106 protein-coding genes and 2 tRNA genes (1 of these 108 running past the window's edge) are annotated in these 115,343 nt (G+C 41.8%); 38 read left to right on the top strand and 70 right to left on the bottom strand.

Going from position 1 to position 115,343, the window contains the following annotated elements:
- Positions 1-125, top strand: the 3' portion of a protein-coding gene (acpS, locus tag PHE37_RS05230; protein WP_299993849.1) for a holo-ACP synthase. Its footprint begins 235 nt before the window's first position; 125 of the gene's 360 nt are visible here — the last part of the coding sequence; its start codon lies off the left edge, out of view; the stop codon is at positions 123-125.
- A 4-nt stretch (positions 126-129) separates the two neighbouring features.
- Entirely contained in the window at positions 130-423 is a 294-nt protein-coding gene (locus PHE37_RS05225) for a hypothetical protein (RefSeq protein ID WP_299993848.1), read from the top strand.
- A 27-nt stretch (positions 424-450) separates the two neighbouring features.
- Here PHE37_RS05225 and PHE37_RS05220 read toward each other — a convergent pair whose 3' ends face one another.
- The 6 genes from PHE37_RS05220 to PHE37_RS05195 form a co-directional block, all read right to left on the bottom strand.
- On the bottom strand, positions 451-1,131 hold the full coding sequence (locus tag PHE37_RS05220) for a superoxide dismutase (protein WP_299993847.1): 681 nt from the start codon (positions 1,129-1,131) through the stop codon (positions 451-453).
- Between the two features lie 137 nt (positions 1,132-1,268).
- Positions 1,269-1,469 carry a sulfur carrier protein ThiS gene (gene thiS / locus PHE37_RS05215; RefSeq protein ID WP_299993846.1) on the bottom strand — a complete coding sequence of 67 codons (201 nt, stop codon included), beginning with the start codon at positions 1,467-1,469 and terminating at the stop codon, positions 1,269-1,271.
- A 10-nt stretch (positions 1,470-1,479) separates the two neighbouring features.
- A complete protein-coding gene (locus PHE37_RS05210; RefSeq protein ID WP_299993844.1) occupies positions 1,480-1,992 on the bottom strand; it encodes an ankyrin repeat domain-containing protein in 513 nt (170 codons plus the stop codon).
- Positions 1,993-1,995: 3 nt separating this feature from the next.
- A complete protein-coding gene (locus tag PHE37_RS05205) occupies positions 1,996-2,985 on the bottom strand; it encodes an SAM-dependent methyltransferase (protein ID WP_299993843.1) in 990 nt (329 codons plus the stop codon).
- Positions 2,986-2,993: 8 nt separating this feature from the next.
- Positions 2,994-4,169 carry an aspartate aminotransferase family protein gene (locus tag PHE37_RS05200; RefSeq protein ID WP_299993842.1) on the bottom strand — a complete coding sequence of 392 codons (1,176 nt, stop codon included), beginning with the start codon at positions 4,167-4,169 and terminating at the stop codon, positions 2,994-2,996.
- Positions 4,162-5,901, bottom strand: coding sequence for a molybdopterin-dependent oxidoreductase (locus tag PHE37_RS05195; protein WP_299993841.1), 1,740 nt, complete (start codon positions 5,899-5,901; stop codon positions 4,162-4,164). Before PHE37_RS05195 ends, PHE37_RS05200 begins: the two co-directional genes overlap by 8 nt.
- A 135-nt stretch (positions 5,902-6,036) precedes the next feature.
- Between PHE37_RS05195 and PHE37_RS05190 the strand changes: the two genes are divergently transcribed.
- Positions 6,037-7,032, top strand: coding sequence for a chemotaxis protein (locus PHE37_RS05190; RefSeq protein ID WP_300008270.1), 996 nt, complete (start codon positions 6,037-6,039; stop codon positions 7,030-7,032).
- A 21-nt stretch (positions 7,033-7,053) separates the two neighbouring features.
- On the opposite strand, the gene PHE37_RS05185 is transcribed toward PHE37_RS05190, so the two are convergent.
- Both PHE37_RS05185 and PHE37_RS05180 read right to left on the bottom strand, forming a co-directional pair.
- Positions 7,054-8,889, bottom strand: a complete 1,836-nt coding sequence (locus PHE37_RS05185) for a biotin/lipoyl-containing protein (RefSeq protein WP_299993839.1) — start codon at positions 8,887-8,889, stop codon at positions 7,054-7,056.
- A gap of 11 nt (positions 8,890-8,900) precedes the next feature.
- Positions 8,901-9,221 carry a hypothetical protein gene (locus PHE37_RS05180; protein WP_299993838.1) on the bottom strand — a complete coding sequence of 107 codons (321 nt, stop codon included), beginning with the start codon at positions 9,219-9,221 and terminating at the stop codon, positions 8,901-8,903.
- 154 nt (positions 9,222-9,375) lie between these two features.
- Here PHE37_RS05180 and ppa point away from each other — a divergent pair, with 154 nt between their 5' ends.
- From ppa to PHE37_RS05155, 5 genes are all read left to right on the top strand, one after another.
- Positions 9,376-9,897 carry an inorganic diphosphatase gene (gene ppa, locus PHE37_RS05175; protein WP_299993837.1) on the top strand — a complete coding sequence of 174 codons (522 nt, stop codon included), beginning with the start codon at positions 9,376-9,378 and terminating at the stop codon, positions 9,895-9,897.
- 6 nt (positions 9,898-9,903) lie between these two features.
- Positions 9,904-10,197: a hypothetical protein gene (locus tag PHE37_RS05170; RefSeq protein WP_299993836.1), complete on the top strand. Its 294-nt coding sequence runs from the start codon at positions 9,904-9,906 to the stop codon at positions 10,195-10,197.
- 354 nt (positions 10,198-10,551) lie between these two features.
- Positions 10,552-11,079 (top strand): transglycosylase SLT domain-containing protein, encoded by a 528-nt coding sequence (locus PHE37_RS05165; RefSeq protein WP_299993835.1) that lies wholly within the window; start codon positions 10,552-10,554, stop codon positions 11,077-11,079.
- A 44-nt stretch (positions 11,080-11,123) separates the two neighbouring features.
- Positions 11,124-11,318 (top strand): hypothetical protein, encoded by a 195-nt coding sequence (locus PHE37_RS05160; RefSeq protein ID WP_299993834.1) that lies wholly within the window; start codon positions 11,124-11,126, stop codon positions 11,316-11,318.
- Between the two features lie 266 nt (positions 11,319-11,584).
- Positions 11,585-13,189, top strand: coding sequence for a methyl-accepting chemotaxis protein (locus PHE37_RS05155; protein WP_299993833.1), 1,605 nt, complete (start codon positions 11,585-11,587; stop codon positions 13,187-13,189).
- Here the strand turns inward: PHE37_RS05155 and PHE37_RS05150 are convergent.
- From PHE37_RS05150 to PHE37_RS05105, 10 genes are all read right to left on the bottom strand, one after another.
- Positions 13,186-13,947, bottom strand: a complete 762-nt coding sequence (locus tag PHE37_RS05150) for a CheR family methyltransferase (protein WP_299993832.1) — start codon at positions 13,945-13,947, stop codon at positions 13,186-13,188. The genes PHE37_RS05155 and PHE37_RS05150 overlap by 4 nt on opposite strands.
- A complete protein-coding gene (locus PHE37_RS05145; protein ID WP_299993831.1) occupies positions 13,944-14,537 on the bottom strand; it encodes a CheB methylesterase domain-containing protein in 594 nt (197 codons plus the stop codon). Before PHE37_RS05145 ends, PHE37_RS05150 begins: the two co-directional genes overlap by 4 nt.
- Positions 14,538-14,564: 27 nt before the next feature.
- Entirely contained in the window at positions 14,565-16,829 is a 2,265-nt protein-coding gene (locus PHE37_RS05140) for a diguanylate cyclase (protein ID WP_299993830.1), read from the bottom strand.
- Between the two features lie 88 nt (positions 16,830-16,917).
- Positions 16,918-18,210, bottom strand: a complete 1,293-nt coding sequence (locus tag PHE37_RS05135) for a DEAD/DEAH box helicase (RefSeq protein ID WP_299993829.1) — start codon at positions 18,208-18,210, stop codon at positions 16,918-16,920.
- 200 nt (positions 18,211-18,410) lie between these two features.
- Positions 18,411-19,172, bottom strand: a complete 762-nt coding sequence (locus PHE37_RS05130; protein ID WP_299993828.1) for an MBL fold metallo-hydrolase — start codon at positions 19,170-19,172, stop codon at positions 18,411-18,413.
- Positions 19,162-20,679: a response regulator gene (locus PHE37_RS05125; protein WP_299993827.1), complete on the bottom strand. Its 1,518-nt coding sequence runs from the start codon at positions 20,677-20,679 to the stop codon at positions 19,162-19,164. The genes PHE37_RS05130 and PHE37_RS05125 overlap by 11 nt, the downstream gene beginning before the upstream one ends.
- A 90-nt stretch (positions 20,680-20,769) precedes the next feature.
- On the bottom strand, positions 20,770-22,023 hold the full coding sequence (locus PHE37_RS05120) for an MgtC/SapB family protein (protein ID WP_299993826.1): 1,254 nt from the start codon (positions 22,021-22,023) through the stop codon (positions 20,770-20,772).
- 56 nt (positions 22,024-22,079) lie between these two features.
- A complete protein-coding gene (locus PHE37_RS05115; protein WP_299993825.1) occupies positions 22,080-23,918 on the bottom strand; it encodes a diguanylate cyclase in 1,839 nt (612 codons plus the stop codon).
- Complete coding sequence (locus PHE37_RS05110) at positions 23,915-24,973, bottom strand: cache domain-containing protein (protein WP_299993824.1); 1,059 nt, start codon at positions 24,971-24,973, stop codon at positions 23,915-23,917. Before PHE37_RS05110 ends, PHE37_RS05115 begins: the two co-directional genes overlap by 4 nt.
- A gap of 141 nt (positions 24,974-25,114) precedes the next feature.
- Entirely contained in the window at positions 25,115-26,146 is a 1,032-nt protein-coding gene (locus PHE37_RS05105; protein ID WP_299993823.1) for an HD-GYP domain-containing protein, read from the bottom strand.
- A 184-nt stretch (positions 26,147-26,330) separates the two neighbouring features.
- Between PHE37_RS05105 and PHE37_RS05100 the strand changes: the two genes are divergently transcribed.
- On the top strand, positions 26,331-27,194 hold the full coding sequence (locus PHE37_RS05100; RefSeq protein ID WP_300008268.1) for a hypothetical protein: 864 nt from the start codon (positions 26,331-26,333) through the stop codon (positions 27,192-27,194).
- A gap of 2 nt (positions 27,195-27,196) precedes the next feature.
- Here the strand turns inward: PHE37_RS05100 and PHE37_RS05095 are convergent, their stop codons facing one another.
- The 5 genes from PHE37_RS05095 to PHE37_RS05075 form a co-directional block, all read right to left on the bottom strand.
- Positions 27,197-28,729 (bottom strand): AarF/UbiB family protein, encoded by a 1,533-nt coding sequence (locus PHE37_RS05095; RefSeq protein WP_299996002.1) that lies wholly within the window; start codon positions 28,727-28,729, stop codon positions 27,197-27,199.
- On the bottom strand, positions 28,726-28,980 hold the full coding sequence (locus PHE37_RS05090) for a hypothetical protein (protein ID WP_299929136.1): 255 nt from the start codon (positions 28,978-28,980) through the stop codon (positions 28,726-28,728). The genes PHE37_RS05095 and PHE37_RS05090 overlap by 4 nt, the downstream gene beginning before the upstream one ends.
- Before the next feature lie 139 nt (positions 28,981-29,119).
- A complete protein-coding gene (locus PHE37_RS05085; RefSeq protein WP_299996000.1) occupies positions 29,120-30,415 on the bottom strand; it encodes a diguanylate cyclase in 1,296 nt (431 codons plus the stop codon).
- A complete protein-coding gene (locus PHE37_RS05080; protein ID WP_299995998.1) occupies positions 30,412-33,345 on the bottom strand; it encodes an ATP-binding protein in 2,934 nt (977 codons plus the stop codon). Before PHE37_RS05080 ends, PHE37_RS05085 begins: the two co-directional genes overlap by 4 nt.
- Before the next feature lie 3 nt (positions 33,346-33,348).
- Positions 33,349-34,158, bottom strand: a complete 810-nt coding sequence (locus PHE37_RS05075; protein WP_299995997.1) for a phosphate/phosphite/phosphonate ABC transporter substrate-binding protein — start codon at positions 34,156-34,158, stop codon at positions 33,349-33,351.
- A gap of 145 nt (positions 34,159-34,303) precedes the next feature.
- Here PHE37_RS05075 and PHE37_RS05070 point away from each other — a divergent pair, with 145 nt between their 5' ends.
- Complete coding sequence (locus tag PHE37_RS05070; protein ID WP_299995996.1) at positions 34,304-35,773, top strand: flagellar hook-length control protein FliK; 1,470 nt, start codon at positions 34,304-34,306, stop codon at positions 35,771-35,773.
- On the top strand, positions 35,770-36,021 hold the full coding sequence (locus tag PHE37_RS05065; protein WP_299995994.1) for an EscU/YscU/HrcU family type III secretion system export apparatus switch protein: 252 nt from the start codon (positions 35,770-35,772) through the stop codon (positions 36,019-36,021). The genes PHE37_RS05070 and PHE37_RS05065 overlap by 4 nt, the downstream gene beginning before the upstream one ends.
- On the opposite strand, the gene PHE37_RS05060 is transcribed toward PHE37_RS05065, so the two are convergent.
- Complete coding sequence (locus tag PHE37_RS05060; protein ID WP_299995992.1) at positions 36,005-36,463, bottom strand: YcgN family cysteine cluster protein; 459 nt, start codon at positions 36,461-36,463, stop codon at positions 36,005-36,007. The two genes, PHE37_RS05065 and PHE37_RS05060, sit on opposite strands and share 17 nt — an antisense overlap.
- A gap of 85 nt (positions 36,464-36,548) precedes the next feature.
- Between PHE37_RS05060 and PHE37_RS05055 the strand changes: the two genes are divergently transcribed.
- Complete coding sequence (locus PHE37_RS05055) at positions 36,549-37,007, top strand: hypothetical protein (protein ID WP_299995990.1); 459 nt, start codon at positions 36,549-36,551, stop codon at positions 37,005-37,007.
- Between the two features lie 33 nt (positions 37,008-37,040).
- Here PHE37_RS05055 and PHE37_RS05050 read toward each other — a convergent pair.
- Both PHE37_RS05050 and PHE37_RS05045 read right to left on the bottom strand, forming a co-directional pair.
- A tRNA-Gly gene (locus PHE37_RS05050) sits at positions 37,041-37,117 on the bottom strand.
- Positions 37,118-37,161: 44 nt separating this feature from the next.
- Positions 37,162-37,620, bottom strand: a complete 459-nt coding sequence (locus PHE37_RS05045) for a DsrE family protein (RefSeq protein ID WP_299995988.1) — start codon at positions 37,618-37,620, stop codon at positions 37,162-37,164.
- Between the two features lie 147 nt (positions 37,621-37,767).
- Here PHE37_RS05045 and PHE37_RS05040 point away from each other — a divergent pair, with 147 nt between their 5' ends.
- Both PHE37_RS05040 and PHE37_RS05035 read left to right on the top strand, forming a co-directional pair.
- Complete coding sequence (locus PHE37_RS05040) at positions 37,768-39,039, top strand: hypothetical protein (RefSeq protein WP_299995986.1); 1,272 nt, start codon at positions 37,768-37,770, stop codon at positions 39,037-39,039.
- Positions 39,036-39,608, top strand: coding sequence for an NUDIX hydrolase (locus tag PHE37_RS05035; protein WP_299995984.1), 573 nt, complete (start codon positions 39,036-39,038; stop codon positions 39,606-39,608). The genes PHE37_RS05040 and PHE37_RS05035 overlap by 4 nt, the downstream gene beginning before the upstream one ends.
- Here the strand turns inward: PHE37_RS05035 and PHE37_RS05030 are convergent.
- Genes PHE37_RS05030 through PHE37_RS05020 form a run of 3 tightly spaced genes read right to left on the bottom strand, consistent with a single transcriptional unit; the run spans position 39,605 to position 41,633 of the window.
- A complete protein-coding gene (locus PHE37_RS05030) occupies positions 39,605-40,318 on the bottom strand; it encodes a DUF3108 domain-containing protein (protein ID WP_299995983.1) in 714 nt (237 codons plus the stop codon). The two genes, PHE37_RS05035 and PHE37_RS05030, sit on opposite strands and share 4 nt — an antisense overlap.
- A gap of 51 nt (positions 40,319-40,369) precedes the next feature.
- Positions 40,370-40,771: a hypothetical protein gene (locus PHE37_RS05025; protein WP_299995982.1), complete on the bottom strand. Its 402-nt coding sequence runs from the start codon at positions 40,769-40,771 to the stop codon at positions 40,370-40,372.
- A gap of 37 nt (positions 40,772-40,808) precedes the next feature.
- On the bottom strand, positions 40,809-41,633 hold the full coding sequence (locus PHE37_RS05020) for an aldo/keto reductase (RefSeq protein WP_299995980.1): 825 nt from the start codon (positions 41,631-41,633) through the stop codon (positions 40,809-40,811).
- A gap of 125 nt (positions 41,634-41,758) precedes the next feature.
- On the opposite strand from PHE37_RS05020, the gene PHE37_RS05015 reads away from it, so the two are divergent.
- From PHE37_RS05015 to PHE37_RS05005, 3 genes are read left to right on the top strand one after another with little or no spacing between them, the layout of a single operon-like run.
- The gene (locus PHE37_RS05015; protein ID WP_300008266.1) at positions 41,759-42,517 is read left to right on the top strand and encodes a DnaJ domain-containing protein; all 759 of its coding nucleotides are present in this window, start codon (positions 41,759-41,761) and stop codon (positions 42,515-42,517) included.
- 52 nt (positions 42,518-42,569) lie between these two features.
- Positions 42,570-42,698, top strand: coding sequence for a hypothetical protein (locus tag PHE37_RS05010; RefSeq protein WP_299996253.1), 129 nt, complete (start codon positions 42,570-42,572; stop codon positions 42,696-42,698).
- An 18-nt stretch (positions 42,699-42,716) separates the two neighbouring features.
- Entirely contained in the window at positions 42,717-43,127 is a 411-nt protein-coding gene (locus tag PHE37_RS05005) for a rhodanese-like domain-containing protein (RefSeq protein WP_299996251.1), read from the top strand.
- 3 nt (positions 43,128-43,130) lie between these two features.
- Here the strand turns inward: PHE37_RS05005 and PHE37_RS05000 are convergent, their stop codons facing one another.
- The 6 genes from PHE37_RS05000 to PHE37_RS04975 form a co-directional block, all read right to left on the bottom strand.
- Positions 43,131-43,973: a peptidylprolyl isomerase gene (locus PHE37_RS05000; protein WP_299996249.1), complete on the bottom strand. Its 843-nt coding sequence runs from the start codon at positions 43,971-43,973 to the stop codon at positions 43,131-43,133.
- Between the two features lie 142 nt (positions 43,974-44,115).
- On the bottom strand, positions 44,116-45,210 hold the full coding sequence (locus tag PHE37_RS04995; protein WP_299996246.1) for a methyl-accepting chemotaxis protein: 1,095 nt from the start codon (positions 45,208-45,210) through the stop codon (positions 44,116-44,118).
- A 152-nt stretch (positions 45,211-45,362) separates the two neighbouring features.
- Positions 45,363-45,797 (bottom strand): bacteriohemerythrin, encoded by a 435-nt coding sequence (locus tag PHE37_RS04990; protein WP_299996243.1) that lies wholly within the window; start codon positions 45,795-45,797, stop codon positions 45,363-45,365.
- A gap of 51 nt (positions 45,798-45,848) precedes the next feature.
- Positions 45,849-46,808 (bottom strand): PA2778 family cysteine peptidase, encoded by a 960-nt coding sequence (locus tag PHE37_RS04985; RefSeq protein WP_299996242.1) that lies wholly within the window; start codon positions 46,806-46,808, stop codon positions 45,849-45,851.
- Positions 46,809-46,812: 4 nt separating this feature from the next.
- Entirely contained in the window at positions 46,813-47,199 is a 387-nt protein-coding gene (locus PHE37_RS04980) for a PA2779 family protein (protein WP_299996240.1), read from the bottom strand.
- Positions 47,200-47,372: 173 nt separating this feature from the next.
- Complete coding sequence (locus PHE37_RS04975; RefSeq protein WP_299996254.1) at positions 47,373-47,567, bottom strand: phospholipase A; 195 nt, start codon at positions 47,565-47,567, stop codon at positions 47,373-47,375.
- 382 nt (positions 47,568-47,949) lie between these two features.
- On the opposite strand from PHE37_RS04975, the gene PHE37_RS04970 reads away from it, so the two are divergent.
- The 6 genes from PHE37_RS04970 (at position 47,950) to PHE37_RS04945 (ending at position 57,460) form a co-directional block, all read left to right on the top strand.
- Positions 47,950-48,189: a hypothetical protein gene (locus PHE37_RS04970; protein WP_299996237.1), complete on the top strand. Its 240-nt coding sequence runs from the start codon at positions 47,950-47,952 to the stop codon at positions 48,187-48,189.
- Positions 48,190-48,256: 67 nt separating this feature from the next.
- Entirely contained in the window at positions 48,257-50,455 is a 2,199-nt protein-coding gene (gene bcsA / locus PHE37_RS04965) for a UDP-forming cellulose synthase catalytic subunit (RefSeq protein ID WP_299996233.1), read from the top strand.
- Positions 50,455-52,686, top strand: coding sequence for a cellulose biosynthesis cyclic di-GMP-binding regulatory protein BcsB (locus PHE37_RS04960; RefSeq protein WP_299996231.1), 2,232 nt, complete (start codon positions 50,455-50,457; stop codon positions 52,684-52,686). The genes bcsA and PHE37_RS04960 overlap by 1 nt, the downstream gene beginning before the upstream one ends.
- Positions 52,679-53,698, top strand: a complete 1,020-nt coding sequence (locus tag PHE37_RS04955; protein WP_299996228.1) for a glycosyl hydrolase family 8 — start codon at positions 52,679-52,681, stop codon at positions 53,696-53,698. Before PHE37_RS04960 ends, PHE37_RS04955 begins: the two co-directional genes overlap by 8 nt.
- Complete coding sequence (locus PHE37_RS04950) at positions 53,622-56,717, top strand: cellulose synthase subunit BcsC-related outer membrane protein (RefSeq protein ID WP_300008264.1); 3,096 nt, start codon at positions 53,622-53,624, stop codon at positions 56,715-56,717. The genes PHE37_RS04955 and PHE37_RS04950 overlap by 77 nt, the downstream gene beginning before the upstream one ends.
- Entirely contained in the window at positions 56,714-57,460 is a 747-nt protein-coding gene (locus PHE37_RS04945) for a ParA family protein (protein ID WP_299995360.1), read from the top strand. The genes PHE37_RS04950 and PHE37_RS04945 overlap by 4 nt, the downstream gene beginning before the upstream one ends.
- On the opposite strand, the gene PHE37_RS04940 is transcribed toward PHE37_RS04945, so the two are convergent.
- From PHE37_RS04940 to PHE37_RS04855, 18 genes are all read right to left on the bottom strand, one after another.
- A complete protein-coding gene (locus PHE37_RS04940; RefSeq protein ID WP_299995361.1) occupies positions 57,448-58,071 on the bottom strand; it encodes a hypothetical protein in 624 nt (207 codons plus the stop codon). The two genes, PHE37_RS04945 and PHE37_RS04940, sit on opposite strands and share 13 nt — an antisense overlap.
- Positions 58,072-58,173: 102 nt before the next feature.
- Positions 58,174-59,133 carry a hypothetical protein gene (locus tag PHE37_RS04935; protein ID WP_299995362.1) on the bottom strand — a complete coding sequence of 320 codons (960 nt, stop codon included), beginning with the start codon at positions 59,131-59,133 and terminating at the stop codon, positions 58,174-58,176.
- A gap of 2 nt (positions 59,134-59,135) precedes the next feature.
- On the bottom strand, positions 59,136-60,974 hold the full coding sequence (locus PHE37_RS04930; protein WP_299995363.1) for a polysaccharide deacetylase family protein: 1,839 nt from the start codon (positions 60,972-60,974) through the stop codon (positions 59,136-59,138).
- On the bottom strand, positions 60,952-61,167 hold the full coding sequence (locus PHE37_RS04925) for a hypothetical protein (protein WP_299995364.1): 216 nt from the start codon (positions 61,165-61,167) through the stop codon (positions 60,952-60,954). Before PHE37_RS04925 ends, PHE37_RS04930 begins: the two co-directional genes overlap by 23 nt.
- 2 nt (positions 61,168-61,169) lie before the next feature.
- Positions 61,170-62,465, bottom strand: coding sequence for a glycosyltransferase (locus PHE37_RS04920; RefSeq protein WP_299995365.1), 1,296 nt, complete (start codon positions 62,463-62,465; stop codon positions 61,170-61,172).
- A 10-nt stretch (positions 62,466-62,475) separates the two neighbouring features.
- Positions 62,476-65,178 (bottom strand): hypothetical protein, encoded by a 2,703-nt coding sequence (locus PHE37_RS04915; protein WP_300008262.1) that lies wholly within the window; start codon positions 65,176-65,178, stop codon positions 62,476-62,478.
- Entirely contained in the window at positions 65,175-66,617 is a 1,443-nt protein-coding gene (locus PHE37_RS04910; protein ID WP_299995367.1) for a hypothetical protein, read from the bottom strand. Before PHE37_RS04910 ends, PHE37_RS04915 begins: the two co-directional genes overlap by 4 nt.
- Positions 66,618-66,719: 102 nt before the next feature.
- A complete protein-coding gene (locus PHE37_RS04905; RefSeq protein WP_299995368.1) occupies positions 66,720-67,895 on the bottom strand; it encodes a tetratricopeptide repeat protein in 1,176 nt (391 codons plus the stop codon).
- Positions 67,896-68,518: 623 nt separating this feature from the next.
- On the bottom strand, positions 68,519-69,619 hold the full coding sequence (locus PHE37_RS04900) for a phospholipase A (RefSeq protein ID WP_299995369.1): 1,101 nt from the start codon (positions 69,617-69,619) through the stop codon (positions 68,519-68,521).
- An 89-nt stretch (positions 69,620-69,708) separates the two neighbouring features.
- Complete coding sequence (locus PHE37_RS04895; protein ID WP_300008259.1) at positions 69,709-71,496, bottom strand: alpha-amylase family glycosyl hydrolase; 1,788 nt, start codon at positions 71,494-71,496, stop codon at positions 69,709-69,711.
- A 188-nt stretch (positions 71,497-71,684) separates the two neighbouring features.
- Positions 71,685-72,071, bottom strand: a complete 387-nt coding sequence (locus PHE37_RS04890) for a PA2779 family protein (protein WP_299995371.1) — start codon at positions 72,069-72,071, stop codon at positions 71,685-71,687.
- A 37-nt stretch (positions 72,072-72,108) separates the two neighbouring features.
- A complete protein-coding gene (locus PHE37_RS04885) occupies positions 72,109-72,696 on the bottom strand; it encodes a YfaZ family outer membrane protein (RefSeq protein WP_299995372.1) in 588 nt (195 codons plus the stop codon).
- A 238-nt stretch (positions 72,697-72,934) separates the two neighbouring features.
- The gene (locus PHE37_RS04880) at positions 72,935-73,477 is read right to left on the bottom strand and encodes an outer membrane beta-barrel protein (RefSeq protein WP_299995373.1); all 543 of its coding nucleotides are present in this window, start codon (positions 73,475-73,477) and stop codon (positions 72,935-72,937) included.
- A 23-nt stretch (positions 73,478-73,500) separates the two neighbouring features.
- On the bottom strand, positions 73,501-73,791 hold the full coding sequence (locus PHE37_RS04875; protein WP_299995374.1) for a hypothetical protein: 291 nt from the start codon (positions 73,789-73,791) through the stop codon (positions 73,501-73,503).
- A gap of 86 nt (positions 73,792-73,877) precedes the next feature.
- Positions 73,878-74,165, bottom strand: a complete 288-nt coding sequence (locus PHE37_RS04870; RefSeq protein ID WP_299995375.1) for a hypothetical protein — start codon at positions 74,163-74,165, stop codon at positions 73,878-73,880.
- A 68-nt stretch (positions 74,166-74,233) separates the two neighbouring features.
- Positions 74,234-74,398, bottom strand: coding sequence for a hypothetical protein (locus PHE37_RS04865; protein WP_299995377.1), 165 nt, complete (start codon positions 74,396-74,398; stop codon positions 74,234-74,236).
- A gap of 22 nt (positions 74,399-74,420) precedes the next feature.
- Entirely contained in the window at positions 74,421-74,570 is a 150-nt protein-coding gene (locus PHE37_RS04860; RefSeq protein WP_299995379.1) for a lmo0937 family membrane protein, read from the bottom strand.
- Between the two features lie 19 nt (positions 74,571-74,589).
- The gene (locus PHE37_RS04855; protein WP_299995381.1) at positions 74,590-75,384 is read right to left on the bottom strand and encodes a BON domain-containing protein; all 795 of its coding nucleotides are present in this window, start codon (positions 75,382-75,384) and stop codon (positions 74,590-74,592) included.
- Between the two features lie 389 nt (positions 75,385-75,773).
- On the opposite strand from PHE37_RS04855, the gene PHE37_RS04850 reads away from it, so the two are divergent.
- Positions 75,774-78,359: a plasma-membrane proton-efflux P-type ATPase gene (locus PHE37_RS04850; RefSeq protein ID WP_300008257.1), complete on the top strand. Its 2,586-nt coding sequence runs from the start codon at positions 75,774-75,776 to the stop codon at positions 78,357-78,359.
- 634 nt (positions 78,360-78,993) lie between these two features.
- Here the strand turns inward: PHE37_RS04850 and PHE37_RS04845 are convergent.
- The 3 genes from PHE37_RS04845 to PHE37_RS04835 form a co-directional block, all read right to left on the bottom strand.
- Complete coding sequence (locus PHE37_RS04845) at positions 78,994-86,553, bottom strand: DUF4214 domain-containing protein (protein WP_299993895.1); 7,560 nt, start codon at positions 86,551-86,553, stop codon at positions 78,994-78,996.
- 201 nt (positions 86,554-86,754) lie between these two features.
- Entirely contained in the window at positions 86,755-88,620 is a 1,866-nt protein-coding gene (locus tag PHE37_RS04840; protein ID WP_299993866.1) for a histidine kinase dimerization/phosphoacceptor domain -containing protein, read from the bottom strand.
- Positions 88,621-88,623: 3 nt separating this feature from the next.
- Positions 88,624-89,304: a DNA-binding response regulator gene (locus PHE37_RS04835; RefSeq protein WP_299993867.1), complete on the bottom strand. Its 681-nt coding sequence runs from the start codon at positions 89,302-89,304 to the stop codon at positions 88,624-88,626.
- 293 nt (positions 89,305-89,597) lie between these two features.
- Between PHE37_RS04835 and PHE37_RS04830 the strand changes: the two genes are divergently transcribed.
- Both PHE37_RS04830 and PHE37_RS04825 read left to right on the top strand, forming a co-directional pair.
- Positions 89,598-91,202 (top strand): IS1182 family transposase, encoded by a 1,605-nt coding sequence (locus PHE37_RS04830; RefSeq protein WP_299993868.1) that lies wholly within the window; start codon positions 89,598-89,600, stop codon positions 91,200-91,202.
- Positions 91,203-91,385: 183 nt separating this feature from the next.
- Positions 91,386-92,990: an IS1182 family transposase gene (locus tag PHE37_RS04825; protein ID WP_299993868.1), complete on the top strand. Its 1,605-nt coding sequence runs from the start codon at positions 91,386-91,388 to the stop codon at positions 92,988-92,990.
- A 223-nt stretch (positions 92,991-93,213) separates the two neighbouring features.
- Here the strand turns inward: PHE37_RS04825 and PHE37_RS04820 are convergent.
- Positions 93,214-93,289: transfer RNA gene (locus tag PHE37_RS04820), tRNA-Ile, on the bottom strand.
- A gap of 34 nt (positions 93,290-93,323) precedes the next feature.
- The gene (locus PHE37_RS04815) at positions 93,324-94,433 is read right to left on the bottom strand and encodes an FtsW/RodA/SpoVE family cell cycle protein (protein WP_299993869.1); all 1,110 of its coding nucleotides are present in this window, start codon (positions 94,431-94,433) and stop codon (positions 93,324-93,326) included.
- Positions 94,434-94,526: 93 nt separating this feature from the next.
- Between PHE37_RS04815 and PHE37_RS04810 the strand changes: the two genes are divergently transcribed.
- From PHE37_RS04810 to PHE37_RS04785, 6 genes are read left to right on the top strand one after another with little or no spacing between them, the layout of a single operon-like run.
- Entirely contained in the window at positions 94,527-95,504 is a 978-nt protein-coding gene (locus PHE37_RS04810; RefSeq protein ID WP_299993870.1) for an RluA family pseudouridine synthase, read from the top strand.
- Positions 95,449-96,702 (top strand): fibronectin type III domain-containing protein, encoded by a 1,254-nt coding sequence (locus PHE37_RS04805; RefSeq protein WP_299993871.1) that lies wholly within the window; start codon positions 95,449-95,451, stop codon positions 96,700-96,702. Before PHE37_RS04810 ends, PHE37_RS04805 begins: the two co-directional genes overlap by 56 nt.
- 3 nt (positions 96,703-96,705) lie before the next feature.
- A complete protein-coding gene (gene trmB, locus PHE37_RS04800) occupies positions 96,706-97,881 on the top strand; it encodes a tRNA (guanosine(46)-N7)-methyltransferase TrmB (RefSeq protein WP_299993872.1) in 1,176 nt (391 codons plus the stop codon).
- Entirely contained in the window at positions 97,874-98,545 is a 672-nt protein-coding gene (locus tag PHE37_RS04795) for an ABC transporter ATP-binding protein (protein WP_299993873.1), read from the top strand. Before trmB ends, PHE37_RS04795 begins: the two co-directional genes overlap by 8 nt.
- The gene (locus PHE37_RS04790; protein WP_299993874.1) at positions 98,532-99,344 is read left to right on the top strand and encodes a cell division protein FtsX; all 813 of its coding nucleotides are present in this window, start codon (positions 98,532-98,534) and stop codon (positions 99,342-99,344) included. The genes PHE37_RS04795 and PHE37_RS04790 overlap by 14 nt, the downstream gene beginning before the upstream one ends.
- Positions 99,345-100,559, top strand: a complete 1,215-nt coding sequence (locus PHE37_RS04785) for a peptidoglycan DD-metalloendopeptidase family protein (RefSeq protein WP_299993875.1) — start codon at positions 99,345-99,347, stop codon at positions 100,557-100,559. It abuts the gene before it with no gap.
- Positions 100,560-100,597: 38 nt separating this feature from the next.
- Here the strand turns inward: PHE37_RS04785 and flgH are convergent, their stop codons facing one another.
- Complete coding sequence (flgH, locus tag PHE37_RS04780) at positions 100,598-101,314, bottom strand: flagellar basal body L-ring protein FlgH (RefSeq protein WP_299993876.1); 717 nt, start codon at positions 101,312-101,314, stop codon at positions 100,598-100,600.
- A 58-nt stretch (positions 101,315-101,372) separates the two neighbouring features.
- On the opposite strand from flgH, the gene PHE37_RS04775 reads away from it, so the two are divergent.
- Together PHE37_RS04775 and PHE37_RS04770 are read left to right on the top strand one after the other, a co-directional pair.
- On the top strand, positions 101,373-101,816 hold the full coding sequence (locus PHE37_RS04775) for a GatB/YqeY domain-containing protein (protein WP_299993877.1): 444 nt from the start codon (positions 101,373-101,375) through the stop codon (positions 101,814-101,816).
- 12 nt (positions 101,817-101,828) lie between these two features.
- Positions 101,829-103,118, top strand: coding sequence for a sensor domain-containing diguanylate cyclase (locus PHE37_RS04770; protein WP_299993878.1), 1,290 nt, complete (start codon positions 101,829-101,831; stop codon positions 103,116-103,118).
- 94 nt (positions 103,119-103,212) lie between these two features.
- On the opposite strand, the gene PHE37_RS04765 is transcribed toward PHE37_RS04770, so the two are convergent.
- The 8 genes from PHE37_RS04765 to PHE37_RS04730 form a co-directional block, all read right to left on the bottom strand.
- Positions 103,213-104,142 (bottom strand): M14 family metallopeptidase, encoded by a 930-nt coding sequence (locus PHE37_RS04765; RefSeq protein ID WP_299993879.1) that lies wholly within the window; start codon positions 104,140-104,142, stop codon positions 103,213-103,215.
- Entirely contained in the window at positions 104,139-105,077 is a 939-nt protein-coding gene (locus PHE37_RS04760; protein WP_299993880.1) for a M14 family metallopeptidase, read from the bottom strand. Before PHE37_RS04760 ends, PHE37_RS04765 begins: the two co-directional genes overlap by 4 nt.
- A gap of 8 nt (positions 105,078-105,085) precedes the next feature.
- Complete coding sequence (locus PHE37_RS04755) at positions 105,086-105,802, bottom strand: alpha-E domain-containing protein (RefSeq protein WP_299993881.1); 717 nt, start codon at positions 105,800-105,802, stop codon at positions 105,086-105,088.
- On the bottom strand, positions 105,784-107,148 hold the full coding sequence (locus PHE37_RS04750) for a circularly permuted type 2 ATP-grasp protein (protein WP_300008255.1): 1,365 nt from the start codon (positions 107,146-107,148) through the stop codon (positions 105,784-105,786). Before PHE37_RS04750 ends, PHE37_RS04755 begins: the two co-directional genes overlap by 19 nt.
- Before the next feature lie 84 nt (positions 107,149-107,232).
- Positions 107,233-108,018 carry an indole-3-glycerol phosphate synthase TrpC gene (gene trpC / locus PHE37_RS04745; RefSeq protein ID WP_299993883.1) on the bottom strand — a complete coding sequence of 262 codons (786 nt, stop codon included), beginning with the start codon at positions 108,016-108,018 and terminating at the stop codon, positions 107,233-107,235.
- Positions 108,015-109,274: a hypothetical protein gene (locus tag PHE37_RS04740; RefSeq protein ID WP_299993884.1), complete on the bottom strand. Its 1,260-nt coding sequence runs from the start codon at positions 109,272-109,274 to the stop codon at positions 108,015-108,017. Before PHE37_RS04740 ends, trpC begins: the two co-directional genes overlap by 4 nt.
- Positions 109,267-109,647: a YkgJ family cysteine cluster protein gene (locus PHE37_RS04735; protein ID WP_299993886.1), complete on the bottom strand. Its 381-nt coding sequence runs from the start codon at positions 109,645-109,647 to the stop codon at positions 109,267-109,269. Before PHE37_RS04735 ends, PHE37_RS04740 begins: the two co-directional genes overlap by 8 nt.
- Positions 109,632-110,330, bottom strand: a complete 699-nt coding sequence (locus PHE37_RS04730; protein ID WP_299993887.1) for a methyltransferase — start codon at positions 110,328-110,330, stop codon at positions 109,632-109,634. The genes PHE37_RS04735 and PHE37_RS04730 overlap by 16 nt, the downstream gene beginning before the upstream one ends.
- A gap of 54 nt (positions 110,331-110,384) precedes the next feature.
- Here PHE37_RS04730 and kdsB point away from each other — a divergent pair, with 54 nt between their 5' ends.
- Positions 110,385-111,104 (top strand): 3-deoxy-manno-octulosonate cytidylyltransferase, encoded by a 720-nt coding sequence (kdsB, locus tag PHE37_RS04725; protein ID WP_299993888.1) that lies wholly within the window; start codon positions 110,385-110,387, stop codon positions 111,102-111,104.
- A 77-nt stretch (positions 111,105-111,181) separates the two neighbouring features.
- Complete coding sequence (locus PHE37_RS04720) at positions 111,182-111,523, top strand: alpha/beta hydrolase (RefSeq protein ID WP_299993889.1); 342 nt, start codon at positions 111,182-111,184, stop codon at positions 111,521-111,523.
- A gap of 19 nt (positions 111,524-111,542) precedes the next feature.
- On the opposite strand, the gene PHE37_RS04715 is transcribed toward PHE37_RS04720, so the two are convergent.
- Together PHE37_RS04715 and PHE37_RS04710 are read right to left on the bottom strand one after the other, a co-directional pair.
- The gene (locus tag PHE37_RS04715; RefSeq protein ID WP_299993890.1) at positions 111,543-112,007 is read right to left on the bottom strand and encodes a hypothetical protein; all 465 of its coding nucleotides are present in this window, start codon (positions 112,005-112,007) and stop codon (positions 111,543-111,545) included.
- Between the two features lie 145 nt (positions 112,008-112,152).
- Entirely contained in the window at positions 112,153-113,031 is an 879-nt protein-coding gene (locus PHE37_RS04710) for a GyrI-like domain-containing protein (RefSeq protein WP_299993891.1), read from the bottom strand.
- Between the two features lie 119 nt (positions 113,032-113,150).
- On the opposite strand from PHE37_RS04710, the gene PHE37_RS04705 reads away from it, so the two are divergent.
- Entirely contained in the window at positions 113,151-114,263 is a 1,113-nt protein-coding gene (locus PHE37_RS04705) for a PLP-dependent aminotransferase family protein (protein ID WP_299993892.1), read from the top strand.
- A gap of 24 nt (positions 114,264-114,287) precedes the next feature.
- Positions 114,288-114,668, top strand: coding sequence for a PaaI family thioesterase (locus tag PHE37_RS04700; protein ID WP_299993893.1), 381 nt, complete (start codon positions 114,288-114,290; stop codon positions 114,666-114,668).
- Positions 114,669-114,754: 86 nt separating this feature from the next.
- Here PHE37_RS04700 and rpsO read toward each other — a convergent pair whose 3' ends face one another.
- Positions 114,755-115,030, bottom strand: coding sequence for a 30S ribosomal protein S15 (gene rpsO / locus PHE37_RS04695; RefSeq protein WP_299993894.1), 276 nt, complete (start codon positions 115,028-115,030; stop codon positions 114,755-114,757).
- Between the last annotated feature and the right edge of the window lie 313 nt (positions 115,031-115,343).

Raw genomic sequence — 115,343 nt, 5'->3', positions numbered from 1 at the left:
CACTCATCTCTCTAACATCAAAAGTGCGTGAGTATTTCGATATTACCGACATGTCTGTATCCATCACACATGATGGTGACTATGCTATAGCTGTTGTTGCATTAGAACGTATAAAAAGGCACTAGAATTATGAATTCCGAATTAATCAGTATCCCAAAGTACGCGGCGAAAAATCGTCTCAGCATCCATACCGTTATTAAAAAGACAATGAACGGCGAGTTACCTACACTTGTAAAAAACGAGGATGGCAAAGAGGTCACGTATATCATCCTTTCAGAGTCCAAACAGCCTCTTTCCGCTTCCGAACCTTCTGAAAGTTTTGATGAAATCGATTATAAAAAAGAATATGAACAGCTTCACCGTGACTATCTGCTTCTCAAAACAAAATACGAAAAGCTGCTCGAACAACAAGGAAACGGCTAAACCGTTTCCTTGAATTTTTGATCTCGTTTAAGATGGCGTATGCTCATTTTCTTGCATACTGTCAACGTATTCGCAAACAATAGTATTTTCATTGCAGGGTTCCGAATAGCCTGAAATCGGATCATTTTGGAATTCAGCAAGATTATCCGAAACAAAATGCCAATTGATCAGCTTCCACCAGTTTGCAAGATAATCAGGACGCCCATTTCGATAATCGATATAATACGCGTGCTCCCAAACATCACATGTGAGCAGCGGCATGTTTCCGTGACGTATCGGCGTATCGGCATTGCCGGTTGTTTGGATCTCTAATTTCCCTTCTTTCGTGATAACCAGCCATATCCATCCTGAGCCGAAGAATCCGGTTGCTGCGGCCAAGAATTTCTCTTTAAACGTTTCCATCGATCCAAAATCCCGTTCAATCAAAAGGGCAAGTTCCGCTGACGCTTCTGTAGTACTGTTAAGTAACCCTTTCCAGTAAAAATCATGATTATAGACCTGAGCGGCATTATTAAAAATACCGTCTTTCGCTTCCATAATAATTTGATGCAAAGAACTCTCCGCGTACGGAGTCCCTTCGATCAGCGTGTTGAGTTTATTAACGTAACCGGCATGGTGTTTACCGTAATGATAAGAAAGTGTTTCGGCAGAGATATAAGGTTCTAATGCGGATTGCTCATAAGGCAATGTCATAAGTTCATGTTTCATTTTATCTTCCCCTTCAAAGAAAGTATTCACGAACATAGTAACTTATACTTATAAAATGTTATAAAAAAAAAGTACTCCGGAATTTAAATTCAGCAATGGTTCAGAATATCTCATTGCTCCCATGATGATTCAATACGTCATCCGCCACCCACAAAATCCAGCAATTCGATTGTGTCTCCCTCTTTGAGCAGAGTGTTACCCCATGCATCCTGCTTCACAATCTCCATATTTAGCGCTGAGGCCATAACCCTCTCTTCCAATCCAAGCGATCGGATCAAATCCAGCATCGCCGAGCCTTCCGGGATCTCTCTCATTTCACCGTTTACTTTGATCTGCATACCATTTCCTCTACATATAAAGTTTTATCATTTGAGCTACGAGCATATTTTTCTTTGCAATTGCAAAATCATACGGAGTCGCACCGTCATTATTTTTTAGATGGGTATCCGCCTTGGATTTGAGTAAAAAGTCGGCTACCTCTTCATTCCCGCTAAAAGCAGCCTGATGCAGCGGTGTAATCCCGTCATTATTGGCCAAATTGACATCTGCACCGTGAAGTATTACAAAGATGACAAGCTCAATATTTTTTTTCTTGACGGCCAAAATAAGCGGCGTATTGCCGTTAAAGTCCTGAGCGTTAATATCTGCACCTTGATCAAGAAGCAGTTGTGCGATTTTCAAGTCTCCCAATTTTATTGCCACATGCAGTGCGGTAAGACCTGCTTTATTTTGTTCATCAACATTAGGGTTTACTTTGAGATAATTTTGGATTTTTTCGATATTTCCATCATAGACGGCATCATGTAAAACCCCGCCAAAAGCGAGTGCAACACAGATACACACGACAAAAAACCCGCGCATTACTTACCCCTTTACAAATCGAATCATTTTAAATCGTTCCCCCATTAAAGAAGGGGTGATCAAAATTTTTACTTTTTCGAGTTCTTGCATATAAATCTCTTCGCTTGCATGTTCTTTGAGCATTGCTAAAAGCTCCAGAATCCCCATCTCAACCAGTGCTACAAGTTGTGTAGCGTATTGGATAGAGGCTATCCCCTGTGCCTCAAATGCTTCTTTAACATGGGTAAAATTAACATCATACGTGATGTCACACATACCGAAAGCCTCCGCGAGATTTAACCCTTCATCAAACAGAGGAAATACTTGATGATTTTGATACACCCGAATCGAAAAATCACTCCGTGCATCGAGTTCCCCGTAATCAAAACTCATAAATTCAAACCGTTGGGACGTCTTTGCCATCGCCTCGGCGAAGGATTCGTATCCTACGGAAATTTCCCCGCGATCTTGCTTGTATTTCTGTGCTAGTGCGATGGTTTCAGGGGATTCGACGTCAAAGATCACCTTGTGATTTTCAACACGACCGATTTTACCTTTGTAAACCAATTCGCATCCAAATGCATCGAAAATTTCATTTGCCAGAAAAAAGACACATCTCTCATCCAATTCGGATAGATCAGAATAGTGTTCCAATCTCACAGCATTACCGAATGATTCGTCAAAATAAGTTTGCTGTGCTTCGCGCAACTGTTCAAAACGCTCTACAATGCCGAAACGAAGGGTTTGCAGTAATTGGGGCCGCAAGGTATGGATAAATTCAATAATATCGGCAAGAAGATATCCATGATGGGCACCGATCTCGCAAATCAATGAATCAGGACGTAAAAAGCCCTCATCAATACGGGCAATAATATGTTTTGCAATCGTCCCGCCGAAAAATTTCGAGGTACTCACCGCAGTATAGAAATCCCCTTTTTTACCGATCGGACGATAAGAGGCATAATACCCATCCGCTCCGTAGAGCCATTCATGCATGTATTCGCTAAAGTGCACGGATAGCCTTAGAGTGCTGCAATCGCTTTTTCAAGACGCGCAAACCCCTCATCGATATCGGCTTTCGTGATCGTAAGCGGCGGTAGAAAACGGAGAGTATTACGTCCCGCTTTAAGGACGATAACTCCCGATTCACGGGCTGCGTTGATGATTTTGGCTAATGTATCGGCGTCTACAACGCGTAATCCGCGCATCATACCGAGTCCGACATGTTCCAGAAAGATTGCTGGATGAACCTTTGCAAACGCTGCCAATGCAGTTTCAAAATAAAGGAGATGCTCATCCAATTCGCCACTCACTTTCAGCTCTTCCAGAATATCGAGTACTTCATTTGCCGCAGCTGTCGAGAGGTAATTCCCGCCAAACGTAGAGCCGTGATCACCGGGCGCAAAAATATCTTTTTTAGACGTCATTACGACACCGATCGGAACACCCCCTCCTAAACCTTTGGCCAACGTGATCACATCCGGTTCGATACCGTAGAGGTTTGATGCCAAAAACTCACCCGTACGATAAATACCGGTCTGAACTTCATCCACCATGAGTAAAATATCGCGTGATTTCAACATCGCTGCCAACGCTTGTACTTTAGCACGATCCTGCGGCTGAACTCCGCCTTCCCCTTGTACCAGTTCGATCATCACTGCAACCGTATGATCATCGATCAGAGATTCTATCTCGTCGATGTTTTTGGCATACACAAATCCATCCGGAAACGGACCGAAGTAGTTGTGCATCGATTCTTGTCCTGTTGCTTTAAGAGCCGTAATTGTACGTCCGTGAAACGAATGATCCAGCGTAATAATTTTATAGCGCTTCGGCTGTCCTTCCACCTCTCCGTACTTTCGAGCGATTTTAATCGCCCCTTCATTTGCTTCGGCACCGCTGTTACCGAAAAAGCATTTCATGTCGTAACCGCTGAGCTCTACTATACGGCGTGCACACTCTGCTTGAGGTTCTATGTAATAGAGGTTAGAGACATGGATCACCTTGCTCACTTGATCGCATATCGCTTTCGTCAGACGTTCATTCGCATGGCCCACGCTGCACACTGCAATACCGGCAGCAAAATCAATGTACTCTTTGCCTTCGCTGTCAATTAACACGGCATTTTTCCCTGACGTGAAACTGACATTCTGTCGTCCGTACGTCGGTAATACATATTGTTCAAAATTTTTAGTCATTTTTTTTAGTCACCTTTATTTTATATTCTTGATATACGGCACTCTCACCTTCATAACTGAGCAGTGCCGGAGTTAATACATTCCCATCAACGGTCCCTGAATAAATCATCAAACAGTCACGCCTTAAACACGCATCATATTTTACTATCATATCAACTGCTCCGGCGTGCGATGAGAGATGAACTAACTCCCCCTCGTCAAATCCCGCCTCCGGATGGAAATAAACTCCCTCAGCTCTTTTAAACTGCGAGTTAAGCCCTTTGGAGTATTTCGATGTGATAAGATAAAACCCTTCAGAGCTATCGACACTCAGATCAATCTCATCTAAAAATTCAAATTCACCGTTCTCAAACCCATCTTCATAAGGAATATCAGGTCTCTTCTGACGATATCCGACACCCTCTTGATAATCGATCTGAGAGTGTAGAGATTCCAGATAAAATGATTCACTTTCCAGAGCAATCCCGAATGCATCGCACAACGCACGTGTCAACTCATATTCACTCAATCCGATTGTACCCTCAGTAACTTTACACATTTCTTGGAGCGTATAATCACCGTAAGAGCTTCGAATGTCATCTTTTTCTAAAAACGTTTTAGCCGGAATAACCAAATCAGCTGCTTGAGAGGTTTCGTTCTCATACAATCCGAAATAAACGCTAAATCCTGCAAGAGCAAACAAATGTTTTACCCCACTCGAATTGGGCATTTGCGAAAGTGGATTCGCACCTTGAATGAAAACGCAATTATACTTTGAAAAATCAACCGTCGGCTTACTCACCCGATGGGTTATACTTTTAAACGGCAGTTCAATGCCATAGAGCGAATCACCGACATAACTCACCCCGCATCCGGATTTGCCGAAAAGTCCCATTATCGCTCCGAACCCATCGATTGCGCGAAGTACGTCGGCACCGTTTTGATATTTTTGTACCCCTACCCCGACTAGAATAGCCGTCTTTTTTCCCTGCATCAGTTCCAATACCGCACCGATCTGACCAAGTGTGACATCAATGGCATCCAGTGTTGCTTTAATTCGTACCGTTTGAGTCAACTCATAGAAATCATTGTATTCACTTGCATGATTTTGTAAAAATTCGCTATCAAGCAACCCTTCGATGACTGCAAATCGGCTCAATAACAACGCCAAATGCAAGTCACAATGAGGCTTAATTTGAATATGCAAATCAGCTTTTTGTGCAATCGCCGTTTTAAACGGATCGATGACAATGATCTTTTTGCCCTCTAAAAAAGGCAACAGATGCGAATGCGTCGTATGTGGGTTTCGCCCCCAAAACACAACGACTTCACTCTCTCGGATCATTTGAGGAGAAAGGATCTCATTTTTTCCGCGTCCGAGAAGAACACCTGCTTCACCCGCCCCGTCACATAACGATCCTGAAGTACCGACCGCTTTGATAGAAGCAAAAAAATGTTCGGACACACGTTGCATCAAACCTATATTGCCGCTTCCGCGATAATAAAGCAGCTGATCGGGCTTGGATTTTTGAAGTGCATCAATCAACGTTTCAAGCGCTTTCTCCATCGTAACCGTTTTACCATGCAATCTCGGAAACTGGATACGGTCTTGCTGCGCGAAGTGATTAAGATGAGGACATAAATATCCACTCGTTACAGGGTGTGTTTTATCTCCCTTGATCTTTCCGTTTTCATCGATATGAATACGGCATGCATCATAACAATCGAGCGGACACGCAGTGGTTTGATTCATTTTTTACTACTCAACTTTCATAACGCACATCAAAAGAAACAGCTTCACACCAATTCCTTTTTTTCTAAACAATTTAAAAGTATTTTACCCTCCTCACCCTTTAGATTTTAGTAAAAAAAATACCCGAATTAGGATATGATAAACAAATATAAAATAATCGAGGTTACTATGTCTCTTTTGGAACATGTCGATGCCGCAACCAATTTAGCAAAAAATAATGAAGTCCAACTGTTAGTCTTTAAAATCGATGCAGCAGAAACATCTCCCTATTACGCTATCAATGTTTTTAAAACCCGTGAAGTCGTCGAAGCAAAACGCCACCACCTCACCCAAATTCCGGGTGCTCATTCTCTTTTAGAAGGGACAATTGTCTTACGGGAAATGCAAATACCGATTCTTAATCTTCCTAGATGGTTGGGTGTAGAACTTGATGATACGAAGAAAAAAGCGTCCAATCTTCTTATCTGCGATTTTAACGGGATTATTATCGGAATTCGAATCATGTACGCATACCGCGTCATAAAAAAGAACTGGAACGAAATGCACGCGCCGGATTCGTACCGCCTAGGGGATGACGGTGTCGTTATTAATGATACACGGCTAGATGACGGCAGTTTGTGCCTTGTACTGGATTATGAAAAGCTTCTCGCAGAAGTCATCCCTCAAGCGATGGTCAATGTTGATTTAGCCGCAAAATCATTATCGAATATCACAATTCCAGAAAAACTGAAAAACGGTGTTGTTCTTATCGCTGAAGATTCTAAAACTGCGCAGCGGCATTTAACCCATATTTTTGAACATGCCCATATCGGATATCAAATTTTTAATAACGGTAGAGATATGATTGAATTTATTGCGCGACATCCGAACCCCTCTTCAATCCCAGCGATCATTACCGACATTGAAATGCCTGAAATGTCAGGCTTTACCGTTATCCAACGTCTTAAAGCCAATCCGGAAACAAAATTTATCCCGATCATTGTTAACAGTTCCATGACGGGAGATAATAATAAACGTGAAGCGGCTAGTCTGGGAGCAGATGGATTTATAGATAAAACGAAGAGTGAAAATATTTTACCGCTGATAGTAGAAAAAATGAATGATATTGCGTTGAAACTTCTCCCTCAATAAAAGGGAGAAAAAAAGAAAGTTTTACTCTACGACAGCCAATACTTGGCCAGCCTCGATTTTGTCATTAACATTTACATTAATGGATGTAACTTTACCTGCACGCGGAGCAACTACGTCGATCTCCATTTTCATCGCTTCAAGAATCATGATTTTATCACCGACATTTACACTGTCGCCTACAGATGCAACCAATTTAAATACTGAACCCGGAAGCTCAGCACAAATAGCATTTGCATTAACCGCTGGGGCTGCAGGTGCTGCCGGAGCGACCGGTGCCGCTACTGCCGCAGGTGCCGCGACTACAGTCGGTGCTACTTGAACGCTTGCGTTGCCGCCTACGATTTGTACATTATATTGTTGTCCGTCTACGATAACTGTGTAAGTGCCGTTTGCCATAAGAAGATTCTCCTGTTGTGATTGATTTGATTGTGTTGATTCAGCCGTTTTCGGGCTATTTTTGCGAACATTAACGGTTGCTTCCCCTTTGAGGAATGCAATTCCTTTGACATCGCATGAAGCGGCGATGAAAATATTTTCATCTGTAGCTTCGATGCCTTCATCGCTCAATTTTTTAGTCCAATACGCTACCGATTTGGTCTCATCTCGGTCTGCAATATCGATCGCATTATCGGTCGTCGGTTCGAGTTTGAGTTGTTCCGCTGCTATACGCACCACTTCCGGATCCGGAGCAGTAGGAGTTTTACCGAAGTAACCCAAAACCATTTTTCCATAGCCCGGTGCAATTTTTTTCCATGGCCCCATCAGTGCATTGTTAAGCGCTTGTTGGAAATAAAATTGAGAAACCGGAGTTACCGATGTACCGTATCCCCCTTTTTCAACTACTTCACGCATTGCACGAATAACTTCAGGATAACGATCCAACATATTGTTGTCGCGCATCATTTGCGTATTCGCTGTCAACGCTCCACCCGGCATCGGAGAGAACGGAATAAGAGGTGAAACCTGTGTTGCTTCAGGAGGCATGAAGTAATCTTTTAAACAATCACCCAATACATCTTCGTATTTTAGAATTTTTTCGAGTTCAAGTCCGCCGAGATCGAAATTTTTACCTTTTACTGCGTGCAGCATCGTTAAAATATCGGGTTGTGATGTACCGCCGCTCACAGGAGCCGCAGCCATATCGATACCGTCAATACCCGCATCCAGAGCAGCAAGATAACATGCTACGCTCACACCAGCGGTCTCATGCGTATGAAGACGCAAATGAGTCCCTTCCGGAACTAAGCGTCGAGCCATTTGAATGGTTTCAAAGACTTTTTGAGGACTCGAAGTTCCACTTGCATCTTTAAAACAAATAGAGTGGTACGGGATACCGGAATCTAAAATTTCACGAAGTGTTTTTTCGTAGAATGCAACATCATGTGCACCGACACACCCCGGAGGAAGATCCATCATAGTGACGACCACTTCATGTTTCAACCCGTGATGGACGATTCGTTCACCGGAATATTTGAGATTTTCGACATCATTGAGTGCGTCGAAATTACGAATTGTAGTTGTTCCGTGTTTTTTAAACATCTTGGCATGTAAATCAACCATCTCGCGACTGCCGGTATCAAGCATTACCGTATTGACTCCACGCGCCAATGTTTGAAGGTTCGCATCCGGTCCTACGATGGCACGGAAACGGTCCATCATATCAAATGCATTTTCATTCAGATAGAAAAAAAGGCTTTGGAAACGGGCACCGCCTCCAAATTCGAAATGTCGGATTCCTGCCTCTTTGGCTGCCTCAAGGGCAGGGAAGAAATCTTCCATAAGTACACGACCGCCGAAAACTGACTGAAAACCGTCACGGAAAGTAGTGTCCATAATATCGATGTATTTTTTTGCCATTTACGTCATCCCTACTTCATTAGATTGTTGTGGTGGTGGATCGCCGCAATCACTGCAGCCACACCGAGTAAACCGCCATTTTGCGAATTCTCGGTTTCATGGTGGTGGATCGCTGCTGCAATTGCAGCTACTTTTGCTCTCACATCATTATTTTCCAGATCATGATGATGCAAAGCTGCAGCTATTGCTGCTATTTTAGCACCCTCTATACGATCTAACGATGATGTTTCAGAAGCCATTACGGCACCCTCACTTGCAAAGTTTAGAGATTTCGGGGCATTGTTGGATTGAAATACTGAAAAATATTTCATTACTTTATTGAGTAATCCCACTCGCTATCCCCTGTATAATTTGCACGCGTATTCGTAACACGATTCGTGATTCTATTACAAAGTTCATTAAAAAAGATTTACTGAATCTCATTTCAATGAACCTTTTAGTTTCTTTCGTTACAATCCGCATCATTTTTTAAGACGGAGAGATATCATGGATCTTAGCAAAATCGGTTACGGAGAAAATCCGGATAAAGTCAAAGCAATTATTGAGATTGCATGCGGATCAAACATCAAGTATGAAGTTGAAAAAGAGAGCGGTGCATTGGTACTTGACCGCGTTATGCATTCGGCTATGTACTATCCGGCAAACTACGGCTTTGTCAACAAAACACTTTCACAAGACGGTGATCCGGCGGACATCTTGATCCTTACCGAATATCCTATGGTAGAAGGATGCGTAACAAATTGCCGTTTAGTCGGAGTTTTAATTATGGAAGACGAAAGCGGAATCGATGAAAAACTTCTTGCCGTTCCGACTTCAAAAATTGATCCAACATTTGAAGAGATTCAAGATCTTGCCGATATCCCTAAACATACATTGGCAAAAATCAAAAACTTCTTTGAAACCTACAAAATGCTTGAACCGGGTAAATGGGTTAAAGTAAAAGGATTTGAAGACAAAGCTTCTGCTGCTAGAATCCTTGAAGACGCTATTAAAAACTATAAAGAGTAAACAAACATGATCGATTTCGGCTCACCAGATATTTTTGCGTACGCGATTTTCGGACTTATTTTAAATTTTGTCTTTTCAATTGCATTTGGGCTCTATTTAAGCAAGAATATCGGCGTCGAAGAGATGATGCTCTCAAAAGGAGATCGTCAGCAGCCTTGGTGGCTTTCTATCTCCCTGGCAATACCTTTTGCCAAAATGATAATCACCCTGTATCGGGTTGCAATTTTGCAACTCTACTTTCTTGATCAGGGAAAAAGTCATAAAGAGTACTGGATCTATCTTACCAGCAATGACTCTTAATCGATCGTAATCTTTCCAACACTTCTTCCCTTGTTTCATCTGCTCCACTATTTTTATTAATGAGTCTCAAAAAAATGTTTCATTTTTACTCATGAGCTATTTTTTTACCTTTTTTTTTGACACTTTTATAAAACTTTATACATTGAAACTTAAACAACAGCATGCATTTATAATATTTTATAACGCTATTTACCAGTTAATTAAGCCAAACTTAATCACAGCTTTCCCTCTACAAGGTGGTACATCCACCTTTTCTATTACATTTTCTTAACATATTCATTTAGAAAGGTCACACCATTGTTATCCGCTCCGTAGTACCCTAAAATTTCACATTCCATTTACGAGGTGCAACTTTTGAGATTTCTTTCCCTTATTCTACTACTGACCTTGTCGCTTTTCGGTGACACGATGACCCCTAAACAACTTCATGTTTTACAAACCGTACGAGACGTTGCAAAATCTATCCCTGATAAAAACGGCAAAACCTACGAAAATACTGTAAGTGCGATTTGTTTAACAGAGAGTAGTGCAGGAAAAAATACCATCGGTGACTTCCGACATAAAAAATCATTTACCAAAGCATCCTTGGGGCCAATGCAAATTCAAGTTGCTACAGCACGCCATGTGGCACAAAATGTCAAAAAACTCCGCTGGCTCAATAGCCTTACCGATGTGCAATTAGCCGGACGGTTATTGGGCGATATCAAACTCTCCGCAAAAGTTGCAACCTATTATGTCATCTTACTGCATCAACAGCGCCCTGATAAATTCAATGCTATCAGCGGTTATAACGGTGGGTCGGTCAATCACCCTTATTACGCACGTGTTATGAAAAACATGGATATCGTCAACCATCTTGTCTCTTCCGGCAAACTCTCCTAATTAATTTATAGTATAATACCTCCACACACAGCGCGGAGGGATACATGGATGATGAAAAACTAAAAATTGTACTCGCACTTCTAAGCGGTATCATCTTTAGTCTGATTTTTATCCTATTGGCTTTTGTTCTTCCTGTTTATCCTCCCAAAGTACCCCCAAAAACCATGGATTCAGAACTTCGGAAAATATCCAAAGAATATAAAGAAAATCAGTTCACTCCTCCCCCGGCGAACCAGTAAAAATTTTGTTTATCCTGTAGCAGATACTTTTTTAAGCAATTATAACGTCAATGATCATAAAATGGATAGAAAATTTGGGTTATCGAGACTATAAAGCAAAAAAAAATCTGCCCGAAAACGGCTGTTTACAGGCTCAAAGCTATCTGTTTCCAAAACCTTTAGATACAGAAATAATGATGATTCGACTAGCGATTTATTTGAATCTTTGAGCAGAAGCTTAATCGTCTATGATATACTTTAACAATTAATTCGGACAGAGGATACATATGTTTAATCTTTCTACAATCAAAGGTAAACTGATCGCTTTAATGGCGCTAAGCTTTACGACTTTTTTAGTCTTAGGCTATCTAGCTTCAAGTAATAATAAAGATGCTATAAAAACTGCCGAAAGAATGGTTTTACTGGCTGATATCCGGGCACACACAAATGGTGCATTGATGGAAATTCGGGGGTATCAAATACATTTTGATCAAAATAGCTTAGATAACTATCATACAAGAATTCAAAAATTAACAAAAGCATTAGATGATCTTTCAGCTATTACCCGTTCAAAAGAGAATAAAGATCGCTTGGAAAAATTAAAATCTGATGTTCAGAAATGGGATGAATTTAATAAACCCCGTATCGATATTATGTCACAATACAAAAGTAATATTTTTACAGCTTCTTTTAAAGAATCAGTAGAAGGGAAGGAATTCGAAAAAGTTATCAAAGGTGCAAAAGTAAAACATGATACATTAAATAATGATATTTTGTCATTAGTAAAATCAATGCAAGAAAAAAATCTGGCAACCCTTAATTCTAATGCAATAACAATCGAAATTATTATCGCAGTGATTGCAATTTTTATGCTGGGAATGTTTTATTTACTCATCCAAAATATCATGAATTCTATCTCACGTTTGGAAGAGACGATAGAAGCAGTGGCTAAAAATCGAGACTTTACTAAAGATGCTAAAGTCGAAGGAAACGATGAACTTTCACAAATGGGCCGTAATCTTAATGAGCTCGTAAAAATGCTCCGTCAGGCATTCCAAGGTATCCGCTCTGCTTCGAGTGAAAATCTCTCTGTCTCTGCCGAACTTTCGGCTACGACACTCAGTATCGGTAAAGCGGCAGAATCGGAAGCTAAAATCGTGGCACAAACCACAACCGAATCCGATCAAATGAAAGAGACGATGAAAGCTTCTGCCGCTGAATCAAAAATCGTACGTGAAAAAGCGGTCGGTGCCCGTGAAAATCTCCAAGAAGCACAATCGGCTCTACATAACACTATTGAGCAGCTTTCCCTTACCGTACAAATGGAAGGAGAGATTAATGACCGCCTCAACTCACTTTCCCAAGAAGCGTCTCAAGTCAAACAGGTTCTGACCGTTATCGCAGATATCGCCGATCAAACCAATCTTCTCGCGCTTAATGCAGCAATCGAAGCGGCACGGGCCGGAGAACACGGACGCGGGTTTGCCGTCGTTGCCGATGAAGTACGCAAACTGGCTGAACGAACCCAAAAAAGTCTCGTCGAAACGAATGCTACCGTCAATGTCATTGTCCAGTCGATCAATGACATTACCGATCAAATGAACCACAATACCAAACGTATCGAGAGTTTGGTAGAAGCATCGGCTGAAGTAAATGATCATACCGAAATTGCAGTTGAAGCGTTAGCTGACACTGTCAATGCGATTGAAAAACTCTCCAACGATACACAAAACAATGCAGCCACTACCGAATCGATCATCAAGAAAATCGGTAATATCAATGAACTGTCCACTTCAAATGCCCGCAGTGTCGAAGAGATTGCCGCAGCGGCAGAGCATCTGCACCAGATGACCGAGCAGTTAACCGCTCAAATCACCGTTTTTAGAACCTAAACATGATAAATTACCCCTCGCTCTGTACGCAGAGGGGTAAATAACTCTTTTGCCTGCATATGATCATCGGCATGTCCAAGGATCAAATAGCCTCTCAAATGTTCCTTAAACCGTTTTAGCAGTTCTCTGTTTTTTAGCGAATCAAAATAGATCATCATGTTTCGGCTAAAAATGACATCGAAACTCCCTAATGAATTCCACAACGCCGGATCAAATACATTTCCGGATACAAATCGAACGCTTAGAGATGAAAAAGGGAGAATGTGATAGTAACCGTCCACACAAGTAAAATAACGTTCCAGTACACTTTGGCCTAAAGCATGTACCGATCGTGGCGAATAGACCCCTTTACGTGCTTTCTGTATCATCTCTTCAGAGATATCAATACCGATTATTTCAATGGGACGTGAAAATTTCACCGAAGAGGCAGACAATCGTAATGCAATTGAATAACTCTCCTCTCCGCTTGAACACGGAGCCGAGAGTATACGGATCGGTTTTTGAGGATCAAGAGCGTCTAAATTGGGTAGAATCTCTTCGATCAAACGATCAAAATGGTGTGCTTCACGTTCAAAATAGGTCTCGTTTGTCGTCACAAGATTGATCAATGAGACAGGAAGAACCTCAGCGGAGCCCGGAATTTCGCCTCCGTTATCGAGATATCGGCTAATTCTATCGCGGTCCGTTTGGCGGGAGAGAACAATGCCCGTCTCTTTTTGTATCCGTTCCAAAAGAGATGTTATTACGGTTTCTTTCATCGCGTACCAAACCGTATGATCGTTTCGATAATCTCATCCACGGATAAGACTGCATTTGCACCGCCGCGTTCAATCGCCCGTCCCGGCATCCCGAACACCGCACAACTTTTTTCATCCTGACAAACACTCAGTCCCCCTAAGGTTTTGATTTGTACCATCCCATCAGCCCCGTCATCTCCAATACCGGTAAGAAGAATGGATAAAATGGAGTTGGGTTCATATACCTCTGCAGCACTGAGCATCATTACATCTACGCTCGGTATAAAATCATGTCGAATTCCATTCATGCTTTGGCGTATTATCGGCCGTCTATCGTCACCGACACTAAAGCCCAGATGGACACCCCCTTTTGCCACAACCATCATTCCCGCTTCTAAAATCAATCCGTCTACGGATTCAACTACACGATTGGAGGTACAGGTTTGAAGCCGTGCAACAAATGAGGGAGTTAGTTCAGAGGGGAAATGCTGTACGATGCATACAGGCACGGAGAAGTTTCGAGGCAATGCGGTGATTAGCTTTTCAATTATACCTGGCCCCCCGGTAGAGGCTCCGATTAAAATGATTTTCGCGTTAGTCAGAGCTTTCATATCACCCATTTAATCTATGATTTGAAATCATCCTGTACATACTCTATTACGTCCACTTTTTTTAGCTTCATACAGAGCTTCATCGATATACGCAATATTTTCATGGACGGACTGAGACTGTTTAAGTCTTCCGATACCGACACTGATCGTAATAGGCTGATCCAAATCAAAAGGATATGTTTCTACCGTCTGACGAAGATTTTCGGCAACAATACTCGCCTGCTCACTCGACGTATGAGAAAGAATAACAATGAACTCTTCTCCTCCCCATCGTCCAATTACATCGGTTTCACGAAGGGCTGTTTTGAAAATATGAGCAAGCAGCCGTAAAACAGTGTCTCCGGTCTGATGACCGTACCGATCGTTCACCGATTTAAAATAATCGACGTCAATTAACATAATACTACAGAGGTAGTCTGGATAGCGATCCACTTTCCGCTGTTCTTCGCCCAGCTTTTCATCCGTTTTTTGTCGATTATACAATCCTGTGAGTTTATCGGTCACTGACAGTTCAAGAAGCTTGACGTTATATCTCTTAAGAATATAATATCTCCACATAAATGCTAAGATTCCCAATAAAACAACAGCAAAAATTTTCCAAGCAACTTTCTGATCTATCCAGGCTACCTGTTCTATCGTTGATGTCCAACGGTTATAAATCTTCTGCATCATAGAATCATCAAGCTGATTGACAAGTTTCTGGAAAATATCCCCTAATACAGGCTCATCATTACGGGTCGCTATTGCAAGTTCAACTTTATCATCCAGACGAGACGAAACTTTTAAGACACCGGTGTATTCTTTTTGAATATACGCAGAAATCACGATGAGATTATCGATATATCCATATATCTCTCCGTTTTCTACTTTACGGAGTCCCTCAGTTATCGTCTTAACTTCAACAATTTCAAGTTCAGGATAAAGTGTTTTTAGTTTTTCCGTAATTGCATACCCTTTTACAGCACCCAGTTTTTGATGCGTAAGTGTTGCAATATCCCCGGTAAACGGTTTATCCATAGTCGTCGCCATAACGATTGGAAGTGTAATATAGGGGGTAGAAAAATTCATATATTTTAAACGGCTCGGAGTTGCAGAAGCCAATGAAAGAATATCACACTGCCGATTTTTAGCCAAACGTAACGACTCATCCCATGAAGTCGTTTTAACAAGTGTGATCGAGATCCCGATCTTTTGTTCGAATATTTTAATGACATCCCCGGCAATCCCGATATGTTGTCCATTACGAATCGCTTCAAACGGATACCATTCCGGGTCAGTACACATCAACAATTTTTTCTTTTGTAGAAGGTAGAGCTTTTCATTTGCAGTGAGCTGAATACTGTTCGTTGAAGCGGCTGCAATATCACGGAATAAAAAATGTCCGAGTTGCTGATCCTCACGTATTATACCCGCCCGTATAAGCTGTTTATACAAACGGGTTGTCAACTCTTCATTGGTTTCTCCGATAGTGTACAAATCGGTCATCATTAATTTTTGAATCACTTTGGATTCGTATGCAAGAGCCTCAGAAGATTTCGGTACGTGATATTTCTGAATCAAAATATCGATCATTTCTCCAGGGTGCTGCATCGCATATTCCCATCCACGATTCGTGGCATCGATAAATTTCTGTGTTCTTTGGGGATATTCGATCGCTTCTTTTTGTGAAGTGAATAAATTTCCGGCATTCATAATAAATCCGTATTCCACCGGATCAATGATTTCATAAGGTATCTGCATCTTATCGAGAAAATAAAGCTGGTTAGAACGATACGCACTCATTGCATCAACTTCACCCCGGACAAAAGGATCGATACTGAATGTCTGATCGACAAAACGGGCATTACGTGAGGTGATATCGAAATGAGATAAGAGAAGCGACAGTGAACTGTGCTTGAGTTCATTTTGGGTTACCATGATTGTTTTTCCGACTAAAGCAGCCGGATTATCAATCCCCTTTCGGGTAATGAGTACCAAAGGAGAATGTTGTAAATAGGTTGCCATCACAATAATCGGTTTGATTTTTCCGTTATCCACAACAATACTGCTGTTATAGATACCGTAGTTGCTTTTTCGATTTAAAACGTCAGTGACGACATCCGTCCCTTCACGATATTCACGCAATTCGACATCCAGTCCGGCATCGCGATAATATCCTTTTTCTTTTGCTGCAATATAACCTGCATATTCAAACTGATATTTCCAATCAAGCTGAACAGAGACTTTTTCCAGAGTACTCCCCTCTAGAACGCTCGTTATGCTTATAAGTAGAAAAAGGAAAACCCGTATCAATCTCACTCCGACAATCTTTTCCAAAGAGTATTTATTTTATTGTACAACGCTAAAGATAAAAGTTATCCTTATTGCGAAATAATTTGATTTAATGTCGTCGATCGTTATCGCGACGTTTCGGTTCATGCCGTCCGCTGTCTCGTTTTTGTGTCGGTTTTCCACCGCGATCTCCGCCGTTTCCTCCACGGTTTCCACCTCCGCCTGCACCGCCTCGGCCCCGTTGAATCGGTTCTGCTTTGATCGAAGGATCCGGTTCATACCCTTCTATAATGCGGCTATCAAGCTTTTTGTTAATCAATTTTTCGATCCCTTTGAGGTAATCGGCTTCATCGACACATACCAGTGAAATGGCTTCCCCCTCACATCCCGCGCGGCCTGTGCGACCTATACGGTGGACATAGTCTTCTGCAATGTTCGGGAGTTCGAAATTAACGACATGAGGCAGTGCATCAATATCGATCCCGCGTGCGGCAATATCAGTTGCAACGAGGACTCTTACCGAACTGCGTTTAAAATCATCGAGTGCTTTTGTCCGTGCAGCCTGACTTTTATTACCGTGAATCGCTGCGGAAGTGATCCCGATTTTTTGGAAGTATTCAGTCAGTTTATTGGCACCGTGTTTGGTACGGGTAAAGACGAGAACCTGTTCCCATTTATGTTTTCCGATCATTTCTCCGAGCAATGCGCTTTTGCGTTTGCAATCGACAAGAATGACACTTTGTTTAACCAACTCACTCGAAGTATTTCGACGTGCCACTTCAACCTCGGCAGGATTACGAAGCAAAGTATTTGCCAATGTTTTGATCTCATCCGAATAGGTTGCCGAAAAAAGAAGGTTTTGACGATTTTTCGGGAGGATGGTAATGACACGGCGGATATCGCGTATAAATCCCATATCAAGCATACGGTCGGCTTCGTCAAGGACGAAAACTTCCACTCCGCTGAGATCAACCGTACCCTGCCCTACATGATCGAGCAGACGGCCCGGTGTAGCGATGAGGATATCGATCCCGTTGCGCAGCATTGTAATTTGAGGATTTATCCCCACACCGCCGAAAATAACGGCACTTTTAAGAGGGAGATATTTTCCGTAGAGTTTGACGCTCTCACCTACCTGTGCTGCAAGTTCACGTGTCGGAGTAAGGATTAACGCACGAATTTTTCGATGCGTTTTCGGGTTTTTTTGAGCACTGAGAATTTGCAGCAACGGCAACGTAAATCCTGCAGTTTTACCCGTACCGGTTTGTGCTCCGGCAAGCATATCGCGCCCCTCTAAAATACATGGGATCGCTTGTGCCTGAACGGGAGTGGGAATCGTATAGCCTTGATCATGAATGGCTTTGAGCAACGGCTCGACTAGATTTAAATCGGTAAATGTCATAAAGGTATTCCTTTGGTGGTTCGGCCCAACCAAAGTCGTAACTCAGGACGGTTTTAGGCAAGGGGAAAAAATAGGGTGAAAAGTGCAGTTGAGCGCAAGTTCGTAGCGGCGCCAACCGTAGGCGCAGATAATTTTGGCATTTTACCATACTCTTACTCGATAAGCCCTGTATTTCGTTATTACAACGGAACTTTCAGCCATCAACACCCATAAAGTTCCTCGCAATGCTCATACCCCCCCTCAACTTTTTCAAACCATTCCAAAAAGTGTTGTGCCATTTTTTCTTTAAACAATGAACCGTGCTGAGGTGCTATCATAGAAATCTCATATTTCCGTACACATTTCACCCATGCCCGGCAAAATTGGTTTGCCGCCATATAACGTCCATGAAAACTCTCTAAAAACGGACGATGTTCTTCAAAATCATCTACATTTTTATTCAGATTTTGAGGAGAAAGGACAGCTGCGCCGATATCACCGGAAAAAAGGATTTTAGAACGGCTGTCATAGAGTGAAAAGTTCCCCGGACTGTGGAGAAAATGAGCCGGTATGAATTGTAAAAAATCGTGCTCGAATTTAATTCGCGCGCCATGATCTTCAAGTGCGATAATCCGTCCCATATCCATCAAACCGTAATGTCCCATAAAACGGGTCCACAACTGTGACATTATGAGCTTTGCCGATGTGGCGACACTCCATTCTGCAATAGCACCGGCAACGTCAGGATCTTGATGCGAAAAAAAGATAAACTTGATCTTACTCGGATCGATATGTCGTGCTACGGCATCGTACAGTTCGCCGAATATTCCACCGCTCCCCGGATCGATCAAAATAGCACTCTCATGCTGAATGATCAAAAACTGATTGACCGAGAGAGAGTGATCCTTATGTTCTTCATCTTCGAGACTGAACATCACACATTTGTGGCTGTCATCTTCATAAAGCAGCGTTTCATTTTTCATATTGCATTCCTTTAAATTCGCGGATTAAGACCATTTGCTGTTTCGCAATATAGTCGATAATATTTTTTTGTGCCTGACCATGCAGATCGTACTTGCATACCACCTCGTAACTACGCTGATTCTCTTTGATACGGAACACCTCTGCAGATGAATTGATAATTGTCGGACGAGGAGGTGTAGCAAATACCATATCCAACACGACAGACTGTTTAGGCTCAAATCCTGCAGGCAGAGACGGTAACTGAAGGCGCACCGCATTTATCGAAATATCCATTACTATGATCTCCGCATCATATTTATGCCCCTCATACAATAAGGTGATCGTTAAGCTCGAATCCGGAATCACACGGATGGCCGCCCTTCGAGTCGGTGAGGTTTGAACCATTCGGTAGTGATTAAAATAAACTCGTTGTTCATCAAAATCAATCCGAATAATTCCTGTGCATAAAATCGTTACCGGGAATAACTCGGAAGTAAGATAAAACTCCTCCTCAAGCTGCATTGCTTTGAGTTGGACATAAGGGGTTTGGAGTGTAGCTTCCTGATGATTGAGCGATGTAATAAGGGCATCGTTTGTGATGCTCAGTCCTTTATAAAGATTATGGGCCCGGATTTTGGCTCCGTTAAGCATTGCCATTTCCAAGAGCCCGTATACCATTTTCTCATCTTGGAGCAAACGTTCCTGTTCGACGGCATTGGCATCATAGAGTTTTAACAGCCCCAGCTCCGTCACATCGTTCAGTGTAAGTACCCCATACCCTTCTCGATCCGGGATACTCTGATATCTGAGAATAAAATGGTGATGATCTCCGTCACTGGCCGCAATTTTGACGTTATATAATTTACCGAGATTTGTAGAGATTTCGTTAAACCACTCATACCCGTCATGATTGTATAAAAATCCGTTGTGTTTGAGCAGCATGCTTCCAAAAGAGACAAAATTTTTGCGTAACATTTCGACGCTCTCTACCGCAAAAAATTCGAGACACGGCTGATTTGCCATAACGACATTTTGACCTTGCAACAAAAGGGTAAGGCTATTCTGGTAATTAAAAATAGAATGCAAATTGGCGTTAAAAATTTTGCGATGGAGTTCTTCTTTGAGAACATGGGCACAACGTGCGAGTGTTTTGGCAAGCATCTCTACGCGCATCGGTTTAATCAGATAATCAAATACACCGATACGGATCGCCTGATGAAGCAGATTTGCATCGTCATGTGCCGTAGTGACAATTATTTTTACTTCGGGATCAATCTTCATTATGGCTTTTGACATTGCAAGGCCATCCATTTTCGGCATTTCAATATCAGTAATGACAATGCTCGGATGATGCTCTTTAAAAAGTAATAGCCCTTCTTCTCCGTCATACGCCGTATAAACCGTTTCAAATATTTTTTTGAACAAAATAGTGACCTGCGTGTTTAGCATTTTATTATCTTCAACATATAATAAAACATACGGCTGCAAAATGCTTCGCAACTGTTTTAATACGCCGGGTTCAACCATTTATATTATCCTTTATCTTTGCGTAGAGAATAGCAAAACAACTCTTAAAACCGATTCATATAACATTAAAACTCCTTATAATAATGCTCTTTATCCCAATGTAAAATAAGCCGCTACTGTAAACGTTCCGATAGCAATAAGATAATATAGGAAAACCAATCGAAACAGTACCATTTTCCCTAAGATCAGCACGAGGGCCATCTTCGTCAGCGTATTACTGACAATGGCAATGATGATGGCATACTGGGCAGTCAACGGGTTTAGAGTCGTTTTGGATAATGTCGATAACGAAAGGATAATCGCATCTACATCGGCGAAGCCGGAAACGAATGAAGCGGCCAATACTCCGATATCGCCCATGTAGCGATTGACGATGCCTATAACCGCTAATGTCGCACCGAATATCAATCCCATCATTAACGCCTCTTTTAGATCGAACGGATTGTTAAATTTTAGATCCTGCGAGATCTTTTCACGTTTTGTGGTGACGTATAGATATCCTATATATCCGTATCCGCTGAGACTCCCTAAAAGTATCGGGATCAAAAATGCGCGTGCCAGAGGAGGATTAATGACCCATATCTCTACCCCGGCACGGATAAGCATCATCGATGAAGCCAATGTAATCCCGATAGCAAAATTTTTGGCAAAAAAACCGTTCTCATTGAGACGTCTGGCCATATTCATCGCTACAGCAGTTGAGGAAATGAGTCCGCCGAAAAGTCCTGCCGCACCGATACCGTGCGTCGCACCGAAAAAACGTATCATAATATAGCCGAAAAATGAAATCCCCGCCACCAGAACAACCATAATCCATATCCGATAGAAGTTGACCAAGCCGAGCGGATCGATAGCCCGATCAGGCAGAATCGGCAGTATCACAAAGGTCATCATCATAAACATAACCGCAGCATTGAGTTCGTGTTTTGCAATCGTTTTTTCATACTCTTGGATTTTATCTTTTAGATTCAAGACAAACAGCACGATAATGGCCATAAAAACAGAAAGCATCGGCGTTGAGAAAGTGAGCATGGCCCCGATCAAAAATGTCACTAAAGCCGAAAACTCGGTTGTTGAACCTTTATCGGTATTATCGATACTGTTGACGATGTAGGTACTGATGAGGAAAAGCCCGATGATAGCGGTAACAACAAGAAAAAAATGGGGAATAAACGAAGAGAACCAAGAGGAAAGAAACCCCAGCAATGCGATCATGGAAAACGTTCTAGAGCCTCCGAAGTCTCTCTTTTTTTGCGCATAAATCGTATGCATTTCACGCTCTAATCCAATGATAAAACCGAGTATCAATGCTAAAACACTGTTTTGGACAAACAATTCATCCATTCCGTTTCCTTTGAAAATTATTTCAAACGTCTTAGAGCAATTATAGCCTTATCTTATTAATGTGTCTCTCTTAATTCCTGCCGGATGACTCGGTTGCGTCCGCTTGCTTTTGCTTCATACAAAAGTTCATCCGCACGTTTCAACAACATATCGGCGGATTCATTTTCTTCCAGCATTGCAACACCGAATGAACACGTAATTTTTCCGGCTATCTCAAAATTTTCCGCTTCGATCGTTTGTCTGAGTGTTTCAGCTATCTGGTAAGACTCCTCTAAAGAAGTATCAGGAAGCAATGCAACAAATTCTTCGCCTCCCCAGCGTGCAAAAATATCGCTTTTACGAAGTCGTTTACTGACAACTTGGGAAATATGTTTTAGAACCTTGTCGCCGGCTAAATGCCCATATTTATCATTGATATGTTTAAAATAATCAATATCGAAAAATATAACCCCAAGCGGTCTTTTCTCGCGGAACGCTACATTGATTGCATGCTCGTAAACCATGGTAAAATGAAGACGATTGGCAATACCGGTCAACGGATCGGTCATCGAGATCGATTGCATCGACGAGATATCGGTAAAAATAACTACATAGCGTTTCTCTTCTTGAAATCGCAAAACGGAGAGCTTTACATCAAAGATTGTCGTCTTATGATCTATGGTGATTTTTACTTTATGATTTATTAGAGGATGGTCGCTGACATAATCGGTCCAACGTTGTTCATTCAGCATCGGCATCAGATAATCATGTGTATCACCTTCTTCAAAATAATCGCAGACGCAGGCATGATCCCGTTTAAAATCAAGGACGCTTTCGTAATGGAAATAGGCTAAAAAAGTTTGATTCGCAGCAACAAGCTGGTGTCCGTCGGTTACAATCACAGGTGAAGGGATCGCATCAAGAATTGTCTGATTATACATCTGCTGAAAATTCATTTGAGTACTGATAGAATCATACAAGCGACTGATCAGCCATCCTAATATACCCATCATTATTAGTGCTATCAGCCCTGTAGCCGTCACCATTTGGAGAACATGTTCCCAAAAATCAGGCGCGGCATGGACAAATATGATGGCACCGATAGGCTGATTAAGATAGTTGTTTACGGGAACGGTTGTAATCGCAAACGTTTGATTTTTATATTTGATTATGGTGTCTTGGAGACGATCGTACTTGCTTTGATACAGTTTGACCAAAGGGACCAGTTCCGGGTCTACATCGATTGCCCGGTATTCGCCGACGGCAAGATAGCGGTCAACATGCGAGAAAGTACCCAGAATCTTTTCCTTTATGAGGAAAAAAGCGTCGTATCCGGTATGTCGATGGATTTTATCGATTATAAATGGAGTAGACAAACCGAATTCAACTGCACCTACATACGTTCCCTGATTGAGAATAGGGACCAGTATCCGTAATGCAAGCCCCTGCCGCCCCTCCTCGAACCCATACACGAGTGTATGGTGTTTATGAATGTACGCAACCATAGGACGCTGTAAAGCTATCGGGTCACCGAACACGTCGGGTTGATGCATTCGCAACAAAGAGGTTCCGTCCGCATTGTGAAACTGCATAACAACCAAGGAGGAGTTCTCATGCGAAATAACTTTCCAACGAGGCAGAATGAGTTGATACAATCGGTCGTGATCTCGGGAGAGAATGGCATCCATTACCCCGGGAGAATTTAAATTGGAATGGGCACGCGCTGTATAAAAATGTACGGTCTCATAAATGCTCTCTTCATAGTTTAGACGGACATTTTGATATGCTTCTTCCATACGGAGATCATTTTGTCCTTTATCATGGATAATATTATAAAGGGTGACAATCGTTGCAACACCTAGAATAACACTTACAAGAGTGAGCAATATTTTGCTTTTTAAACGATTCGTCTTCATTTTTTTTCACTTCTATCAATTCGACGCAACAAGAGCCCGATAATGCTAAAAAACAGCCCTAAAAATACGATACCTTCGAGGATGTTTCGTACAACAAAACGGCTCACTTTAGATTCTTCTGCCATTATATTGTTCATAATGACCAAATCACCGACCTCTTTGCCTGAAGCATCTTTGATCGGCATTATCGATACCATCCATGGACTGCCGTTATACAAAACTTTGTGATCTCGAAGATGATCGGCATGCTGCTGCATTATTGTCGAAACAAAAGGATCCGGCAACCGGCCTTGCGAAGTATAAATGACGACATCATACGGCATCTGATCCCAAAATACCTGACGGTTGAGCATTGCCATCCCCTCTTCCCATCCCTGGCGATTGAGATACTCTTTATGAAGCACTACTGCCATCTCATTGTGCATGAATTCATGTAGAGGAGAAACAACATCTTCTATCTCTTTGCCCAGCTCAACATATCCTATCAGTTCTTTGCCCTCAAACACCGGCTGAATGACCCGAAGAGTAAAGGTACCCATCGGTCCGACTTCAATTCCGGATGAAGGCTTACGTGTCCATTCCGCTTCCAAAGCAGTAAAACGGTTAATCATGTCTCCCCGTTTTTCGGGTTTGTGCACACGCAGTAAACAGACTCGGTGTTTATCAAGAAAATACATATGGGTAATCTGATTTTCTTTTTTCATTCGCTTAAAGACACTTTCCCAATCCGACAAAAGACGGTTACGATCATTATCCATCAGTGCTTTTTTGACCGTACTGTCATTAACGATTGAATGAAGCGTCACAGCCATAGCGGCTGCATGTTTGTCCAGCAAAACTTTAAATCCGTTTTGAACCTCATCCATATGGGTTTCGAATCGTTTTTCTAAAACCAGTTGATGCTGTTGAAAGACGAATAATTCTGTCGCAACGGCAAGGATAAAAACTGCCATCGATACAAAAATCAAAAAACGGCGCGCTAAAGAATTGGAAAGGTGATCGCCCTGTCCTGACAGAGCTTGTATGATACGCTGTAAGTTTGTAGAGTGCTTCATCTCTTCACCAAAAAATTTATTTATATTCTTACCTTACTTTATTATACTCCTAAAGATAAAAAGAAACACATAATAAAACAAGAATATTATTAAACTCTCTTCAGACGAAAAGAATTTCAACAAAAATCGGCAATATTCTGCCTATCGAGATGCTAATAGACGAATAAAGGTATCCGTATAACGGACATCGAACTGCTCCGCCATCTCTTGTTTAATAAGCATAAGTGCTTCATAGGTGCTATAGTTCGAACGGTATGTACGGCGTGTGGTCAAGGCATCAAAAACATCACACATACCGATTATACGGGCAAATTTCGGTATACGTATTCCCCGCAATTTTTCAGGATATCCGCTGCCGTCTAATTTTTCATGATGAAATCGGACACCGTCTAATATTTTTCGGTTCGTTATACCGTTGTTTTGGAGAATCTCAAAACCGTATTCCGAATGACGTTTAATTAATTCGTATTCATCATCTTCCAACGAAGCGGGTTTAAGCAGTATGAACCGATCTATCCGAATTTTTCCGATGTCATGAAGCAATCCGGCATACGCGACGTCCAGTAAATCTGCTTTCGGCAAACCGAGTGTTTTAGCGAGAATAATTGAAAAAACAGCGACATTCGTACTGTGATGATGCGTACTGTATTCGTGCGGCATCAACGGCAAAACGATAGGCATAACATTGATCTCTTCGCTATATAAATAATCAACCAATACTTCTGTAGCAACGAACAATGCATTCAAAGGGAGTGTTTCACTTTTTTCATTGAAAATTGCTTCCATTAGATCAACTGTTCTTTGATATGCTTTTGTAATCTGTTTTTCTAAACTTTTAAGTTCTTTCAGTTCTTCTTTAACGGCAAACATAGAGTGCATCGCTTCTTCTACACTTCGAATTTGATTTAACTCTTTACTATGTTCATCTTCACCGAATTGTGTTTTATACACCTTTACTTTTTCCATATCGTGTACGGCAATATAAATATCCTGATTCTGATTAATGATATGGGCAAGTTCGGAAGTAATCAATGTTCCGGCTTCAATAATGATGACATAATCCCCAAATCGCTTGATAAAGCAATCAAAATTAATAACACTGCCTACAATTAATATATTCGGATTGACAGCTGTGTATTTATGGTTTATAACTCTTCGGACTACTCTCTTCAAATTCTCAACACCTTTTACATATATGTACAATTATCATCTATTCAATATTAAGACTAAATTATATGAAAAGCGCCTTTTCATCGGTGTTTAACCTTAAAATTCTTTCCTATCTTACTATTCCGTATTGTTCTTAATCCAAAGAGATGTACAACATACACTGAAAACTCATATAGAGGAGTCTTCAATGAAACGGGTTATTACGATCTATACGGAGCATAAAAATACCATCCAATTTTATCTGCGCACTTCATTAGGAAGCTTTCATCCGATCTCACATGAGCGTAATGATATGAAACGCTTTTTTGAGTTTGAAAAAGCCGCAGAAATTATTTATGCTGTATCTGCAAAATTTATCCAGTCTACGCCCAGTTACGGTAGAAAAGAAGATGACGAGAGCCGACAAGGAGCCGATAAGTCATTTTATTTCAAGTGGGTCAGTTTTGTAGATGAACCGATTCACATCAGTAACCCGTATCTCCATCATATGACCGGACGTCCTACACTTACAGCGGTAAAACAAGAAGAGAGCGGCTATCTTGTTGCCGATTTCGATATGCTCAAACTCTTGGAAGATCTTCGCCTTATTGAGCATAACAGTTTTGTCGAAAAAATCAATAAAATAGTTATGGGGTTGGGAGGTTCGTTACTGGGGATTGTTTCTGTCTTTTTGATTTTGTACGGTGCTTATATCTTTGGTGCTATGCTTTTTGCATCGCATCTGCAAAACGAGGTAATGCACGAGATATTTACCTCTATCATCTCGATTACAATCGGGCTGGCGATTTATGATCTGGCCAAAACAATGATTGAGAACGAGGTTTTATATAAATCACTCGAATACGGAAACGATGTGCAAAGTAAAGCACTCAGCAAGTTTCTCACTTCCATTATCATCGCACTTTCAATCGAATCATTGATGGCCGTCTTTAAAATCGTGCTGGACGACTACAGTAAAATCATCAATGCTTTTTATCTTATTGTCGGTGTTACAATGCTCATCGTCGGTACTGGAATATACAACTACCTCTCACGGCAGAACAAAGGGTGAATCTATCGATACCAAAGCCGCATCATAGCAGCACCCAATAGGATATAGGCAATCTCGCTCATTCCTGCCATCCATGACCCGACTGCTCCCAAAAGTAAAACCAGTGCAATATAAAGAGGTGCAGTTGCATCCCGCAACTCTTTTTTCATCAGCTCATATTGCTGCGGTGAGAGTTCCACTTGCAGTTCCCCTTTGCTTGCTCTGCGGATCAGATGACGAAACGCAGCTATATCGTCGGGAATATGTTTGATCTCATCGATCAACGCCTCGAAGATCGATTCTTTCATCCCCAACGCCCGGGGAATATTACGCTGCAGAATCGGGAGAATGTCTTTGATGCCGTTGAAATTTTCGATATACGTTGTCCCGAGCCCTTCGACGATGGCACTCACACGCAGAATATAGATCGCCTCTTGCGGGAGTTTAAAGGGGAGGTTTCGGGTTTGCTCCAATACCTCAAAAGCCAGTTTTTGCATACTTCCGCTATCGAGGGCATCATTTCCGAAAATATCGAACATCCGTTCCGTAAACTCGGCAAGTTCTGCCGCGGGAGCATCGTACGCTACCGTCCCCAATCGTTTTGCGGCACTCACATACCCTTCGAAATCCCGCTCGTTCGCGGCACGGATCAGTTCGATAATTGCGATACGGGTATCATTCGGCACCCGTTTCACCATCCCGAAATCGAGTAATACGAGTTTGCCCTCCGGATTGACCAGCAGATTCCCCGGATGAGGGTCGGCATGGAAATACCCTTTGACCAGCATTTGATCAGTGTAAAACCGTACCAGTTTATCGATTAGGGATTTGATGTCAAAACCGCGTGATAGGATACTGGCGCGGTCATCAAACCGCCACCCTTCTTCAAAACTCATCACCAATGCATCGTCACAACTGAACGCTCCGTAGCTTTTCGGAAAAATGATCCCCGCATCTGCATACATGAGAGAGAATTTTTCCAAATTCATCCGTTCCTGATTCAGACTGCACTCTTGGACGATCATTGTCGAAAATTCGGCGATGACCGATTCGATGGAATGGCGGGTCGTATGGGAAAAGAGAGGTTTAAAGAGTCGGTTAAAGATTGAGAGTATCCGAATATCCGCACGAACACGTTTTTCGATCCCTTCACGCCGAAGTTTTACCGCTACTTTGGTATCTTCATCCAGCCACGCTTCATGTACCTGACCGATCGATGCGGATGCGATAGGCTGTGGATTAAAACGGACAAACGGAAGAGTAGGAAACGCCTTTGCCATCACCCTCTCATATGCGGTGGAACGCATAGGAGGCAAATCATCATGCAGTGTTTTGAGCGCATTTAAATACGCTTCATCGAAAAAATCGTTTCGGGTCGCCAATACCTGAGCCAGTTTGATAAAACTTGCCCCCAATTCCGTGATTGTTACTGCCAGCTTCTCAGGAGTAAGGGGGGGAATTCCTAAAAAATGCTCCCTCTTTTTCAGCAGCAGATAAAACGACAGTAAGAGCCGGAATACACTCCAAAGACGATACGGCGAATACAAAGAATTCACCCTCGTAACGCTTCAATATCCTTTTTCGTAGCAATGCCGAGTTCTTCAATCACCTCTTTGATTGCAGTTTTCAGTTCTTCTTTCACCCGTTTCTCTTCATCTTCGCCCCGTGTTTTCAACCCTTCCAAGAAGCTTTTGGAATCCGTAGCACTGAGTTTCCCTTTCTCTTCGAGCTTTTTGAGTTCCTCTTCAACCCGTTCTTTTAACAATAACGCTCCGCCCATTCCCGTATAAAACAACTCTTTTAGCATGGTGTCTCTCCTGTTGAGTAATAGAGAAGTATAGAGCAAAAATCATACAAATCGGTATACTTTTTCTACCAATTTCCAACTCTAAGTTAGGCAATATTTTTAAAACGGTATCGTGAATGGGAAAAGTTTAAACCTCGATTTATTCGTGCATGGATTCAAATACAACGACACGGTTTCGACCATTCTTTTTGGCAGAATAAAGGGCTTCATCCGCTCTTTTACTCACCTCTTTGTAATCATCATCTTTTAAATCAAATTCGGATATACCGAAACTGCATGTCTTATGGCCTAGGGTTTCAAACGGATATTCTTCAATGGAGCTTCTCAATTTTTCTGCCAGAACCGATGCATCCGAAACGTTTGTATGAGGGCAGATAATTAAAAACTCCTCACCGCCCCATCGTCCGAGGATATCCGTTTCCCGTATATGCCCCGACAATATGGCCGAGATCGCAATCAATACGCGGTCTCCGACATCATGCCCGTAGGTATCATTTACCTCTTTAAAATTGTCGATATCCAGCATAATGACGGAAAAAGGGTAGTTGTAGCGTTTTGAACGTTTTATTTCCCTATGAAAACTGTTTTCTAAATACATGCGATTATGCAGCCGTGTCAACTGATCCGTAACGGAGAGTTCTTCAACCCGCTTTTTATCGGTGATATTTTGGCTTATTGCGGTGTATCCGATCTTTTCGCCCAACTCGTTAAAGATTGGATAAATCATTGTATCCAACCAATAAAAAGAGCCGTTTTTACCCCTGTTTTTGAGCTCTCCGCACCACGTTTCCCCCTGCGTGATGGTCTCCCATAATTTTACGAATTTCGCCGTTTTCGTCTCGGGATGTCTTACGATTCGATGATTACTGCCTATTAGCTGTTCTTTTTTAAATCCTGATACTCTGCAAAACGCATCTGAGACTTCGGTGATTTTTCCATTTAAATCGGTGGAAGAAATGATGATATTTTTATCGATGAGCGCCATTTGTTTTTCGATGGTTTTTGCATACGATTGGCTCTTTTCCAAGGCGCGGTTTAACGTATTCCGGAGATTAAACGTTTGCAAGGTATTCTTGAGACGGACGAGCAGCTCTTCTTTTTGAAACGGCTTTGAAACATAATCTGCAGCACCGAGTTCAAATCCTTTTACAATGCTTTCATTATCATGTTTCGCAGTCAAAAAGATAATAGGGATATGGCTGGTGTTGTGATTCTCTTTGATCCGTTTTGCCACTTCAAATCCATTCATTCCCGGCATTAAAATATCGAGTAATATGAGATCGGGTTTTGTCTCCGAAGTGATGATTTGGAGAGCTTTTTCACCATTGGTTGCGACCATAAGGTCGTATTTATGGAACAGTATTTCCGCCACTACCGAAATATTCAACGGTTCATCGTCAACCATTAAAACTTTTTGTTTAGTATTTTCTTTCATTTCATGGAACCTAATATGTTTCGAAGTATTACTAATACTTCATCGTATTGATACTCGCGCAAATGCTTAATAACTTGTTGACGTACATCTTCCTTACAGATAGTATATAACATATTCTCCAGTGTTGTCATTCTTTCTTCCTGGATAATGGAAGAGTGTTCCAAATCTATTATGAGTCTCTCCATAAATTCTGCAATCTCTTCCTCACTATAGATGGTATCGGATACAGCCGAAACGTTATCCTGATAATAAGTTCGTATATCCCGAACCATTTTTCCTACCGATTCAAAAAGCTGCGGCATCAGTGATTTAATTTGCTCCGAATCATTTGACGATTCGATTGCTCCGGAGAGTGCAAATATTTTTTCCATCGATAGATTCCCGCTGATCCCTTTTAATGTATGTATCGTGTGTTTAAATGATTCCGTTTCTGTCATTTCGGGGGTAAGTTTGGAATCGATCATTTCATATTCGTCGCAAAAATAGAGTAAATACCGTTTTATCCGTTCGGTATCATTTCCGATCCGCTCAAGGAGCTCTTTAGTATTAATCCCCTCAATCCCTTCAAAGCTCTCCGATGTATTACCCGCTTTATTTATCGTTTTGCTCTCTGTGACAAGACGCTGCTTCGGTTCTATCCATCGAACTAACATTTCAATCAACAAATCGCTGTTGATGGGTTTGGAGAGATGCGCATTCATACCGACATCCGAAGTCAGCTCTTTATCTTTTTGCATTACGGCGGCACTCAAAGCTATAATCGGAACTTCTTTATACTCAGGGATGGCCCTGATCACTTTAGTCGCTTCGAAACCGTCCATTACCGGCATTTGCAAATCCATCAATATCAAATCATAAAGCGTTGTTGCGACCCGGTTTAGTGCTTCCATCCCGTTTGCGGCGACATCGACAATAATCTCCATATCTTCCAAGATTCCCGTTACGACAACCTGGTTGATTTTATTGTCCTCTACCAATAAAATACGCGCACCCCGCAGACCGTTCAAACTCTCCTTACTGATCAGTATTTTTTCATCTGATGGCTGATACGGCAATGATTTCATCTTTCCGAATTTAACTGTAAAGAAAAAGGTGCTTCCGACCCCTGATTCACTCTCTACTCCGATATCCCCGTCCATCATCTGCACAAGCTGTTTGGAAATGGCCAGCCCCAGCCCTGTCCCGCCGAATTGGCGCGTAATAGACGTATCGGCTTGAGAGAATTCCTGAAAGAGTTTCCCTTGTGCCTCCAGATTCATCCCGATACCCGTATCCTCGATACTGAACTTCAGGGTATAACACTCCTCATTATCATCTACTTGAATAACATGAATCGTGATTGTCCCGGATTCGGTGAATTTAACCGCATTTCCGACCAGATTGGTCAGAATCTGGGTCAAACGCAAAGCATCCCCGATCATGACGCTTTCTTTGATAGTGACATCCAAAGTTAGAGCCACCCCTTTTCGGTGTGCCTGAAATTCAAAAAGACTCATAATGTTATTCATTACACTGTTAAGGTCAAAAGGTTTATATTCCAAATCGAATTTGCCCGCTTCGATTTTTGAGTAGTCGAGGATATCATTGATAACGTCCAATAATGCATGAGACGATATGTTCGATTTTTCCAGAAAATCTCGTTGCTTTGGCTCTAATTCGGTGTTCAGAACCAATTCGGTCAAACCGATGATCCCATTAAGCGGAGTCCTGATTTCATGAGACATATTGGCCAAGAAATCCGATTTTGCTTTTGCCGCCGCTTCAGCCGCCTCTTTTGCTTTTTCGAGTTCTAATTGACGTTCCCTCTGCTCTGTAATATCAAGCCCGATAGTCGTTACATACTGCATCTCTCCGTCTTCATCCAAAACCAGGGCATTCGACCATTCAAATATCCTCTCTTCGCCCTCTTTGGATGTCCATGAGTTTTGAAAGCTTTCGGTTATATTTCCGTCAATAGCATTTTGTATGATCCCAAATACCTTATCCTGCATTTCCGGATGCAAAAAACGGGCCCAGAAATAAGGTTCGGAGGCCACCTCTTCCTGGCTATATCCGCAGAAACGTTCACCAAACGGATTAAGATTGATCATGACTCCGTGACGGTCGATAATCGCAATGATGGCATTGGCGCTGTCTACCAATGTTTTATTGATACTTTTTTCATAAATCAGTTTATTTTCGAGCTCATTTCGTTGAACGATGTCTTCCTTAAGCTTTTTGACGGCTTCATTCAATTTTGTATTACGTTCAGTGATGCGTAGCTGCATGAGGTACAGCGTATCGGAGAGAACCGATATTTCATCCCCTTTGGTCCCGATTTCCATCGCATCTGCGTCATCATCTTGCGCAATACTTTGAGCATACGAAGTCAGATCATTCAAAGCATTCGTCAGTTTTCTACCGATAATATATGCGACGAACGAACTGATACTGATCTCAATCAAGATGAGTAAAAACGTCAAATATCTGTTTTTCTCGATCGCATGCAGGCTTTCGGTAATCTCAAACAAAATTTTCGCTTTTCCAAGCACTTCGCCATCTATGGCAATCGGAAAAATTTTCAGCCTAAAGGCTCTATCCCCCCGCACGATATCATTTGATGCGTCTGTGAAAGTGTCAAGATCAAGCGTCGGATCCGACGTTGCATGGGAAATAACTCTCTGCTGGTTATCGTAAACTTGGAGTGCAACAACATTTTTTAAATGTACGAAACTTTCGGCTTGATCATCAAGCGTACCGAGATCGTAAACCGCCAAAGGTGTTTTTGCCATTTCGGCGAAAAGGGTTATCCCCGTCTGAATTTTTTCATCGATGAGAGCGCGGGATAATTTGGCCTGTGAGGAAAAATTAAAAAAGACGATTAACGATATAAAAATAATCTCTATACTTAAAAACGAGAGAATAAAGCGATATCGAAATGAGAGTTTCATAGTTTAGTCTTGTGTTAACGGAAGTGCGACCGCGATATCCCGTATCTCGTCATACGATGTGTCATCCACTGCAACAAGATGTTTCATATTGATCGATGTGACCAGTTGTACGGGCATCTCCAACAGTGCTTTTGTTATCTTTGTTCTGATATGGGCGGGGAGAGACGGGTTAAATGCTATCGGATGGCTGGGATACCCTTTCGTTTTGTACAAAATGGTGAGCGATTCTTTGGTTTCTTGGTCATCAAGGCTGTTATAGGTTCGTTCAACACCGCCTCCCACATCACCTACCCCCCTTGCAATACCTTTATAAACCGAATCATGCGAATTAACATAACGATACTTCTTTTCTCCGTTTACATCGATCCCGTATTTCTTTAACAACTCATATTTTGTCAGCAGTGTCGCGGCAAACGCGTCGGGTGCAGGGAAAAGAAACTGTTTGCCTTTGAGCATAGAGACGTCGTTGATCCCGCTGTTTTTGCGGACGACTAAAATCCCGACAACTTTTTTCTCATCTTTGACTGCGGCAGTATACCCCTGACGCTTATGGGCAAGCACATAATGGTAAGGATTCATATAGGCGATGTCATATCCGCCGCTATAGAGTACTTTCTCAAATTCGGGAATAGAACGCTCAATTTTGAGTACTACTTTTTCACCCGTAACATTTTCGAGATAGGCGATCACAGGCTGCCAATCTTTTATTAATTCAATCGGACTTTGCTGGGGAACGACACCGAATACCAATACTCTTGCTTCAAGGGAAACGATCAAAACAGTGCTGATAAACAAAGTGATAAGAGTGCGCATATGGTTCCTTTTAAAGGAGCTGAATGAAAAGATTATAGCAGTCTTCTTTCATTTTCAAAACATTTTTGACCTCTTTTGCAATAATTTTTTATAATATTCATTTCAACAATTTTATAAAAACAGAATCTGTGTTATTATTTTCAGTATGATCAATCTAAACACCGATGCCCGGCTCAATATCATCCTGCCCAATACAAATAAAGCCCTAGCCGAGGCGATCAAAAATGCCACCCCTGAACAGCTCTCACAGCTCAAAGAGGGGAAAGATATCAAATCCCTCCTCACCTCGGTTTTTCAGGATAAAATCACCGCAACAAAATCGGATGCCGTATTGCTCGATATATTAAAAAACTCTGCCGCATTTAAAAATATGGGGAGCCTCACCGATAATCTGCAATCGCTTCTCAAAGAGCTCAAAACATCTCCCGATCTCTCCCCTAAAATCGCCGTGATGGAAAAATTTCTCAAAAATATCGATCTTATTGACAGCAAAACGCTTAAAACGCAGATGGCTTCCAGCGGGGTTTTCATGGAGTCCAAATTTGCCGCCGCATTGCAAAAAATACCTGATCTGACCCAAACCTTTGAGCAGCTTCGCACTCTTCTCACAAAAAGCCCCCTGAATGAGGCAAAAGCCCTTCATCAACAGATTTCAACCCTTTTGGAAAGCCCTGTTCTCTCTACAGCGTCACACGACTTAAAAAGTGCCCTCGTCCTGACCGATACACTGAAAAAAGTAACCGAAAATCTCCACACACTGATCTCCAAAAGTGATCCGCTGTATTCTAAAGAGGTCTCCGCCCTAGCCCAAAAGCTCGATCAGCTCAGTGCCGTGCAGGAGATCAAGACGGCCCTTTCACAGCTTTACGGAACCCTCTTATCCAGCAATGCCTCCGATACGAATACGTTGCTCGATTCCATCGAAAAACTCCTCAAAAATTTGGATAATGCCCCGAGCGAAGAGTTGAAGACATTTACCCAGAATCTCAAAAGTGCCGTTAAAGAAGGAAACATCACCCAGGAACTCTCTCAAATTATCACGAAACTGGATGCATTCACCGATCCCAAAACACTGGTTACAGACACGTTTCTCAAAGAATCGATGGAAAATGATCTGAAATCCAATCTCCTCTCTTTGCGCGAAGAGCTCACCCAATCAAGTGATCCGAATGCTCCGAAACTGCTGGAACAAACCGACAAACTCTTAGCCCAAATCGATTATCACCAAATCACTTCCTATATCGGGTCGTCGAACTCCATCTACATCCCTTTCGCATGGGATCAGCTCGAAGAGGGCTCTATGGCGTTTAAAAAAACCTCGGACAAAAAATTTTACTGCGAAATCAATCTCCGCCTAAAAGAGTACGGAGAACTGAATCTGATGATGGCACTGTATGAGGGTAACCAGCTGGAAATCCAGGCCCATACCGAAAAACCGGAACTCAAAACCCTTATTCATGACAATATCGGCACCCTGCGGTCCTTGCTCATCGATGCCGGATTAACCCCCAGAGCGATACGGGTTTTTGAAATGAAAGAGACACAATCTCCGTTGAAAGAGACCTATGGCAGCGACACAAACGGTTCCGATCTGGGCTTTGAGGTGAAAGTATGAAAAAAGCGGTCGCAATGCGTTATGATCCGGCAAAAGAAAACGCCCCCCGCGTCGTCGCAAAAGGGCAAGGGGTCACTGCCGAAAACATTATCAAAATCGCCGAGCTTCACAACCTGCCGATCAAAAAAGATGAAGATTTAGTAGAGATGTTGAGCAAAGTGGAGCTGGACCGTGAAGTTCCGGAAAAGCTCTACCTCGCAGTGGCGGAAGTGTTTAGTTTTATCTACAAAATCACGAATCCTCGATAACCTCATCGACGATATAATCTTCCAACTCGATGTCATCACTTTCCAAAATCGGATCCAACGCATGCATCCCGTACGGGCGAACCGAAAGGGGATCTTTGGTGATCAGCGGATGCCATGAGGGAAGCGGTTTGCCCAGATGGCGCAAGCGGTACGCACACGTTTCAGGCAGCCAATCATACTGGGCCGCACGTTCGACATTGAGCCCCATGCACCCCTCTACCCGTTTAAAACGGTTCTCATAATCGCTGCATTTTCCTGCTTTAATATCGTAACAATGGCACGCGACACGTGTCAAATAGATGGGAGCCGTATCGTCGTCTTCATCCTGCAGACGGTTCAGACAGCACAGCCCGCATCCGTCACAGAGTGCTTCCCATTCGACAGGGGTCAGTTCTTCGAGGGTTTTTGTTTCCCAAAAGGGGGCGGTTTCTTGTTGTTTCATAACGGAAAAATAGCATAATCGGGGTTAAAATCCTCTATTCGAACCGTTATTTGGATATGATGAGGATAAAGAAAAGGATAATTTTATGACTACTGAACAACCATTGGGTGAACTCTTGCGCGAATGTGCCGATTCCGTCGGAGGCAAAAACTTTTTTCTCACTCTTGCCGAAACGATCCGAACCACCCGAGAGGGGATTATCGTCGGTGAAAAAAAACAAATCAACTACTCCAATGGTGTCATGACGTGGAATAAAACACTCCATGCCGATAACTGGAGATTGTTGGTCGAATCGGCGAAAGTACGTACCAAAGACGGCAATATCCTCCTTCCCGCAGAAGACAAACGTCACAAAAATATCCTCAACATGATCCGCACCCTCAAACCGCTCACATTTACGGTTACCCCGACAAATTCCGCTGACGGCGAAGGGTTTAGTTTTAGTGCATTGGAAGTGATCGATGATAAAACGACACGGGTATCGCCGCTGTTTAAAGCGATGTTTGTAATGCCGATCGATGTGTTACGAAAAACGATGGTATAAATAAAAAAAGGATTGTTTTAAAAAGAAAGAGAGTGGAGCGGGAAACGAGACTCGAACTCGCGACATTCAGCTTGGAAGGCTGACGCTCTAGCCAACTGAGCTATTCCCGCATCACTGGGGAATTATAAAGTAAAATCCCTTAAAAGTTCTTTTATCAGTGGGCAGGGATATAGGCGTACCCTGCATTCTGCCATTTTACCAACCCGACCATCGCCGATTTGATCGGTGTGACAAATGGGTATAGATCTTCACTCAAAATCCCTTTTTTGTGCATTCCCGACATGCAGATATCCAAATGGATATGGTATTTCTTTTCGATCTCTTCGAGCCGTTTATGGATCGCTTCTTGGTTTTCAACCAATTTTTTATCCACGCCGTACTGGGTGTTTTCGAGATTTTGGACGAAAAACTTATAGGCTTCGCCATGGATAACGACTGCCACGTCGACCGTATCTCCCTGAGCGGTAAAATAATCGATCGTTCCGGGAACCCCGATCAACAGCTGATTGCTAAACGATTCCATATCACCGGTTTTCAGATCGATCATAAATTTTTTTGTATCCGCAAAGGTAAACGTAGCCGCAAACACTAAGATGAAAAGAGCTAAACGCATGATAAATCTCCTATAGAGAGAATAAGTGAACGGTATCATGGCTAAAGTGTGTAAAAAATGTGTAAAAAAAACATTTCCTATTTTTAAATAAAACAATGCCATAATATATTTGTTTTTCTCTATCAAATTAATGTATTGGTTGTTGACATGAGGATAGAGTCGGTTTCGGACAATAAAACAGAGGGCGATGAATCTGCCCAACTTTTCTTCAGTACCGAAAGTGCCATTGTTGATTATTTCACTACAATCAATCATTCCCTAAAATCGTTTACCCGATACGAGAATGCACCGAACAGTATCGATTTTATAAAATTGCGCCGCTTTCTCCTCACCACCTATAACAATCTCGTCGACTTGGATCTGGATCTAAAAAACGCGCAGGTAACCGATATTCTGAAAGATTTGATGTCGTTAAGCGAGATTTACGATGCCTTCAAGCAAAAATCCAAACAGATCAAAAAAGCATTTTACGACCTTTTTCTCAGTCGTAACGATGAATTCGTACACGCTCAGAAGAGAGTTGAATCCAATAAAAGCGCTATAGAACACCACAATTCCAACATAGCGGTTGCGGAGGCTGCAATCGCCAAACTGGAATATCACATCAAAAAAACGCCTGAGGCATCTGACTATTATCTCATTATTCAAGAAAGAATGAAAAAGGCGAAAGGGATTATCGTCGACGAAATCCATGCCAAAAGATCGCAGGAAGAGGAAAATTTCAAACTTATCCAATTTATTGACATGATCATCACTGAAAATGAAGAGAGTTTTGCCAAGAAATACGCGGTTCAAGCCATTATTTTTGATCAGAAAATTACCGATTTATTGAATAAAGCCGCCTATGTCTTTGATGTTTCGTTATGGCAATATGCCAGAGATTCCAAACCGATTAAAATGCATTTTCAAAAATCCTATGTCAAAGGTCAGCTCTCAAGCTTAACATACCTCAAATACTATCTGCAATCGCTAAACCATGAAAATTTTTCCGCAGAGCAGCAGGAACTGGCCGCACTTGTCCCCTATCTTGAAAACCTGCACCGCCGTAAAATTCTTTATTTGACGACAGAGGTCGAAAATGCGATGCGGCTCAAATCGGTTATCACCTCAATCGACAAATACATCGATCTGGAAACAACAATGAATTATGATAAAATGGTCGAATCGCTCATGAAAGAAGTACCCCATTACCTTTTCATCGATCAACAGATATCAGGTTTGAAACCATTGATCAAAATGTTAAAATCACATGGAATTATGCAAAAGAGCAATGTCGTTTTAGTCGTAGACAATGTAAGTGAAAGCTTTATGGAACAGGTCAAAAAAATTCATATCCGTTATCTTCTCCCTACCAATGTCTCCCCGCACGTTTTTGCGCAGAGACTCACCCATATTCTCAATGAAGATCCAACCGTATGAAAACACAGCGAGTGCCGTTCGGCCAAACAAACCCAAAGAAAAAAAATGCCGTATTTCTGGCCATCTATGTCGATGCGATTTCCCCATGGAGATATTTCAAAGACGATATGCAGCATCTGAAATGCCCCGCACTCATCATGATCGACCGATGGGACGGACGGATGGGGTTCCCGGGAGGGACGGTGGATGAGGGTGAGAGCCTACTGGAAGCTCTGGTGCGGGAGATCAAAGAAGAAGTGGGTATAACAGTCAAACCGGATAAAGTCCATCCGATCGCCAGCCATGAAAACAAGCTCGTTACCCATCTCTACGGCCTCAAAGTCCTCGAAGCGGAATTTTTGCACATTTACTATCATATCCTGAACAACTTTTCCCGCTCAATCCTCCTGCACGCGTATGAAGAGGGAGATACGTCACACTTTATGTCCGAGATTACCGGGATAAAAATCGTCCCCCTGATCCACCATGAAAACAAAGGGATCAACCGATTCCTCGAAAACGGCTTTGCCGGTGCAACACGCGAAGACCTTGATGTACTCCTGCACGAAATATTCGGGATGAAGATTTAACGAACCCGTACCCCTACGATATCGCCGAAGAGCAATACGTCTTCAAGTACCGCTTTGTTGCACAGTCCGTCACGGCTTAGATTAATGAGGAGTTCTCCGTTCGCACTGCTAAAGATTCGGTCGTTTAGAACGACTTTCATAAAATCTCCATCCTCCGTCTCTATCTCCTTTTGCATCTCTTTCAACACTTTTGGATTAGGGAAAACCACATCGATACGTCCATCTTTTCGGTTGCCACCTATTACATAAAACGGTCTATCTTCACGTACTTTTAAATAGTTTTTGAAATTAAAAAAGAGTGTAAGAATATCTTCAGAGGCATAAAATTCATTTTTAACTTTATCCCACTGATCACTTTGGATATTTTCTACCCACACTGTTTTATTGGGATGATCAAAAGTATAAATTTTTATCGTTTTTTTCAAATCGGTTCGTCTGATTTTAATGTATTTTTGAGGAATAAGCACTCCGTTAACGATATGTCCATAGCTCTCATACGTTTCAACACGATTGTTTGTTAGTAATTTAGCAATACCAGTTGTACGAGCTTCGATTCGGATAGAGTAAGTATCATCATCATTAGTTTCAAAACGTGCGTCCGCAATTCCCATCGTCTGAAAAACCCCGAAAGAGACTTCATAGGTGGCCGTAAGCACTTTGGCGCCCGCTATTTGTGACAGTACAAGAAGCAATAATACTATTTTTTTCATCGTGTCATCCTTTCAAGCAAGCGTAATATGTAATCGTGAAGGATTTGCAGATTACATATTGAGCAATAACGATCCCGCTCCTTTTGACACGACACCGATAGGAACTTTAATCCCCTCTTGCATATGATCGGCAAAAATACGGTTAAGCCAGAGGCGATTGGTTTGCACGTTTTGCAGGATCAGGTACTCCTCTTTGTCGATCGTGAGCGTCATGTAGGATCCGATAACCACAGAAAGTTTTTGGGTCTCTCCCTCGGGTAAAAGATTGAAACAGAGTGTTTTTTTCGATGTATCGACCGTGACGTTTTCAACTTTGCCGTATCCGCGGGCTTTAAAGTAAAGCGATACCGCCGAAGTGAGAATTTTGGAACGGATAGAATCCATGGTTGAAAGCTCCGCCGCGTTGGCGGTGCTAAAGAGTAAAAAAGATATTAAAACCAAACGTTGGAGCATAAAACCATCCTCATTTTTTTAGGATGGGATTATAGCTCTATGCCTCTAAAAGAGAGCTAATATCCGCGATTTCATTTGCCTCGAGTTCAAATGTAAAAATGGCCAAATCTTCATCGATATGATGTTTCGATGTCGAACCGATCAGAGGTACGATTCCCTTGTGGCAAAGATAGCGATAAAAAATCTGAGCTTCGGTTTTATCGTATTTTCGTCCTAATGCGAATACCGTTTTACTTCCCAAAATATGGGGATTGGCAGTCAGTGACCAAAAACTCTGATAGGTAATGTTCATATTCTCGCACCATGCACGCAGTTCGATGTCGTATCCGCTCTCAGCGTAAAAACGGTTTTGGACTACCGTCGGCTTGATTTCGGCGTTAGCATAGAGCCGTTTGAGCAGTTCCACATCATAGCAATTGCTGATTCCGAGACGGAGCGCACTCCCGCAACGGCAAAGCTCTTCCATGGCTTCCCACACTTTTTGCAGATGCGAATAGGGAAACAGCGGAGAATGCAAAACGAGAGAATCCACATACTCCGTCCGCAAATTTCGCTTTGATGCTTCAAAAGACTGGGCTACCTGCATCTCCAAAGGGGCATTCGGATCGTATGGGATACGTGCGGGGTCTTGACCGCTGAGAGGCGTAAACTTCGTCTGCAAAAACAGCTCTTCGCGCATTATGCCCTGAGCTGCCAACCGCTCCAATGCTTCACCGACTCCCGCTTCATTGTAATGTTTGGGCTGACATGCCGTATCGATCCCGCGAAATCCGCTCATAATCGCCATTTCGACCAGATCCGCCGTATGCTCTTTTTTCCATGCCGTACCGTACATCAGGGGAGGCATTTTAGTGTTTTGCATTCCATTATCCTTGTTTGTAACTCATCGCTGTCATTATAGCCAACTGTATACATTCGCCATTCCAGCTTACAATTCATTAGCGTTTTATGGATACACTACCGCTTTACTTTATCTCAGGACACCGTATGACTCAAATCTTTCTCCTCATCTTTGTCATCACCATCTTTTACTGGGTGTACAAAGGTTATTCACGCAATCAGGTCGTTTATTCGAAAAAGCAGTTTCAACATTTCGTTATTACCAAAGAACATCTGGCGAAAAGTGAATTGGGACTTTTTGTTGCCCTCGTCGCCAAAGTCGCCAAAGCCGACGGACGGGTTGACGAACTCGAAGCAGAACTCGTCAGCAATATGTTTAATGATATCAGTACCCTCTTCCCCGATCCGGAAGCAGCCAAAAATATCCTAAAACAAATTTTTGATATCGAAAAGCAGGTACCGGACAATTTGGTACTTGTAACACAAGCACTCTATAACGCTTTGCACAATGATCCGCATAAACGCCAAAAGATGATGGAATTTCTCGTCAACCTTTCTTATATCGACGGGGTTTTAAGCACTACGGAAGAGGCGATGCTCCATACCATCGCTATTCATTTGTATTTGAGTGCGGACATGCTCTCAGCGATGCTTCAACAGTTCGGTTCCTACCATCGCCACAGTGTCAAAGAGAATTCGATATCTCAAGCCTATACCCTTTTGGGGCTAAGTTCGGATGCGACGAACGATGCGGTTAAAAAAGCCTACCGTTCACTTGTACGTGAATATCATCCCGATATTATCAAAGCGCAAGGGGCATCGGATGAGTATCTCAAAGAGGCAACCGAGAAGGTTCAAGAGATCAATGCCGCATATGAGATGATTAAAAAATCACGAGGCATTTAAGAACGTCCATTAGAATGCTATAATACTCTATAGAGTAATGGAGGGAAGTGTTATGGATAATTTTACCCTTTTGTTCGGGGTCCTTTGTCTGATGTTCATTGTCGTAAAGATCGTTTATCACAGATCAAAAGAAGACAAAGATCCCGATGAATGCGATGATCAAACTTTCCCGCACTTATAAAAAAAGATGGAATTTATAATGACTAAAAAAGAGATTTTCAACATTGTTTACTGGGTCGGATTTATCGCGATTGCCCTCTATTTCGCCTATTCAAAAGGGTGGATATTCACCAACTTCGAATCCATCTCCCCGAAAGAAGCCAATGCTCTTTTGCAAAAGAATGATAATGTCTTTCTTTTGGATGTCCGAACGCCTGAAGAGTTCGCACAGGATCATATCGAGGGAGCTACGCTTATTCCGGTTCAAGTATTGGGTGAAAACCTATCAAAACTGCAAAACGTCAAAGACAAAAAGATTATTGTCTATTGCCATAGCGGAAACCGAAGTGTCGTCGCTTCCCGTATTCTGGCCAAAAACGGTTTCATTCCCCTCAATGTCAAGGGTGGAATTACCGAATGGAAAGCCCAAGGGCTGAATGTCATCCATTAATCGCTATTTTAAATAAGTAATTTTCGCTTTTTCGTGCAAATGAGCCATTTTTTTATCCATAATGACTTTAAATTTATCCATTTTCAAACGCTGTTCGATAAAGCCTTTTACATAATTAAACCCGAATTTCTTAGCCGCTTTTCTCTCTTCGACATAGATAACGTGATACCCGAATTGGCTTTGAACCGGAGTAGAGGATATCGTCCCCTCTTTCATTGCGAATGCGGCATCGTTAAACGACGGTACCATTTGTCCGCGAGGGAAGTATCCAAGGTCGCCCCCTTTTGCCGCACTCGGTCCGGTTGATTTTGATTTCGCCTGTGCGATAAACTCATTTCTCAATCGATCTCCGCTGAGCCCTTTCATACTTTTGATAATCGCGTTGGCTTCTGCTTCTGTTTTTACCAGGATATGGCGTGCGTGGATTTTCTCTTTATCTACGAACTCATCCGGGTTTGCGTCGAAATAGGCTTTGACCTCTTTCGCATCGATTTTAATCGATTCGAATTGTTGTTGTTCCCATACTTTTGCCGCCAGTTGTACTTTGAGTCGGCTTACCAGGTTCTCTAATTCTTGTTTGTACTCTTTGGTATCCAGTACTCCTGTCTTTTGTGCATCGTCGTATACCAGCTCCTGAGCTATCATCCCTTCGATGATCCGTTGGCGCAATTCGTTTTGTTTATCCGCCGGGAGAGAATCGAATCGACCCTGTGTCCCCTCTAGCAATACTTTATTCACTTCATCCGATGTAATCTCATCTCCGTTGACGGTCGCCAATACGGCTGCAGATGCACTCGCTCCACTCAACAATAAACCCAAAATCCAAGCGCTGTAATATCGCTTCATTGTTATCCCCATAGTGTTCCCAACGTGTTAGATGGGATTTAAATGTGAGATTGTATGGCAGTAATTCTTAAATAGTTATTATGATAACTATTATTTTAATAATTATTTAATTCCGTAAGATTACCTGTACCTTAAATAGCTACTATTGCTTCTCTTGAAGCATTCGATCCAATATGGAAAAAACTTCGTCGCTGGCATGTTCCATCTCTTTAAATACTCTCACAAATTCTTCAGAACCGATACTTTCCGTCTGGATCAAATCAAAAATTTTATGCGTTGAGTTATGAACAACCGAATGGGGTGTATCAAGCAATCCGTAACTCGGTGTTTTGTTGAAGAAGTCGGCACCTTCACCCTGATGGTACCATTTTCCTAAACGGCAATTGTGGTGATCGACAAATGCAAACTGCTCTTTTCTCGACACGGCTGAGAGATAGGTATTCACTTTCCAGACAATATGATCGAGTTTTGCCAAACTCATAAATATCCGCTCCGCCGTATGGGCTGTGCTCTCAAACGTTTGATTCATCATCGATGCGTTTTGTTCCATATTCATGTTGAAACTCTGAATAGATTGGTTTGATTCCGAAATATTCTCTTGAATCTGCTCAAATTTTTCACCGATCGTCGTTACGTCTTGTTTCATTGATTGCAAGGAGATGTTGATTTCACTAATCGCTTTATCCGTACGATCGGCCAATTTACGTACTTCATCCGCAACAACGGCAAAGCCTCGTCCATGTTCACCCGCTCTGGCCGCTTCGATGGCGGCATTAAGTGCCAACAGATTGGTTTGATCCGATATATCTTTGATTAATCCTAAAATGCTTGCTACATCCTGTGCTCTGATTGAGAGAGCCTGCACGGTTTCCATTGAGTCGGCTGCCAAATGGTTGAGATTCTCCAGCGTAACAGAGATATTGGATGATTTTCCGACCAATTCAACAATGTTGTTCAACAGCAGCGTTGATTTGGAAATATTCTCTTTTGAAGAGGAAACCGATTGTGCCATATTCCCTTGGACGTCAATCAGATTTTTTTTGAGCTGTTCATTTTGGTAAATCATGACCGATGAGGCATTGCTGCATTGAAATTCAGTATTTTGCACTTGGAGCAAACTCTCTTTGGTCTGGAGTTCTTCATTCAACCGTCGGATCTCTTCTTTTAGAGATTCATTCTCTTTCTTCACATCAATCAGTTCGTTTTCCAGAGCTGTGTCATTGCCAAACCACCCCATAAAGCATCCTTCGCAATTGTATAGTTAATGAACATTATAAAACAATAAAATCACAAAACTATCATTTAAATTCTAAATAACGTTTCAAAGCACATTTGAAACCTTATCTACTATTGTTATTTTTAAACAGAGTTAAACAATTGTATCGTACTCTATCCTAAATCATATACATACTCATCGGTATCTACCTGTTGCGTTGCACAATAGAGTTTGATTTTCATGTCTTCGTTGATGATATGATCGATCAGTGCTTTTTTGATGATGAATTTGAGTTTGGTTTGGATCATCGCTATCGTCGGAGAATTCGTTATCGATGCGTTGAAAAACTCAATGATTTCACGATGGAGTTTTTTGTGATATTCCAGTTCCGGAAATCCGATTTGCTGCAAATAAGCCTCTTCATCCCGAAAATGCTCGCTCATATAGCGGCTCAGTTCACCCAATATTTGACGAAGTTCCTCTTTACTTGACGTTACCGCATCCAGCGATGCGATTCGTCCCACTATTTCAAAAAGATAGCGATGCTGTTCATCGATCCCTTTGATCCCTAAAAGATACTGGTCACCCCATTCCAAACCTGTTGCCATATTAATCCCATAGTAAAATAGATGTGCTCTAGTATTCTATCGGTTTATCGGTTATTTTTCTGGAAAGGCGATACACCCTGCTTTAATCTCTTCCCGTGAGGATTTAATCAAGGAGTTTATTTTAGGATCGTCACTGACAATCTGATCGAGCAGTTTTAATCCTTCATCAGATCTGCCGCTGCGACATAAAAGCATTGACAGATTGTTCAATGCAAGTGCGTGCGACGGTTTTAGTACTAAAAGCTTTCGATAATTTTTCTCTGCTTCCGAGAAATTCGAGACGTTATACTCGGCATTGGCTAAGGCAAAAAGGATATTGGTATCTTCAGGCCAACGGCTCAGTGCACTTTGATACGCTCTAATCGCTCCCAAGCCATCCCCTGTTTTCTCAAATTCATACATGGATCGCAACACTGTTTTCGGTGAAACCGATGCTGGGAGTTCCCCAGGGGGAAGAAGGACGACACCCCAGTTTCCGCTTCGTTTCCACAATGCCGCAAACGTTGCGAGAGGCACTGCTTCGTTCGGCTGATCCGAAAAATGGACGATGATTTGCCGTTTTTGCTCATCATAACCGATCACCGGCGCATAATGCCAGAGCGGATGCCATGAAAAACTGCGGTTTACCAATACGATCACGGGATGATGTGCCGAGAGTTCAGAAAACATCGCTTCAAACGTCGGCTCCATCGGATAGGCGATCAGTCCGTTGGCACGGGCAGATGTGATCATCTCTATCTGCAACGTACCCCCTTTTGCCGGAATCAATGTATGCGCATCCAGCTCTGACATGGAGAGTTTAGGGGTAAATGAGGCAGCTGATTGCCAATACGAAGAGACCATCTCAATCGATGTTGAACCGCACAGCTCTGAACGCGGCGGAATAAAAGGGACATTGATAGAAGATGATGCGTAATGTTGCTCAGGAGGAAACGGCTCTTTTGGGACGCATCCCGTTGCCATTAGAGTGACAACGAGTGCGTAGAGTAGTATACGGTAGTAATGCAGCATTTGACTAACGTGCTGAGTGAGTAAAGCCAAATACTTTTGTAAATCCGAGGATATCGGTAATCAATAAAACGATAAACACAAAAACAACCGCACCTACAATACCTCCAAAATCACCGCCGGCCGGTAATGTATCGATTTGAGAAGAGATTTTAGATACCTCTTCATCACTCATCAGCGCAATTCTTTGTTCAACCATTTTAGGATCAACTCCCATCGATTCAAATGTTTTTGCAACATCTTCACGCGCCACAAATTGACTCACTTTTTCATGTGACGAAACTGCAGCAGGCTGGACTAAAACTGCCTCTGTTGAAGCCATTTGAGCCCATGAAATCTGGGCAAACACTGTAACACTTAGCACTATCGATAAAATCACTTTTGAGATTTTCATCTGGTTTCCTTTAATTTGTTTTCAATCAGCATTTTATTGCTTAATTGTTAACATTAGATTATATGTATTTATTATAGTTATATTTGTATAAAACATAACTTGGTATTTTATACGAAAAAAACATGTAAGTTTTGTTAAATAAAATATTGTATTAGAATAAGTATTTCCTATACTTAATTAAAAATTAACAGCTCGACTCCTAAACGATTTTGCGGATGATTATAGTCCATTATACTCTCACCATAGCCGCTAAAACCCTTGATGTACAAAAAGTTATTTTTAGAGTTGCTGATAAGGTATGTGTCAGACGCGGAGCTAAAATAGGCGGTGTGAATACTATTAGAACTATAAAGCTGCGCGCATGAAATTTCTTATTTCTCTTGAAAATTTAGAATGATTTTTTGCTGTCAGATATAAACAAGAATATAGGATATTTTAAGGTTTGTTTGTCGATTAGGAACTCATAAATATTCTGGCGAATACGATTTTCCAAAACTTAATCGTAAATAGAGCGCATATTTGAAAGATATACACATTCCATCTTTGACTATGATTTAGCATAGATATATTTCTCAATAAATATATAGATGATTTATTGAGCTTATTTTCTTTAATTATAATTTAAAATAAACAAAATTCAAATTGTATAGGAGTTTTAATACTTTGATACAGAATTACCCTAAATCGCTAAAAATATGTTAGAATTTGCCGATAAGAAGATTGAATTATAAATATTACGAAAGGATTTTAATGTCTATTACATTTGGACAGATGGTACCGCGTGAAATCACAACTATCAAAACAAAAATGCCGATTACCCATTCTATTGAACACTATCAAAAAAACATTCAAGAATTAAATACACTTTCCAATAGTGGTCGGGGATCGAAAAAATTTGGTTTTTCTAGTTTAAAGCATTCCGAAACTTCTGCAGCCGACTTGTCGGAGACGCCAAGTATTTCTGATATTCGAAAACTCTTCCGAAAATGACCCTTAACCAATGTTTTTTCCAAGGGTAACATTATCCTTTAAAAAATACAAAAGAGTACTTGACAGTTTGATTGTCAAGCACCCCTTGGTCGTTAGTATCTTCTTTTTTTCAACACTCATTTTTTTTGTATCGTCCCATTTTAATAATTCCGCTCAAGGATTCGTTGCCTATGGGGCAGTATCGCTTTATCTTTTTGCACTTTTTTTTAATTTTGCTGACAAAATACGTCTGTTACTTTTATTAATTTCCCTCTTCGTTTCCTGGCGATACATTTTCTGGAGAATAACGGGCACCATCCTCTATACTGGATTTCTTGATTATATCGGCACACTTTTACTTTTAATAGCAGAGCTCTACGGTATTATCATTTCAAGCCTTGGGATATTCACTTCGCTTCATCTGCTTGAGCGTAAACCGATCGATATCCAAAATGTCCCTATTGACGAACTCCCTTCGGTCGATGTCCTCATCCCAACCTATAACGAGGATTTCGATATAGTCGTCGATACGGTGCTAGCAGCTTCCATGATGGTCTATCCTCAACACAAACTACGAGTCTGTATTCTCGACGATGGGGGATCCGATCAAAAAATCAACGATTCTGATCCCGACAAACGCGCCGTTGCCATTGAAAGGAGAAAGCGGTTTCAAGAATTTTGTACCAAAAATGAGTTTACTTACATCACACGTGCCAAAAATCTCAATGCTAAAGCAGGAAATATCAACAGCGCATTGCAACAACTCGACGGCGAATTGATCTTAATTCTTGATTGCGACCATATCCCAACCCAGAATTTTCTCAAAAACACCGTTGGTGAATTTTTAAACGATTCCCAAATATTCCTTGTACAAACACCTCACGCTTTTTACAACCCCGATCCTATTGAAAAAAATATGGGAATTTTCCGAAACGCACCGTCCGAAAATGAAATGTTTTATTACCACATTCAAAAAGGTCATGATTTTTGGGAAAGTTCCTTTTTTTGTGGTTCAGCTGCCCTTCTTCGACGCAGTCATCTCGACCTTGCGGGAGGAATTGCAGGGGAAACGATTACCGAAGATGCAGAAACTGCCTTGAAACTTCATGCCATGGGCTACAAAAGTGCTTATATCGCCATTCCGATGATCCGCGGCTTACAACCTGAAACCTTCAGTGCTCTTGTGCTGCAGAGAGTTCGCTGGTCTCAAGGTATGGTACAAATATTTTTACTCAGCAACCCTCTTTTCAAGCCTCTCAAACTGCATCAGAAATTAAGTTATTTCAGCGCCAGCTTTTTCTGGTTTTTCTCTTACGCCCGTGTTGTTTACTTGGTTGCACCGTTGGCATATCTTCTTTTCGGACTTCGTATCTATCACGCGACACCGATAGAAATCCTAGTCTATCCTATTCCGCATCTGATCCTTTCGATTCTTACTTCCTATTATTTGTATAAAGAAGTGAGATGGAATTTTTATTCCGAAGTATATGAAACGGCGCTTTCACTATTTACCCTTCCCGCAATTTTTTCCGTTTTCATGAATCCACGCGCACCAGAATTTGCTGTGACACCCAAAGGAGAAAATGCTGAAGAGGATTTTATCAGCCAGCTCTATACCCCTTTTGTGATCATCTTTACGTTGATTCTTCTTGGATTTGCGATGGGAATCTATCGTCTCATTACCGATCCAGAACTCATTTCGGTAACAATCATAACTATGATATGGAATATATTCAACCTGTTTCTCATCCTCTCAGCACTTGTCATTGTTTATGAAAAACGGCAGTTACGCCGTTACGCACGTATCCCATCGAATGAAACCGTTATTCTAAATATTGGCTTCGAAACATTTTACGGCATAATTTCGGATATTTCGATGGGGGGAATTGCCATCACATTTGAAGACCAGGTGCTCCGTGTAGTTATTGAAAAGCTCAAAACCGATAGCCACTGTTCACTGCTGATCCAAGAAGAAAATGGTCGCAATGTATTCATTCAGGGCAAATACCTGCACACTTTCAAAAATAGCGCAATTTTCCGATTTAACAAAGCAGAAAGCGATTTCAACCTGCGACGTGTATTATTGGGAATTATTTTTGGACAAAATACAAAGTGGATCGAATATGAAAAACTCGAAGTCCATCCAACTCCAGCCGGAGCGTTTCTCTCATTGCTTCGCCGTATACGCCATGAGCTAAAACTTATGGTTATTTTTAATCATACAAGGATACAACTCATGCAAAAAATTTATTCATTTATCCCGTTTCTTCGGACAAAAGGAGTCTAATGCGTTTCTTTATCTTGATTTTATTTTTACTGATGAGCCAACTCTTCGCCATAAGCGATATCATACTTCAATCGAATAACGATGGAACACAAACTCTGCGAATTCCGTTGAACTATGAAGCACAAAATGTCAATCAGGCAACACTGCAAAGTGCACGTGCCCAATATACGTTCAATCTTCCTATCGCATCCCGCTGGGTTCTGTTGTCTGCCAATCTCAAACTTCACTACATGCCCTCATTGGCAATCATACCGGAACGTTCAACCCTTATAGTTTCTATCAACAACAAGCCTATCATTCAAAAATGGATTAATGCATCTCAACGCGGAGAGGCAACTTCCCTAGAAACTCCTCTTCCGGTTGACCAGTTCGAACCATTCAATAATATCACGATCAATAGCTATCAGCATTATACGATCGATCACTGCGAAGATGAAACGGCACCGGAATTGTGGACCAAAATCGATACCCGTAAAAGTTATATCGAACTGACCGTATTACCCAGATCACTTCCATGGTCTTTGAGTTCGATTGACCGTTTTCTCATCGATTCCAAAAATATCACCCGCCAAAAAATGACGTTTGTACTACCTCCAAAAAGAGATAGCAAGCTCGTAACATCAGCAGTTATCGCCGCAAGTGTCATCGGAAAAAAACTCAAATATCGGGATGTCGATGTTCAGATCGCCTCTACAATTCCAAAAGATGGTGACGCCATCGTCATTGCTCCAAGACAAGAACTCATGCAGCTGTTAAAAGCTTCTTTTTCACCTGAACAAGCTGTTGCGTTTCAGGCTAAAATTCAACGTAACTCAATCCTTTTCTTCAATAATCCAGCCAATCCAGGATATGGTATCATATGCCTTACATCAGATAGTTCTCAGGATCTCCTTGATTCAGTATACGCTTTTGCTTCCTACAACTTTACCCTCCATAAAAGTTTTGGTATTCAGGTTAATTCTATAACACTTCCAGAACCTTCTTCACCGTATACTGCTCCCAACTATCTGCCGACTGGACAACGGATTACACTCCGCGAACTTGGACACAAAACAACTACATTCAAATATATGTACCCATCGCCGATGGAAATTGATTTTAAAATGTATCCCGATTTCTTTTTTGACGACAAACAAAAAATCATCCTTGGGCTTAATGGGATATATCCTTCCAAAGTCCGATTCGATTCGGTTTTAAACATATTGGTCAATAATAAATTTGCCACTCAGCTACCATTTGATGAAAAGCTATCTAAAGAGGTTAGTATCACTAAGTTCTTCAATTTTAAAAAGTCAGATAACTTTCCAGCTTACCTAATTGCTGGAGGAAAAAACAAACTCGCGATACAACCAGCAATGATTCCATTCAAAAAAGGGTTTTGTGAACTTTACAATCTCGAAAATCTCCAGACTACCATCCTCGATACTTCTTACATTGAGCTACCTGATGCTCCCCATTGGCTGGAAATGCCTTACATCCGCTATTTTCTCTATGCAGCCTATCCCTTTTCTATCCATCCAGACGGCTTGAATAGTGCCATTGTGATGGACAATTTTTCCTCATCGAATCTCAAAGCCGCTTTGAAACTTGGATTTTTCCTTGGAAAAGAGATTGAATACCCATTGTATCGTCTAAATGTCACAGACAAGATAGACGAAGTTAAAGATAAAGAGATTATTTTCATCGGTTCCTACAGACATACGCCGCAAGAGTTGTCCGAAGTATCGCAAGTCAAAATATCTGGAGGGGAATTTGAAACCACATTCCCTTCCATTTATCGGTTTGTCGATCACCTTCCTTTTTTTGATACGGATCGCCTCAAACCTTTCCGTAACTACAAAACGCTCAAAGAATCAAGCAATATCGAAAAAAACCTTCTCATCCAAGCATTCCATTCCCCTTATAACAAAGAGCGCAATGTTATTTCATTCCAATACGACTCACCATCCGCACTTGAAAAAGGGATCGATATGCTTTTAAGTCCCGAACAAGAAATCGGATGGAATAGCGATACACTGATTGTAAATACGACACTTGAGACAATACACTCTTTCGAACTTGCAGATAAATATTTCCTCGGATCACTCAGTCTCATCGATCAAATGCGTTTTTATCTAACCGAGAATGCTCTTTTTTTCGGCATAATGACTGTTATTCTTTTACTCCTCATGGTCTATGTCATTCGCAGACTACTAAACCATTTCAAAAAGACTCATCATCCGAATGTCTAAAGTTTTTTTTCTCCTGATCGCGATATTGATACTTTCACCTTCACTCAACGCGATCACATGGGAACTCTTTAAAGAACGCTATCTCCAAAAAGATGGTCGGGTCATCGATCGTGAAAATGAAGCTATCACCCATTCAGAAGCAATTGGCTATACCCTATTTTTTGCCGTAGCTATGAATGATGAAACAACCTACCTGAGTGTTGAACACTGGCTTGAAAATAACCTTCCGCGCAATTCCGAAGGGCTGTACCCATGGAAATGGGGTAAATCAAACACGCATGAATGGAAAATTCTTGACTCAAACAATGCGACCGATGGTGACTTATGGATAGCTTATGCACGTATCAAAGCGTCAAAAGTGTTCAAACATCCCGATCAATTGGAGAAAGCCATCACGCATCTTGAGGCCATCAAACGCCATCTCATCCTCTCTTCAGGTGATCGGCTTTTGTTGCTACCGGGCAAATATGGTTTTGTCCATGACAACACTTTTCTACTCAACCCTTCCTACTATATTCCTTTTATTTTCGATACTTTCGCACGGGTAGACGATGCAATCTTATGGAAACGGATGATCACCGAGTCTAAACTCATACTCGCTCAACGATTCGGACAACTACAACTTCATCCCGACTGGATAGCTTTCAAGGATAACAAATTTTTTCTTGATACCAAAAAACCCTATTTTAGCTATGATGCTCTACGCATCCCTCTTTTTTGGTCATTGTGGGACAGGCTCCATCCCAATGCAACGATACAGCAACAACTCAATGGCTACAAAACCCTAGCATCATTCCCGTTTGCACCTGTTTGGATCGATCTTGAACACAATTCTATGTCTCTTCAATCTGATACTTCTGGAGCCATGGAAAATTCATTGAAATTTTTCGGTATAATTTATAAAGTATCATGTATCACAGAAAAGAAAGGGATGGATGAAAAAAACAGCACCTATTTTGGCGACAGTATGGCTATGTTTGCTCTCCTCGGCAGTGATGCTGAATGCGAGTAATCCCGACGTGGAGGAGCTTGTTGGATTGGCGAAACGATATGAATCTCTCCAAAAATACGACGAAGCAATTCAAATATACCGTCATATATTGATCCTTTCCCCAAAAAATGAAACCGCATTAAGTCGAATTCGTACTATAACAAATAGTGTTTCTCATACACAAAAATTTTCTGAGCCTATGGATAAAAATCAGACCCCTTCGGTTTCTCTTTCCCCTACAAAGTCTGCTATTTCAACTTTTGCACCCTATTCAAACGTATCAGAGAAAGAGGTCAAAAAAAACACAGGAATGAGAAAAAAAATCAAAAAACGCTCTGTGATATCTAAAAAGCAAAACGATAGTCAAATCATTGCAGAAGGTTACAAAGCCATCGATGAAGACCGGTGGAATGACGCATTTGCACAGTTCAATACCATTTTGAAACGTCAACCGAAAAATACCCTTGCACTCTACGGAAATGCCCTTGTGTATGCACATCAGCAGCAATGGGACAAAGTTCGCAAAACCTTAGCTCGAGCAGCCGCAATTCATAACGATCCTAAAATATATGCACTCTATACTCAAGCACTCGAACACCTCGGATCGACAAAGGCCCAAAACAACAACGAAAACACCTTTATAGTAAAAATGACCACGATCAAACAGCTCATTACACAAAATTCACTCACAGAAGCAGAAAACGCTCTTCAAGAACTTTACCTGCAAACTCCTTCAAACATTGACATTCTACTTCGTCTTGGCGAAGTCTATAGCCGCCAAGGAGAATTTTCAAAAGCAAAAGAGTATTATGAGTCAGTTTTGACATTTGCACCCGACAATTTTTATGCCCTCTACGGCCTTGCACAAACATACTATGCTCTTTGCAACTATCAGTCTGCTCTTACAACTTATGAACAAATCGATAGAAAAAAATGGGATGCTGCACTTACGTACAACTATAAAATGGCCCAAATCGGTTCTCTAATTCAAACAAATAATTATACAAAAGCCCAGCAATTGACAGAAGATTTGTTTAAAAAAGATCCAGAGAATCTCGAAGTGCTGCGTGAGTTGGCCCTTATATCAGAACATCTCAAAAGCAGCAATGCAATCCGCTATCGGACTGTCGTTTATCAGAAAAGCGGACGAACAGATGATTTGATCGCTTTACTGTATGCTCTTTTAAATTTGGAACGTTTTACACAAACTGAAACCTACTTCAATACGTTAAAAGACAAAACTTTTTCTTCTGAAGAGCTCAGTGAACTCAAAAATCTATATCTTGTTTATTATCACAAACTTTCGTCTCAACAACTCAGTTTAAAACATTTTGATGCAGCCGAGCGCACTGCACGAAGTGGTTTATTGCTCGCCCCTAACGATCCTACTCTTAAAGAAAATCTTGCATGGAGCCTACTGAATCAAAAGCGTCCTGCCGATGCATTGTTGATATTCGAACAGTTGCTCGCTTCTAACCCTTCAAATCGACTCTATTATGCGTCAGCAGTAAGTGCCTATAATGCTAAAAATACCAAAAAAAGCTACGGCTATCTTTTTAAGGCTTCCAAAACAACCGACGTTGAGCTTTTAAAAAAAATTGCCGAGTTATACAAAAATATGGGATACTCCCAAGAAGCACTTGATACAATCAAACTAGTTGAAGACTACCGCAATAACAGACCTGACCTTATGCCACACCAAGAGAAGAGCTTACCCGAAGAGACTTCCAAACCTTCCGAAACGAATGATCTAAACGGTATCTATAACCCATTTTTACCAACCTCGCTGCAGCAACCCGAAAATCTTCCGATATATTCTGAGAAAGATCGATCAAATGAACAAGAAAAGTCATTTTTATTGAGAAATTCCCCGTCAGTTTCAAATCAGCAGAAACAAAGTGATACAATCAACGATCTGAAACAGCAAATCCTGTCCAAAAAGCAATCCTCTGCAAGTGGTGGTTTTTTTTTTGAAAACCGATCTGGAAAACGAGGGATAGACCGTCTAACTAAAACAGTTATACCACTGGAAGCGACCCTGACTCCCTCTTTTGATGATACCTTACATACAGGCATCAACATAATTCATCTTCAAACTGGAAAGCTATCTGATTCAGACCGTTCCTTCCTTGGATACGGAACAAATACTGGAAATCACAACATCGAGGCCTTGAACGGATTTGAACCTTTCATCAAATATACCAAGCGCGTCGATACCTCTTTATGGGAAGGGAAAATTGCTACAACACCGATTAACTCATCAATTGCCAGTACACCAACTGGATATCTTAGAAGCTTGATCGATCGGAATTCATGGCATTATTCTATACAATTTCTCCGCCAACCGGTGACCGAAACACTCCTCTCATACACCGGACAAAAAGATCCCAATAGCGGTCAGGCATGGGGAAGGATTACACGGTCAGGTATAGAGGCTTCTATCTCTTCATCGGACGACTGGATTAAATCGCTAAGCATCGGTTACTACCCACATATTAGTGGAATCAATACGATCGAAAATTCTGAATCCAAGATGGTCTTATTTACCGGTACAAAACTCATCGATACTCCTTCACATGAATTGTTGACAGGACCTTTATTCGTATATGACCGTTATCGCCATTCTACCAATCACTTCACATTCGGTCACGGCGGCTATTTCAGTCCTACTTCCTATCAACTTCTTTCCCTTTATGGCGATTACACTGGCAATCTCGATACTCAAACCTATCTGAGACTCAAAGGGAATATTGGATTCTCATCCTTTCAAGAATCTTCTGAACCCATCTTTCCCCTCGCAAACTCTTCTGCACAGTATAGCAGCTCTTCTACCAGCGGATTTTCAGCCAATTTCAAAGGCTATCTTGGATACAAAATAGATTCGCATCTCCATTTGCTTGGCTTTTTAGGTTGGTCTGATGCCCCACAGTACCGTTTCTTCTCTACAGGAGCTACATTAATTTACTATTTTGACGATTTAGCGCCACTACATCCGAATGAATTGATACGGAATACTTACGCATGGGATAATTTTTTATGAAACAAAGTCTTACGATTTATTCTTCAAAGGGAGGGGTAGGGAAAACCACATTAGCCATCAATATTGCCTCACTGTTACACAAAGCAGGTAATAAAGTTTTATTGATCGATACCGATCCGCAAAACAGCATCTCTGGCATGACCGGAAACGGAAACTTTAACGGGCTATCCGAAATCTTTACGATGCCAATTGAGGAACTGGTTCATTCCACCTCACTTGGAATTTATGTCATGCCCAGCGGTAATGCCGCAATGGAGGAAACCAACGATTATCTTCTCTGGATGTTCAATCATGAACAAGAGATTCTTGAATACTTAGAGTTGCTTAAAGAGTATTTTGACTACATCATTTTCGACACACCCCCTGGCTTTAGCCCGATGGCCGATCTTGCTATGCAGTTTTCCAATGTGATTCTTGCAGTTCTGGAAGCAGATGCAACTTCATATGCAACACTAGAACTTATGCAAAAAGTCCTTGCCAAACTCATACATAAACACCCAGAAAAAGCCATACGTTTTATCACAAACAAAGTTTGGGCAGATGAAATTAGCGTCAATTTTGAAACGGTATACCGCTATTTATTTGACTCTATGTATCTTTTTGCGCTTCCGTTCGATTCTAACGTAAAAGAATCATCTGCTCAGATGCAGTCTCTGGATCAGATCAATCCCCTTTCCCCTCTCACTCAAAGCCTGATCCAAATGCTTAAAAAATTACTTCCGGAAACCGCTCAAGCTTTGTAAATATATGTCCACGTTTCCGTAGACCCTTCGATCGAATGGAGTTTACAATCGACTTCCACTATCGCACTCATCAACCGTTCAAAAAAGTTTCCGATAAATGCCGTTGTATAAATTTCACCAAACTGATCTAAACATGCCTGATCAATCCGCGTGCTGAAATAATCGATACGAATGATCCGCGCTGCCTCATCTACCATACACTGAAAACATCCAAGATGGCGAAGCATCATCAATTGGTTGAGCAATTGAACTAACAATTCGAAATGTTCCTCTTCTTCTATCGTGTAACACTCATCCAGTACATCCTGGACCAATGTTATACTCCACAGATTTAAAATGGTAGTAAAATTGTTTTTATCTCCCACTTTTGCTAGTTCTTTTAACAAAGTCATCAGTAAATAGGCATTATTTTCATTCCAAAGGGATGTCTCTCGACTTTTTTCGATTGATTTTGGAAACACGGCATGTACTGCAGTAGTTTTCGCTGCTTGAAAGGGTGGAGGAAATGTCTGAGATACTTTTGATTGAAAGGGATTGTTCATTGCCATACCTGCCCCTTTTATTTCCGACTGAAATGCCGTATTTTCTTTTTCCCGTTTAAACAGTTTCATCAAATTTTCCTTTTAACGTTATGTAATTATATTGTCTAATTCGATCCACAAAAATATTCATCTCTGCTTCTTTTGAAAACTTTACCAAAAAAATTTATAATATTATTTATTCACCCTCAATTCCCTAAAAAATGAGACCGATGGCTTTGGCATCAGATTATGATAGTATATACCGAAAAAGCGCTCTCCTTCATTAAAATATCCTCGATGAAAAGGGACATCTATCAAATTAAAAAGATTGATACCGAAAATCCCTTTCTGAGTAAAGATTTCTTGACGCTCATTAAGTCTGCTTATCACCTCTTCTTGAAGCTTTTCCCCTTCTTCCCCCCATGACGATAATGCCAAATATGCTAAAAACACCGGTTTTTTGTATTTCGAATGGAGATACCCGCCGAATGACTCGATCCGCTCAGGAAGTTTTTCAATCTCGCTGCGTTTGTTTCGCGTCAATGCACGCATTTCTTGAAATGCGATAAAATCAAAATGCGAGATAGAAGAGACAATTGAAGGATCAAAAGTCTGCCAGTTGTTCAAATCCTCTGTATTTCCATAATTGCCAAAATCTCCAACACATGGTCCTATTGCAATGTCACCGTGGTCAAGAATTTTTTTACTTTCAAGCAAAATATCATTGAATCCTTCCCACCCCTCAACTCTATTCTCATTGAACTCGGGATTCAAAACAACAATTTTTTTCCCTTCTACCCGGTCCAAATATCTCCTAATACGGTGCAAATAGTCATAATAAGCATTTTTGTTTTTCTGGATGTACGATTTAGAAATTGAATCTTCAAACCAATACAAAATAAATATGGGAGTAAACCCCTTCTGAATAATCCGCTCGTTAACTTCCTCTGAAGGGTACCATCCTTCGTCCCAGTCTCTAGTAATCCACATGGAGATAGCATTGACGTTATTCAGATGTTCATTATAGATAAGTTCTGTAATAGAATGAACGCCGTCTGATGAGTTGTATTCATATCCTCCCACTCCAATCAGATCAAATCCATACGCCGCCATTGAATAGAATAACAATACAATAGCAGCCAAATACAACATGATTATTGGTAACGTGCAAAAAGTGAAAATTGTTTTCGTGGCGTTACATCATAAAAAGTAATATCACTATATCGCTCGTTTTCATTCGAGAGAACGCTAAATTTAACGCCGGTCGTATCAGATTTAAATGTTTTTGCCGCACCCCATCTTGGCCAATAAAGGCGTATGGTGACTTTTGAGACAGTTTTTGGATTGTTGTTAAGAAATGATACAATGTAATTTTCACTGCTACGTGTCACTCCAACATCAATAAGACTTACTGATTTGATCCGATCTGCGATTTCACGTCCCTGCAAAAAATTTACTTTATCTTCTTTTTTAAGTAGAGTCAGTACTGATCTTAGAAGCGAAATATTTTGAGGATCTGAAAAAAGATGAGTATGAACACTCAGAGTATAGATACCATCAAGGGCATCAACAAAGTAGGCTTCATCCCTCATCGCCTGCAGTAATGCCTGTTCATCAAATGTTTGATTACTTAAAAATGCATAATCATCTGTCCCAATCCTGGAGATAACTACAAGGTCTTTTCGAATGATGGAAGGGTACAGATGATTTTTATTCTTTTCCATTGTATAGGTATAGCCGGATTCAACAAGTTTTTGAGCCACATGATCATCCACCTCTTCTCTTGGAGGACGAAACCCGGTGATGGGTGTACCCGAAATCTTTTCAATAGCCATTTTTGATCCAAGGACTTCCCGATCAAGCGTCTCATCATCTATGCCGATCAACGGACCGTGAGTGTAGCTGTGGGATGCCACTTCAATATATGGATTTTTACCCAGCTCTTTGGTAACTTCAACATTCTCATCGGCCAATTTGGCAACACAAAATGCTGTTGCTGGAATTTGAAGCTCTCCAACGAGCTCAGAAAAATTACGTGCATTTTCAAAATGAAATTCTGTATCTTCCGATACAAAAACCGGATTTTTTCCGTACATATAAGGATGAACCCGTACTGCGGAACCATCTACCATATACCGTGTCATTCCCTGAAATAATGAGACGTATTTACCTGAATCGGCTTGCGATGAACCAAAAACATAGGAAGGAAAATTAAAATAAATCCAACTTCCTTTTCCTTTAAAACCGTGCCAGAGTACTCCCGCATATTGTTTCGGTAGCCTAGCATCTCCAATCAGCGGTGTATCAAATTGAGCCCAATTCGTCAGCATCATGTCTGGTTTTACCCCTTCTGGTGCTTTGAACAGAGGAATATCGTCGTAATAGACAAACGTCATCAAAGGTCCATTTGGCACATTCGTACTCAATGGTGAAAATACTTTTGGAGTACAAAACATATTGCCCTGTTTTTTGAGCGTATTGATAAAAGGATCTCTTTCTAATCCAGTAAGATTTTTGACAAAACTCTCTCCACGCCATTTTCCCTGCGATCCATTAAATCCGCTATAATAATTGAAGATCAACCCTCCTCCACTTTCTACGAAGTGCTCAATCGCTTCAACCGACGACTCGTCCAAAGCAATAGCATCGATTACGTATAGGGTGTCTCCCGGCTTCAACGTCAGAAGTCGTTTCTCGTCGATAATTTCGCAGCTGATTCCGATTTCGGAAAGATATCCCGATATCTGATTAAGCTGATTCTCGTAACCTGTTCCGTCATTACCAAAACTTTTGAGCTGTTCTATTGTCGTTGAAGATCGCAAGAGATATACTTCTCTCGCTTCACCAATACTGATAGCAAAATTCGCGGGAGCATAATTATTGAAAAGAAAATAAAATACTGGTGACATCAGCACCGCGATAAGAATAGTAAAGCCGAAAACTTTTAAACCATAGTCGAAAGAACCTGGTTTAATTAGTCTCAGGACGTTCATAAAGATTTACCTTTTTGAAAAAAATATAATCAGTATCTTGTTTAGTGAGCATCTCCTCATATCCCTCTTCAAGAATATGAACTTTCTTCTTCGATTCACGTATTTTATAAAGAAAATAGGCCAAAACGCCAAATACCAGTGTCAATATAGTAATTACCAAAATTGCAAATGTCATAAACGTAATAATGTTCACAATTATATTCTTCCTTTTCGATCAAGTTTTCCCCACGACATCCCCAATCCAAGCCATTCTTCAATCGTTGCAAAGATTTTGGTCAGATTAATGATACCGATAAAATAGAGCCTGTAAAGTATAGCGTAAAAAACCAGTGATAATTTTTCCTTCGTTATCAACACACAATACAACGCACCAGCGAGGTCAAGAATTGTAAACAGAGACCACCAGAAAAAGATAAGTGAATTGACCCCCGTTATCAATGTCAAATACAGCAAAAATATCGTTGCCCAAACATCCATAAAAGGCCAAAAAATCGATTCAAAGAGCATATACCAAAGAACGACCGTCATCGAAGGACGCCCTTGTGTATGAAAAAGGTAGGATTTATGTTTTCGGATCGCTTGTAAGATCCCTCTTGTCCAACGGTAACGCTGTTTGATAAGGTCAAGCAAGTGTTCGGGTGCTTCAGTATAGGCTACAGCATCTGATTCGAAATCAATTTTGTAACCTTCTGCAAGCAATTTCAACGTAACATCGCAATCCTCGGCAAATGTATCATGATCGTACAAACCCACTTTTTTCAGTGCTTCCGTACGAAACATTCCAATCGGACCGGGTATGATGTTAACAAGTTTTAAAAAAGCCTGCCCGTTGCGAACCATGTTCAGCCCTTCAATGTATTCGAGCGCTTGTAAACGGGTCACTGCATTAACTTGATTGACAACATAAACCGACCCGGCCACGGCGGCAATCTCTGGATTATCGAAATATTGTACCATCAAGGCTACCGCATCATCATTTAGCCTCGAATCGGCATCCACAACCATCACCATATCCCCGGTTGCATATTCTATCCCTGTATTTATCGCTCTTGATTTCCCTCCGTTTGGTTTTGTAACAACCTTGACCCGTTCGCTTTCATACCGTTTAGCAACACGGTACGTCTGATCTTTAGAACCGTCATCTACCACAATGACTTCCATATTCGGATAGGTCTGTTGCAATAGAGAAACAATCGATCTACCTATAACAACCTCTTCGTTGTAGCCAGGAACGATGATAGAAACCCTAAGATGGGTATGGAAGTTTTTTTGAACATTTTCTCGTTCAGTTTTTAATCCAACTTTAAAAATAGAGAAAAACATAAGTGTAAGGTATCTGAGAATAACCAGACCGGTAAATACCGATATGATAACGATAGCGAACATTATGAAAATATTGTCGATAGTTTGATAAAATGTATACATTTCACCGACATTCAAAAATGCCAGATAGGTCAGAGACAAAAATAAAAGTATGATAATTAAAGGCATTTAGAAATTATCACCATCGATAATAGATAAGTGCATTACACAGACTGTACGAATACGGTACCGATGTACTACTACCGCTGAATGAGCTATTATCTGAACATCCAAGCTTCAGATTCCATCCTTCATCAATCTTACGATCAATCCATGCACCAATTTTATAAAGAGATGTTTCACTATTAAATGAGTACCCAAGTGCACCATTTAGTTCAAGATTGAAACGTTCTGCCATCGGAAAATTCAAACCATTTGACACATAAGTCGCATCTGCAAAACTGGGAGAATAATAGGCATCTGTAGGCTGAGAATTGAACGTATACCAACCGCTCGTAGAGAGGGACCAAACAGCAATTGGTAATTCAAATTGATAGAAACGATACTGAAATTGCGGGGTAAAAATCATATTACCGTTCTCATCCCGGCCAAATTCCGCTGCCCCCCAAAATTCACGACCGTTTTCAAACAATGCGTAATCACTAATAGTTAAAGAAGTAAAAGAATTATGTTCTTCAAACGGTGTAATTGCGTATTTAGAAAATCCTATATTTCTTCTTTGCGCACTCAGACTAAGGGTATGCGGTGCTAATGGAAAAGAGGCACGCAAGTAAGGATTAAATTCACCCTTGGAACCCACAGTATCAAAAAACACCCCTCCTTCCCAATTTTCCTTACCAAGAGATACGAATGCACTCGTTCCCTCAATTCTTTTTTTTGTTGATTTATATTGATAACGTCCAATCTCACTTCTAAGAATGTAGTCTGAATCGGTCACATATTCACCGATAATTTTCCCTTGGAGAATTTCCAATCCATTGCTATCTTTCAGCCGATCGACTGCTACTCCGGTTTTTAGATTGACTCGGACAGGCTCATTGCGGGTAAGAGGGATATCTTTTTTTTGACTTTCTTCCACTTTGTTGTCTAATCGTGGAAACGGTATTTCATCAATATTCAACATTTCTGCTATAGCCGATGCTTCACCATCTTTTCCTTGAAACTGAAGCATTTCCATGTAAGCCCGGCCGTATTTAATATCGCCACTTTTCAAATACAAGCGACGGTAAAGACGCGATGCTTCCGAAAACTTCCCTTTTTGTCGAAGAAAATCGGCAAATTTTTCTTCTTCCTGCATTTCATTACCCAAATCCGGCTGCTCTTCTTTCTGCAATGACGGCTGTGGTAAAGCTTCTGTATGAAGTTGCACGCCGGAGGATTCAGTTATTTTAGAAATTTGTTGTATCAGCTTTTCAACATCGCCATCATTCTCTCCGTTATGACGTATCAAAAGCAAGGTATCGAGCGCTTCGCTATTCTTTCCAACCCAAAAAAGATTTTGGGCATATTCAAACCACGATTTTGGAGTATTGAGACTCTCGGCATATTTTTTCCAATACAATAATCCCTCTTCAGTCTGTTTCATCCGCAGTGATATATTCCCCATCTCTTTAAGCAAAGCTGGATCATTATTTTTACGATACTCCCGATCCAGATAATAGAGTGCTTTTTCGAATTGCCCATCCAAAACAAGAACATTAGAAAGTCGCTGAAGCAACTGTTTATTTTCAGGATTTTTCTTTAAATTTGCTTCATATTTAGCTATCAGACGAGTAAATTGTTTTTGGTCAAACCAAACCTCTTCTTGAACTTCTTCATCAGAGGGTTGCTCTTGATTCAACTGTGCAAACAACTGTGCCGCCGTGGCATTATCACCTTCCCAGCGTGCAATATAGGCCAAACTTTTTCGTGCTTCAAATCGTTCCGAAGGGTTTCCATGATGCTTTACCTCTTCAAGCAGCTGTTTTGCATCTTCATAGTCCCCTTTCCAACTGTATATCTGACCACTTGTTAATTTGGCCAAATAACGCTGTTTTCCTTCGACGCCCTGAAGGTAAATCAATGCTTCATCATATTGGCGGTTCCACGCAAGATTCTGTCCTAATGTCAAACGAATCTCAGAGTCAAACGGATAAGTTTTCAAATACTCTTTAAATAAAGCAATTTGATCTTCTGTGCGGCCTAATTTAGAATACAGATAGGCAACTTTCTGAACATTCTGTGTACTCGGAGATTGAGCATATTCCTCCAAACTCTCTTCAAGCAATTCACGATCTGTCTTTAAATGTGTTATGACTGGAATAGAAACTTCTTTTGTGACAGCAACAATCGAGCGACGCATTTCGTTCCTGTCCGAATCAGGAGATGTAGCTTTTATCTTTTTTACACTCGTTTCGGAGAACTCTTTAGGCATTGATGCAAGAATACTTCCGGCGAGGAACTTGTTTGATCCTTCAGCAATTTTACGTGCAAGCGCTTTTTTTACAGTATTACTTATATCAATATGATGACGAGACAAAATGGCATATAATTTTTCTGCCTCCTCTGGGGAAAATGAAGTAATACTGGTAACATACTCCTGGCTATTTAGATCAATCGCTTTTTTTTTCAAAAAAGACTGGTCTGCTTCTTGCTGGTGTAAATCATTTAATATCTTTTTGACAGAATAATTTTTCTTGGGATCCAACCCCTTCAACACATCGTACGCTTGTGCAATACGATTATTCTCGAGCAAAAAACGAGCATAAATCACACGATACTGAAAATCGTTTGGATGTTCGCGAATCATTTTCTGAAACGATGATTCGTCAATCCCCAAACTTGCATGTAATGCGATACTCGTCAATCCAATCCAAGCAATTTTGCCTACAACATTATTCATACAGTACTTCCGAATGTGTGTTCAAACAGGCGTACTTCACCGCTAAATAGAGTAGGTGCTTCATAAGCAGCGTCAAATATCACATCTTCTTTCAACAATAAAAACTTCTTCAATACCACTTCATAATCTGTTTTCTGGGTATTGCTGAGCATCAAATAAAATTTATGATGCTCATTATCTAAAAAGGCGACATCATCTTCTCTGAAAATCGTATCAAACCGTTCATTTTGGAAAGGAACAGTATAGGTAAAAACGAAAACGGTAAAAATACGTCTTGCACGAAGAGAGAGTTCTATCAATTCAATAAAATTACTTTCTGATTCTACCGTACTGGTCTGCATATGATCTCGAACACTGTCAGAGTAAAAGGTATTTCCAAGCGTTTTTTCAATAGTGAGAACGTAATCTATGATTCTGATTTTATTATCGTAAATTCCAGTTGCACCAAACTGATGCGCACGGATCTTGTCTTCAGCCCGAACAAAATCTTTCTCCAAAACAATCATCGTTTTAAGCTGAGGATAATTGGTATTGGCCTTCTCCAAAAACATCATTGCCGACATAACCGTTTCAGTTTCATAAACAATCAAAGAACTTTGAGACCACATCTCGTCAGATAATTCTGACAACTGTCTGAATCGACGTACGGCAATACGGACCAGATTGCCAAACAAATATTCATTCCATCCTGACAGATAAGAGCTGTGCGCAATAATTGCAATATTGATGTTTGCGTGATTCCTACTTAAAGGACGTTCTACTTCCACAGGCAAAATATTCGTAACAGCACCCACTGCTACCGGCTCTGTTTTTGTTTGCTGCAGCAATGTAAACGACTGATCTGTATACACAAAACTATGCAGAGTATTCTCGAGTGGATAGAAAGAAGAAAGAACTTGAACCTCCCGCCCTTTTTGAGTATTATCAAACGCAATCGAAAGAGTCAAGTCAGCATAATTGAGCAGGGCATCATGAATGGATGAATAATTTTCACTCCCTTTGAGCAACGTAATGACTGTTTTGATCTTTTTACTTAGAACCAATCGGACAATATCCGAAAGAATCTCAAAACTGCCAATTTGGTCCATCATATCAAAAAATAAATCGATCCGTTGAATGTAGAGTAGTTCTGTCTCGCTCTCACGGAGTAGTTTCTCAATGTCGTTGAATAAAAAATTCATCCCCATATGACGCTTGGAATTCTTCCAATCGTTATTGAGAATGACAGCGTGCTCAAAAACAAAAGCATTGTCACCCATCATTTTTTTGGTGATCTCATTTTTTTTATAAAATGTTTCTTCGGGAATCGTTACGATCTGGGTAGGATTTTTTAAACCAGAAGCAGCAGCAATGAAGGTAGCAAGCATATTTTTTCCTACACCTCTTTCCCCTTCGATTAGAATAACTTCAGCACTTGCAATGGTTTTATCAAGAATCATGAGAGGACCTTTCTAGGGTAATCAACCACTTTACATCTATCTTATAAGAACCGAAAAACCGCTCTTTAGATATCATTAAAAAAGGATCAGGAATTACTATTTTTATGAATTTGAAAGTAGGATAGCAAGGTTATATTGCGCGCGGCTATGTCCTTGCTCGGCTGCTTTACGGTACCATTTAAGAGCCTCTTGTAGGTCTTTTCCAACACCAATTCCTTCAGAGTATGCCAATCCAAGCTCATACTGTGCATCAGCATGGCCTTGTTTGGCTGCGAGAGTAAACCATTTAACCGCTTCCGATTCATTTTTCGCTACCCTACGCCCTTCAGCAAGGAGAACCCCCAAATTGTATTGTGCATTCGGATTTCCTTGTAGTGCAGCTTTCGTAAACAATGATATCGCCTGTGTATCGTTATTTGCTACACCACGGCCAGCAAGGTAATACAATGCAAGGTTATACTGCGCTTCAGAATACCCTTGCGCTGCTGCAGCCGCATACCATGCTGCCGCTCTCACATCATTTCTTGGAACTCCATTTCCTTCCGCATATAATAAAGCAAGATTATATTGAGCTCGAGGGTCACCCTGCTTGGCCGACTTCATCAACCATTTGGCTGCTTCTGACATTTGTGATATATCTTGCACACTTGTTATAGGCGCAATTCCGTCTTGATTTATGTCGACAACCGTAGATGATAACGGATTGGTATTTCCTGCCGATACAGCCATTGGAGCTGCTCCTACTCTCTTGTCACTTTTAACTTTTAAAGGGATAGTATTCGATTTGGAATCATTGCTTAACTTTTCTTTTGTTACAGCAACAGTTTGCTGTGCATCAACAGTTTTATTTTCCAAATGATTGTAACGTGACGAGAGAATGTTCTGTGCTTCTTTATCTCCCTGTGCAGCAGCCAAAGAGAGCCATTTTTCAGCAAGTTGATCATTTTTCTGAGTACCAAGACCGGCTCCATACATCACGCCAACATTATACTCCGCATCCACATGTCCTTGTTCTGCAGCTTTGAGATACCATTTGAAGGCATTAGCATCGTTGTGTTCCACCCCATACCCATTTTCATACATGATTCCAAGATTGTATTGCGCTGCAATATTTCCTTGCTCTGCAAGTGGCTGCCAAATTTTTACAGCTGTAGAATAATTTTTGGTATCAAAAGCTTTGACTCCATCTTCAAAAAAAGCTGCCATTAGTGCGGCTGAAAGAGCCATACTAATGAATGTAAGGCGCAATAATGACGAAGACGAAGCTCGTTTACTCATCGAATAAATCCTTGCGTTGATGGATGTTATGTGTACACTAACATAATTATTACAAAAACTATATCATAAATTACATTGATGTTTTTTTAAAGTTAAAGCGACTACATCCAACTTGGGCTTATTCTCTCAAAAATGCAATGACCTAATCTTGTTTTTCTTTGATATGTTTCAAAAAGCCAAAACAGAATTTGATCCCAAAAAAAATAGGACAAATCTGGATAAAAGCTTATATTTTAACTACAGGGAACACTTTTATGTGATGACCTAACATAAAAATAGAATGTGCTGATTAAATGAGAGGCAAGAACATAAACTTATCAAGATACCATTTTGCAGGTAACCGAATAAATTTATAGATGGATTACCCGAAATAAGTTGAGGAAATATTCGCTATTTAAAAAAGCGCATATGAGGCGAATTGACTTCTTCCAATATGAGCTACAAAACATTTATGCTCTATTGGAAAATCATGCGCTTGACATTTTACTGCCTCATTGTTAACGTTGGAATGATTTCCTTCATTATAGGTTCGTTTATGTAAAATAAACCTTGATATTTTATAAGAAAAAAATATGCAAGTCTAGTTGAATCAATCGCTATTATTGAATACAATAAGCCAATGCTTATCTAGAAATTAGCAATCCGATTCCTAAACGATTCTGCGGGTGATTGTAATCCATCAAACTCTCACCATAGCCGCTAAACCCCTTGATGAACAAAAAATTATTTTTAGAGTTGTTGATTGGGTATGAGTATTCACCTTCGATTGAACCACGGTTGTTGCTATTAAAATAAAGGTTATCCCGCAACGTCAGTTCAAATTGATGCTGCCCATAAAGATATTTGAATTTCAAATGACCGTATCCGAGATAAGAAGTAATGTCTTTATTATCACTGCTAGCGTGAGTATAACATCCTCTTAATTGAATCAGTAAATCGTTATACTGAAAATCCAAATCTGAATAAACTTGGTTCATATCACGAGACAACGGTTTCCCAAGTCCATTAGATTTATGCAGAAACCCGATACTAATGTCTTTTAAACCACTTAGAGAATCCAGTTCATGTGTGCTGGGAATAGTTATCCAAAATTCAGGTTTGTAATTCGTTTCCCGAAACGGAGCAGAATTGGTATATAACTGCCACCATACTTCTTGCGTGTATCCAAAAGAAAGCGTTTCATTCCAACCCAGTAAGTCATAGCTAAGCGTTTTTTTAAAACTGATCTGAAATTCCGTTTCGACATTGCTATTAAAAACATTGTATCCGGGGTAGTCGATACTGTTACGTTTCTCGTAATTTTCCGTCGTATACGAAAAGGGTATTAAATAATTTTTTTCATGAGGAAGTATCCCAAAATTGCTGAACATCGTAGATACCAATGATTTACGTTCTTCAGAATTTTTTGGCATATCCAAATGTTCATTCCCAAATTTCTGCATTTTTTTATCGGTCACTGGGTCGATCTGATAAACCTGTTTATCGCTACCTATTGAAGTATTATCTTCACTCTTGGCTAGTGCATTGTATGCGGCTTTCTTATACCAGTAAAAGGCCTGAGTCATGTTTTGATCCGTACCCGATCCGTTTTCATACATCGTCGCCAGTTGATATTGGGCATATCCATCCCCGCTAAGGGCTGATTTTTCAATATCGTGAAACGATCTCACACTATCGGCTATCAATGCAATATTGAAGAAGAGTAGCCATAGCAGTTGTTTCATAGGATTCCTTACTATCATGTAGATTGATTTGTTTTTCAACACCAAAGGTTTTTATCTCAAATTGCCGCTATTCTAGAATGTAAGAAATGTTATTGCGAAAAGATCACTACGCTGTAAGAGCCGATAGAAACAACAGCATGAAAGGGCATCCCATCATACTCACCCTCTATTGCGATAACATCACCACTCGGATAGTTGCCAAAATCATCATTGTACCCTTCCCAATCACTGTTGAAACGGAGTTTCCAAGCTCCTTCGGCCGGAAGTCCGATAACGTAATTTTCCTGTGCCTCATGTAAGAAGTTAGCAACGATTACAACGTCATCTGATGCACCGCCCTTGTCCCAGCGATGATATGCAATGAGCTTACGTTCATTGTTCATGTGATAGACCTGTGTATACTGGCCGCACAAACCGCGTGTGAAACCCTCGCAGTTTGAGCGTAACCGTATGAGATCCCGATACAGACGAACAATACCGTGAAATTCATCATATTGATCCCAATTAACGGGAACCGTATCGCGAAACCATCCCCCCTCTAGAAATTCCTGACCCTGAAAAAGCATCGGGATACCGGGAGAGGTAAAGACCATTGCCGCTGCCAATGTCGAACGTTTTTGTGCATACCATCCTTTTGGGTCATTCGGATTAATCTCTTGCGGTACACGGGCATGGCCGTTTGCTACCTCATCATGCGATTCGCTATAGATAATACGGTCAAAGGCATCATCGTTATAGCGGTATAAGATAGCATCACGGATGGCATCAAGCGAGCGCTGCTCGTCTTGGGGGGCAACCACCGCTTGACGTATGGGATGGACAAACATAGCATCCCACTGAGAAGCGAATCCGGCGCCGCCGGCGCCGACATCTTTGGTGATCCACCTGTTGTTTTGAAGATCTTCGGCAATGGTGATACGTCCGGGAAATTTCTGTGCGATTTGGCTATTGATCCATTGGAGCAGACTCCACCCCTCAGGAATATCTCGCTTTTCAGAATCGTTGATCATCCGAATAAATTGGGTGCAGTCAAAGCGGATACCGTCTACATGATATTCCTCGAACCACATCAGGGCGTTATCCATGAGGTATTCCCTTACCTCTCCCCGTCCGAAATCGGGTCTGGTTTCTCCCCATGGGGTAATCGCCCTTTCATCGTTATAGAAATAGATTCCGCCGCGACCGTTTTCGCTCCAACCGTCAAACTGCCACAGATCGAGATCACTGGGGCCAAGGTGATTGTACACCACATCCAGTATCACTGCGATACCCTCCTGATGGGCACGTTTGACAAACTGTTTAAACGCCAATGGTCCTCCGTATTCGCCTTCAACCGAAAAAATATGAGAAGGATTATATCCCCATGAGCGTTCTCCGGCGAATTCTCCTATCGGCATAATCTGTATCGCATTTATGCCGAGTTTTTTCAAATGATCCAGACGCGCGGACACCGATGAAAATTCACCCTGATGAATAACGTCTTCTTGATCATTGAACGTCCCGACATGCAGTTCGTAGATGACAAGTTCATTCCACGGCATAATAGTAAATTCGTCCCCCTCCCAGTCGAAACGTGTATCGTGAACGATAGCATTGCCGACGGAACTTGTCACTTCACGGGCATAGGGATCGATCCGCTTGAACTCACCGTTTTGAGTAGAGAGGAGAAACAGATACTCATCCCCTGCATGAGCCTCAGGCACATTTGCATACCAATAGCCATTTTCTTCAGAGAGCATCGGATGCTTAGTACCATCCCATTCGTTGAATGACCCGATAACGGATACGCGTTGTGCATGGGGTGCCCATACGCGGAAGGCAACGCCCTGCTCATGCAGAATCGATCCCATCCCCTTGATTTTAATTTCATTATTCATGGTCTAATTCTTCTTTTGATTAAGATAGGTCTAGATGAAGAGTCTCAAGCCCTGAACGAGAATGGATAAAAAGACATTGATCTCAGATGATGCGTAATGTTGTTCAGGAGGAAACGGCTCTTTTGGGACGCATCCCGTTGCCATTAGAGTGACAACGAGTGCGTAGACGGTAGTACTTCAGCATTTGACTAACGTGCTGAATGAGTAAATCCAAATATTTTTGTAAATCCGAGGATATCGGTAATCAATAAAACGATAAACACAAAAACAACTGCCCCTATGATACCGCCGAAATCACCGCCGGCCGGCAATGTATCGATTTGGGAAGAGATTTTTGATACCTCTTCATCACTCATCAGTGCAATTCTTTGCTCAACCATTTTAGGATCGACACCCATCTTTTCAAATGTTTTTGCGACATCTTCACGCGCCACAAATTGACTCACTTTTTCATGTGACGAAACTGCAGCAGGCTGGACTAAAACTGCCTCTGTTGAAGCCATTTGAGCCCATGAAATCTGGGCAAACACTGTAACACTTAGCACTATCGATAAAATCACTTTTGAGATTTTCATCTGGTTTCCTATTATTTATCTATTTTAAATGCAACGGTTAAAAATCATATCGCATACCAAAATACAGTGCATCGTTATAAGTAACATTGCGGCTGCCTAGATCGGTATCAATTTTACGATATCCCACCTCTATACGTCCATTATGAATCGGCTCAACATCAAGATGAATACGAGCTTCAAAATATTCGTCACCGTTTTGAAACGTTAATACAGATGGAGCATAGTACAAAACACCTCCGAAATAAAAGGGAAACGGTGTCGTAATCGGCAATTTCATTTCGGCTTCGGCACCTAAAGGAAGAGCCGAATAGTGACTCCCGTCCAATTTGGTGTATTCCCCTTTGACTCCAAGCCCCAGTGACAAACCTGTCATACTCGTTACCGGCCGCATAACCATAAAGGATAGTTCCATTAACGGATCAATATTTGAGATTTTGTCACTGTTGCTCTCATCGCCGTTTAGTATACCTGCTCCGATGTAAGTACCTTGCATACTGTTTCCCATCTGTGCCATATCAAGACGAACCTGACCTTCAACTTCTTTGTTATTAATATTTAACTCAACTTGATTGGCCGCATATACGGCACTGCTTATCATTGCACCTAGCATGATTTTTTCTAACATTGCATATCCTTGTATCTAATAAGGTAAATCGTTCCAAAGATCGATTCAGCGTGATGATCACATGTCTTAACAAACTTGTCATTTTGTTTATTCGCGCAGTTCTAATTCAATACGACGATTTACTGCACGCCCTTTTTTGATCATATTAGTCACAGCAGGTATTATTGCTCCCCTGTCTATGCTAATTGAACGCTTGGATTGAGTACCTTGCGCTGCCTGACTTTTTTTGTTTGTTTAGTTAAAAGCGAAAATTAGCACCGACATACCACATGCGAAGATCATCCGCACTCACGTCAACACCCAAAACCGTATCTTTTCCTGTTTCAACCAAATAGCGGTATCCGCCTTCGATTTCGATATTATTGACGATTCGTATGATAGCGCCCGCTTGAGCACCGTAGTGCATTCCGCTAAGATCCATTTTAACCCCGGCAGATTCTTCTTTAAGCCGGGTATATCCGATCACAGGCCCCAGGTATAATGAGACGGTATTATCAACAACAGGTAAAATATAATCAAATGCCAACGACACGCCATCACTATGTTGTACATAGCCTGTTGGTTCTACATACGTATACGAAAGTGATACTCTCCCGTATTCTCCAACATATTGTCCTACGGTAGCCGTATAGTGGGTATCATCATGTTTAGACTCAAAATCACCTGATCCAACACTGGTTTTCAATTCAGCATTTCCTACACTGGCACCGATATAAGCAACATTGTCTGCACCCATCAATCCACAACCGGCAAGTAAAGCTGCTAAAAGTATTTTTTTCATCATTCATCCTTTTTTATTAAAAACTAATTTTTGATCTTTGAAGTCATGTCACTGAAAGCTGTTTTCAAAGAATCCCAGCTCGATTCAACTCCGGCTTTCATAGATTCATACATATCATCAGTTGCTTGTATCAAGTCGGAAAGCTTTGTTTTTCCCTCATCGATTTTCTTTTCAAGCATAGTGATTTGTTTATTCATTTCGATCTGTGCATCGGCACTGGCCATTGAACTTTTGGCTTTTAATTTGTCAATTTCAGCCTTCCAAACATTGAGTTGTGCCTCTTTTTTTTGTTGATACAGTGCTTTATCACTCATACTATTTCCTTTTTTTGCTCATTAGAGCGATTGTCATCCCTGAATCACAAAGTAAAAATTCATTCACATGGATTTAAATTTGTTATTTAGACCAATGACCTGTTTAGTCTTGCAAAAGCCTCGTTTATAGTGTTACGAGAGCTGTCAATATCACCTTTGATTTGTTCCCAAGAATCTTCCATCTCTTCATTCAGCTCTTTTATCTTAGCCCTCATGTCGCTAGCCATTTTCTCCAGCGCTTCGATTTCATCGATAGAGTCAAGACGTTCTACATCTGAAGAACTTCGTATCTTTTCTTTAAGCTCAACCAATTTTTCCCGTGCACGATCCAACTCGGTTTCAATTTCCTGTTTGTATGCTTCTATTGTGCTCATAATGTTTCTCCTCTATTAATTGAGGTAGCCAGAAATTTACCAAAGAGTCCAATCTCTACTATTTGGACTCAATCGGTTTTTTTCTCTACGTATTGAGCTCCGTCATTAACCTTGTCTTTGCTCCATTCGGCACTGTTAGCCGTATCTTTTTTTGCACCTTGCCATGTCTCACTGCAACCACTAGATATGAGTACCACGAAAAGAAGTAATATAAAAGTTAGACTCTTTTTCATTTGAGATCCTTTTTTTCGCTCATTAGAGCGGTCGTCGTCCCTGAATCACTCGGATAAGAATAATAATGATTGCTAGCACGAGCAATAAATGGATAAATCCACCTAATGTGTAACTGGAGACCAGGCCTAATGCCCATAAAACCAATAAGATTACTGCTATTGTCCATAACATATCTCTCTCCTTTAATGTGTTATTCAATGGTCATTTTATTGAAGACATTTTTGACACCTTCAACATTTTCGGTAAGTTTTGTAACCAAATCACGTTCAGCATTATTTTTAGCTTGACCGCTCAGTGTGACAACCCCATTCTCAGTGGTAACACTGGTTCGGATAACTCCGGTAGATTTATGCATCATCAATGTCATTTTTACTTGAGCAGTAATCGAAGCATCATCGATTTTTTCCCCTAGTGTGTCATCCGGTTTTGCCATTGTCATTTCGTTCTTTACTTCTTTTACCCCTTCAACCTCTTTGGCGTATTCGGTAGTAAGTTCTTTTTGTGCTTGGTTTTGCGCTTTGCCTTTGAGGGTAACGACTCCATTTTTGACCGACACTTCTGTGCTGCTGGCTTTTACATTATTGTGAAATACAAGTGCCGTTTGCACTTTCATCTTAAGCCATGTATCGGACTTATCGTTTTTGATGACGATATTATTCTCAACACTTTTGACTCCCGGCAACGCTTCAACGGTATCCTGTGCCATCGGTTTATGTGTTTCGTCTAAAACATCGCCGGACAAGGTAACCACTCCGTCTTTTGACTTGATAGCAATGTGCTCGTCTTTAAGATAAGTTTTATACACATAACTTTTTCTAAACGAAGATTCGATTTTATCGTCTGTATCTGATGCAAACAAAGGAACAGCCGTCGCAACTAAAACAGCTGCTGCCATCACAATATTCATTGCAGTAGAGTGAGTTTCTTTAGGGAGATTTATTTTATTATTAAAGCTTTGATTGGAGATTTTTTTAACGAGATACATAGTAGTTCTTTCATATTATCTAAGACCTATCCAGAGAGCTACTCATTCTATTGCAGAATACCGTTTATACAGGGCTAGCTAATGTTTCCATAACACCATACGCTTAGGATTTATAACAATGATAGAACACGATTCCTTACTAGTGTATTCTACATATACCTAATTATTTATTAACATTGTAACACAGTATCTATAAATAAAAATATTTAATTTTATAAATTTATTTAATATTTTAATAATCTATAAAACTAGATTAATCGTTTTGATATCAATTCATTTTATAAATTTAAATGATCCTTTTTTTATCAATACGCCGTTGTTTATGTTGGGATATAATCGAAAATGTTGCTATATTCAACATGGACATCTTACGTTCCAAAGGAGATACGATGGACAAAAAAGAGAGTTTTCAAGCGGATGCCATTCATGGATTACGCTCTGAAGAGGTAGAAAAACAGCGCCAACAGTACGGTTACAATGAGATAGAAGAGCATGAAGAAACCGCGTGGCACAGGATGTTCCGCCGTTTTTGGGGGCCTATCCCGTGGATGATCGAAGCGGCAGCCGTCCTATCGGCATTGGCACAGCGGTGGGAAGACTTGATCATCATTTTGGTATTGCTGTTTGTAAACAGCGGTGTCGATTACTATCAAGAATCCAAAGCACTCAGCGCCATCAAAGTATTAAAACAAAAACTCGCACGGATGGCGCTCGTGCTGCGCGACGGAAAATGGATTCAGCTCCCCTCACGAGAGCTGGTCCCCCATGACGTCATCAAACTCAAAAGCGGCAATATTATCCCCGCCGATGCCAAGCTCCTAGAGGGGGACGGTTTTCTTTCCGTCGATCAATCCGCTCTAACGGGAGAATCGCTTCCGGTACAATACGAAGCGGGAGCTCTCGTTTATGCGAATGCCATAGTCAAACAAGGTGAGATGAGCGCCGTAATTACAGCGACCGCCGAATCTACCTATTTTGGTAAAACGGTGAAACTCGTAGCTAAAGCGCAGAGCGAAGAGCGAAGCCACTTTCAAAAAATGGTCATCACCGTCGGAAATTTTTTGATTCTCCTCACCGTCGTCATGATCGGCATTATTATCGCTATCGGACTTTTGCGGGGAGAGCCGACGATGGAGCTGCTCATATTTGCACTGGTCCTGATGATATCGGCAATTCCGGTTGCAATGCCTGCCGTCTTGACTGTAACCATGGCGGTAGGTGCCTCGGTGCTTGCTAAAAAAGAGGCGATTGTGAGCCGTCTGGCCGCTATCGAAGAACTGGCCGGAATGGATGTACTGTGTTCGGATAAAACGGGGACACTGACACAAAATAAAATGAATATTTCCGACCCCTTTGTCGTAGGATTACAGAGTCCGGACGAACTCCTCTTTTATGCCGCACTCTCATGCAAAGAGGAGAACGGTGATCCGATCGAAGCGCCTATCTTTGCCTATCTCAAAGAGCGTAGTCTTTATACAAAGCTCTCCGATTATACCCTTATAAAATTCCTCCCGTTTGATCCGGTAGGCAAACGCACCGAAGCCCTTCTTTCTCTTAGTGACGGAAGTAGACTCGTAGTCACAAAAGGAGCACCACAAGTCATTATCGAATTTTGCGATGACTCAGCCTTCGACAAATCCGAAGCCTATACACAAGTGGAAACCTTCGCCAGTAAGGGATTCAGAACACTGGGAGTCGCCTATAAGAAACCTGATGAAAAAGCATTCCGTTTTGCGGGGCTGGTTCCCCTCTTCGACCCGCCGCGCGAAGACTCCGAAGAAGCCATTTCTGCCGCCCGTGCAAAAGGGGTGAATGTTAAGATGGTCACAGGAGACAACATTGCCGTAGCGGCCTATATCTCAAATCTCCTAAAGATCGGGGACAAAATAGAAGATGTCCGCGAGCTTAAAGGGGAAAGTATCGAAGAATATTTGATCCTCTCAAAAATCCTCTCCGAAGCCATTGTCAAAAAAATGAAACCGGAGGCTTCTGAAAATGATATTTTTGCATTGATAGAAGGGATCGTATCGGAAGTCAAAAAACAGCTTTATGCCATCGAGATCCCAAAAGGGAGCATCAAAAAACACGAATCTGAGATCATTGAAATGATCGAGCAGGCCGACGGATTTGCACAGGTCTATCCGGAAGATAAATATTTCATTGTAGACGAACTTCAAAAAGGGGGACATATCGTCGGGATGACAGGGGATGGGGTCAACGACGCTCCCGCGCTTAAAAAAGCCGACTGCGGTATCGCCGTCAGCGGTGCGACCGATGCGGCTCGTGCATCCGCCGACATTGTCTTGATGGCTCCGGGTCTGCATGTCATCGTCGATGCAATCATGATTGCCCGTATTACGTTTGAGCGGATGAAAAGCTATACGATCTTCCGCATTGCCGAAACGGTCCGCATAGTTATATTTATGACATTGGCAATCGTCTTTTTCAAATTTTATCCCCTGACAGCGCTGATGATTATCGTTCTTGCACTGCTTAACGATATTCCTATTCTCGCCATCGCGTATGATCGCACAAAAGTACGCGAAGCCCCTGTCAAATGGGATATGAGGGAAATTTTAATCCTCTCCTCTTGGTTGGGAATAGCCGGTGTTATCTCATCCTTTTTCCTTTTTTGGCTTGCGATGTCCGTATGGAAACTTCCCCTTGACTTTATCCAGTCGCTTTTTTTCGTCAAATTGATCGTAGCAGGACACGGGACGATTTATAACACCCGTATCGACGACTGGTTCTGGAAACGCCCTTGGCCTTCTTGGGCACTCATTCATGCCAGTTTTTGGAGCGCTGTAGCCGGCACGGTGATTGCCGTATACGGATTTGGCCTGATGCATCCGATCGGATGGGGATGGGCAGCTTTTGCATGGGGATATGCCGCAGTATGGTTTATCTTCAATGACACAATTAAAATGGCGGTACTGCGCTACTATCGTAACCACATGGGAATCGAGGTGATATGATGAATAAAAAAACGAAAAAAAAGTGAGGACGAAGTACTAAAATTTTGTAAACCGTTATGGAATAAGCTGGAGGTAGACGTAGAATTTTACTATCACATATTTTATGCATTTTTATTAGTATTAATAAAAAAACTTACATTAGCAAAAAGTGACTTTCATACATACAGTTTTTTGGTCTATTCTTGTACCTTAGCTGCAAATTCTTTCTCACTATTTGTTCCTCGATAGTATCTATACCCATACTGAGCCTATCAATCGTATATGCACACCAACTAAGAATGAGGAACAATAGAATTCTGAATCGAAATGTTAACTTTTCCAGCTAATCTTAAAAAAATATTTTTCATCAACCAAAAAATCATCCGAATCTAGACAATACGGCGTATGCAGAGATTTCATCATATCTTTCTCTGAGCATTCATTTGCTAAACACAATGCTGTAAAAGGATTAATATTACTTTCATTAAAGTTTATTCGGTTTTCAGATAGCAATGAAAAGTCAATTCAACTTATCATGCTATTTTTTCCAAACTCTGTAATAATCTGCTACCTCAAGCTTTTAATTCAAAACTACATTCCAGCATCTTTCACAGCCGCTCATATTGATTCCGCATATAACAACACTCCGACATTATCAGGCCGACTGGATGGAACCTGTATCTATATTATTGACTCCAACAAGGTTGATATCGATACTATTATCTTCCAGACTGACATTTCCAATGTCCATCGCAAAGCGCGATTCCCAGATATCGATGTCCAGCGCGTTAATCTCGGCTTGTATCGCGAGCAACGGTCCGATATCGTAATCGGCAAGATTGATGGAAATCGTCGGAAGCTTCGGAATACCAAGTAAATCTGCAAGCGGCACCTGGATGGCACTTTTCAACGTCGTCTGGAGGAAATCGAGATTGAGCCCGTAGTTGTAACCTAGTTCCGTATCGTTCGAGAACATAGCGGTCGGAACGATCTGCAGATCGTACTCGATCGTTCCGTCTTTGTTCACATCATATTGAGAGGCATCTTCGATAGTAAATGAGTCATATTCACTCGCTTTGAAACTCATCGTTGCCGGATCCGTTGATTCGCTGCCGGTTTCGGTAAAGGTGAGCAAATAGGTCATGTCATCCACGGTGAGGGTGAAATCCTGAGAAATGTCAGCCGAAGCACTGACGTCGTAATCCATTTTATCGACATGCAAACTAGCGTCAAAAAACTTTTTGATGAGAGTTGATGTTTCTTCATCGACACTTGCAAATGTAAGGATCTGGTCGACGCCTATTGTGGTTTCGAACGGACTGTTTCCGTCATACTGGATTTCGATTCCCAGTGCATTGAGCACTTTGATAATTATTTCGCTTACTAGCATATCGACGTCTATCGTCATCTTGAACACTGGATCGGTCTCGCCTCCGGCGACGTAGAAACCGAACGAAGCGGTATTGTCGCTGATATCAGGATCGGTGTATGGGAGAAACGGAAGCGGCCAGCTGTCTGGGTTAAGCGGATCGTTGATGATGTCGTCGCTGTTGAAGTTGAGCGTGTTGATATGGAACAGCCCGTCGCTCTCGCCGTTGGTCAGATCGACCAAAATGAATGGATCGGTATCGTATTCGCGGTCCAGAAACTCTTTCATCAGATCCGTAAAGTTTTGTGCGAAGTTTTGCGTGATGTTGGCGATGATATCCGCCAGTCCCGCACCAGAGTCGAGGATGTCCATATACGCTTGCATCGCATTGGTATAGGTATTGTAGTTGTTCAAATCTGAAGCGAGGCTTGAGAGGCCATGGTTCAGATTGATCAGCTCTATCAGATAGCTATTGAGCCCTGCCGTATTAGCATTGAAAGTGTCCAAATGACTAAGCATAAACTCTTTCAGATCCGGTATATCGGCAGGAAGTTGAGAGATCAGACTGGTCCCGAACAAAAAGTCGGAGTACGAGAACATTGTATTGTTTTGGCACATTGCTATCAGGGTATCGATATCGAGTATGCCGTTATTGCCGTTCAAGGCGTTTTGAGTAGTCAAATAATTGATATTGGAAAGTATTACAGTGGCAAATTCAGGATCATAGGTTGCTTGTACATCCTCTTTCAGTGTAGTGATAAAATCATCGTATTGACTTTTCAATATGCCTGTCAGAGATGATATCGCATATTCAAATGTACCCGGAGTACCCGTTACCGCAGTGATGTCAACAGGGCTTTCTGCGAGTGGATGACCTGACGCATCCGTAATGACAGGATAACCTGTATCAGGATCCACGATGAAGTAATAATCATAGGCCGAATTATACATAACCTCAAAATCAGATGCTTTGAGCGGCAAACCAGTACCCGGATCGACTATGATCGGTTGCTGTGTGAAATAATCGAGTATATAATAGTCACCCGTATCGGAATCCTGTAGCAGTGCATTAAGGAGAGTCCCATCATACATGTAATAACCGCTTTCTACATACATAGACGATTGCCAGTGTATGGCCGATCGATCTATGGCAGGATCGTACAAGGTCGGAACATTGTCGCCCAGCCCGCCTGTAAGGAGGTCCGTCACTATCACATGATTGCCTCCGGAATCGACGATATACTTTAATTCTGTAACGGAATCAATCAATATTGGATTTAAGGTGATACCGGTCTCTTGAGAAAATGAGAATGGAACGTATGTATCTCCTAGAGTTTCTATATAGTAACCTCGATCTATAGACCAGATAGGAAAGATTGGATCGGCCGGAAGAGGTAAACCGGTTTCAACATCCACCATAACCCGTTCACCCGTTGAAAAATCCGTTACAAAATAGCCTATGCTTGAATCATAACCGAGTGGATTGACTACGACTGTTTCTGTCATATTCGACCAAAGGAAAGAACTTGTTTTCTCATAATAATAGCCAATATTGCTATCCCACAGTACCGGTTCTGTTATGCCTAGATCGTAGAACACTGGATCGCTCGGAACAACTGGAACAAGACAGCCAGTCTCTGGATCAATCCAATAGTACGTATTCGTGTTAGGATCCTGGATGTAATATTTACCTATCTGAGGTACGTAGGATAGAGAATACAATACGACAGATTCTCCCGCGTCATTCACCCGGTAATAGGTTCCGTTATCAGGATCCCATTTGACAGGATTACCCGTATCGCCCGTGCCCGTATTGCCCGTATCGGTGCTGCTGGTGTCAAGATACCCTCCCAAACCTGAGAGTTCTTTGCCCATGTCGCTGACGCTTGCCAGTTTGGTCTGCAGGCTCGAGAGATCGCTCAATATGCCGCTCATATCGAGTCCCAAATCGATCCCTAACTGATTTTCTATTGCGTCGAAGTCAAGCAGTTTTGTATTTATATTGCTGATCGTCCCCTCAAGGAGCGATCCGATATCCGCCATGTTTTTTGCCACTGGCAGCTGTGATGCCAGCCCAAGCTGTTCTTTCAAAAACTCCGGATCGATGAGCTGCATGATCTCTTTGCCCAACGTAATCGTCGCATTTTCAACGGTAGTGACGATCTGGTCGATGTTAAAGGTTTTTAACATTTCGTCGTAATAGTATTCATTGATCAGTTCTCCGAAACTCATACTTGAGACATCGTATCCCTCTCCGCCTGCGAGTCTGCTTACCTCACCGGCAAGCCATCGGTATGCGTACTCCGGAGACTCTTTGTATGCTGCAAGTAACTGATCCATGCTAACATACGTACCTTCGCTCTCAAGATAGGGGAGTGCAACCGTAAACTCTTCGATAACGCCGTCGGTCAATTGGTCAAATTTATCCGTCAGAACATCGGATAGTTTCCCGTCGAGATCGAACTCTTTCCCGAGTGCCGATACGGTGACCGTGCTACTGTCGAAGCTGAAAATCGGCAGTTCGCCCGGCGCGAAAAGCTCAGGCAATGTCATCCCTTCGAACATTTCGCTGTAAGGGATGAGCGAACTTGGCAGCTGAAGAGAGAAGGTGCCATCTTCATTTTCCACCAGTGTCGGCGTGTATGTGATCCCTGTGGCGTCCACAAACTGAGGGATATATATTCCATCACTGTTTTTTACAAACTTAATGTTCGATCCACCGGTGCTGAGTACCGTAGAAAAGCTGATGCCTCCCTCCGAACCTCCGAGATCAAAGATTGGATCGCCCATAAGATACATTTGTCCATCAATGTCAAAATAGAGCTGTGCACCGACATCATAAAGCAGTTTTGCGGCTATCGATACATGCGGACTTTGGGTGCTGAATGCTACTTCGGTGCCGTCTGTAACATTGACAAGTGTCGGCGTGATGACGAGGATGTCCGAGGTCTTGTTGTACTGGGTAGTGGAACTGAACGTATATTTGACGTCCGTATCGACCGAACCGCCATCAGCGATGAAGTCCACCTGCACGCCAATGCGCCCGAACAGTTCGCCGTCCACTTTTAAAGTGCCGCTGGCTCCGGTGTCTGCAACGCCGTTTAAAATATCGTCCACAACACCCTTGACGTCATTATAGGCATCTTCCGCCAGGGCGAGCAGCGCATTTTTTGCGGTAAAGTAGGCGTCCAGCGCAGCGGCTTCACCATCTACTACTGCTTTATAGATGGCGTATTCGGCATCTCTCACTTCTTTAACGGCCGTATCATAAGTACTTTTTGCCGCGTTAAAAAGGCCCAATGCACCATTATGGATGTCGGTTGCTACAGCATAAACCCCCTCGGCCGTCCACCATGCAACCTGGGCGGCTCCGTATGCTCCTGCTGCAAACACTTTTTCAATCGTTGAAAGACCGTTCCACCAGTTTTGCACGCTGTTCCATGTTGATAAAGCGGCATTGTAGACTGATGTGGCACCTCCATATACGACTTTATCGGCGGTATACCAGTCATTCTGGGCTTTAACCCATGCTTGCTGAACAGTTTGATCGACTTTCGTAGAGAAATTCTGGTAGACAGTCCATGCGTCGTTGATAAGCTCCATCGATGCTTTATAAGCTGCCAATACCGCTTGATCTATATTTTCATCTACCGTGGCAACGGTGGAAATCAATAGTTTGTCAGCTTCATCGAGCAATGAATCGGCATAGGATATCATGGCATTGGTCGCACCAGTTGTATCGAGGCTGACGTCGACCAGATTGAACTTGCCGCTCTCCCACAGCTCAATCCCCTCGTTGGCGATGCACCACGCTCCGGGTTGCCATGCCTGAGTGCCGTTTTCGTTGGTGATTACCTCTCCGTTTTTCCACTGTAAAAAGTCGTTGCCCAGTACCGGGAGGTATTCGTGCCATTCAAAAACTGACGTTCTGGCGTCGGCACCGAACATCGTGTCAGCCCACATGTTCTGGTCGTGGTTGATAAACGCCACTGCCTGGCTTGTTTCGTTGATATCGTAGTAGAGCTCTGTGCTTTGCACTTTTTCGGCATTTAGCGTACCGTCGCTATTGTAGCCAGCTACGGTTACATCTACCGGTGTTAAAACATCACCGTTCATAACGACGGTAAAAACGTGATCTCCTTGATAAAGCGCATTCGCATAGAAATCGGCTATCCCGTTTGTGACATCATTGCCGATGCCGTCATATACCCTTGCGTCGGGATCAAGATTGTCAAAACGAAGCTCGACCCGTTCATCTAAGAGAGGAGAGCTGACGATATAGAGTTTGACTTCGTTTACCTTATCACCCGCCAATGTTTCCACGCTCAAAGAAGGGGCTTCGTTCTTGCCTGCGATATCGACGGTGAGGCTTTGGTCGACAGCAGCGCCAAACTCATCTTCAATAGTGTAGATAAATTCCAGTTTTTGGGCTTCACCTGCTTTCATGGAATCATAGACGGATGGATCGATGACGATGGTATTGCCATCAATGCTCCATCCTGCTGCATTGTTGTTAATTTCGACGATATTGACGACATTGAGCACCGCTGTGTGATCGACATCGCTGGTCCCTTGCAGCAGATTGATGACATAAGAGAGCTGATCTTCATCAGTAGTGCTTGTAAGTGGAGAGGTCACGGTCGGAGCGTCGTTTATCCCTGCGATATCGATGGTAAGGCTTTGATCGACTGTAGCACCATGCTCGTCTTGTACCTGGTAGGTAAATTCGAGTTTTTGAGTTTCTCCTTGGGCAAGCATATCATACGTATTAGGATCGGTGACAATGGTATTGCCATCAATGCTCCATCCTTTAACATTGTTATTTGTTTCGACGATATTGACGGCATTGAGTACCGCTGTGTGATCGATATCGCTGACACCTTGAAGCAAATCAATAACATAAGCAGTATGATCTTCGTTGATACTGCTGGTCAATACAGCTTCTACCACCGGAGCATCATTACGCCCTTCAATAGTAACAGTAAGAGTCTGATTGACTACAGCACGTTGTTCATCCCGAATTTGATAATTAAGGTTAAGGGTTTCTGTTTCGCCCGCTGCCAAAGTATTATAGGCACTAGGATTAATTGTGATACTGTTACCTATGACACTCCAGCCTATTTTACTGTCTTGTTCAACTAGATCTATTACTCGTAAGATTGCACCCTTATCACTGTCATTTGCACCTTGTAGTAAATCAATGGAGTAAGTAACCTGATCTTCATCTGTCGCACTAATAAGTGCCTCCGTAACAGTGGGAGCATTGTTTATATGAGAGGAAGGTGGCAAAGTTGGTTCAACTGTGTCAATTGGATTAATCCCGGCTGCTGATGTAATAGCCGCAATATCTGATGCAGCAACTACTGATAAAGCATTTTCTGTAGCTGCAGCAGTTTTTACTAATATTGAAATATCATTAGCTACTGTTTGTATTTTGGCCAATTGTGTAAAAATTTCTGCAAAACTTACTCCAACTGCCGCCTCTGTAACGACTGTTTCCATCACAGTATTTATGTTTGCAGTTGCTAAAGCTATAGCCTGTGAAACTGTTGCTACCGCTGCGACCTGTTGTGCAGTTGCACCTGCTTTAGTTGCCGATCCTTCTAAGAAAATTTTTATAGTTTGTGAAGATGATAAATCTATCGATCCTGTTGAAGATTCAACAATCATAGCAGCCAATGCGTCTGCCGCTGAAATTGTACCGGATGCTTCAGTTGTAATGCCTGCACCTGAAAGCATGGATGCTGACTGACTGATCATATTTGCTACCTGCATTGCTGCTAATTGAACAGCAACTGCTGCAGCCTGCGATTGTGCACTAAGAGTAGCGTCTGATGCAGCTTTAATAGGGTCAAAAGTAAGTAAATCTATGGAACTGTCTAGACCTAAGGCTTCTGCAACTTTTGCTGTTGCCCCGGCTGCTGTCATTGGCACACCTGTAGTACTATATATAGCTTTCATAACTTGATCAATTAGTGTAGTAAGAGGAGAGACTGTAGTTGAACCCTCTGGTGCGGTAAATATGCCTTTAAATGCAATACCGGTAGCTATATCAATACCACCAAATGCTACAATAGAACCACTTGCGCCCACCAATGTATAGTCACCATTTGCATCTGTCGTTGTTTTTACTTCGCCTTCATTCCAAACACCATCACCATTTGCATCTGCAAATACTGCAGCACCAGAAATATAACCATCACTTACTATACCTGTTGCACCAGGAACATCTACCCCTTTATATTCAGTTGAGTTGTAGAGAGAGTTAATTATTTCATTTAAAGGGGCATTAGAACTTAACTCGGCATTTGTTGCTTCCTCGTGCGTAAAAGCAATATGAAGTGCTATTATTTTTGCGTCACCACCATTCTTAAGATATGCTTCTGCCGAGTTAGAAAACGAAGCTAAAATATTGGCTTTTGTAGCTCCATTAACCATTGTGTGTACCCAATACGCTTTGCCTAATGCATCGGATTCACGGCCCAGTCCATTGACATACAAAGATTCTATAAAATCTTCATTTGTCATATTCGCAGTAGCTAATGACGTATATTCACTAGATTCAATGAAAAAAGATGCGATTTTTTCAAGAGAAATACCAGTCTTATTTTCATTGATCCAATATTCTAAACCATTCATATCCGGCGCTCTGCCAAACGCAGCAAAATACAAATTTTCTATTGGAGCAATGTTCACTGCAAATTCTTGAGAATTTACAAAGTCACTTGTGATTTCAGTAATACTTAATTCACCATTCTCTAGCTTATCAGTCCAATATAGTAATCCAGATGCATCAGAAACTCTGAATAATATTTTCTCGTATAAACTCTCTATAAATGCTGTCATATTAGCCATAACCATTCCCTTTTCTACATTGTCCAATTGTAATTGAAACAACTTTTTCAAGATCACTGTATTCAACTGCTTATCTTATTTTAATTATAAGCAACTGGATAACCTAATATTAGTTTGGCATATAAACGTTAGAAAAACGTTAGAATAGGTTTAAATTCAAATGAATTTATTGGTAAATAGGGGTATTGAGCATTAGAAACGACATGTAAGTGCGAACAGCGTCCCTTTTCTTTGGCAAAAGCTATAGTATGAGTCGTTAAAACTACTCGCAATCGATTCGATGAGATTGATTCCGACACTTTTGGATAAATCGGTTGCATCGATATCAAAACCGATGCCGTTGTCTTTGACAAAGAGGGATAATTTTGATCCCACATAAGTTATCCTAACGGATATTTTTAAGTTCTCGGAATTTTTATTGTGCTTGATCGAGTTAGAAACCAATTCGATAATAATAAGACCCAGATTGATCGCGTCACGCATTCCGACAGTGTGTTCATTACAGGAAATGTAAATTTTCATATTCGTCTCATCAAATATCGATCTGACGGAGCGTATCAGATTGTGAGTATAGTCCGATAAAGAGATGGAGGTAATATCCGATGAGCGGTATAACATTTCATGAATCGTTGAGATGGACTGTATACGAATGATCGTATTTTTCAGTATGCTGTTGGTCTCTTCGGATTTTGACTTCAACAGCTCCAATGAAATAATAGAGATAATCATCTGAAGATTGTTTTTGACCCTGTGATGAATCTCTTGCATCAATGCGATTTGGTATTGGAAATTTTTTTCCAACACTTGGTTTGAAGCATAAAGCTCTTCAGTTTTTTTTATGATCTCCTTTTCCAGCTCTTGGGTATACCTCTCTCGCAAGATGTCCAATTCGTTTTTTTCATACTCTTTCTCTTTTTTCATTTTCAGCAGGTAATAGAGTGTCAGCAACGCGAAACCGTTTAGTTCAATAAAGGAGCCGACTACGTAGGAGTATTGAAACATATAATTTGCATGAATGATGTTTGCGGAAGCTAGCAAATAAATAAACAATGCAGTTAGCAGGGGCAATACAATCATCAAATAAATTTTTATTATCCTTTTTATTGGGACAAAAAGAAAAAGAACAATGGCAGTAATGAGAAAAATCAGAACCACAAATCCTGTATAAACCAGTAACGATATACCTAATGTCATATCGATAAAGGATAAAATGGCGGTAAATAGTAAGAGTGATTCCAAGAAGAGAACGATACGGTGCAATGTTAGTGAAATCTCTTTTGTGTTAATAAAAAATTTGGCAAATTCGATGAGAAGTATATAAGTGATCGAAATGGAACACGAAAGCCTCCATGCTACGTAAGAGGGAAAAAAATACAAATAAATCCCCGAATTGAGCATAATCCAAAGCAAACTAAAAAATAGATACAGAGTGTTTACCAATAAGATTTTCTCTTTGAGCACAACGGTTATAATCAAAGAATAGATCAAGGTAGTGAGCAAAATTCCAAAATAAACAACATAAATCAATAAAGCTTGTTTTTCATATTTGTCAAAGTCTTGGTCGGTTAGTAGCCAAATTTCTGCGAAACTGGGGAGAAGAGACTGTATATGAAGATAACGGGTAGATGTTTCATAAGGCTGCAAGGTAACTTTGAAAGCAATAAAATGCGAATTGACAGGACGAGCGTCAATGCCGATAGTCGCGCCCGAGGCCTCTTTGATAAATCCTGTATCTTTTTTGCTGTAAAGATCTACATATTCGATATTGGTTTCGCTCAGCAATAAAATACGGGCTTGAACGTAAGGGGTATCGTTTTGAAGAGAGAGTTTGTACCAATAATTCTTTTTTGGGATGAAATGGACTCTATTCGCTATGGTTTTCCATATTGGTTGGTCGTTGATATCCGATAAAATATTTACTTTTTCGCCGTAATCAAGATTAAATGATTCTATGGATGATGTGTTAGCATCGATTTTGACGGTGTTGTCACCATAAGCATAGAGAGGAAAGAGGATAAAGTATAAGAGTATAAATTGTATAGAAATCGGGATTTTCATACATTATCCTCTAAGGATAAGTTCGTATCCTATGCCTGCATGATTTTGAATTTTTAAACAGGGTATTTTCTTACGCAGTCTTGAAAATAATTCACGCACGGTTGAACTGGATACCGATTTAAACTCCCAGATAGAATTTTGAAGTTCTTCATGGGTAATAATTTTATTGGATCTATCGCATAATAATTCTAATGCGGACAGTTCAGTAGAGGTCAAAAAGATTTTATCGTCACCATACATTACATATTTCGACTTTGCATTAAAAGCATATTCTTGACATAACTTGAATGAAACCGTCTCTTCGGATCTGCGTTGAAGTTTATTGAGTGCAAGTTGGATAGAAATTTTGATGGACTCTTCGGTAAAAGGCTTGATGATGTAATTTTCTGGATTTTGCATTAACGCATCTTTAACGATTCTCTCATCACTGTAGGCAGTAATAAAAATGGTTAATATATTGTGATCTTTGAGTGCTTCGGCTATCGTAATACCCGCTGTTTTTGTCTCTTTGGTACCAAGATTAATATCAAGCAATAAAATATCGGGACGAATTTGGCTGATTGTTTCGATTGCGTTGTCAAATTTATGGATAATTTTAACAACATTACACCCCATTTTTTTCAACAATTCAGACATAAAGTGGGCAACGAGTATCTCGTCTTCTACAATTACAATGCTTATCATTCGTGTCCTTTTCATGCATAATTATAACCCAAATTATGGAGTTGACAGCAGGCTGTAACGTGGAACAAAAGATAAATGCTCCGAAAAAACATCCAAAGCAGAGGTTTCATCATAAAATGGTTTCGTGTCGATAAACAAGTGAGACTGTGAAAAAACTTTCTAAAAGCAACTTGAAATACGTGCATAAAGCAGCATCTGTATTCCCATAAAATAACCTGTTTTAAACCTTTTAAATGCTACAATTTTCCCACTAAAATGGCTATATTTAGGGCTTTATATAGGGTTGAGATAAAATGGGCAATCTTTACAAAGAAGGTGAAAATCGGAAGCAGCAAATGTTCTTTCCACCAAGTATTGATGAGTATGTAAGTGTGGATAATCCTGTCAGAGCGATAGAGGATTATGTTGAGATGCTTGATATGATTGAATTAGGGTTTACCAAGGCTGCATTAAATTCATCCGATGGACAACCGGCCTACCATCCAAAACTATTGCTCAAGATTTATATCTATGGTTATCTAAATAAAGTACGCAGTTCAAGACGGTTGGAAGTTGAAATAAAACGTAATATCGAAATGATGTGGCTCTGTGCCGGCTTGCAACCGAGCTATAAAACAATTGCCAATTTTCGAAAAGAAAACAGCAAAGCCCTTAAAAAGGTGTTTCGAGAGTTCGTTTTATTGTGCAGGGATATAGATTTAGTTACGGGTGAGCTTGTAGCGATTGATGGAGCTTTTTTAAGAGCGAATGCTTCTAAAAATCAATTGATTAGCAAAAAAAATGTTGTGAGTGATTTAGCCAAAATCGATGAAAATATCGATGAGTATCTCAACGCACTGAATTTTTCCGATAATTCTGACAAAACAGAACAGCCGTTGAAACCGACAGTGAATTATCTCTCCAAGATGAAAACGAAAAAGGCCAAACTCGATAAGGATCTGGCATTGCTCGAAAAGATGGGTGTCACTCAATACAATAGAACCGATCCTGATGCTAAAAAAATGGTTAAGCCCAGCCATAATCTCATGGCTTACAACAGTCAAATCGCTGTTGACAGTAAGTACAAACTTATCGTAGCAACAGAGGTCAGCTCAGAAGGACAAGATTATCATCAGCTCTATCCAATGGCAAAAGAGGCTAAAGCCATATTGGATCAAGATCATTTAAACGTCGTTGCCGATGCCGGTTATTATGGCGGAAAACAAGTCAATAATTGTAAGAAAGAGAACATTACCCCCTATTTGAGTATTCCAGACAAGCAGAAAGGACGCGAGAAAAAAGGATTTTTTCCTCAAGATGCGTTTACCTATGATCCATCAAACGATTTATTTATCTGTCCTAATCAAAAAGAGTTGCACAAAAGCACTGCCGTACAAATAGGACAAGACGATACACGATATTATTTCTATGGTGCTGCCATAAAAAGCTGTAGCGCCTGCCCGATCCGAAGCCAATGTATCCCGGACAAATCAAGATTTAAAAAAATATCTATTTCAGAATATTACCAAACCGTTAAAGAGCATGCTCGGATGATGCAAACCGCCCAAGCTAAAAACGTCATCAATAAAAGAGCTGCCATTTGCGAACACCCTTTCGGTACAACCAAACAGACACTGGGCTGGTCACACTTTCTTGTTAGAGGCATAGAAAAAGTTTCAGGTGAAAATGCTTTGATTATGTTCATATACAACTTCAGACGCATACTCAATTTAATTGGGCCGAACTTGTTCAGAAAACTGATGAATTCATTGAAAAACAATGAAAATATTGATGCCATAAAGGCTGAAATAGCATTGCATATTGCTGTATCTATTGAGATTTGGGCTGTTTTAGTACAAATTCTTCAAAACAATAGGTTTAGATATGATTTTTCAGATTTCAAAGCTAAATCAGTCTGAAATTTATAGGGTTCTTTCACAGTCTCAAGTGAGACTGTGAAAAAACTTTCTAAAAGCAACTTGAAATACGTGCATAAAGCAGCATCTGTATTCCCATAAAATAACCTGTTTTAAACCTTTTAAATGCTACAATTTTCCCACTAAAATGGCTATATTTAGGGCTTTATATAGGGTTGAGATAAAATGGGCAATCTTTACAAAGAAGGTGAAAATCGGAAGCAGCAAATGTTCTTTCCACCAAGTATTGATGAGTATGTAAGTGTGGATAATCCTGTCAGAGCGATAGAGGATTATGTTGAGATGCTTGATATGATTGAATTAGGGTTTACCAAGGCTGCATTAAATTCATCCGATGGACAACCGGCCTACCATCCAAAACTATTGCTCAAGATTTATATCTATGGTTATCTAAATAAAGTACGCAGTTCAAGACGGTTGGAAGTTGAAATAAAACGTAATATCGAAATGATGTGGCTCTGTGCCGGCTTGCAACCGAGCTATAAAACAATTGCCAATTTTCGAAAAGAAAACAGCAAAGCCCTTAAAAAGGTGTTTCGAGAGTTCGTTTTATTGTGCAGGGATATAGATTTAGTTACGGGTGAGCTTGTAGCGATTGATGGAGCTTTTTTAAGAGCGAATGCTTCTAAAAATCAATTGATTAGCAAAAAAAATGTTGTGAGTGATTTAGCCAAAATCGATGAAAATATCGATGAGTATCTCAACGCACTGAATTTTTCCGATAATTCTGACAAAACAGAACAGCCGTTGAAACCGACAGTGAATTATCTCTCCAAGATGAAAACGAAAAAGGCCAAACTCGATAAGGATCTGGCATTGCTCGAAAAGATGGGTGTCACTCAATACAATAGAACCGATCCTGATGCTAAAAAAATGGTTAAGCCCAGCCATAATCTCATGGCTTACAACAGTCAAATCGCTGTTGACAGTAAGTACAAACTTATCGTAGCAACAGAGGTCAGCTCAGAAGGACAAGATTATCATCAGCTCTATCCAATGGCAAAAGAGGCTAAAGCCATATTGGATCAAGATCATTTAAACGTCGTTGCCGATGCCGGTTATTATGGCGGAAAACAAGTCAATAATTGTAAGAAAGAGAACATTACCCCCTATTTGAGTATTCCAGACAAGCAGAAAGGACGCGAGAAAAAAGGATTTTTTCCTCAAGATGCGTTTACCTATGATCCATCAAACGATTTATTTATCTGTCCTAATCAAAAAGAGTTGCACAAAAGCACTGCCGTACAAATAGGACAAGACGATACACGATATTATTTCTATGGTGCTGCCATAAAAAGCTGTAGCGCCTGCCCGATCCGAAGCCAATGTATCCCGGACAAATCAAGATTTAAAAAAATATCTATTTCAGAATATTACCAAACCGTTAAAGAGCATGCTCGGATGATGCAAACCGCCCAAGCTAAAAACGTCATCAATAAAAGAGCTGCCATTTGCGAACACCCTTTCGGTACAACCAAACAGACACTGGGCTGGTCACACTTTCTTGTTAGAGGCATAGAAAAAGTTTCAGGTGAAAATGCTTTGATTATGTTCATATACAACTTCAGACGCATACTCAATTTAATTGGGCCGAACTTGTTCAGAAAACTGATGAATTCATTGAAAAACAATGAAAATATTGATGCCATAAAGGCTGAAATAGCATTGCATATTGCTGTATCTATTGAGATTTGGGCTGTTTTAGTACAAATTCTTCAAAACAATAGGTTTAGATATGATTTTTCAGATTTCAAAGCTAAATCAGTCTGAAATTTATAGGGTTCTTTCACAGTCTCAAGTGTTTTTCGTATACTCTCCCTTACCCTACTTTTAAAGCCAAAAAAGCTGCAAGAATCCATACGAAAAACACTTTCGGAATAAAAAAATGTGCGGAAATCAAAAAATGAGGTTTTTTGACATGCTGAAAATTGAAAATTTTTCTGCTAAAACCTTATACATAATTTGCATTATTTTTGGAAGATTTGAATATATGTGGTGGGTCAAGCAGGATTTGAACCTGCGACAACCCCGTTATGAGCGGGGGGCTCTAACCACTGAACTATTGACCCGTATTTGAGGAGCGCCATTATAAACGCTCTTAAATTAGAGAAAGCTTTTTTTACCCGTGTCTCCGTAAAGATATCGAAATCGATAGGCTAAAAGGTTCTCCATTACGGCTAACAAAACCATAAAATTAACAAAGCTGCTTCCCCCGTAACTAAACATCGGTAATGGAACCCCTACGACAGGAGCAACTCCGATCGTCATGGCGATATTAACTGCCATATAGATAAAGAACAGCAGAGATATCCCCCCTGCGACTACCTTGATATAATAATCCTCCGTCCAAAATGCGGTAATCATCAGATGGAGGATCAGCGCAGCGTACAGTGATATCAGTAAAAATGCACCGAAAAATCCGAACCGTTCAACCACATAGGCGAAAATAAAGTCACTCGATGCAATCGGTAAAAACTTCATCTGCGTTTGGGTCGCATCTTCTTTGGCTTTTCCGAAAAATCCTCCGGAACCGACCGCAATCATCGACTGTTCGACGTGGTAACTCGGCTTTTCACTGACGAAATCGGTCAAGCGCTGTTTTTGGTAGTCGTGCAGCTGCGTATACACGAGCGGTAACGAAATAACAAAAGCTGCGATCAAACCGACCCAGATTTTCCAATGCACCCCTACAATAAATAAAATTCCGAATCCCAGCATCACAAGCACCGTTGCCGTCCCCAAATCGGGCTCTTTTGCGATCAGAATAAAAGGAAACAGAATAAAAAAAGAGAGTTTTAGAAAATCTTTCAGTCCATAACCGTCCCTCGGAGGCGGGTTTCGGCTGATGAGATAGGCCAGCATAAGGACAAATGCGGGTTTCAATAGCTCGGATGGCTGCAGCGTAAAATGGATAAAGGGGATTTCGATCCACCGCTTCGCCCCCAGCCTCGCATGTCCTACGAACTCTACGGCTATCAGAAGCAGAATACTCACCCAGTAAAAGATGGGGATCATCCACAGCATCCGTCTAATGGGGAGGAGAAAAAGGGTAATAAACACACCGATTCCGACCGAAACATACACCAAATGCTTTTGTCCCAAAGTCGGATGAATCTCGTAAATAAGCCAACCTGAAGTAAATATGAGGGGAATCAATAAGATAATGGTTATGAAATCAAAGTGTGCTAAAATTCGCCGATCAATATTGAACACTACGGTCCTTATTTTTTGCTAATTGTAACATATAGCAGGTTTAGAACTTTATTTTAATTTATTACAAGACACGATACTAAAAGGCACCCGATTTTGACACAAGCAAAAGCTCACTTCACTACCGATACTGCAGTCCGTTTGGACGTTTTTTTAACACAGCAGTTAGGACAGACCCGTAACCAAATCACCCAGCTCATCGATCAGGAATGCGTTAGCGTTGATGGTAAAGCCACCTCTAAAGCAGGACTAAAACTCAAAGAAGGTCAAACTGTCTATATCATCTTCCCTGAGCAAAAATCAACTCCCGCTTTAGAAATTGATTTTGATGTCGAGATTTTGTACGAGGACGATGACATCCTCGTTATCGATAAACCCAGTTCCCTCACCGTCCACCCCGCACTGAGCGTCAAAGAGCCGACTCTCGTCGATTGGCTCAAACACAAAGGGATCAGCCTCTCAACCCTCAGCGGCGAAGAGCGTCACGGTATCGTCCATCGCCTCGACCGCGGAACCAGCGGAGCGATGGTCATCGCCAAAAACAACGTAGCCCACGAAGCCCTCTCCCTTCAGCTTCAGGATAAAACGATGGGACGTTTTTATCTGGCAGTCGTCAACCCGCCGATGAAAGAAGAAGTCACCGTAATCGACCGCCCTATCGGACGAAGTACCCATAATCGTCTTAAAATGGCGATCAGCGAAACGGGGAAAAATGCCAAAACCGAGTTTCGCAAACTCCTTCCCAGCCATGATGATACGGAAGAGCTGATCGTTTGTAAACTCTATACCGGACGAACCCATCAAATACGGGTCCATTTGGAATCAATCAGCCGTCATATCATCGGCGATCACCTCTACGGAAGCCACACGAAAAGCGACAAGATGGAACGTATCTTGCTTCATGCCTATATACTCTATTTTACCCATCCTACCACCCATGAAAAGGTGACTTTCACCGCTTCTTTGGGGCCGGTGATGGAAGATTATTTAAATAAACATTTTGATCCAAAGGAATTTCATGCACTCATCGATCCGATACGTATTGAGCACCTCTTTAGCTCTGAGTCTCTTTAGCGGTTGTGCGCCTCAACCTGCACCTCAAAAAACGGTAACCATCGATTCGACACTTCCAACCCCTTCTATGAACGGATTTATCGCGGATATCACATCGGCTGCGTTTGAGTGGAAACCTATTGAAGATCCGAGAGTCAACGGTCTCTATATCTATCGCAACACGCCGGGTGCAGAGGATCAAAAATTACAGCGTATTGCTACAGTCGACAGCCGTTTTGCGACCCATTATGTGGATAACGATTTAAAACCCGCAACGCAATATCAATACCGTTTTTCATCCTTTACCAAAGAGGGAAGCGAATCGGTCGGCAGTGAAACACTCCTCGTAGCGACGCAGCCGATGATCGCTCCGGTCAGCTTTTTCCAATCTGTCGGCAATATGCCGCGCAGTGCGAAACTTCTCTGGCGTCCGCATCCTAACGGAAAAATCAGCGGGTATGTGATTGAACGCCAAGATGCAAACGACCAAAAATGGAACGTTATTGCCACAATTACAGGACGTTTGAACGCTGAGTTTATCGACCGTGATCTCAAAGACGGCCAAGTCTATTTTTATCGCATCAAAGCAGTTACATTCGACAAACTCTCCACAGAACCGAGCGAAGTGACAAAAGTCGTAACCAAACCTCTCCCGCCTGAAATCAAAAACATTACCGCCACCAACAATATCCCTCGTGCGATTACATTGACATGGGAACCGAGTCCGTTGAGCGATTTCAGCCATTACAATATTTATCGTTCCTCCACTCCGAACGGATCATTTGATTATCATGTAAAACTTGAAGCAACGACCTTTACCGATAAGATTACGGAAGACGGGAAATTCTACTTTTACAAAGTCACCGCTGTTGATAAAGACGGCTTGGAAAGTACTCTCTCTCCTGTAGCAACACAAGGATCAACCCTCTCAAAACCTCAAACACCGATCGCGTATGAGGGTAAAATACTCAACAAAGCGGTCGAATTGCAATGGAGTAATAACGACCCGCGCACCGTCTCCTATACAGTCGTCAAAACGACCAAGACAAGCTGGATCAGCCGTGAGAGTATCGATATCAACAACATCACGGAGCCTCGTTTCCATGATGGGGATATCAAACCGGATACCACTTATTTGTATGAAATCATGAGTGTCGATAAAGACGGAATCCGTTCTCTGCCGACTCAGGCGATTGAACTCAGTTTCGAGGCAAAATAAAGTATGCCGCATTTAAATCTCGAATCATTCAAACCCCTCACCTTTCCCGCACAATGCGGTGACGTTGAGTTTCTGTTTCAAGCAGACTATAAAAACCAAAGCGGCGGAGCACTTATCGCTACCCGTTATAAAGGCCGGGAATTCTTTTTAGTACACAAAAAGACGGAGAATAAAGAGCTCCTAAAAAGCGATAAAGTCACCCGCCCCTCCCCGAACTTTTTGGTTAAACACGCCCTTTTGGCGTATGCGGAGTGTTCCGGTTCACGTATTCTCGATTCCAATGTCGATAATGCACCGGAAAACACCCATCTTAAAACACATGACGCGCTTAAATCGATCCCTTTTTTCGTCGAAAACTTTCCACGTGACCGAGAAGTGCGTATCGAGATCGGATTCGGCTCAGCCCGACATCTGCTTCATCAAGCTGCCGCGAATCCCGATGTTTTATTTATCGGGTTGGAGATTCATAAACCCTCTATCGAACAGGCACTCAAACAGATCGTCATCCAAAAGCTGTCCAACATCATGGTGCTTGATTACGATGCACGCCTTTTTCTAGAATTTGTCCCTTCCAACATCGTTGGAAAAATTTACGTCCATTTTCCCGTCCCTTGGGACAAAAAGCCGCACCGTCGTGTCATTTCCGAAGCATTCTTAAAAGAATCAGATCGTGTACTAAGCGTCGGCGGGACGCTCGAACTCCGCACCGACAGTGAAAATTATTACCGATTTGCCCTTGAGACGTTCAGTTCTCCGGCAAAAAGCCGATTCGACGTCCGTAAAAACCAAGAGATCGCTATCGTGAGTAAATACGAAGACCGCTGGAAGAAGATGGAAAAAAATATCTACGACGTCACATTTACCTGTGAAGACGAAAGTCCTGAACCGGATATTATCGGTGATTTTTCTTTTAGCTCCGATCCCATTGATTTTAGTGTTATCGATCGTATCAAAAAAGAGACCTACAAACGGGAGTGGGGATTTTTACATGTTGAACGTACCTTTAGCATCGGTGAAGATGGAAGTATGCTCCGTCTTTCCATGGGAAGTTTCGACCGGCCTGAGAGTACGTATGTTATTATCCAAAACGCTACAGCCCGTTATTACCCGACGACACCCGTCCCATCCAGTGCAAACCTGAAAGCCCATATCTTATTAAACGAGTTGATTCATGGATAAAGTCATTATTGCAGAAAACCTCTCCCTCTCGTACAAAGAGTTCGAAAGCATTATCAGCAAAGCTTCGTTTTCTATCGATGCAGGGAGTTTTGTGTTTATCACCGGTGCCAGCGGAAGCGGCAAATCAACCCTTCTAAAATCATTTTACGGGGCTATTACTCCTAGAGCCGGCCAGTTGATGGTAGGCGGGGTGAAAATGAATAAAATCAGCACCTCGAAGCTCAATTTTCTCCGCCGTCATATCGGTGTCGTCTTTCAAGACTACAAACTGATTAAAGAGTGGACCATCGAAAAGAATGTCATGCTTCCTCTTATCATCTCTGGCTATACCAAAGATGTGAGCGGTTCACAGGTACAAAAGCTCCTCGGACATGTCAAACTGATCCATCAAGCGGGAAAATATCCTCCGGAACTCAGCGGGGGTGAGCAGCAGCGTGTTGCGATGGCCCGTGCATTGGCTCATAATCCGATCCTCATTTTGGCGGATGAGCCGACCGGAAATTTGGATGAATATTCATCGCAAGTCATATGGAACTTATTGGAAGGGGCCAACACGCAGCTCAAGACGACCATCGTCGTAGTTACCCATCATATCCCATCCGAAATCACCGTACCGTATAAACATTTTCATATTGAGCTAGGGAATATCCATGAAGTCTCTTAAAAACCATATTTCACTTATCATTGCCCTTTTCACAGTTTTATTTGCGGTTCAGATTTATGTCGCGGTTGACCGTACGATTGCCGCATACGAAACCAATCTTAAAAATGATTATTCGATCATTGTCGTCTCCAACAAGGCATTCACCCCGGTCGAGTTCAAAGCGATGGATACGCTCATAGAGCGCAGTGAAGCCATCGCTACCGATCAGGTTTTAAACCGTCTCCAAGGGGAAATGACACAAAAAAATCTGGACTTGCTCAAACTGACTCTTCCAAAATTTTATCGACTCTATTTGAACCGTTTTCCGACGCCTTCTGAGATTCAAAACCTTCAAAAAAGACTTCAAAAGAATCCTGCAATCGTCCGGGTGGAAGGGTATGCTCAAACACATGACACCGTCTACAAACTGATGCTGCTGTTTAAAGACGTCGTTCAGGTATTCTCAATCGCCATCGCTGCCGTTACCTCATTGCTCATTCTCAAAGAGATGCGTTTGTGGCAGTTCCAACATTCGGAACGTATGAGTATCATGGCCCTTTTCGGTGCACCGGTATGGCTCCGTTCCGCCGTCCTTTTCCGTCTTGCTATCGTTGATGCCATTATCGCTACCGCCATTTTGTGTTTGACCTTTTTTATCATTGGAGAATACGGATGGATGGACTTACTGCTACAAACCGTCGGTATTAAAATCCAACTTTTCAATTTTATCGATGACAGTATCCGATCTCTCCTCATAGCGCTCGGGGTCTCCATCGTTCTCACAATGACGATCGTAATCGGAAATGAAGAAGAGGAATAGATGAAAACCCCCTTCTCCCTCCTTTTGCTCTCTTTTCTCGTTGTTTCGCTCCCTGCAGCGAAAATTGATGAAAAAATCAATAAGACGTCCAAACAACTGAATGAGACGAAACAAACATACTCCAGTCTCAGTGCCAAACTCGAAGAGACCGCATCCAAAATCAATCAGCAAAAGCAGATTGTCGGAACGCAGCAAGAACATATCAATTCTCTCGTTCAGGACCTGCAATCCAAAGAGAGTGTTTATCAATCCAATAAATCGACACTCAAAGAGTTGGAAACTCAGCAAAACAACCTGATTAAAACCCAAAATGAGATAGAACAGCGTCTTGTTTTTGCCATTGCGCGCAATACCTCCATCTCATTGCTGATCAACGATGACCGTGCCAAAGAGGCAGATGCTCTTATTACCGAAGAAGCCCTCAAACTTCATCTCAAACAGATCAATCAAGAGATCAAAGAGCTCAATGTGTTATTTGCCGATAACAACGAAAAAATAACCGGCCTCTCTAGCAAAACAACGATTTTAAAACAATCCATTGCAGTCATTGATAAACAAAAGAACAAAGTCCTAGAGACAAAAAAAGAAAATGAAAAAGCGATTGCAAAACTTGAAAAAGACAAACAAGAGTATAAAAAATCGCTGGATAAGATTTTAGAGCAACAACGCTCATTGCAAAATACACTTGCAAGTCTCAATATCATCAAACGCGAATCACTCAAGCCTAAAAAAGCTCCGCCTCCGCTCACACCGCCGAAACCGGGTTCCAAACCGGTTCCAGAAGATGTCAAACAAGCGGTAGCCGAATACAGCCCTTCAAATGTAGCGGCCTATGCGGGAGAACGGACGATTGCACCGCTTGATGGCTATGTCGTCACCAAACGCTTCGGCCCATATACCGATCCGGTCTATGGAATCAAGATCTTTAACGACTCAGTGTCACTGCGCCCTACCGAAGCCGACGCAAAAGTCAAAACGGTCCTCAACGGCAAAGTCATTTTTGCCAAACCGACGGCAATGCTGGAAAATGTCATCATTATCGAACACGATAACGGTTTACATACCATCTACGCCCATTTGGATAAAATCGCCCCTACCGTCGAAGTGGGCAAACGGATCAAACAAGGTTCGATCATCGGACGTGTCGCTCGTGAACTGATGTTCGAAGTTACACAGCGCAATGCACACATCGATCCGATGCAGATGATTCACTAGGAGTGAGTCAATAACGGGTTTACGTCAGCAAAAAAGTCTTAAAACGGCCAAACTGCATTGACGAGCTTGCTTCCCCACCCTTGCTGAGTTGAACGGTCGACATCCCCTTCATTCGCATACAGGATTTTAGCATCGGAAATTTTAGACGAGCTGATTTGGTTATTCTGATCAATATCATACGGACGGATTACTCCGCTTAACTCCATAATCTGCTTTTGATCGTCCACCATAATCTCCCGTCGACCGGTGATAAAATAGTTCCCGTTTGACATTACTTTGACAATTCGCGATGATACCGTAGTGGTAAACGTCGCATTTTTCGTTGCGCTCCCCGATCCCGTATAAGAGGATGTCGATCCGCCACTTAACCCGATATCTGCTAATCCGTTCAGCTTGCTTACTGCAGAACTTACCGCCGAGTTTCCACCGCCGGATGTCATGATACCGCCTTTTAGTCCAATCGTATCCGCTTCGGAAAGCGCTTTCTTACCAACGCTGGAGCTGGCTGCCGTTTCGGAGATGACAACGGTTACGATATCATTGACATGCATCGCTTTATGATCGGAAAAGAGCGGACTGTCACCCTGACCGAACAAACTCCCCCGGGCGACAAAGGTGTTCTCTTCTTCACGTGAGGGCATCTCTTCGACGTATTTTGGAGGGGTAAATGCGATTTCGGGTTCTGTAATACGTGCCGTACAGCCGCTTACCAACAATGATGCCGAGAGTATCGAGAGGTATAGGGATATCCGCATTATTCCATCCAAGTCATATTTAGCTATAATAAAGCAAAAATAGTTCCAAGGAAATTTTATGACACTCAGAGAACAGATAAACGACGATATCAAAACAGCGATGAAAGAGAAAAACAGTGCATTGCGCGATGCACTTCGTCTTCTCAGCAGCGCGATGAAACAAATCGAAGTCGATGAGCGCAAAGAGCTTACTGATGAAGATGTCATCAAAATCATCCAAAAACAGGTTAAACAACGCAACGACGCAATGGCTCAGTATCGTGATGCGGGACGTGAAGATTTGTATGAAAAAGAGGCTTCTGAAGCAGCTATTTTCGAAACCTATCTTCCGAAGCAGCTCACTGATGAAGAGCTTGAAAACGCTCTGCGTTCACTGATCAGTGAAATCGGGGCCACTTCGATCAAAGACATCGGACGTATCATGGGTGCCGCATCCAAAGCACTCGGAGCACAAGCCGACGGCAAGCGCATCAACGAATGTGCAAAAAAGATTTTGGCGTAGAAGGGATATTCGATGCTTCAATGGAAAAACTATTTGCCAGCCATGCGTAATGCATTGGAGCATTTCACCCAAGAGGTACAAAGCAGCGAATGTTTCATAAAGCATGAATTCTCTTATGCACAAACGATCAACGAACAAAAAGAGAAACTTCTCTCCGTTTTTGACTCTTTTGATTCCTCAGATGAAAGCCATATCATCGAAGAGTACCTCGAATTTTGCATCCAAAATGATCTCCCTTATCTTTTTGTCCACAGCGAATTGTCCAATGTCGCTCGTGAGATATTAGGCCTTTTGGCATCTGAGGGAAAATGTTCTTCCGTTGCTTACGCCAATGAGCATTTTTCCGCATTAGAGAATCGTATCTCCGAAGAGTATTATCAACAGATTTTACGAAAGCTGGCGACTAAAAATCACCTCCGTCTCTCCCATCTTTCTCACTTAATCGAAAAACATCTGATGATCCATTATCAGCACCATTTGGAATGGATGCTGGTGCTGATTGCAAAACTTCAAGGGACAGAACGGGAGGGGAGCAGTTGTGAACTAGATCATACTCAATGCTCATTCGGGCAATGGCTTCACAACCCTTCTCTTCCTTACCTTTCCAATACAAGCCATTTTCATGACATTCAGCGGCTTCATATCGCCTTGCATGAGTTGGCCTCCAATATTATGCAGCACCATTCGTCCGACGGGTTCAATCATAGGAATCTGATCCAGCTACTGATCCAACTGGATTACACCTCACTGGAAATCGGCAATGAAATCGCCATTATTAACGATATGCTGATCATCGGGGAATATACTAAGGACCCTTTGACCGGACTTCTCGGGCGACGTCTGTTTGAAAAAATCATGATCAGTCAGATCGAAATTGCCAAAGCCACAGAGACCAAATCAACCATGATCATGTGCGATCTGGACCATTTCAAGGCAATCAATGACCGTTTCGGCCATCTTGCCGGAGATGAAGTAATCAAAGATTTTGCGGCCACACTTCAAAAAACCTTGCGCAAATCCGACTTTATTTTCCGCTTCGGCGGAGAAGAGTTTTTAATTCTCCTCCCCTCAACAACGTACAAAGAGGCACACACAATCGCCGAAACGATCGTTCAAACGGTTTCTGAACATGAACTCAAATATGAAAGCGCCCGTCTTTCCTACACCGTCAGTATCGGCGTATTTGAAATCGACAGCAACGATCTCACCTTTGTGACAAAAGAGACCATTCAAAAATATGTCCATGCCGTCGATGCCAAACTCTATTTGGCCAAACAAAACGGACGAAATCGGGTTGAGTAATCGCTAGAAAGATCATCCAACCCTTTCTAACTCTTCTTTTATCATCCAATAATACATTATGGAACTTTAAAAATACATCGATTGCAAATACTGTTTAATTGACGGATGCTATCCTAAACGCAATCGAATTTTGAAAAATCAGCGGATGGGAATATTGGCAGGTCAAAACTCCTCCGGAGGGTGCAATGATTTTTTCCAATTTCTTACCGCTCAGTGCATCGGTAATCCGACCGAGAATAGCCCCTTTTTCGATTGTATCGCCGCACGACACCAAGGAATCGAAAATCCCTGCATGCGATGCTTTGAGAAGCGTGATGTGATCCGGCCCGATCACATTGCTTGAAAAGCCTTCAAATACCGATACATCCAATATTTCTCGTTTCGCCATAAACCGTACCAGCGCCCCGTGAACTTCCTCGCTGCTGCGGTGTTCGATTGCTCCATTTTTACCGAAAACCAAAGAGAGCGCCTTGCTCCCCCATAATTGCCAGTTATACTGTAACATTACCGTCTCGATTGGGCTGTACTCGCGATAATGGATAAACCGCATCCCAAGATCTTTCGCCGCTTCCAGGTCTTCATATCCGCTTTTAATCAGTTTTACATACGGCAGACACATCCCCTGATCGCGACGTCCTTCCAAAATAATGCCGAAGTCGTATCCCTGAAGCGATTCAAACAGTTTAGCAGCAATCCGCTGCGTCGTTTCACCCTGAGCATATCCCGGAAACATCATATTGATATCGGTTTTATCCAATGGCCAAAACGGCTGTCCCATATTCAATGCATAGGTATTCACGGCAGGAATCACCAAAATCTTGCCCGTAATTTTCCCCTCTTCTTCTTTTTGACGAAGAAAATCGACAAAGCGCGAAGCAACATAGAGCTGATTGATGTGATCCCCGCTCATGGCACCGACAATGGCGACAGACGGCCCTTTGCTCTCTTCACCGAATAAAAAACCCTCCACAATCAATGGAGCACGGTTGGGTGACTTAAAATTGAGTATCTCTAGTCGTTTCATTCGTTCTCTCCAAAAATTCTTCCGACTAATGAGCCTTCATACACAATCGGATAAGCTCTAAGAGTAAACAAAATTCCTCCGATAGGAGCAATCACTTCATCGAGCACTTGGCCGCTCAGAGGATCAACGATTTGCCCGACAACCGAACCTTTTTCAATCATTTGGCAATGCTCAATTGAAGGGACGAACAATCCCGGACACGATGCATTCAAATAGGCTACTTCACCTACATGCGACTGTATCGGATAACGGACGTCCAGCGGCTCGATGGATAAAAATCCTTCACACGCCATAAGATTCAAAAGTCCGTCCAAAAGTTGATGCCCGTAGGTTTTGCCTAGACGCATCCCTACTCCCATCTCTACAACCAGTGTTTTAGTTCCAAGAGTGTTCATAGCATGGGCAAACGTAGACTCTAAAACCGTCACCGCATCATGAACCCATACGAAATCGATATTAAGTTTATTGGCTAACGGTACCAGGGTTTTTTCCTGAGATTTTGCAATCCGCACTTGCGGTATTTCACGTAAAAAGATGTTACTGGAATGGATATCGATTGCGATTTCCGATCCTTTCATCGCGCTTACAACCCCATCGGCAATCTGGGCGGGGAGGAAATCATTTTTACTTCCCGGAAAAACACGGTTCAAATCGACTTCGTAAAAAGGGACCGAACGGGTGATACTATCAAGCCCCAAAGAGTTAATAGCCGGATAGATATCGATCGTTGCTTTTATCTTGTCCGGATTGGCACGCAGCCATTCTCCCAACAAAAAACAGACATACTGCCCTTCCAGCTCATCCCCGTGAATTCCGCTTACAATGGATATCCGCTTGAGAGTTTCACCTTTTTTGGGAATATATCGGCACCGCTGAATCCGGAACTGCTCCCCTACGGGCAGGTCGATTGAAAAAACTTCTTCTATAACACCCACATATTCTCCTATGAACTTTGCGATTGAAACGATTCGGGGACACATGCTTTATTTTGAATAACCCTATCAACAACGCCGTTTAAAAAGAGAAGAAATTTCGGAATATCCGACGTCGTCACATTGATAGGACGGTAGTTACGGTTCAACTGCCGTGCAATATTATTGACGACATCAATATCTGCCGTCACCATTTCAATCTCTCCGTACAGACGTAAAATCAAATCAAAACGTTCAATCTGCTGTCCGAAGCGGATCAGCTGATAGGCTCGGGTGCGATCGAGTTCGGAAGAAAAAATACCTAAAATCAAACTGCAGTTATCAACAATCTCTTCCAAATGGGTCGGACTGATGGCTGCTCGACTGCGCCCTTCGGAAAGATGGTTATAGATTTTATTGAGCGTAGCAAATCCGCGTTCATCCAAAAGATGCCGTGTTTCGATAGCATTTTCGCGTGCCATTTTGATAATCGATTCAATACTCCCCTGATGAGCACCGTAGACACCTACATTGAGGAAATCAAGACCGTTTTTATAGTCCGCTTTTATCCCCAATTTATCAAAAAACTTGCTGCCGTACTCAAAATCCCGGTCGATTACATGATCATAGCACTCAAGCATCTCAACCAGCATTGTTTGTACCCGCTGTACATACCGGCCGAACCAGTATAAATGTTGTGCCGTATTAACGGAAATTGCTGCACCGTTGATCATAACTCTACCACCCATGTATCTTTAAATCCGCCCCCCTGAGAAGAGTTGACGAGATAATTTCCCTCTTCCATCGCATAACGGGTAAGCCCGCCCATGCTGACAGTCACTTTTTCTCCATATATGACGTAGGCACGCAAATCGGCTTTGCGAGGGAGGATTTGACCCTCCATCATACACGGTAAATCGTAAAACTCGATCACCTCTTGAGCAATCCAACGACGCGGTTCCGCCAAAATCATCTCGATAATCTCTGAGCGTTTTTCAGGGCTCAAACGGTTGCCGAACAATACGCCGTACCCGCCCGCTTCAGCGACATCTTTGATGACCAGTTTATCGATGTTGGCCAACACATATTCGCGATCTTTTTCATAATACGGCAAATAGGTCGGTGCATTCGAGAGAATCGGCTCTTCATTCAAATAATATTTGACCATCTCCGGAACGAAATAATAGATCCCTTTATCATCCGCAACACCGTTTCCGATGCTGTTCATGATCGCAACGTTCCCTGCACGGTACGCTTTCGTAATCCCTTTGACCCCGATAAGACTGTCCGCCTCAAATGCTTCAGGATCGAGAAAATCATCATCTAAACGCCGGTAAATGGCTCCGACGCGAAGTTTTTCACCGTTGTACGCACATAAAAAGACTTCATCGTTTTCAACCACCAAATCATCACCCAGTGCGAGTGTCGCACCGGTAATTTTGGCGAGATAGCTGTGTTCGTAATAGGCTGAGTTGTAACGTCCCGGAGTGAGAACCACATTGAGCCCTCCCGTGTTGACATAATCCATTGCCGCTTTGAGCTCATCGCCGTAGTGTTTAATTTTTGAGATTTTCATGGATTCAAAAAATTCGGGATACGTATGTCGAAACGCCCGTCGGATAGTCAAGGGGTAACTTACACCGCTCGGAACCCGAAGGTTATCTTCGAGAATGACCCACTTTCCGCTTACGGCATCTTTGACCAAATCGATTCCGCTGATATGAGTACGAACCCCTTTAGGGGGATTGACACCCATGAACTCCGGCAAAAACGCTTTCGCCGAATCGACATATTCACGCGGTACGACTCCGTCTTTGACAATCTTTTGGTCGTTGTAAATATCATTTAAAAAGGCATTCAACGCTTTTACCCGCTGAATAATACCGGCTTCCAATTCATCAAATTCAGATTTGGGGATGATACGGGGTATGACATCAAAGGGGAAAGAACGTTCAATAAAATTTCCCTCTTTAAAGAGGTTGAAATTCACCGCATTGGCTTCTAAAAAGTCTTTAAACTCGGAGACTTTCGTCTGATCTACGCTATCGAAGATATCATAAAACTTTTGTAATTCCGGACACACTGGTTCAATCATCGGCACCCCTTGATTATTAGGACTAAGTTAATCATATCCTAAAGTAATCACAAGGGTTGCTTAAAAAAGTAGCAAATGTACTATTTATCCGTTTTTTAGTGTTTTCAATGCCGTTTCTACATCTTCTTGACGCATCAACGATTCACCCACAAGAAAGGCATCCACTCCCGCTTTGTTCAAATCTTCGAGCTGTCCGTGTTCATAAATGCCGCTTTCCGCAACGATGATCTTACCGTTCGGGATAAGGGGGATCAAGTCATAACTGAGATTCATATTCATATCAAACGTTTGGAGGTTACGATGGTTGATTCCGATAATGTCGGCTCCGGCGGTAATTGCTTTTGTCAGTTCCGATTTATCGTGAATCTCTACCAATGCTTCCATCCCCAAGTGGCGGGTATAGTTTAACAGCTCTTTGAGTTCACTCGTAGAGAGTGCGGCAGCGATCAAGAGGACAAAATCCGCGCCGTAAACCAACGCTTCGAGGAGCTGGTATTTAGAGACTATAAAATCTTTACGAAGGAGCGGAATACTCACATAGCGTCGGATCTCTGCGAGATAATCGAGGTTACCCTGAAAAAAGTGGGGCTCGGTAAGGATCGAAATCGCATTCGCACCGCCGCGTTCATAGGCCTGTGCGATGGCGACAGGATCGAAATCTTCTCGGATCACCCCTTTGGACGGGCTCGCTTTTTTGACTTCCGAGATAATACGGTACGGCTCTTCGGGGGTAGAGGTTAAAAAAGGGTGCACGTCGCGAGGTGCCCGCGCGTTAAATGCGAGAGAGCGACCCAGCCAATCCATACTGAACTTGGCTTCGCGCTCTTTTAAATCTTCTTTGGTTTTTTTGATGATATCATCTAAAATCATTTATCTTTCTCCTTGGTTTTACACGCTTCAATCGCTTTTATATGTTCTTTGACCTCATCCTCTTCGGTTCCGATCATCGATTCGACCTGCTTCATCAAACGCAATGCTTCGGCACATTCGCCCAGTTTATAATTTCCCCATGCAAGCGAATCGATGTAAAACGGCGAATCGGGTTGTTTGTCAAGTGCCCGTTTGACATATCCCATCCCTTCGGTGATATTGAGATCATGATCGATCATCAAATAGCCCAAATAGTTCAGGTACAGCGGATCATCCAAATCTTTCATCGCTTTTTTCAGCCCGTCGACTACGCTGTCTACCATCACCTTGTCATCTTTATTTTGTGCCGCTTCATACATATAAACAGAACTTTGTGCCAAATAAAGCGGGTTTCCGTCGTGTTCATACAATTTTTGGGCAAGCGGTGATGCTTTGTCGAAGAGTTTGGTTCTGACGTAAATATCCAATAATAGAGGATCGTTAATATGGGATTTTTCGAGCATCGCACTCATTTTGGTGAGATCTTGCTGATAGGCATAGATTTTAACCGCCTCCTGTGCCACGACAGGATCCGAATCGATCTCATACGTTTGCTCATACATCTGCGCCGCTTCATCGAATTTACCGCTGTCGGCATACAGACTCGCCAAACGTTTACCGACTGTTTTGCTGTTTCCGTGAGCGCTGATGTGTTCTTTTAAAAAGGCAATCGCTTCGGGTTTTTCGCCCAACTGCGTGTATTGGATCAGGGCAATCCGTTCCGCCGTCGTATCATCAAAGGTCTGGGCGTAGGCTTTTTTCAGCGCGTCCACCGTCCCCTCATAATCCCCCAGTTTTAAACGTGCTTCTCCGTAGAGAAGATAGTCCGAAGCTTTTTGGGTTTTATTGCTGAGAAGCAACCCTTTTTGTGATGCTTCGCCGAAACTTCCCCCTTTCAGCAAACCGATAATCTCAAATCGTTTCAATGTAACGTCATCCGGGAACTTGGCCAATGCACTCGCCGTCTTTTTGGAGAGAGTCTTTGTGTCCCCTGCTTGTTCTAACATACGAAGCGATTGGTACAGATACTCTTTTTTGGAAGTCTGTTTGTACAGTTCGGCAAAATATTCGGATGCATTATTGTATTTTTGGCGCACCTGCGCATCCAGTGCATACAGAGTAAACGTATCTTCCAAAAGATTCGGATTCGTCACCGTTCTGGAAACGGCACTCGCAACAGAGGCCAACACTAATAAAGAGAGCAGTAATTTAATCATGAATTATTCCCGGACATTCAGCTTTTAGCTCATCGATACGGTGGCGAAAATAGTCCCAAAACGGGAATGTCCGACACTGTAGCGGTCTTGCAGTGTATATACTACACCCCTTTAGTGAACGATCAAAAAACGCACAATCGTATGAGCCGTTAACGAGCCGCTCTTTGAGCGAAAAGCGGAATCCTTCTTTACGTAAATAGGTACGTCTAAATTCCCCTTCATCCATCTCCAAAAGTTTTGCGATCGCGGCGATTTCAGTGACGGATACGAAAATGCTTCCGCTCTCGCCTGTACAGCAATTCCCTCCGCATGACGCGCAGGCACTCGGATCGAACGCATAAGTGAATCCTTCTTGTGTCATGTAATCGGACATTTTATACTGTGTGCCTTTGCCTTGTTATAAATAGCCTGTACGGCGGAAGTGTACTCACCATTTGCCTGTGTTATGAGCGGCGGCAATATAGTAAGTGACGACTTGCTGTTTTTTTTAAGATACATCATCACCAACGTACTGGGACGATCCTCTTTTGAATGGACGAATTGTACCTCAACGACTCTTAATCCTGCACGTTCGCATGCACTGCAAAGCTGTACAAATTGACGCGCGTCGTAGCAAATCGCCGCTTCGCCGCTCGATTTGAGGAGCTTTGAGATTTTCGTTATAAACGGCTCGATCGGCAAATGGACGTTATAGCGGGCCTGATGGAGAATCGGGTTTTCGGAACGGGAAACATTTTCATGGTAAAACGGGGGATTGGAGACGATCCAGTCATAGCTCCCATGATTTCCGAGCTCTAAAAAATCCCCCTCATGCAAGGTATATCCGATATGATTGATAGCTGCATTGCGACGGGCAAATTCGGCGTACAAAGGCTGTTTTTCAACCGCTTCGAGTGTCACTTCCGGAAAATCGCGCCCGACCAATAATCCCACGATACCGCTCCCCGCACCGACGTCGAGCACTCTCCCCTTTGGGGCAAACCGTGAGATAAATCCGTACAGCAGTATTGAATCGCTGTTATAACAATACCCGCTATCGGGTTGATAAAGGAGCATTTACGACTCTTTGCGTTATGATTTAGGTAATTATATCGCTCAATAGGTTTAACAATGATTATCATCCCTGCCCGTCTCGCCTCAACCCGCTTTCCCGAAAAAGTTCTCGCCGATATCGGCGGCTTGCCGATGGTGATCCGCACCGCGAAACGGGTCGAATCAATCGATCGTGTCGTCGTCGCGTGCGACGATGAAAAAATCCTCGACATCTGTGCCGCTCACGGCGTTGAAGCGCGCCTTACCTCTACAACGCATAAAAGCGGAACCGACCGCATCAACGAATGCGCCCAGATCATCGATGTACCCGACGATGAACTCATCATCAACGTCCAAGCCGACGAGCCGTTTATCGAAACGGAAGTTCTCGAACTCCTGATCGAACGCCTCAACGCCCTCAAAGCGCAAAATGCTCCGTTCATCATGGGAAGCTGCTACAACGCGATCAACACCGAATCGGCGCAAGACCCTAATTTGGTAAAAGTCATCACCGACGTCGATCACAATGCGATCTATTTTTCCCGCAGTCCTATTCCGTTCAACCGAAGCGGTGAAGCGAACTATTTCGGACACATCGGGATTTACGGATTTACGAAAAAATCGCTCCACGATTTTTGCGCCCTCGGGGAAGCACCGCTCGAAGACATCGAAAAACTCGAACAGCTCCGCGCGCTCTACCACGGCAAAAAAATCTCGATGGTCAAAGTCGCCAGCAGCGGATTCGGGATCGATACGGTAGAGGATTTGGAACGGGCGAAAAAGATTTTCGGAGTTTAAAATAATTTATTTTTTTTCATGCTACACTGTTGCTATACTTAAAGCGTAGAATTACTGAAACGAATAAAGGAGCAGAAATGTCACTCATAGAATTGTTTACCGATTATGTCCTAAACCGAAAAAACCTAAAAGAATATGTTGAACTTCGCAAAACAATCAATGAGCGTGGTGAGTTTAACGATGCCAAGCTGCTTCAGGCCGAAGAGAATCTCCAGCGTCTGAAAAAAGAAGAGCCGGAGGTTTATGAGGGAATGTATGAAACTCTTGCCAAAATTTATGCGCGTAACGCAGGGCTATCTATCGAGTATCCACTCGATTTCATTCGCCAAATTCTAAAAATGTATAAAAACTCACAAACTCCTGCGCAAGTCTATGAAGAATACAAACGGGTATTAGAACATTATCATCATGATGTGTGATGGTACGTTGTAAAAAAGATCAAAAGTTTTCGGCTTTTGATTGTGCCTCTTGTGCTTTTTTTAATTCTCCTGCACTCTTGTAGACAGCGGATGCTCTTAAAAAATAATCGGGACCGCGACCACCTTCTCTATCGAGTATTGAGACGGCTTTCTCAAACTCTTTCATTTTTGCAAAGCACTCAGCAATTTCCAAAGAGTGTGCCGCGGCAGGATGGGCATTAAAACTGTAATAAAGTCCTCGTTTATCTATAGTGTGACGTATTACTTTCGCTTGTTCGTATTCTAAAAAGGCTTTGGTACAGTTTCCTTCATTCAGATAATTCTCTATTTTTTTTATCTCCGCGTGATAGGTGTTTTGTATCTCCTTGCTTTCTCTCTCTTCAAAGTTTGAATAGATAAAAAGAGCAATAAAAGCTAACAGAGTCAAAGCAGCTACAATGATTAATGAAACCGATGTAAAAAATTTCGATTCTTTAGTTTCCATCCCTACTGCCACCTTTAATTTAAGAGTTAACAATTTTATTGTTTATTGTATATCTTTATTGGAACTTGTTTCAAGTGTTGATCGAAGCTATATTATTTATTTCAGTTACAGTAAGCGAGAGATGAAATATGATCAAATCGATCGCTTATAATACACTGATCGGGAGATAAAACTCCAGATCAAACTCCCCCGTTTCATTAAGAAAATGATTTTTTCGATAGATCGCATAGGGCGGCAGTGTTTTGGCTTCGAAACCGCTGCCGGGCAGCCATATCTGATACACATACTGCATAAACCGCAACACATCCCCGTATTTTCCGCTTATACTAAAAACCGCACACAAGGACGCTGGAATTTCAAAATAGGCGACCGTACCGTGCGGCTGAATATCCTTGTCGATCTCGATAGCGGCGATATAGGCACATTCGCTGAGCGGCGTAATCGTCGGATTGTCGTGGTGAAATCCGATTTGCCGTGCATTCTCCGGTATGCCGTTTTCCAGACTCCACGCATAAAGCCGGTTCCAGCTGTTTTTGATCGATATATCGTACCCGCTGTGGCGTATGTACGCCGCCCGTATCGGAGAGGTTTTTACGATTTTCGGTATTGTCCCTGAAAAGTCCCGATTGGATGCGCTGGCACTTTTGGAACTTTCGATATTCTTTTTGGAATAAAGGAGATAGGCACCGTTTTTCCATACTTTCGGCGTCGTATCGAACCGCTCTTTAAACGCTTTTATAAATGAGGTCTGGGAGCTGTATCCGCACATGCGCGCGATCTGAGATATCGTTGCGTATTTGTTGGTCAACAACAGACTCGCCGCTTTTTGCAGACGTATCGATTTGATGGTTTCAAACAAATTTCTCCCCGTCTCTTCTTTAAAAATCCGGTGGAGGTGATTGGGACTCAAGGCGTTCATGTGTGCCAGTTCGGCAACATTGAGATCGGTGTCGATGTAGAGGTAGATATACGAGAGGACACTGTTGACGACATCGGCTCTTTGGTTTTTTGTTTCACGCTTCATACCGCAATAATAGCATAAATAGATAATAAAAATGTATATTTTGGATAATAATTATGAGTATTTGGATAAAGAATAACTTTTTGTTTTTCTCTAAACTGTCATCAAAAAAAGGAGTGACCGTGAAACGCTCATTTATCCGAGAAATTTTAGAAGTGATCGATACCGACACCATCTCTTTTGCAGGTGGATTGCCCGATGAAAATCTGTTTCCGATGCAGGCTATCGCCGCTTCGGCTCAAAGCGTTTTGTCCGATCCCAAATCGCTGCAATACTCCTTCAGTGCCGGTATTTCGGCATTACGGGACAAACTGGCCGCCTATTACACCGCATTGGGATTGGAAACATCGAGAGAAAACATCCTCATCACGACGGGAGCACAGCAGGCGCTCGATCTTATCAGCCGTGTCTATTTTAAAGAAGGGAGCGTTGTTGAAGCTCCCGCCTATTTGGGGGCATTAAACGCTTTTAATGCAAACGGATGTCCGTTGTATCCCTATGCACTGCAAAACACTGAGGAGTTTGAATCTCTTTTTGCAAAGACGAAACGGGCCTATATCATGTGTGATTTCCAAAACCCGACAGGATACAGTTACAGCGTAGAAGAGCGAATAAGGATCGCACAAACAGCCATCCGGCATGAGGGAATTATCGTAGAGGACGGTGCTTATACGGAGCTGTATTTCGAAGAAAGACTACCGATGCTCTCATCGTTCGCGCCGCATCATGCACTTCATGTAGGATCGTTTTCCAAGATCCTGGCTCCGGGATTGCGGCTGGGATGGATTCGGGGGGATGCATCGTTGCTTCAACCGATTTTGGCACTTAAAGAGCGTTCAGACCTGCATACCTCTACCCTCTCCCAAATGGTCGCCGACACGTTTTGGGCATCCGGAGCGTTTGAGGAACATTTACCGAAAATCAGAGCGCTTTACCGTGCAAAATGCGATTATCTTGCCGATAAGCTCACAACGCTGCTTCCGGAATTTGTTTTCGAAAAACCCAAGGGGGGTATGTTTATCTACGGTACGTTTACAGGAGGGATAGACGCGTATGCTTTGGCCATGGACTCGTTAAAAGCCGGAGCCGTTTTTGTCCCGGGCGGAGAATTTTACACCGCAACGCCGCTGTGTTCGGAAGCGAGATTCAACTTTACCCATTCGACGTTCGAGGAGATGGAGCGCGGAGTTTCGATCATTGCACAAACGTATAAAAACACTCTAATTAAACGTTAAAATGCAACTTATAAAAGGATTACTATGCACGATATAAAATTTCCGTTTTTAGAACATATTGGCGGCAGGCTGGTTCACAGTGACAAGGGGATGGCTGAAGTCGAACTGCGTGTGGAAGCGTATCATTTGCAGCACATGGGCTTTGTTCACGGCGGAGTCATTTCCACGTTGATGGACAATACGGGATGGTATGCAGCCGTCTCAAATCTCGGAGTCGGGTATACTTCCGTGACCATGGAGATTAAAATCAATTATTTGAAACCGGTAGTGGGGAGCAATTTACGCGCCGTCGGAAATGTGATACGTCAGGGAAGAACAACCTCTTTCGTCAAAATAGAGCTGTTTGATGAGACGAATCTTGTAGCCTTTGCAACAGGAACTTATGCGGTATTGCAGGAAAAATAAGTCGAATGTGAAAAAAACGGAAGAAAAGTAAAGAAGAAGTACCGGACAGAGCGATCGCTCCGCCGGTCTGTTAAATCGAATACGATTTAGATGTTGTCACGGATACCGAGATCAGCAACAAGTTTGTTGTAGCTTTCGCGGTTTGTACGTTTCAAATAACGCATCAAACGACGGCGTTGACCAACAAGTTTCAAAAGACCAAGACGTGATGAATGGTCTTTTTTGAATGTTTTAAGATGTTCTGTAAGTCCAGCAATACGAGTTGAAAGAAGTGCGATTTGTACTTCACTTGAACCTGTATCACCTTCAGTTCTTTGGTATTGTTTAATGATTTGCGCTTTGTTCGCCGTATCTAAAGCCATAATAGCCTCCTGATGGGTATAAATTTTACTCGAAAAACGATTTCTTCAAGCAGGGTCGGAATTATAGCCAAAAATATTAAAAATGTGTATAATTATCTTTATATTTCGTTCTACCAATCTAATCATAACTATTTCATCAGAAGAACAGTAAAGATGTCTAATATTATTCAAAAAACATTTCATATTGTATGTGTAGACGATTCGGCAACTAATCAACAACTGCTCAGTTCCGTTTTAGATAAGCATGGATACAAAGTAACATCAATCGATGATGGGCAAAAAGCTCTTGATTATATCGCCAAAAACCCTTCAG

This window comes from Sulfuricurvum sp. (genome assembly GCF_028681615.1).
Taxonomy (GTDB): domain Bacteria; phylum Campylobacterota; class Campylobacteria; order Campylobacterales; family Sulfurimonadaceae; genus Sulfuricurvum.
The sequence above is the reverse complement of the archived record's forward strand: the minus strand, read 5'-3'. Positions and strand labels throughout refer to the sequence as shown.

Bases quoted from the DNA above. Each gene is read 5' to 3' on its own strand.
- PHE37_RS04870 (WP_299995375.1), bottom strand. From the start codon at position 74,165: ATGAGCACAATAGAAGCATACAAACAGGAAATTGAAACCGAGTTGGAT.
- PHE37_RS04970 (WP_299996237.1), top strand. From the start codon at position 47,950: ATGTCTATTACATTTGGACAGATGGTACCGCGTGAAATCACAACTATC.
- PHE37_RS05200 (WP_299993842.1), bottom strand. From the start codon at position 4,169: ATGACTAAAAATTTTGAACAATATGTATTACCGACGTACGGACGACAG.
- PHE37_RS05170 (WP_299993836.1), top strand. From the start codon at position 9,904: ATGATCGATTTCGGCTCACCAGATATTTTTGCGTACGCGATTTTCGGA.
- PHE37_RS04900 (WP_299995369.1), bottom strand. From the start codon at position 69,619: ATGAAACAACTGCTATGGCTACTCTTCTTCAATATTGCATTGATAGCC.
- PHE37_RS05070 (WP_299995996.1), top strand. From the start codon at position 34,304: ATGATCAATCTAAACACCGATGCCCGGCTCAATATCATCCTGCCCAAT.
- PHE37_RS04835 (WP_299993867.1), bottom strand. From the start codon at position 89,304: ATGATAAGCATTGTAATTGTAGAAGACGAGATACTCGTTGCCCACTTT.
- PHE37_RS04945 (WP_299995360.1), top strand. From the start codon at position 56,714: ATGAAACAAAGTCTTACGATTTATTCTTCAAAGGGAGGGGTAGGGAAA.
- PHE37_RS04855 (WP_299995381.1), bottom strand. From the start codon at position 75,384: ATGTATCTCGTTAAAAAAATCTCCAATCAAAGCTTTAATAATAAAATA.
- PHE37_RS05075 (WP_299995997.1), bottom strand. From the start codon at position 34,158: ATGCGCACTCTTATCACTTTGTTTATCAGCACTGTTTTGATCGTTTCC.
- PHE37_RS05220 (WP_299993847.1), bottom strand. From the start codon at position 1,131: ATGAAACATGAACTTATGACATTGCCTTATGAGCAATCCGCATTAGAA.
- PHE37_RS05090 (WP_299929136.1), bottom strand. From the start codon at position 28,980: ATGCTAAAAGAGTTGTTTTATACGGGAATGGGCGGAGCGTTATTGTTA.
- PHE37_RS05000 (WP_299996249.1), bottom strand. From the start codon at position 43,973: ATGAAGCGATATTACAGCGCTTGGATTTTGGGTTTATTGTTGAGTGGA.
- rpsO (WP_299993894.1), bottom strand. From the start codon at position 115,030: ATGGCTTTAGATACGGCGAACAAAGCGCAAATCATTAAACAATACCAA.
- PHE37_RS04890 (WP_299995371.1), bottom strand. From the start codon at position 72,071: ATGAAAATCTCAAAAGTGATTTTATCGATAGTGCTAAGTGTTACAGTG.
- PHE37_RS05160 (WP_299993834.1), top strand. From the start codon at position 11,124: ATGGATGATGAAAAACTAAAAATTGTACTCGCACTTCTAAGCGGTATC.
- PHE37_RS05065 (WP_299995994.1), top strand. From the start codon at position 35,770: ATGAAAAAAGCGGTCGCAATGCGTTATGATCCGGCAAAAGAAAACGCC.
- PHE37_RS05010 (WP_299996253.1), top strand. From the start codon at position 42,570: ATGGATAATTTTACCCTTTTGTTCGGGGTCCTTTGTCTGATGTTCATT.
- ppa (WP_299993837.1), top strand. From the start codon at position 9,376: ATGGATCTTAGCAAAATCGGTTACGGAGAAAATCCGGATAAAGTCAAA.
- PHE37_RS04765 (WP_299993879.1), bottom strand. From the start codon at position 104,142: ATGAAACGACTAGAGATACTCAATTTTAAGTCACCCAACCGTGCTCCA.
- PHE37_RS04935 (WP_299995362.1), bottom strand. From the start codon at position 59,133: ATGTTGTATTTGGCTGCTATTGTATTGTTATTCTATTCAATGGCGGCG.
- PHE37_RS04850 (WP_300008257.1), top strand. From the start codon at position 75,774: ATGGACAAAAAAGAGAGTTTTCAAGCGGATGCCATTCATGGATTACGC.
- PHE37_RS04940 (WP_299995361.1), bottom strand. From the start codon at position 58,071: ATGAAACTGTTTAAACGGGAAAAAGAAAATACGGCATTTCAGTCGGAA.
- PHE37_RS04950 (WP_300008264.1), top strand. From the start codon at position 53,622: ATGAAAAAAACAGCACCTATTTTGGCGACAGTATGGCTATGTTTGCTC.
- PHE37_RS04930 (WP_299995363.1), bottom strand. From the start codon at position 60,974: ATGAACGTCCTGAGACTAATTAAACCAGGTTCTTTCGACTATGGTTTA.
- PHE37_RS04880 (WP_299995373.1), bottom strand. From the start codon at position 73,477: ATGAAAAAAATACTTTTAGCAGCTTTACTTGCCGGTTGTGGATTGATG.
- PHE37_RS05135 (WP_299993829.1), bottom strand. From the start codon at position 18,210: ATGACATTTACCGATTTAAATCTAGTCGAGCCGTTGCTCAAAGCCATT.
- PHE37_RS04895 (WP_300008259.1), bottom strand. From the start codon at position 71,496: ATGAATAATGAAATTAAAATCAAGGGGATGGGATCGATTCTGCATGAG.
- PHE37_RS04775 (WP_299993877.1), top strand. From the start codon at position 101,373: ATGACACTCAGAGAACAGATAAACGACGATATCAAAACAGCGATGAAA.
- PHE37_RS05150 (WP_299993832.1), bottom strand. From the start codon at position 13,947: ATGAAAGAAACCGTAATAACATCTCTTTTGGAACGGATACAAAAAGAG.
- PHE37_RS05015 (WP_300008266.1), top strand. From the start codon at position 41,759: ATGACTCAAATCTTTCTCCTCATCTTTGTCATCACCATCTTTTACTGG.
- PHE37_RS05225 (WP_299993848.1), top strand. From the start codon at position 130: ATGAATTCCGAATTAATCAGTATCCCAAAGTACGCGGCGAAAAATCGT.
- PHE37_RS05035 (WP_299995984.1), top strand. From the start codon at position 39,036: ATGAAAACACAGCGAGTGCCGTTCGGCCAAACAAACCCAAAGAAAAAA.
- PHE37_RS05080 (WP_299995998.1), bottom strand. From the start codon at position 33,345: ATGAAACTCTCATTTCGATATCGCTTTATTCTCTCGTTTTTAAGTATA.
- PHE37_RS04905 (WP_299995368.1), bottom strand. From the start codon at position 67,895: ATGAGTAAACGAGCTTCGTCTTCGTCATTATTGCGCCTTACATTCATT.
- thiS (WP_299993846.1), bottom strand. From the start codon at position 1,469: ATGCAGATCAAAGTAAACGGTGAAATGAGAGAGATCCCGGAAGGCTCG.
- PHE37_RS05120 (WP_299993826.1), bottom strand. From the start codon at position 22,023: ATGGATGAATTGTTTGTCCAAAACAGTGTTTTAGCATTGATACTCGGT.
- PHE37_RS04955 (WP_299996228.1), top strand. From the start codon at position 52,679: ATGTCTAAAGTTTTTTTTCTCCTGATCGCGATATTGATACTTTCACCT.
- PHE37_RS05100 (WP_300008268.1), top strand. From the start codon at position 26,331: ATGAAACGGGTTATTACGATCTATACGGAGCATAAAAATACCATCCAA.
- PHE37_RS04980 (WP_299996240.1), bottom strand. From the start codon at position 47,199: ATGAAAATCTCAAAAGTGATTTTATCGATAGTGCTAAGTGTTACAGTG.
- PHE37_RS04795 (WP_299993873.1), top strand. From the start codon at position 97,874: ATGGATAAAGTCATTATTGCAGAAAACCTCTCCCTCTCGTACAAAGAG.
- PHE37_RS04910 (WP_299995367.1), bottom strand. From the start codon at position 66,617: ATGATTCTTGATAAAACCATTGCAAGTGCTGAAGTTATTCTAATCGAA.
- kdsB (WP_299993888.1), top strand. From the start codon at position 110,385: ATGATTATCATCCCTGCCCGTCTCGCCTCAACCCGCTTTCCCGAAAAA.
- PHE37_RS05025 (WP_299995982.1), bottom strand. From the start codon at position 40,771: ATGCTCCAACGTTTGGTTTTAATATCTTTTTTACTCTTTAGCACCGCC.
- PHE37_RS04845 (WP_299993895.1), bottom strand. From the start codon at position 86,553: ATGACAGCATTTATAGAGAGTTTATACGAGAAAATATTATTCAGAGTT.
- PHE37_RS04715 (WP_299993890.1), bottom strand. From the start codon at position 112,007: ATGGAAACTAAAGAATCGAAATTTTTTACATCGGTTTCATTAATCATT.
- PHE37_RS04920 (WP_299995365.1), bottom strand. From the start codon at position 62,465: ATGCCTTTAATTATCATACTTTTATTTTTGTCTCTGACCTATCTGGCA.
- PHE37_RS05145 (WP_299993831.1), bottom strand. From the start codon at position 14,537: ATGAAAGCTCTGACTAACGCGAAAATCATTTTAATCGGAGCCTCTACC.
- PHE37_RS04840 (WP_299993866.1), bottom strand. From the start codon at position 88,620: ATGAAAATCCCGATTTCTATACAATTTATACTCTTATACTTTATCCTC.
- PHE37_RS05185 (WP_299993839.1), bottom strand. From the start codon at position 8,889: ATGGCAAAAAAATACATCGATATTATGGACACTACTTTCCGTGACGGT.
- flgH (WP_299993876.1), bottom strand. From the start codon at position 101,314: ATGCGGATATCCCTATACCTCTCGATACTCTCGGCATCATTGTTGGTA.
- PHE37_RS05045 (WP_299995988.1), bottom strand. From the start codon at position 37,620: ATGCGTTTAGCTCTTTTCATCTTAGTGTTTGCGGCTACGTTTACCTTT.
- PHE37_RS05210 (WP_299993844.1), bottom strand. From the start codon at position 1,992: ATGCGCGGGTTTTTTGTCGTGTGTATCTGTGTTGCACTCGCTTTTGGC.
- PHE37_RS04960 (WP_299996231.1), top strand. From the start codon at position 50,455: ATGCGTTTCTTTATCTTGATTTTATTTTTACTGATGAGCCAACTCTTC.
- PHE37_RS04785 (WP_299993875.1), top strand. From the start codon at position 99,345: ATGAAAACCCCCTTCTCCCTCCTTTTGCTCTCTTTTCTCGTTGTTTCG.
- PHE37_RS05125 (WP_299993827.1), bottom strand. From the start codon at position 20,679: ATGGTTGAACCCGGCGTATTAAAACAGTTGCGAAGCATTTTGCAGCCG.
- PHE37_RS05005 (WP_299996251.1), top strand. From the start codon at position 42,717: ATGACTAAAAAAGAGATTTTCAACATTGTTTACTGGGTCGGATTTATC.
- PHE37_RS05195 (WP_299993841.1), bottom strand. From the start codon at position 5,901: ATGAATCAAACCACTGCGTGTCCGCTCGATTGTTATGATGCATGCCGT.
- PHE37_RS05030 (WP_299995983.1), bottom strand. From the start codon at position 40,318: ATGAAAAAAATAGTATTATTGCTTCTTGTACTGTCACAAATAGCGGGC.
- PHE37_RS04735 (WP_299993886.1), bottom strand. From the start codon at position 109,647: ATGTCCGATTACATGACACAAGAAGGATTCACTTATGCGTTCGATCCG.
- PHE37_RS05130 (WP_299993828.1), bottom strand. From the start codon at position 19,172: ATGAAAAATGAAACGCTGCTTTATGAAGATGACAGCCACAAATGTGTG.
- PHE37_RS04995 (WP_299996246.1), bottom strand. From the start codon at position 45,210: ATGGGGTGGTTTGGCAATGACACAGCTCTGGAAAACGAACTGATTGAT.
- PHE37_RS05060 (WP_299995992.1), bottom strand. From the start codon at position 36,463: ATGAAACAACAAGAAACCGCCCCCTTTTGGGAAACAAAAACCCTCGAA.
- PHE37_RS05155 (WP_299993833.1), top strand. From the start codon at position 11,585: ATGTTTAATCTTTCTACAATCAAAGGTAAACTGATCGCTTTAATGGCG.
- trmB (WP_299993872.1), top strand. From the start codon at position 96,706: ATGCCGCATTTAAATCTCGAATCATTCAAACCCCTCACCTTTCCCGCA.
- PHE37_RS05190 (WP_300008270.1), top strand. From the start codon at position 6,037: ATGATAAACAAATATAAAATAATCGAGGTTACTATGTCTCTTTTGGAA.
- PHE37_RS04860 (WP_299995379.1), bottom strand. From the start codon at position 74,570: ATGTTATGGACAATAGCAGTAATCTTATTGGTTTTATGGGCATTAGGC.
- PHE37_RS04750 (WP_300008255.1), bottom strand. From the start codon at position 107,148: ATGATTGAACCAGTGTGTCCGGAATTACAAAAGTTTTATGATATCTTC.
- PHE37_RS04915 (WP_300008262.1), bottom strand. From the start codon at position 65,178: ATGAATAATGTTGTAGGCAAAATTGCTTGGATTGGATTGACGAGTATC.
- PHE37_RS04790 (WP_299993874.1), top strand. From the start codon at position 98,532: ATGAAGTCTCTTAAAAACCATATTTCACTTATCATTGCCCTTTTCACA.
- PHE37_RS04740 (WP_299993884.1), bottom strand. From the start codon at position 109,274: ATGATTAAATTACTGCTCTCTTTATTAGTGTTGGCCTCTGTTGCGAGT.
- PHE37_RS04985 (WP_299996242.1), bottom strand. From the start codon at position 46,808: ATGCTGCATTACTACCGTATACTACTCTACGCACTCGTTGTCACTCTA.
- PHE37_RS05020 (WP_299995980.1), bottom strand. From the start codon at position 41,633: ATGCAAAACACTAAAATGCCTCCCCTGATGTACGGTACGGCATGGAAA.
- PHE37_RS04885 (WP_299995372.1), bottom strand. From the start codon at position 72,696: ATGTTAGAAAAAATCATGCTAGGTGCAATGATAAGCAGTGCCGTATAT.
- PHE37_RS05110 (WP_299993824.1), bottom strand. From the start codon at position 24,973: ATGAAGCACTCTACAAACTTACAGCGTATCATACAAGCTCTGTCAGGA.
- PHE37_RS04770 (WP_299993878.1), top strand. From the start codon at position 101,829: ATGCTTCAATGGAAAAACTATTTGCCAGCCATGCGTAATGCATTGGAG.
- PHE37_RS05085 (WP_299996000.1), bottom strand. From the start codon at position 30,415: ATGAAAGAAAATACTAAACAAAAAGTTTTAATGGTTGACGATGAACCG.
- PHE37_RS05055 (WP_299995990.1), top strand. From the start codon at position 36,549: ATGACTACTGAACAACCATTGGGTGAACTCTTGCGCGAATGTGCCGAT.
- PHE37_RS04710 (WP_299993891.1), bottom strand. From the start codon at position 113,031: ATGAAGCGTGAAACAAAAAACCAAAGAGCCGATGTCGTCAACAGTGTC.
- PHE37_RS04755 (WP_299993881.1), bottom strand. From the start codon at position 105,802: ATGGGTGGTAGAGTTATGATCAACGGTGCAGCAATTTCCGTTAATACG.
- PHE37_RS04720 (WP_299993889.1), top strand. From the start codon at position 111,182: ATGTCACTCATAGAATTGTTTACCGATTATGTCCTAAACCGAAAAAAC.
- PHE37_RS04700 (WP_299993893.1), top strand. From the start codon at position 114,288: ATGCACGATATAAAATTTCCGTTTTTAGAACATATTGGCGGCAGGCTG.
- PHE37_RS04990 (WP_299996243.1), bottom strand. From the start codon at position 45,797: ATGGCAACAGGTTTGGAATGGGGTGACCAGTATCTTTTAGGGATCAAA.
- PHE37_RS04730 (WP_299993887.1), bottom strand. From the start codon at position 110,330: ATGCTCCTTTATCAACCCGATAGCGGGTATTGTTATAACAGCGATTCA.
- PHE37_RS04875 (WP_299995374.1), bottom strand. From the start codon at position 73,791: ATGAGTGATAAAGCACTGTATCAACAAAAAAAAGAGGCACAACTCAAT.
- PHE37_RS05115 (WP_299993825.1), bottom strand. From the start codon at position 23,918: ATGAAGACGAATCGTTTAAAAAGCAAAATATTGCTCACTCTTGTAAGT.
- trpC (WP_299993883.1), bottom strand. From the start codon at position 108,018: ATGATTTTAGATGATATCATCAAAAAAACCAAAGAAGATTTAAAAGAG.
- PHE37_RS04830 (WP_299993868.1), top strand. From the start codon at position 89,598: ATGGGCAATCTTTACAAAGAAGGTGAAAATCGGAAGCAGCAAATGTTC.
- PHE37_RS04825 (WP_299993868.1), top strand. From the start codon at position 91,386: ATGGGCAATCTTTACAAAGAAGGTGAAAATCGGAAGCAGCAAATGTTC.
- PHE37_RS04805 (WP_299993871.1), top strand. From the start codon at position 95,449: ATGCACTCATCGATCCGATACGTATTGAGCACCTCTTTAGCTCTGAGT.
- PHE37_RS05040 (WP_299995986.1), top strand. From the start codon at position 37,768: ATGAGGATAGAGTCGGTTTCGGACAATAAAACAGAGGGCGATGAATCT.
- PHE37_RS04865 (WP_299995377.1), bottom strand. From the start codon at position 74,398: ATGAAAAAGAGTCTAACTTTTATATTACTTCTTTTCGTGGTACTCATA.